General features: G+C 69.4%; 96 protein-coding genes, 3 tRNA genes, 2 pseudogenes and 1 riboswitch. Of the genes and pseudogenes, 51 read left to right on the top strand and 50 right to left on the bottom strand.

All coding sequences use genetic code 11. From position 1 onward, the window contains the following. Window positions 1–228: 228 nt before the first annotated feature. The 5 genes and pseudogenes from ACWDLG_RS40190 to ACWDLG_RS40170 all read right to left on the bottom strand — a co-directional run. A pseudogene (locus tag ACWDLG_RS40190) lies at window positions 229–327 on the bottom strand (helix-turn-helix domain-containing protein); the annotation flags it as partial. Window positions 328–474: 147 nt separating this feature from the next. Continuing rightward, window positions 475–1,113, bottom strand: a complete 639-nt coding sequence (locus ACWDLG_RS40185; RefSeq protein WP_449930125.1) for a hypothetical protein — start codon at window positions 1,111–1,113, stop codon at window positions 475–477. 553 nt (window positions 1,114–1,666) lie between these two features. Then, window positions 1,667–2,080, bottom strand: a complete 414-nt coding sequence (locus tag ACWDLG_RS40180) for a hypothetical protein (protein ID WP_449930123.1) — start codon at window positions 2,078–2,080, stop codon at window positions 1,667–1,669. A 260-nt stretch (window positions 2,081–2,340) separates the two neighbouring features. Further along, window positions 2,341–3,429 (bottom strand): hypothetical protein, encoded by a 1,089-nt coding sequence (locus ACWDLG_RS40175; protein WP_449930121.1) that lies wholly within the window; start codon window positions 3,427–3,429, stop codon window positions 2,341–2,343. A gap of 267 nt (window positions 3,430–3,696) precedes the next feature. Then, window positions 3,697–4,509 carry a hypothetical protein gene (locus ACWDLG_RS40170; protein WP_449930119.1) on the bottom strand — a complete coding sequence of 271 codons (813 nt, stop codon included), beginning with the start codon at window positions 4,507–4,509 and terminating at the stop codon, window positions 3,697–3,699. 226 nt (window positions 4,510–4,735) lie between these two features. On the opposite strand from ACWDLG_RS40170, the gene ACWDLG_RS40165 reads away from it, so the two are divergent. Further along, the gene (locus ACWDLG_RS40165; RefSeq protein ID WP_449930117.1) at window positions 4,736–5,509 is read left to right on the top strand and encodes a L,D-transpeptidase; all 774 of its coding nucleotides are present in this window, start codon (window positions 4,736–4,738) and stop codon (window positions 5,507–5,509) included. Between the two features lie 642 nt (window positions 5,510–6,151). Here ACWDLG_RS40165 and ACWDLG_RS40160 read toward each other — a convergent pair. Beyond that, window positions 6,152–7,120: a phosphotransferase family protein gene (locus ACWDLG_RS40160; protein WP_449930115.1), complete on the bottom strand. Its 969-nt coding sequence runs from the start codon at window positions 7,118–7,120 to the stop codon at window positions 6,152–6,154. Between the two features lie 217 nt (window positions 7,121–7,337). Here ACWDLG_RS40160 and ACWDLG_RS40155 point away from each other — a divergent pair, with 217 nt between their 5' ends. Further along, window positions 7,338–8,132, top strand: coding sequence for an inositol monophosphatase family protein (locus ACWDLG_RS40155; protein ID WP_449930113.1), 795 nt, complete (start codon window positions 7,338–7,340; stop codon window positions 8,130–8,132). A gap of 111 nt (window positions 8,133–8,243) precedes the next feature. Here ACWDLG_RS40155 and ACWDLG_RS40150 read toward each other — a convergent pair whose 3' ends face one another. Further along, complete coding sequence (locus tag ACWDLG_RS40150; RefSeq protein WP_449930111.1) at window positions 8,244–9,008, bottom strand: neutral zinc metallopeptidase; 765 nt, start codon at window positions 9,006–9,008, stop codon at window positions 8,244–8,246. Between the two features lie 484 nt (window positions 9,009–9,492). Here ACWDLG_RS40150 and ACWDLG_RS40145 point away from each other — a divergent pair, with 484 nt between their 5' ends. From ACWDLG_RS40145 to ACWDLG_RS40105, 9 genes are all read left to right on the top strand, one after another. Further along, window positions 9,493–11,985: a sensor histidine kinase gene (locus tag ACWDLG_RS40145; RefSeq protein WP_449930109.1), complete on the top strand. Its 2,493-nt coding sequence runs from the start codon at window positions 9,493–9,495 to the stop codon at window positions 11,983–11,985. Beyond that, the gene (locus ACWDLG_RS40140; RefSeq protein ID WP_354916897.1) at window positions 11,982–12,413 is read left to right on the top strand and encodes a roadblock/LC7 domain-containing protein; all 432 of its coding nucleotides are present in this window, start codon (window positions 11,982–11,984) and stop codon (window positions 12,411–12,413) included. Before ACWDLG_RS40145 ends, ACWDLG_RS40140 begins: the two co-directional genes overlap by 4 nt. Then, a complete protein-coding gene (locus ACWDLG_RS40135) occupies window positions 12,410–12,808 on the top strand; it encodes a DUF742 domain-containing protein (RefSeq protein WP_354916900.1) in 399 nt (132 codons plus the stop codon). The genes ACWDLG_RS40140 and ACWDLG_RS40135 overlap by 4 nt, the downstream gene beginning before the upstream one ends. Next, complete coding sequence (locus ACWDLG_RS40130; protein ID WP_354916903.1) at window positions 12,789–13,388, top strand: GTP-binding protein; 600 nt, start codon at window positions 12,789–12,791, stop codon at window positions 13,386–13,388. The genes ACWDLG_RS40135 and ACWDLG_RS40130 overlap by 20 nt, the downstream gene beginning before the upstream one ends. A gap of 56 nt (window positions 13,389–13,444) precedes the next feature. After that, on the top strand, window positions 13,445–13,741 hold the full coding sequence (locus ACWDLG_RS40125; RefSeq protein WP_449930106.1) for a hypothetical protein: 297 nt from the start codon (window positions 13,445–13,447) through the stop codon (window positions 13,739–13,741). 98 nt (window positions 13,742–13,839) lie between these two features. Next, complete coding sequence (locus ACWDLG_RS40120; RefSeq protein ID WP_449930104.1) at window positions 13,840–14,067, top strand: hypothetical protein; 228 nt, start codon at window positions 13,840–13,842, stop codon at window positions 14,065–14,067. Beyond that, the gene (locus ACWDLG_RS40115; RefSeq protein ID WP_449930102.1) at window positions 14,064–14,213 is read left to right on the top strand and encodes a hypothetical protein; all 150 of its coding nucleotides are present in this window, start codon (window positions 14,064–14,066) and stop codon (window positions 14,211–14,213) included. The genes ACWDLG_RS40120 and ACWDLG_RS40115 overlap by 4 nt, the downstream gene beginning before the upstream one ends. Before the next feature lie 44 nt (window positions 14,214–14,257). Next, window positions 14,258–15,481, top strand: a complete 1,224-nt coding sequence (locus tag ACWDLG_RS40110; RefSeq protein ID WP_449930100.1) for a sensor histidine kinase — start codon at window positions 14,258–14,260, stop codon at window positions 15,479–15,481. Next, window positions 15,469–16,128, top strand: coding sequence for a response regulator (locus ACWDLG_RS40105; RefSeq protein ID WP_449930098.1), 660 nt, complete (start codon window positions 15,469–15,471; stop codon window positions 16,126–16,128). The genes ACWDLG_RS40110 and ACWDLG_RS40105 overlap by 13 nt, the downstream gene beginning before the upstream one ends. 89 nt (window positions 16,129–16,217) lie before the next feature. On the opposite strand, the gene ACWDLG_RS40100 is transcribed toward ACWDLG_RS40105, so the two are convergent. The 3 genes from ACWDLG_RS40100 to ACWDLG_RS40090 form a co-directional block, all read right to left on the bottom strand. After that, on the bottom strand, window positions 16,218–16,706 hold the full coding sequence (locus ACWDLG_RS40100) for a YcxB family protein (RefSeq protein WP_449930096.1): 489 nt from the start codon (window positions 16,704–16,706) through the stop codon (window positions 16,218–16,220). A gap of 772 nt (window positions 16,707–17,478) precedes the next feature. Further along, window positions 17,479–19,098 carry an amidohydrolase gene (locus ACWDLG_RS40095; protein WP_449930094.1) on the bottom strand — a complete coding sequence of 540 codons (1,620 nt, stop codon included), beginning with the start codon at window positions 19,096–19,098 and terminating at the stop codon, window positions 17,479–17,481. A gap of 174 nt (window positions 19,099–19,272) precedes the next feature. Then, window positions 19,273–20,652 carry an APC family permease gene (locus tag ACWDLG_RS40090; protein ID WP_449930092.1) on the bottom strand — a complete coding sequence of 460 codons (1,380 nt, stop codon included), beginning with the start codon at window positions 20,650–20,652 and terminating at the stop codon, window positions 19,273–19,275. 117 nt (window positions 20,653–20,769) lie between these two features. Between ACWDLG_RS40090 and ACWDLG_RS40085 the strand changes: the two genes are divergently transcribed. After that, a complete protein-coding gene (locus tag ACWDLG_RS40085; RefSeq protein WP_449930090.1) occupies window positions 20,770–21,366 on the top strand; it encodes a TetR/AcrR family transcriptional regulator in 597 nt (198 codons plus the stop codon). Here ACWDLG_RS40085 and ACWDLG_RS40080 read toward each other — a convergent pair whose 3' ends face one another. Both ACWDLG_RS40080 and ACWDLG_RS40075 read right to left on the bottom strand, forming a co-directional pair. Beyond that, the gene (locus ACWDLG_RS40080) at window positions 21,367–21,780 is read right to left on the bottom strand and encodes a TIGR03668 family PPOX class F420-dependent oxidoreductase (protein ID WP_449930088.1); all 414 of its coding nucleotides are present in this window, start codon (window positions 21,778–21,780) and stop codon (window positions 21,367–21,369) included. It abuts the gene before it with no gap. An 8-nt stretch (window positions 21,781–21,788) separates the two neighbouring features. After that, complete coding sequence (locus ACWDLG_RS40075) at window positions 21,789–22,838, bottom strand: DUF3800 domain-containing protein (protein WP_449930086.1); 1,050 nt, start codon at window positions 22,836–22,838, stop codon at window positions 21,789–21,791. A gap of 277 nt (window positions 22,839–23,115) precedes the next feature. Here ACWDLG_RS40075 and ACWDLG_RS40070 point away from each other — a divergent pair, with 277 nt between their 5' ends. Together ACWDLG_RS40070 and ACWDLG_RS40065 are read left to right on the top strand one after the other, a co-directional pair. After that, window positions 23,116–24,171, top strand: a complete 1,056-nt coding sequence (locus tag ACWDLG_RS40070) for an SDR family NAD(P)-dependent oxidoreductase (RefSeq protein WP_449930084.1) — start codon at window positions 23,116–23,118, stop codon at window positions 24,169–24,171. Further along, entirely contained in the window at window positions 24,168–24,944 is a 777-nt protein-coding gene (locus ACWDLG_RS40065) for an MBL fold metallo-hydrolase (protein WP_449930082.1), read from the top strand. The genes ACWDLG_RS40070 and ACWDLG_RS40065 overlap by 4 nt, the downstream gene beginning before the upstream one ends. Before the next feature lie 46 nt (window positions 24,945–24,990). Here the strand turns inward: ACWDLG_RS40065 and ACWDLG_RS40060 are convergent, their stop codons facing one another. Together ACWDLG_RS40060 and ACWDLG_RS40055 are read right to left on the bottom strand one after the other, a co-directional pair. Continuing rightward, a complete protein-coding gene (locus ACWDLG_RS40060) occupies window positions 24,991–26,223 on the bottom strand; it encodes a sensor histidine kinase (RefSeq protein ID WP_449930080.1) in 1,233 nt (410 codons plus the stop codon). Next, a complete protein-coding gene (locus tag ACWDLG_RS40055; RefSeq protein ID WP_449930078.1) occupies window positions 26,220–26,879 on the bottom strand; it encodes a response regulator transcription factor in 660 nt (219 codons plus the stop codon). Before ACWDLG_RS40055 ends, ACWDLG_RS40060 begins: the two co-directional genes overlap by 4 nt. A 124-nt stretch (window positions 26,880–27,003) precedes the next feature. Between ACWDLG_RS40055 and ACWDLG_RS40050 the strand changes: the two genes are divergently transcribed. Beyond that, window positions 27,004–27,489, top strand: coding sequence for a hypothetical protein (locus ACWDLG_RS40050; RefSeq protein WP_449930076.1), 486 nt, complete (start codon window positions 27,004–27,006; stop codon window positions 27,487–27,489). A gap of 49 nt (window positions 27,490–27,538) precedes the next feature. Here the strand turns inward: ACWDLG_RS40050 and ACWDLG_RS40045 are convergent, their stop codons facing one another. Further along, window positions 27,539–28,588, bottom strand: coding sequence for a hypothetical protein (locus ACWDLG_RS40045; protein ID WP_449930074.1), 1,050 nt, complete (start codon window positions 28,586–28,588; stop codon window positions 27,539–27,541). 72 nt (window positions 28,589–28,660) lie between these two features. Continuing rightward, complete coding sequence (locus ACWDLG_RS40040) at window positions 28,661–29,098, bottom strand: hypothetical protein (RefSeq protein ID WP_449930072.1); 438 nt, start codon at window positions 29,096–29,098, stop codon at window positions 28,661–28,663. A gap of 222 nt (window positions 29,099–29,320) precedes the next feature. On the opposite strand from ACWDLG_RS40040, the gene ACWDLG_RS40035 reads away from it, so the two are divergent. Continuing rightward, entirely contained in the window at window positions 29,321–29,857 is a 537-nt protein-coding gene (locus tag ACWDLG_RS40035; RefSeq protein WP_449930070.1) for a peptidylprolyl isomerase, read from the top strand. A 113-nt stretch (window positions 29,858–29,970) separates the two neighbouring features. Then, window positions 29,971–30,831: a rhomboid family intramembrane serine protease gene (locus ACWDLG_RS40030; protein ID WP_449930068.1), complete on the top strand. Its 861-nt coding sequence runs from the start codon at window positions 29,971–29,973 to the stop codon at window positions 30,829–30,831. A 36-nt stretch (window positions 30,832–30,867) separates the two neighbouring features. On the opposite strand, the gene ACWDLG_RS40025 is transcribed toward ACWDLG_RS40030, so the two are convergent. Then, the gene (locus tag ACWDLG_RS40025) at window positions 30,868–31,113 is read right to left on the bottom strand and encodes a cell division protein CrgA (protein ID WP_354916965.1); all 246 of its coding nucleotides are present in this window, start codon (window positions 31,111–31,113) and stop codon (window positions 30,868–30,870) included. A gap of 131 nt (window positions 31,114–31,244) precedes the next feature. Between ACWDLG_RS40025 and ACWDLG_RS40020 the strand changes: the two genes are divergently transcribed. From ACWDLG_RS40020 to ACWDLG_RS40010, 3 genes are read left to right on the top strand one after another with little or no spacing between them, the layout of a single operon-like run. Beyond that, complete coding sequence (locus ACWDLG_RS40020; protein WP_354916968.1) at window positions 31,245–31,865, top strand: class E sortase; 621 nt, start codon at window positions 31,245–31,247, stop codon at window positions 31,863–31,865. Window position 31,866: 1 nt separating this feature from the next. Continuing rightward, complete coding sequence (locus ACWDLG_RS40015) at window positions 31,867–32,025, top strand: hypothetical protein (protein WP_354916971.1); 159 nt, start codon at window positions 31,867–31,869, stop codon at window positions 32,023–32,025. After that, a complete protein-coding gene (locus ACWDLG_RS40010; RefSeq protein ID WP_354916974.1) occupies window positions 32,022–32,588 on the top strand; it encodes an anthranilate synthase component II in 567 nt (188 codons plus the stop codon). Before ACWDLG_RS40015 ends, ACWDLG_RS40010 begins: the two co-directional genes overlap by 4 nt. Window positions 32,589–33,036: 448 nt before the next feature. Here the strand turns inward: ACWDLG_RS40010 and pknB are convergent, their stop codons facing one another. The 7 genes from pknB to ACWDLG_RS39975 all read right to left on the bottom strand — a co-directional run bounded on the left by pknB (window position 33,037) and on the right by ACWDLG_RS39975 (window position 41,751). Then, window positions 33,037–34,878, bottom strand: coding sequence for a Stk1 family PASTA domain-containing Ser/Thr kinase (pknB, locus tag ACWDLG_RS40005; RefSeq protein ID WP_449930065.1), 1,842 nt, complete (start codon window positions 34,876–34,878; stop codon window positions 33,037–33,039). Between the two features lie 82 nt (window positions 34,879–34,960). Then, entirely contained in the window at window positions 34,961–36,418 is a 1,458-nt protein-coding gene (locus tag ACWDLG_RS40000) for a serine/threonine-protein kinase (protein ID WP_449930063.1), read from the bottom strand. After that, entirely contained in the window at window positions 36,415–37,872 is a 1,458-nt protein-coding gene (locus ACWDLG_RS39995) for a peptidoglycan D,D-transpeptidase FtsI family protein (protein ID WP_449930061.1), read from the bottom strand. Before ACWDLG_RS39995 ends, ACWDLG_RS40000 begins: the two co-directional genes overlap by 4 nt. Further along, the gene (locus ACWDLG_RS39990) at window positions 37,869–39,218 is read right to left on the bottom strand and encodes an FtsW/RodA/SpoVE family cell cycle protein (RefSeq protein ID WP_354917108.1); all 1,350 of its coding nucleotides are present in this window, start codon (window positions 39,216–39,218) and stop codon (window positions 37,869–37,871) included. The genes ACWDLG_RS39995 and ACWDLG_RS39990 overlap by 4 nt, the downstream gene beginning before the upstream one ends. A 30-nt stretch (window positions 39,219–39,248) precedes the next feature. Beyond that, window positions 39,249–40,526 carry a Stp1/IreP family PP2C-type Ser/Thr phosphatase gene (locus ACWDLG_RS39985; RefSeq protein WP_449930059.1) on the bottom strand — a complete coding sequence of 426 codons (1,278 nt, stop codon included), beginning with the start codon at window positions 40,524–40,526 and terminating at the stop codon, window positions 39,249–39,251. After that, window positions 40,523–40,993 carry an FHA domain-containing protein FhaB/FipA gene (locus tag ACWDLG_RS39980; protein ID WP_354916989.1) on the bottom strand — a complete coding sequence of 157 codons (471 nt, stop codon included), beginning with the start codon at window positions 40,991–40,993 and terminating at the stop codon, window positions 40,523–40,525. The genes ACWDLG_RS39985 and ACWDLG_RS39980 overlap by 4 nt, the downstream gene beginning before the upstream one ends. Window positions 40,994–41,010: 17 nt before the next feature. Then, window positions 41,011–41,751 carry a DUF3662 and FHA domain-containing protein gene (locus tag ACWDLG_RS39975; protein ID WP_354916992.1) on the bottom strand — a complete coding sequence of 247 codons (741 nt, stop codon included), beginning with the start codon at window positions 41,749–41,751 and terminating at the stop codon, window positions 41,011–41,013. Window positions 41,752–41,913: 162 nt separating this feature from the next. Between ACWDLG_RS39975 and ACWDLG_RS39970 the strand changes: the two genes are divergently transcribed. Beyond that, window positions 41,914–41,996: transfer RNA gene (locus ACWDLG_RS39970), tRNA-Leu, on the top strand. Window positions 41,997–42,293: 297 nt separating this feature from the next. Here the strand turns inward: ACWDLG_RS39970 and ACWDLG_RS39965 are convergent. Both ACWDLG_RS39965 and ACWDLG_RS39960 read right to left on the bottom strand, forming a co-directional pair. Beyond that, complete coding sequence (locus tag ACWDLG_RS39965; protein ID WP_449930056.1) at window positions 42,294–43,313, bottom strand: hemolysin family protein; 1,020 nt, start codon at window positions 43,311–43,313, stop codon at window positions 42,294–42,296. Further along, window positions 43,310–44,641, bottom strand: a complete 1,332-nt coding sequence (locus ACWDLG_RS39960; RefSeq protein WP_449930054.1) for a hemolysin family protein — start codon at window positions 44,639–44,641, stop codon at window positions 43,310–43,312. Before ACWDLG_RS39960 ends, ACWDLG_RS39965 begins: the two co-directional genes overlap by 4 nt. A gap of 242 nt (window positions 44,642–44,883) precedes the next feature. On the opposite strand from ACWDLG_RS39960, the gene ACWDLG_RS39955 reads away from it, so the two are divergent. Next, on the top strand, window positions 44,884–46,122 hold the full coding sequence (locus ACWDLG_RS39955; RefSeq protein ID WP_449930052.1) for an LCP family protein: 1,239 nt from the start codon (window positions 44,884–44,886) through the stop codon (window positions 46,120–46,122). Between the two features lie 173 nt (window positions 46,123–46,295). On the opposite strand, the gene ACWDLG_RS39950 is transcribed toward ACWDLG_RS39955, so the two are convergent. Then, on the bottom strand, window positions 46,296–46,955 hold the full coding sequence (locus ACWDLG_RS39950; protein ID WP_449930050.1) for a GOLPH3/VPS74 family protein: 660 nt from the start codon (window positions 46,953–46,955) through the stop codon (window positions 46,296–46,298). 66 nt (window positions 46,956–47,021) lie between these two features. Between ACWDLG_RS39950 and ACWDLG_RS39945 the strand changes: the two genes are divergently transcribed. The 3 genes from ACWDLG_RS39945 to ACWDLG_RS39935 all read left to right on the top strand — a co-directional run bounded on the left by ACWDLG_RS39945 (window position 47,022) and on the right by ACWDLG_RS39935 (window position 49,540). Further along, window positions 47,022–47,612 carry a DM13 domain-containing protein gene (locus ACWDLG_RS39945; protein WP_449930048.1) on the top strand — a complete coding sequence of 197 codons (591 nt, stop codon included), beginning with the start codon at window positions 47,022–47,024 and terminating at the stop codon, window positions 47,610–47,612. A gap of 10 nt (window positions 47,613–47,622) precedes the next feature. Continuing rightward, window positions 47,623–48,228 (top strand): TenA family protein, encoded by a 606-nt coding sequence (locus ACWDLG_RS39940; RefSeq protein WP_449930046.1) that lies wholly within the window; start codon window positions 47,623–47,625, stop codon window positions 48,226–48,228. A 433-nt stretch (window positions 48,229–48,661) separates the two neighbouring features. After that, window positions 48,662–49,540, top strand: coding sequence for an Fpg/Nei family DNA glycosylase (locus ACWDLG_RS39935; protein WP_449930044.1), 879 nt, complete (start codon window positions 48,662–48,664; stop codon window positions 49,538–49,540). A gap of 170 nt (window positions 49,541–49,710) precedes the next feature. Here the strand turns inward: ACWDLG_RS39935 and ACWDLG_RS39930 are convergent, their stop codons facing one another. Beyond that, window positions 49,711–50,031 carry a rhodanese-like domain-containing protein gene (locus ACWDLG_RS39930; protein WP_354917015.1) on the bottom strand — a complete coding sequence of 107 codons (321 nt, stop codon included), beginning with the start codon at window positions 50,029–50,031 and terminating at the stop codon, window positions 49,711–49,713. 384 nt (window positions 50,032–50,415) lie between these two features. Beyond that, window positions 50,416–50,530, top strand: a riboswitch (TPP riboswitch). Between ACWDLG_RS39930 and ACWDLG_RS39925 the strand changes: the two genes are divergently transcribed. Continuing rightward, on the top strand, window positions 50,521–51,876 hold the full coding sequence (locus ACWDLG_RS39925; protein ID WP_449930042.1) for a purine-cytosine permease family protein: 1,356 nt from the start codon (window positions 50,521–50,523) through the stop codon (window positions 51,874–51,876). It overlaps the preceding riboswitch by 10 nt. Here the strand turns inward: ACWDLG_RS39925 and ACWDLG_RS39920 are convergent. Further along, window positions 51,873–52,415 carry a methylated-DNA--[protein]-cysteine S-methyltransferase gene (locus ACWDLG_RS39920; protein ID WP_354917021.1) on the bottom strand — a complete coding sequence of 181 codons (543 nt, stop codon included), beginning with the start codon at window positions 52,413–52,415 and terminating at the stop codon, window positions 51,873–51,875. The genes ACWDLG_RS39925 and ACWDLG_RS39920 overlap by 4 nt on opposite strands. 62 nt (window positions 52,416–52,477) lie before the next feature. On the opposite strand from ACWDLG_RS39920, the gene ACWDLG_RS39915 reads away from it, so the two are divergent. Together ACWDLG_RS39915 and ACWDLG_RS39910 are read left to right on the top strand one after the other, a co-directional pair. Further along, entirely contained in the window at window positions 52,478–54,316 is a 1,839-nt protein-coding gene (locus tag ACWDLG_RS39915; protein WP_449930039.1) for a PAS domain S-box protein, read from the top strand. 141 nt (window positions 54,317–54,457) lie between these two features. Further along, complete coding sequence (locus ACWDLG_RS39910; protein ID WP_354917027.1) at window positions 54,458–54,886, top strand: ATP-binding protein; 429 nt, start codon at window positions 54,458–54,460, stop codon at window positions 54,884–54,886. Here the strand turns inward: ACWDLG_RS39910 and ACWDLG_RS39905 are convergent. The 3 genes from ACWDLG_RS39905 to ACWDLG_RS39895 are packed head-to-tail and all read right to left on the bottom strand — an operon-like array spanning window position 54,856 to window position 55,893. Then, on the bottom strand, window positions 54,856–55,470 hold the full coding sequence (locus tag ACWDLG_RS39905; protein ID WP_354917031.1) for a YidC/Oxa1 family membrane protein insertase: 615 nt from the start codon (window positions 55,468–55,470) through the stop codon (window positions 54,856–54,858). The two genes, ACWDLG_RS39910 and ACWDLG_RS39905, sit on opposite strands and share 31 nt — an antisense overlap. 33 nt (window positions 55,471–55,503) lie before the next feature. Further along, window positions 55,504–55,725, bottom strand: coding sequence for a DUF6412 domain-containing protein (locus ACWDLG_RS39900; RefSeq protein WP_354917034.1), 222 nt, complete (start codon window positions 55,723–55,725; stop codon window positions 55,504–55,506). Then, entirely contained in the window at window positions 55,726–55,893 is a 168-nt protein-coding gene (locus ACWDLG_RS39895; protein ID WP_354917037.1) for a hypothetical protein, read from the bottom strand. 59 nt (window positions 55,894–55,952) lie between these two features. Here ACWDLG_RS39895 and ACWDLG_RS39890 point away from each other — a divergent pair, with 59 nt between their 5' ends. Both ACWDLG_RS39890 and ACWDLG_RS39885 read left to right on the top strand, forming a co-directional pair. Continuing rightward, on the top strand, window positions 55,953–56,642 hold the full coding sequence (locus ACWDLG_RS39890; protein WP_354917040.1) for a response regulator transcription factor: 690 nt from the start codon (window positions 55,953–55,955) through the stop codon (window positions 56,640–56,642). Further along, window positions 56,639–57,703: a sensor histidine kinase gene (locus ACWDLG_RS39885; RefSeq protein WP_354917043.1), complete on the top strand. Its 1,065-nt coding sequence runs from the start codon at window positions 56,639–56,641 to the stop codon at window positions 57,701–57,703. The genes ACWDLG_RS39890 and ACWDLG_RS39885 overlap by 4 nt, the downstream gene beginning before the upstream one ends. Before the next feature lie 43 nt (window positions 57,704–57,746). On the opposite strand, the gene ACWDLG_RS39880 is transcribed toward ACWDLG_RS39885, so the two are convergent. Next, entirely contained in the window at window positions 57,747–58,274 is a 528-nt protein-coding gene (locus ACWDLG_RS39880) for a hypothetical protein (RefSeq protein WP_449930035.1), read from the bottom strand. A gap of 94 nt (window positions 58,275–58,368) precedes the next feature. On the opposite strand from ACWDLG_RS39880, the gene ACWDLG_RS39875 reads away from it, so the two are divergent. Further along, on the top strand, window positions 58,369–60,363 hold the full coding sequence (locus ACWDLG_RS39875) for a histidine kinase (RefSeq protein ID WP_449930033.1): 1,995 nt from the start codon (window positions 58,369–58,371) through the stop codon (window positions 60,361–60,363). Here ACWDLG_RS39875 and ACWDLG_RS39870 read toward each other — a convergent pair. Beyond that, window positions 60,341–60,949 carry a response regulator transcription factor gene (locus tag ACWDLG_RS39870; RefSeq protein ID WP_354917050.1) on the bottom strand — a complete coding sequence of 203 codons (609 nt, stop codon included), beginning with the start codon at window positions 60,947–60,949 and terminating at the stop codon, window positions 60,341–60,343. The two genes, ACWDLG_RS39875 and ACWDLG_RS39870, sit on opposite strands and share 23 nt — an antisense overlap. A 97-nt stretch (window positions 60,950–61,046) precedes the next feature. Here ACWDLG_RS39870 and ACWDLG_RS39865 point away from each other — a divergent pair, with 97 nt between their 5' ends. Together ACWDLG_RS39865 and ACWDLG_RS39860 are read left to right on the top strand one after the other, a co-directional pair. Further along, the gene (locus tag ACWDLG_RS39865; protein ID WP_449930030.1) at window positions 61,047–61,778 is read left to right on the top strand and encodes an ABC transporter ATP-binding protein; all 732 of its coding nucleotides are present in this window, start codon (window positions 61,047–61,049) and stop codon (window positions 61,776–61,778) included. After that, window positions 61,778–63,976 carry an FtsX-like permease family protein gene (locus ACWDLG_RS39860; RefSeq protein WP_449930127.1) on the top strand — a complete coding sequence of 733 codons (2,199 nt, stop codon included), beginning with the start codon at window positions 61,778–61,780 and terminating at the stop codon, window positions 63,974–63,976. Before ACWDLG_RS39865 ends, ACWDLG_RS39860 begins: the two co-directional genes overlap by 1 nt. A gap of 94 nt (window positions 63,977–64,070) precedes the next feature. Here ACWDLG_RS39860 and ACWDLG_RS39855 read toward each other — a convergent pair whose 3' ends face one another. Next, window positions 64,071–65,708: a PHP domain-containing protein gene (locus ACWDLG_RS39855; RefSeq protein WP_449930028.1), complete on the bottom strand. Its 1,638-nt coding sequence runs from the start codon at window positions 65,706–65,708 to the stop codon at window positions 64,071–64,073. 347 nt (window positions 65,709–66,055) lie between these two features. Here ACWDLG_RS39855 and ACWDLG_RS39850 point away from each other — a divergent pair, with 347 nt between their 5' ends. Continuing rightward, complete coding sequence (locus tag ACWDLG_RS39850) at window positions 66,056–66,388, top strand: hypothetical protein (protein ID WP_449930026.1); 333 nt, start codon at window positions 66,056–66,058, stop codon at window positions 66,386–66,388. A 15-nt stretch (window positions 66,389–66,403) separates the two neighbouring features. On the opposite strand, the gene ACWDLG_RS39845 is transcribed toward ACWDLG_RS39850, so the two are convergent. After that, window positions 66,404–67,132, bottom strand: coding sequence for a hypothetical protein (locus ACWDLG_RS39845; RefSeq protein WP_449930024.1), 729 nt, complete (start codon window positions 67,130–67,132; stop codon window positions 66,404–66,406). A gap of 1,025 nt (window positions 67,133–68,157) precedes the next feature. Here ACWDLG_RS39845 and ACWDLG_RS39840 point away from each other — a divergent pair. Beyond that, window positions 68,158–68,703 (top strand): helix-turn-helix domain-containing protein, encoded by a 546-nt coding sequence (locus ACWDLG_RS39840; protein ID WP_449930022.1) that lies wholly within the window; start codon window positions 68,158–68,160, stop codon window positions 68,701–68,703. A gap of 21 nt (window positions 68,704–68,724) precedes the next feature. Here ACWDLG_RS39840 and ACWDLG_RS39835 read toward each other — a convergent pair whose 3' ends face one another. Further along, window positions 68,725–69,402, bottom strand: a complete 678-nt coding sequence (locus ACWDLG_RS39835; protein ID WP_449930020.1) for an alkylmercury lyase family protein — start codon at window positions 69,400–69,402, stop codon at window positions 68,725–68,727. Between the two features lie 189 nt (window positions 69,403–69,591). Here ACWDLG_RS39835 and ACWDLG_RS39830 point away from each other — a divergent pair, with 189 nt between their 5' ends. Beyond that, window positions 69,592–70,080 carry an N-acetyltransferase family protein gene (locus tag ACWDLG_RS39830; protein WP_449930018.1) on the top strand — a complete coding sequence of 163 codons (489 nt, stop codon included), beginning with the start codon at window positions 69,592–69,594 and terminating at the stop codon, window positions 70,078–70,080. A gap of 66 nt (window positions 70,081–70,146) precedes the next feature. Here ACWDLG_RS39830 and ACWDLG_RS39825 read toward each other — a convergent pair whose 3' ends face one another. Further along, entirely contained in the window at window positions 70,147–70,587 is a 441-nt protein-coding gene (locus ACWDLG_RS39825) for a PPOX class F420-dependent oxidoreductase (RefSeq protein ID WP_449930016.1), read from the bottom strand. Beyond that, entirely contained in the window at window positions 70,584–71,474 is an 891-nt protein-coding gene (locus ACWDLG_RS39820) for an NAD(P)-dependent oxidoreductase (RefSeq protein ID WP_449930014.1), read from the bottom strand. The genes ACWDLG_RS39825 and ACWDLG_RS39820 overlap by 4 nt, the downstream gene beginning before the upstream one ends. Window positions 71,475–71,529: 55 nt before the next feature. On the opposite strand from ACWDLG_RS39820, the gene ACWDLG_RS39815 reads away from it, so the two are divergent. Together ACWDLG_RS39815 and ACWDLG_RS39810 are read left to right on the top strand one after the other, a co-directional pair. Beyond that, a complete protein-coding gene (locus ACWDLG_RS39815) occupies window positions 71,530–71,961 on the top strand; it encodes a MerR family transcriptional regulator (RefSeq protein WP_449930012.1) in 432 nt (143 codons plus the stop codon). 239 nt (window positions 71,962–72,200) lie between these two features. After that, entirely contained in the window at window positions 72,201–72,803 is a 603-nt protein-coding gene (locus tag ACWDLG_RS39810) for a hypothetical protein (protein ID WP_449930010.1), read from the top strand. 426 nt (window positions 72,804–73,229) lie between these two features. Here ACWDLG_RS39810 and ACWDLG_RS39805 read toward each other — a convergent pair whose 3' ends face one another. From ACWDLG_RS39805 to ACWDLG_RS39795, 3 genes are all read right to left on the bottom strand, one after another. Next, a complete protein-coding gene (locus tag ACWDLG_RS39805; RefSeq protein ID WP_449930008.1) occupies window positions 73,230–73,778 on the bottom strand; it encodes a GNAT family N-acetyltransferase in 549 nt (182 codons plus the stop codon). A gap of 491 nt (window positions 73,779–74,269) precedes the next feature. Beyond that, window positions 74,270–74,358: transfer RNA gene (locus ACWDLG_RS39800), tRNA-Ser, on the bottom strand. 162 nt (window positions 74,359–74,520) lie between these two features. After that, window positions 74,521–75,084, bottom strand: coding sequence for a YceI family protein (locus ACWDLG_RS39795; RefSeq protein ID WP_449930006.1), 564 nt, complete (start codon window positions 75,082–75,084; stop codon window positions 74,521–74,523). A 102-nt stretch (window positions 75,085–75,186) separates the two neighbouring features. On the opposite strand from ACWDLG_RS39795, the gene ACWDLG_RS39790 reads away from it, so the two are divergent. Next, window positions 75,187–75,681 carry a MarR family winged helix-turn-helix transcriptional regulator gene (locus tag ACWDLG_RS39790; RefSeq protein WP_449930004.1) on the top strand — a complete coding sequence of 165 codons (495 nt, stop codon included), beginning with the start codon at window positions 75,187–75,189 and terminating at the stop codon, window positions 75,679–75,681. On the opposite strand, the gene ACWDLG_RS39785 is transcribed toward ACWDLG_RS39790, so the two are convergent. Beyond that, window positions 75,638–76,144: a SigE family RNA polymerase sigma factor gene (locus ACWDLG_RS39785; protein WP_449930002.1), complete on the bottom strand. Its 507-nt coding sequence runs from the start codon at window positions 76,142–76,144 to the stop codon at window positions 75,638–75,640. The genes ACWDLG_RS39790 and ACWDLG_RS39785 overlap by 44 nt on opposite strands. A gap of 179 nt (window positions 76,145–76,323) precedes the next feature. On the opposite strand from ACWDLG_RS39785, the gene ACWDLG_RS39780 reads away from it, so the two are divergent. Beyond that, a complete protein-coding gene (locus ACWDLG_RS39780; protein ID WP_449930000.1) occupies window positions 76,324–77,265 on the top strand; it encodes a hypothetical protein in 942 nt (313 codons plus the stop codon). 5 nt (window positions 77,266–77,270) lie between these two features. Further along, window positions 77,271–78,050 (top strand): MauE/DoxX family redox-associated membrane protein, encoded by a 780-nt coding sequence (locus tag ACWDLG_RS39775; protein ID WP_449929998.1) that lies wholly within the window; start codon window positions 77,271–77,273, stop codon window positions 78,048–78,050. 78 nt (window positions 78,051–78,128) lie between these two features. On the opposite strand, the gene ACWDLG_RS39770 is transcribed toward ACWDLG_RS39775, so the two are convergent. Then, window positions 78,129–79,310: an ATP-binding protein gene (locus ACWDLG_RS39770; RefSeq protein WP_354917099.1), complete on the bottom strand. Its 1,182-nt coding sequence runs from the start codon at window positions 79,308–79,310 to the stop codon at window positions 78,129–78,131. A gap of 196 nt (window positions 79,311–79,506) precedes the next feature. Between ACWDLG_RS39770 and ACWDLG_RS39765 the strand changes: the two genes are divergently transcribed. Genes ACWDLG_RS39765 through ACWDLG_RS39755 form a run of 3 tightly spaced genes read left to right on the top strand, consistent with a single transcriptional unit; the run spans window position 79,507 to window position 81,675 of the window. Then, window positions 79,507–79,992 carry a SigE family RNA polymerase sigma factor gene (locus ACWDLG_RS39765; RefSeq protein ID WP_449929995.1) on the top strand — a complete coding sequence of 162 codons (486 nt, stop codon included), beginning with the start codon at window positions 79,507–79,509 and terminating at the stop codon, window positions 79,990–79,992. Beyond that, the gene (locus tag ACWDLG_RS39760; protein WP_449929993.1) at window positions 79,992–81,200 is read left to right on the top strand and encodes a TolB family protein; all 1,209 of its coding nucleotides are present in this window, start codon (window positions 79,992–79,994) and stop codon (window positions 81,198–81,200) included. The genes ACWDLG_RS39765 and ACWDLG_RS39760 overlap by 1 nt, the downstream gene beginning before the upstream one ends. Before the next feature lie 10 nt (window positions 81,201–81,210). After that, complete coding sequence (locus ACWDLG_RS39755) at window positions 81,211–81,675, top strand: MaoC family dehydratase (protein WP_354908899.1); 465 nt, start codon at window positions 81,211–81,213, stop codon at window positions 81,673–81,675. Window positions 81,676–81,689: 14 nt separating this feature from the next. On the opposite strand, the gene ACWDLG_RS39750 is transcribed toward ACWDLG_RS39755, so the two are convergent. Next, window positions 81,690–82,313: a response regulator gene (locus tag ACWDLG_RS39750; protein ID WP_449929990.1), complete on the bottom strand. Its 624-nt coding sequence runs from the start codon at window positions 82,311–82,313 to the stop codon at window positions 81,690–81,692. Between the two features lie 223 nt (window positions 82,314–82,536). Continuing rightward, window positions 82,537–83,676, bottom strand: coding sequence for a sensor histidine kinase (locus tag ACWDLG_RS39745; RefSeq protein WP_449929988.1), 1,140 nt, complete (start codon window positions 83,674–83,676; stop codon window positions 82,537–82,539). 154 nt (window positions 83,677–83,830) lie between these two features. On the opposite strand from ACWDLG_RS39745, the gene ACWDLG_RS39740 reads away from it, so the two are divergent. Further along, a tRNA-Arg gene (locus ACWDLG_RS39740) sits at window positions 83,831–83,903 on the top strand. A 106-nt stretch (window positions 83,904–84,009) separates the two neighbouring features. On the opposite strand, the gene ACWDLG_RS39735 is transcribed toward ACWDLG_RS39740, so the two are convergent. Both ACWDLG_RS39735 and ACWDLG_RS39730 read right to left on the bottom strand, forming a co-directional pair. Beyond that, window positions 84,010–84,720 carry a tyrosine-type recombinase/integrase gene (locus tag ACWDLG_RS39735; protein WP_449929986.1) on the bottom strand — a complete coding sequence of 237 codons (711 nt, stop codon included), beginning with the start codon at window positions 84,718–84,720 and terminating at the stop codon, window positions 84,010–84,012. 201 nt (window positions 84,721–84,921) lie between these two features. Further along, a complete protein-coding gene (locus tag ACWDLG_RS39730; RefSeq protein WP_449929984.1) occupies window positions 84,922–87,960 on the bottom strand; it encodes a hypothetical protein in 3,039 nt (1,012 codons plus the stop codon). Window positions 87,961–88,130: 170 nt separating this feature from the next. Between ACWDLG_RS39730 and ACWDLG_RS39725 the strand changes: the two genes are divergently transcribed. Together ACWDLG_RS39725 and ACWDLG_RS39720 are read left to right on the top strand one after the other, a co-directional pair. Next, window positions 88,131–88,853, top strand: coding sequence for a hypothetical protein (locus tag ACWDLG_RS39725; RefSeq protein ID WP_449929982.1), 723 nt, complete (start codon window positions 88,131–88,133; stop codon window positions 88,851–88,853). Between the two features lie 632 nt (window positions 88,854–89,485). After that, the gene (locus ACWDLG_RS39720) at window positions 89,486–90,772 is read left to right on the top strand and encodes a hypothetical protein (protein ID WP_449929980.1); all 1,287 of its coding nucleotides are present in this window, start codon (window positions 89,486–89,488) and stop codon (window positions 90,770–90,772) included. Here ACWDLG_RS39720 and ACWDLG_RS39715 read toward each other — a convergent pair. Further along, window positions 90,742–90,921: pseudogene (locus tag ACWDLG_RS39715) on the bottom strand (hypothetical protein); the annotation flags it as partial. The gene ACWDLG_RS39720 and the pseudogene ACWDLG_RS39715 overlap by 31 nt on opposite strands. A 261-nt stretch (window positions 90,922–91,182) precedes the next feature. Here ACWDLG_RS39715 and ACWDLG_RS39710 point away from each other — a divergent pair. From ACWDLG_RS39710 to ACWDLG_RS39695, 4 genes are all read left to right on the top strand, one after another. Further along, entirely contained in the window at window positions 91,183–91,818 is a 636-nt protein-coding gene (locus tag ACWDLG_RS39710) for a Crp/Fnr family transcriptional regulator (RefSeq protein WP_449929978.1), read from the top strand. A gap of 74 nt (window positions 91,819–91,892) precedes the next feature. Further along, complete coding sequence (locus tag ACWDLG_RS39705) at window positions 91,893–92,681, top strand: hypothetical protein (protein WP_449929976.1); 789 nt, start codon at window positions 91,893–91,895, stop codon at window positions 92,679–92,681. Beyond that, the gene (locus ACWDLG_RS39700) at window positions 92,678–94,849 is read left to right on the top strand and encodes a hypothetical protein (protein ID WP_449929974.1); all 2,172 of its coding nucleotides are present in this window, start codon (window positions 92,678–92,680) and stop codon (window positions 94,847–94,849) included. Before ACWDLG_RS39705 ends, ACWDLG_RS39700 begins: the two co-directional genes overlap by 4 nt. Before the next feature lie 2 nt (window positions 94,850–94,851). Then, entirely contained in the window at window positions 94,852–95,625 is a 774-nt protein-coding gene (locus ACWDLG_RS39695) for a hypothetical protein (protein WP_449929972.1), read from the top strand. A 43-nt stretch (window positions 95,626–95,668) separates the two neighbouring features. Here the strand turns inward: ACWDLG_RS39695 and ACWDLG_RS39690 are convergent, their stop codons facing one another. After that, window positions 95,669–96,157 carry a hypothetical protein gene (locus ACWDLG_RS39690; RefSeq protein ID WP_449929970.1) on the bottom strand — a complete coding sequence of 163 codons (489 nt, stop codon included), beginning with the start codon at window positions 96,155–96,157 and terminating at the stop codon, window positions 95,669–95,671. Window positions 96,158–96,986: the final 829 nt, after the last annotated feature.

The raw sequence follows: 96,986 nt of genomic DNA, 5'->3' as shown, positions 1-96,986 counted from the left end.
GCCCAGAACCCACTCCCGCAGACACTTACCGCTTAACCTGCAGAAACAGGATCACGCGAAGATCGATTCATACACCACGTCCGTGGACGTGACCCTCCCGTTTGCAAGCAGGATGTCAGGAGTTCGAACCTCCTAGGCTCCACTCACAGAAAAGACCAGGTCAATCGCCGGGGCTTTTCATCTCTATTGGGGTCGTTTTCGCGGTCGTGCCCGTTGCGTGCCCGATCAGCGCCAGGCGGTCGTGGTGCCGATGTCGAACCCCGCGGCGATTTCGGCGAAGGTCTCGCCCTTGCGCAGGTAGACCAGCACCAGTAGGGCCTGCCGGCCGCGGTTGAGGCGCCGCTTGGTGGAACTGATCGACAGGCGGTGACGCCGCAGGCACTCCGGCCAGGTGGCTCAAATGGCGGCAGGCCACGGTGACCTCTGATCGGACAGGCGCAGGCATGCGGCTTTATGCGCGATGCCGGGCCATGTTCATGACCCTTGACTGAGAGAGCCCACCGGGCGCTCGGGGCATTCCAGGCAGACGAACAGGTAGAGCGATCCAGCGTCCTGGATCACGAGATCCGTGGGCTCCCGTATTTCCAGAGGGGCGTGCGGAGCGAGCAGCGGACGCTCCTCGATAGGAGCCCAACGCTTCCCACTCTCGATGTCGAACTCCCGACTAGCAATCGTCAGCAGATGCGCCATCTCATGGCCTTCACTGCAGTCGACTTTCTCAGGATCCTGAATCCAGTGCACCCAGCCCCCGACCTTGCTGCCTGGAGCACTCGAGAGGTGTGCGAAATAACTCCACTCGTCAGAGTGGGGGAATTCATCTTCCCATGCCCAGATCCGATTCCTGAGGTCAGCGGGAAGTCCCCAGCCAGCAGGGTATTCCTTTACACGCTCCGGCGACAGCATGCAGGCAGTAGGGAGGTACGAGTCGTCGCTGGCAGGATCCGGCGCGGGGATCTCGATGAGGAGATCGCCGACCGCTTCCGCCTTCCGCCAGCGCACGATCGTGTGCGGCTGGAAGTACGGTTCATGATTGAGCGGGCACCACAGCACTTGGAGGGTGTCGGCGTCATCAGGGAAGGGCAGCTCGGGAACATCTCGAGCAAAGAGCTGCATGACGGGAACCAGCGGAAGCGGGTCGCATCCTTCTGAAGGGTCATGAGTCTGCGGCATGGGGCAGATAGGCCACAGCTCATCCGCAGGCCACAACACCGGCCCTCCAATAGAGCTGTCTGTGGCGGCCGGCATCCCTCGACGCGGATGCAGCCGAACTGTGGTTCTGCGTTGTTCTGCCAGTTCAGGGAAGACAACCGCTACATCGAACGGCTCCGTGGGCGTTGTTAACCTCATGCTCAACACTCCGATCACAACAGAGAACGTCGTAACGGCACACCGTAGAGCAGAGGACTGCCAGAAGGAATCCCTGGTCCAGGTTGAGATCGTCGTGCCATTAGCGTGCCATTAACCGGGGTAACGGGGGGTCAAATCACATTCACTCACACCCAGTCTGCGGCCACGCGCCCACGAGCCAAGATTCATGCAATTCCCAAGCTAACGGCGCGGGCTCGATTCAAGTCAGTCTTCGGACTTCATAGTTTTCAGTATGGCCGCATCATGCTGTGGCGCAGGCCATATCTGAAGGTAGTGGTCATCTACTGAGCAGCGCTCTTCATCCATTCCTCGGACGTGGTACCGAGCGGTACGTACCGGGACCAGAAAGCAGTGTGGAAAGGCTGTGCGCCTTTTCATCGTCCCAATCCATGAGCCATCCCACCAGAAATACCTCGCTCGACGGGGACTCGTAACTGATCTCCGCGATGTCCTCATAGCCGTCAAAGTCGGCGCCCGGACCTCGGTCGGCGACAGTCACCGTGAAGGGAATCACGCCCCACTGTGTGGCGATGTTCAGGCTGGCGACGCCTCTCCCCTTTACTTTAATGAGCCCAATGGAGTGAGTCGGTGAGTCATCTGGCCTGTCGGCGGCCTCGTAGTCCCCCCGATCCAGGAGATAGACCTGACCGCAGTCCTCCACCTCCACATCCATCCGTTTCGTGTGCACGACAGAAGGCTCGTTTCTGCTCATGGGTGGGAAGCACAGAGTCCGTCAGTGACAATTTCGGCCGGCCGGAGTGTAGTGGGATTGATCAAGGGCCGCGAGGCACACTGAGCCATTTTCATCGTGGTTGACGGGCGGTCTCGGTGTAGTGCAGGACGAGGATGGCGTGCACGATCGCGGTCGCGTGGCGGGGGGCAGCGGCGCTGCTTGGTCAATGTCTTCCCGGCCTTGAGGGTGGCGACGGCGCGTTCGCCGAGTGCCAGGGCCTTGGCATGGAGCCCATCGACTCATTCCCTGTACGGCAGGTTCCACAGGTGGAGGGTGGTCTGGTCCTTGGAGACCGTGTACCAGGCGCCCTGCCCCGCCGATCGGGGAGATCCCGAGACGGAGAAGGGGTAGGCGATCCGGCCGCGCAGGGTCATCGTGCGTGGGTCGACAAGCCAGTGGCGGGGGACCTCCGCGTAGTACTCGGTGCCGACCACGGCGGTGTCGTCGTATGGGAACGCCGCCTCGTAGTCCCACCGAGCGCGGTCGTCGTCCTCGTTTGAGGGAGGGGTCACGGCTTCCTCGGCGTCCAGATGCCGCAGTTCCATGCCGTCCTCCGCCCGGTGCAGGTAGAGGGCCCACTGCCCCAGATCCGTGGTCAGGAAGTACTCCCCGGACGGGCTCACGCAGAGGAGGACCTCCTCGAGGAACCGCTGGACAGCGAGCCTCGCGCCATCCCAGTGTCCCCACAGCACGGGCGAGTTCTCCTCACCCTCGCCGACAGTCAGCCCCATGTACGCCGGGTTCGGGTGGGGAAAGTGGGCGGAGCCCGATCCCACGGTCATCGTCTCGGCCCGGGTCAGCACCATGCCATCGGCGGGGTCGACGATCAGCCATTCCTCCTTGGCGTCGCGCCCCGCGCGGTTGCGGATGTGGGCCCAGAGGAGCTGGCCGTCCGAGGAGAAGGCCGCCGATCCGCTGTCCGCGTGGCCGTGGTGGTAGTCGTCGGCGTACTCGGAGAACGAGGCATGGGTCTTGATGCACACGGCGGCGGACCAACAACCGTGCCGGATCTCCCACCGCACGGCGCCGGTCGGATCCACGGCTCGTAGCGCGTGCACGCCGGCGAACACGGCGAGGTCATCCGTGGGAGAGACGGCCACCGAGCCGTACCGGCGAGGCCAGGGCGCGGGGAAACGGACCTCTGTCTCATCCCCGTCCAGGTCGCGGACGGCCAGCTCGGTGTCCCCGCGCTGCACCAGCAGCCTGCGCCCGGGCCAGTGCAGCACCTGCGGGGCGTCCGCCGACGCGGGGTCGAGCGGACCGGTGGCGGTGGCCACGAGACGAGCGGCGAACTGGTTGGAACCCCCATGGACAGCATCGTTTGGCACAGTCGTATGGTTTCACGCGCCTCGGATGGTGCAGATGACCTGAAGTCAGCCGCTTTGCCCAGGGTTTCTGATCGGCTTTGGTTGGCCACCCGTCACACTCGGGCAGGCGATGCGAGCTTCTACAGCTCACGCCCCTTGATGGTCGTGCCGTTGCGTGCCATTGAGGGCGGCGAGCAGCGGTCAATCGTCGGTCGTGCAGTTCGAGGCCGATACACCGGAGGGCCCGGATCGTGGTGATCCGGGCCCTCCGTCGTTCGGTGTCGTGTGTCAGCCGGTGACCGGGATGTAGGTCTTCACCGGCGTCGGGGTGGGCGCGGGCTTGGGCTGGTCCTGCGTCTCCGGGATGGTCTCGTCCCACTCGAGCCAGTCGCTGGTCACCGTCTCGCGATCTCCCTTACCCGGGTGGGTGGGGGCCGGGGTGTTGCTCGGCGTCGGCGTCGAGGTGGGCGTCCGCGAGGGAGTGGGGGTCACCGTGGGGGTCACTGTGGACGTCGCGGTGGGTGTGGAAGTCGGAGTCGTGGTCGGAGTGACCGTCGGGGTGGGCGTCTGGGAGGGGGTCACCGTCGGCGTGGGCGTCTGGGACGGCGTCACCGTCGGGGTAGGCGTTTGGGACGGCGTCACCGTCGGCGTGGGCGTCTGGGACGGTGTGGGCGTTCCGGAGGGGGTTCCCGTCGGCGTAGGGGTCTGGGTGGGCGTGGGCCCACACTTGACCCAGAACACCTTGTGCTTGGGCGCGCCGTGCTTCCCAGCGAATGTCCAGAACAGCTTGTAGTGCCCGTTCGGCAGGGTCATGTCGACGGTACGGCCGTGCCCGTCCTCGTTGAGCACGAGGGTGCCGCTCTTCACAGTGGTCCGGTCACCCGTGGGCGGCCAGGACTTGATCTCCCAGCTCACCTGCTCGGCCGCGTCGAAGTTGAAACCGACCAGGTAGAACACGCAGACGTGCGGCTCGTTGCGCTGGTCGTCCTCCGGCGTCGTCCATTTGTGGATCTTGACGTCGCCGTTGTCGCCGGGCGGCTTTCCCTGGACCGCTCCCGCTGAGGCCGTATTGGAGACGGCGAGCACTGCAAGCGCCGCCACTGCGAGCATGAGCGCCGCTGCGATCCAGCGACGTACTGAAGAGAGACTAGGGGGTGTCACGAGCGCACCTCGGGAGTTATGAGTGAGCTAGAGCCTCATAGGACTCATCTGTGTAAAAATGTCACACCCGCTGGGCCGGCGTGTTCAACCGTTCCAAACCGTTATCTAGCTGGCCAGATGGTTACGCGTTCGTGTCGTATGTGTCATAGCACTTCAGGAGCCGATCGTGCCGCTCGCTGCCCCCCGCCGACTCATTGGCGCCGCGCTCGTCGCCATGAGCGTCGTCGCCTCGTCCCACGCCAGCGTTGCCGCATCGCCCGTCGCCGCAGGCGCCTCGGTCACGGCGGCCGCACTTCCCGCGGCCACCACGTTCACGGAGCTGAGCGGCCTCCCGCAGGACACCGACACGTACGGCAAGCTGAGCGGCCTCGTGGTCCATCCCGCACGCACGGTGGCCGTCTACGCCCAGCCCGGCGGCACGCCCGCTGCCACCCTTCCGGCGAAGCAGCTCGGCAGCCAGACCTGGGTCCCAGTGGTGGAGGCGCGCAAGGGCTGGTACCGCGTGCTCCTGCCCAGTAAGCCCAACCACGTGACCGGCTGGATCAAGGCCACGGGCCTGAAGAAGGCGCGCAGCCGCTACCGCGCCATCGTGAAGCTGGGCACCAGGCAGCTGACCGTGATGAACGCGAACAAGAAGCTCGGCACCTGGACGGTGGCCGTCGGCGGCCCTGAGACGCCCACCCCGGTGGGCAGGACCTTCCTGCTGGCCCTGATGTCGCCGAAGAAGAAAACCTACAGCCCGCTGATCCTGCCGCTCGGCACGCACTCGGCGACGCTCGACACCTTCGGCGGCGGTCCCGGTACGGTCGCCTTCCACGGCTGGCCGGACCGGAAGGTGTTCGGCAAGGCGGTCACGCACGGCTGCGTCCGGGTGCCTGCTTCCGCGCTCAAGGTGCTGGCAGGACTGCCTCTGGGGACTCCGGTTCTGATCGCTCCCTGAGGGTGAGGGCGGCGGACGTCGGATCCTCTCCCATGCACCTGCGCGAGCTCGTGCGTGTGGCGGAAAGAGACGACGGCGGCGTCAGCGACGGTCAGCACTCTCGCGGTCGTGGGCGTCGGCGATCTTCTGGTCGGCGTCACGCGTGGCGTGCTGGTGGATGAGCGTGGCCCGGTCGCTGTCATGTCCCATACGCGCCTTGCGATCGGCGAGAATCGCGCCGGACGGCTGCGTCACGCCGTTCCGCGAGGTCAGATCCTTCCGGTAAGGGGCAGGTCACGGGTGGGAGCCGCGCGAATGTCTTCCCGCCTGGCTTGCCGTTGGGTCGGCTCCAGAACTCAGAGCTTGGTCCAAGCCCGGTGTCGCGTGCGACCGACCACGTTGATGATCGAGGTCACAAAGCCGATCCCGATGCCGGTCCACATGTGCCATGACGGCCATGGCTTGCTGAGATCCGATAACGCCAAGCTCAGTCCCGATGCCACCCATCCAAGGTCGAAGATGGTCAGAGCCAAGCAGGATCTGTACCAGAGAGATCGCCGATATTCGTCCACGGGGCAATGTCCCACGAACGGATCACGGCCAACAAGGGCCCTCCGGCGGGGCGCGTGGCTCCGGGATGATCGCGAGGCAGCCCCGCCTGGGTCACTGTCCGATGCCCCACAACACCTGGGCGAGTTCGGTCAGGTCGGTGATCTCGCGCAGGTCCAGGGGGGTCTCCTCGAACACCTCGAAGTCGTGCAGGAAGGTGTAGACGAGCATCTCCTCGGCGAAGCCGGCCGAGACCGGCCAGTTCGCGTGGCGCAGCGCCGTGGCCAGCAGCTCGCGATCGGCGCGGAAGGTGTCCAGGTGCAGTCGCACCAGGCCGTAACGAAAGTCGGCCGCGTACACGTCGTTGAAGTCGACCAGCCCGGTGAGCGCCGTGCGCTCGGGGTCGACGAACAGGTTCACGCCGTGCAGGTCGCCATGGACGAACTCCGGCGTCACGCCGCCGAGCAGGTCATCGACGTCAGGCAGGAAATCGTCGACCGCGTCGAGCAGCCGGGGGGACAGGTATCCCCAGGCGCGATGGTCGGCGACCGTCTTCTGCCTGCGTTCGCGCAGCACGTCACCGAAGGCCGCCGAACCCGGGCGCAGGATGTCGGCGCCGGTGAGCGGGACCTCCCGTAGCCGCCCCAGCAGCGTGCCGACCTGCGCGGCCAGCTCCAGCTCGGTCGCGCGGTCCGCCTCTGCGACCACCTGCCGCCATGAGTGTCCGGTGACCTCGGACAACACGAGGAACGGCCAGCGCCAGCCGGGGGAGTCCCGCAGCAGCTCGCCACGCCCGAGCAACTGGGGAACGGGCAGCCCGCGCCCGGCGAGCACCTCGTAGGCCTCGGATTCGCAACACAGGCTGGCCGGGCCGCACCAGTATTCGCCGTACAGCTTCACCACGATGCCGTTGTCGCCGACCAGCACCGGGTTCGTGCTTTCGCCCGGGATCCGGAAGGTGCTCGGTTGGGGGAAGCCGAGCGATTTCAGGCCGTGCCTCGCCCAGGGGGCCCAGAACGCGAGGTCGTTGCGCCGGGCGGCGTACGACTCAGCCGACTGGATTTCGCGCAGGTCGGGGAGCATGGCCACCAAATTAGAGGCCCCGGCGGCCGGTGAGGAACCCGATTTTCGTGGTCAGGCCCGCGCTCGTGCTCCTTTCTCGGGGACGATCGGGAACGGCTCGCGGGCGACCCCTGCGCGCGGCGCGATTCACGAGTTCCCGTGCGAATGGCTGGTGAGTCATGGTGCGCTGAACCACATCTGGGCTCGTCCGGAATGGCGCAGGGCTATGGTCGGGGTCATGTGGATCGACAAGGTGACCGAGATACTCCTCGACGCCGCCGAGATCGCGATCACCCCCCGGTTCCGGGCGCTGGCCGATGGCGAGGTGGCCGAGAAGTCGCCCGGCGAGGTGGTCACCGTGGCCGACCGTGAGGCTGAGGAGCTGATCAGCCGTGGGCTGCGCGGAGTGGTGGATGCCCCGGTCGTCGGCGAGGAGGCGACCGCCGGTGATCCTCGGCTGCTCGAGGCGCTGCGGGAGGCGCCGGCGGCCTGGCTGGTCGATCCGCTGGACGGAACCTCGAACTTCGTCGCCGGTCGTCCCGAGTACGCGGTGATGGCGGCGCTGGTGCGCGACGGGGAGACGGTTGCCGCGTGGATCGTACGGCCGGCCGACGGCCGCGTCTTTGTCGCCGAGCGAGGGTCAGGGGCCTGGCGGGACGGGGTTCGGGTGCGCAGGGAACCCGCTCCCGCCGATCCGGCCGCACTACGCGGGGCGGCACTCACCAGGTTCCTCGATCCGCCGGCGAGAGCACGGGTCGAGGCGGCAGCGCCTCGGTTCGCCGCTCTGGGACCGGGCACGGGCTGCGCGGGCGTGGACTATCCCCGGCTGCTGGACGGCGAGCAGGATTTCGTCCTGTTCCACCGGACCCTGCCGTGGGACCACGCCCCCGGTGTCCTGCTGCTGACCGAGGCGGGCGGTTTCGCGCGCCGTCCCGATGGCAGCCCTTATCGGCCGGCCGACCCGCGCCCCGGCTTGCTCAACGCCGCGGACGTGGACTGCTGGAACCTCGTGCGACCCCTCCTGCTGGTCTGATCTGCCGGGATTATCAGTTCGGCGCGGTGCGTGCTCACGCAGAAAGGTGGCCGGGCTGACGTGCGTCACCTCTGCGCGTTGACCACCGGGCCGCATGGCTCGCGAGGGTGGTCAGGCGACCTTGGAGGAGGAGGCCGTCCAGGTGTTGCACACCTGCGGGGACGTCGCACGGAAGCCCTTGTCGAGCCAGGCGGCGATGTTGTGTCCCTTGCCGTGGGTGACGTCTCCGCTCTTCCACATGATCTCCCGCAGGACTTCCCAGTCCTCTTCGTCGCGATCCTTCAGGGAGTCCCAGACGCTGCCGATGAACATCCCGCTCAAGCATTCCGCCTGCAGCTCGACGCGGCGGCTCTGCTCGTTCAGTTCCCTCTTGTTCCGGTACGGATGACGGTCGTAGGCGCGGTCGATCCCGGTGAGGTACTGCACATGGTGCCCGTACTCGTGCGCGACCAGACGGAACAGGTACAGGTCGGATGGGTCTTCGAGCAGGGAATCGTCCAGCAGCACGAGGAAGCGCTGCTCGGCGTAGCAGTAGGTGGCCGAGGCGTTGCCCCAGGCGTCTCCGCAGTACTTGCGTGGTTTGGTGATGAATCCGATCCTGGGCCTGGTGAAGGGCAGGCCCGCCCGCTTGAAGTGCGCGCCCCACGACCGGTTGAGACAGTTCAGCGCCGCGATCAGGTACCGCTTGGCGGCGGCGGCGTCGTTCGGCCGGACATCGCGCTCCGCGCACCGGCTCGCCTGGAGTTCGCCCGTACGGTACAGCTCGTTCGCGGTCAGCGCGCGGTCCTTGATGGGGTAGGCGGACGCCGCGGGTGCGGTGCCGGATAACAGCAGGCAGGCGAGCACGGTCGCGGCGAGGAGGGGAGCAGGACGCATGATCGGCATCCTAGAGGGAGACGGAACCCCGCTCGGTGGCCGCCGAACAGGCCCTCACGCGGGCAATCGTCTCCCGCGCCCGCGCGAGATCCGACCGGCCGCCTGACGCAGAGCCGCCCCGCCGGAACCCCTCCGCCCCGCCCGAACACCACCGCCCCGCCCGAACACCACCGCCCCGCCGGAACCCCACCGCCCCGCCCGAACACGAGCCCCGCCCGAACACGAGCCCCGCCCGAACACCACCGCCCCGCCCGAACAGCGCTGGCCCGCGCGCCGCAGGGCCCGCGGCCCGCGGCGATGTGACCGCTGGTGGGCCCTCAAGCCCGCCCGTGCCCGGAGGTCGGCGATGTTCGCACGGGACGGCGACGCGGCCGGGTGGACCGCGACGTGCGCAGGTGCTCGCGGCCGGGCCGGTGAGGCGGGGGCTTTCGACGCAACTTGCCGTATGGCTACTATCGGGCCACCTCTTTTGGTGATTTTCGTCATGACCGCACCGATCGGTGAGGAGAGTGTCCTGCACGTGGCTGGATGGGGCAGGGTCGGGCGACGACGAACGGGAATCGGCGACGGGACCGGGTTATCGGGGTCGACCGGCAGCGGGCCGCGGCGACTGGCCGGTGCCCGCCGGCTGCCGTTGCGTACCGTGCTGCTCATCGTGGTGTTCGTGCCGAGCGTGACCTTCGCTCCGCTGCTGGCGTCGGGCATGTTCCAGCTGTCCAGCCAGTGGCGGGCGGAAAAGGCCCAGATGGATCTGGCCACCACGACCGTCGGCAGACCCGCGGCCAACCTGTTCCTCAGCCTCGACCAGGAGCGGCGGCTCACCGCGGAGGCGCAGGCCGACCCCCGTGGCGCCGCCCGCGACAAGCTTGCCAAGCAGCGCGCGGTGACCGACCGGGCCGTGAGCGCCTTCCGTCCGCTGACCTCCCTGGACACCGCCAAAGGACCGGACGGGCTCTCCGAGGCCATCGCCCGGACCGTACGCGACCTCGGTCTGCTCGACCAGCAGCGCCGGGCGGTCGACGACGGCTGGTCCAGCCCGCAGAAGGCGTTCGACTACTACAGCGGCGTCCTCGAGTCGGGCCTCGGCGTCCTGACCGTTCTCAGCCACACCGACCACGGCGAGGTGAACAGCAAGGCGGAGACGCTGATCGACCTTTTCTGGGTCGTCGACATGCTCGGCCGCGAGGACGCCGTCCTGGCCCGTGGCTGGGAGAGCGGGCGCCTGACCAGGGAGGAGTACGCCCTGGTCACCGACGCCATCGGCACCAGGAAGCACCTGCTGCGGTCCCGGGTGATCCCCCATCTCCTCGACAACGAGAGCCGGTACGCGACGCTGACGACCAGCAAGGCGTGGGAGACCATGACCGCTCTGGAGGGGCGGCTGGTCGCTTCCGGGGTCGGCGCCGAGAGCGACAAGGTGACGCTCCGCGAGGTCGGTCCCGCGTGGCGCTCGTCGGTGGACACGGTCAGCGCGCAGCTGCTGCAACTCCTCAGCCTCCGGCTCGACAACGTCAGCGCGCTCGGCTACGGCCACGCCGACCAGCTCTTCGTGATCTTCATCAGCATCACCAGTGTGGGCCTGCTCGCCCTGGGCCTGGTGATCGTCACCAGCTGGCGCCTCACCGCCATTCTCCGCCGGCGCATCCTCCATCTGCGCGAGGACGCCCACCACCTCCAGGAGCGGCTGCCCGACGTGGTCGCCCGGCTGGAGCGCGGCGAGGACGTCGACGTGGACGCGGAAGTACGCACGGTCGAGCCCACCCCCGACGAGCTCGGCGAGCTCGGGCAGGCCCTCAACCTGGCCAGTCGCAGCGCGGTGTTCACCGCCGTACGGCAGGCCGAACAACACCGCGGCTTCCAGCGCATGCTCCAGCGCATCGCCCGCCGTACCCAGATTCTCATCGGTCTTCAGCTGAAGAAGCTGGACGAACTGGAGCGCAAGCACGAGGACCCCGAGGTGCTGGAGGGCCTGTTCGACCTGGACCACCTCACCGCCCGGCTGCGCCGCTACGAGGAGAACCTGGTGATCCTCGGCGGCGGCCAGCCGCAGCGCCGCTGGCGCAAGCCGGTACGGCTGCTCGACGTGCTGCGCGCCGCGCAGGGCGAGGTCCAGGACTACCGGCGGATCTCGATCGACGTCGAGGGCGAACCCTGGGTGGCCGAGCGCGCGGTGGGACCGCTGGTCCACGTCCTGGCGGAACTGATGGAGAACGCCACCACCTTCTCCAAGCCGCTGACCCCCGTCGAGGTGCGGGCCGCACCGGTCAGCCGGGGCATCGCCGTGGAGATCGAGGACCGCGGCCTGGGCATGGAACCCGAGCAGTACACCGCCGCCAACGCCCTGATGAAGTCGCCGCCGCAGCTCGATGTGATGACCCACGCCGACGACGTGCGTCTCGGCCTGTACGTGGTCGCCCGGCTCTCCGCGGGGCTGGGTCTCCAGGTGGAGCTGCGGCCGTCGGCCTTCGGCGGCACCCGTGTCATCGTGCTGCTCCCGGAACCGCTGGTGGTGGACCGCCCTCGTGCGGTCCCCGAGTCTGTCGCGCTCCCCGAGGAGGTCGCGCAGGACACCACCGGTCCGCGGTCGTACCCGCGGGAAGGTACGGCCGGTCACCGCCCGCCCCACGAGGACGCGCAGTTGCCGACTCGCTCCAGGGGGCGCGCGATGGCCTCCGTGACGACGCCCGCCGGCGGATCACCGGATCGGGACGACGCGCAGCCGCCGGCCGACCGCAGGCCGCTGCCCCAACGGGTGCGCCAGGCCAACCTGGTCACCGAGCTCAGGCTCCCGGCGGACCGGGATGAACAGCCCGACCAGGAGAGCTGGGCCCTCCGCGACCAGCCCCGCCGATCCAGTGCCACGATCGGGGCGTTCCAGAGGCAGTCCCGCAGGCGCCGGACCGGTGAGGACGCCGCCGAGCCCGGGCCGAACGGAACCCCCGACCCCAGTTCCCCTACGACGGAAGATCGAAGATGACGCAGCGCACCACCGCCACCGACACGGACCTGGACTGGCTCCTGGACGGCCTGGTCGACCAGGTCGCGGGCACCCGGCACGCCATCGTGCTGTCCGACGACGGCCTGGTGATCAGCCGGTCCCGGACCATCGAACGCTCGGACGCCGAACGCCTCGCCGCGATCGCCACCGGCCAGCAGAGCCTGGCTCGCGGTGTCGGACAGCTTTTCAGCGGCGGACCGGTTCACCAGGTCATCATCGAGATGGCCGACCTGTGGCTGTTCGTCACAGCGGCGGGCCGCGGCACCCATCTGGCCGTGGTCGCCTCCCAGGAGGTCGACGCCGAACTGATGACTGTCGCGATGCACACCCTGGTCCAGCAGGTCGGCCAGAAGCTGGGGACCGGCACGCGTACCCCGCGGCCCGACGATGCGGGGAGACACGGATGAAGCACTGGACGGAGGGTTTCGACGACGATCACGCCGACGAGACCCTTGTCCGTCCCTACACGATCACCGGCGGGCGGACCCGCTCCGAGCGTGACGATCTCGCGCTGATCACCCTGGTGACGACGATGTCCGAGGTCTCTCCGGAGACCGGTCGCGGCCTGCGGAGGATGCAGCCGGAGCACCGCACCGTTCTCGCGCTGTGCAAGCGGCCCCTGGCGGTGGCCGAGGTCGCCTCCGCGCTGAACCTCCCGGTGTCGGTGACCAAGATCCTCATCGGTGACCTGATCGAGGCCGGTCAGCTGCGGGCCCGGCCACCGCTGGCCTTCGCCCAGGCGAGCGGGCTTCCCGACATGGCAATCCTCGAGGCGGTGAGGGATGGGCTACGCAAGCTCTGACCACGGGGGCGCTGCCCCCCTGGCGGTGAAGATCCTGATCGCCGGTGGTTTCGGCGTCGGGAAGACGACCCTGGTCGGCGCGGTGAGCGAGGTTCCTCCCCTTCGGACGGAGGAGTACCTGACCCACGCCAGCGTCGGCGTCGACGATCTGGAAGGGGTGGGCGACAAGGCCACCACCACCGTCGCGCTGGACTTCGGGCGCATCACCATCAGCGGCGAGCTCGTGCTCTACCTGTTCGGCACCCCCGGACAGGAACGCTTCTGGTTCATGTGGAACGACCTGGTCAACGGAGCGATGGGCGCGGTCGTCCTGGTCGACACCCGCCGGCTGGACGTCAGCTTCGCGTCGATCGACTTCTTCGAGAGCCGCGGCATCCCCTTCGTCGTCGGTGTCAACTGCTTCCACGGCGTCAGGGACCGGACCCCTGAGGAGATCCGCAAGGCGCTCGATCTGGATCCGCAGGTGCCGCTGGTGCTCTGTGACGCCCGCGACCGTACGGCGGGCCGCGACGTGCTGCTGGCGCTCATCGACCACCTGATGGCCGGTCAGTCCCGTACGGCACCGCACCCCGTGGCCTGACCGGCGCCCGCTCGGGGTTCACGTTGTACGGTGCGGAGGAGGAGGGCGGACGCCATATGGGAGACGAGCAGATCACGACCATCGGCCGATGTCATGGATGCAAGCGCACCTTCGGCTACATCCCCGCGACTGTCATGACCGCCACGATCGACCCCGAGACCGGGCTTCCTCCGGACATGACGGTGTTGGGCACCCACCGTGAGCCGACACCGGGAGCCCTGGCCAGATCCGTCAAGGCCCCCATCTGCCCTGACTGCGTGACCAGGGCGAAGCAGTTCAGGGATTCGATGCGGCCGACGCCGTTCGACACATGGCCACCAGGCGACCCGGATCGTGACGATACGCGGTCCTGACGGCCGCGACCGAGCCGCGCCTACTACAGCGGGCTGTACCGTCCATCCGGCGGCGGGCGGGATTCTCCCGGACGGCGGGCGCTTCTAGCGTGGGACTCATGAGCGATCTGTACCGAATTGACCCCGCGATCCGCCCGCCGCACCGCCCTCGGACGCGGCGCCGTCTGCTCCGTGCCCTGCTCTGGGTGCTGGTGGTGGTCGGTGTGACGGTGAACCTGGTGTCCAACATCGCCATGGCCGGCGATGTGACGCTGGTCGGGCTGGCGGGCGGCGTGGCGGGCATCGCGGGCCTGATCGCCCTCGCCGTCGCCGGACGCCGTTCGTGACCTCTGCCGTCAGCCTGCACCGGGTGACCAAGGCGTACGGCGAGGTGGTGGCGCTCGACGAGGTCTCCCTCGCCTTTCCCCGTGGCAGGTTCGTGGCGGTGACGGGGCCGTCGGGCTCGCGCAAGAGCACGCCGTGGTGTTGGTAGTGTGCCGGGCCATGGAGCTTCCTGCCCGAAAGATCCTTCGTTAGGTGGTACTGACGTATCTGTGGCGGTGCATCCGCTACCACCTGGTGCTGCTGCCCTCCGCCATGGCGACGGTGATCGCCCTGCCGCTCCTGGTGATGGCCGTGCTGGCTCCGGGCGGTCTGGTGGCGGTTCCGCGCATGATGGCGATCCTGCGCAGGTGGGCCGAGTGGAACCGGGGGCGGGCGGCGGCGCTCCTCGGCGTCACGGTGTCCACGAGGGAAGCACGCCTTCCGAAGGGCGTCGGCGCCCAGCTGCGGGAAGTGCTCCGGAGTCCGGAGAGCCGGCGCGACCTGCGGTGGGCCGTGCGGCACGTCGCGACGGGCATACCCACCGGACTGGCCGCCCTGACCGTCGTCGGCCTCGTCGTGAACGCCGTCCTGGAGGCGCCGCTGTGGTGGCTGTTCCCCGCCGACGACCCGCTGCGGCTGATGGTGGCGTTCCCGGTGACGGGATGGTCGCAGGCGCTCGGCCTGGGTCTGGCGCAGATCGTCGTGGGAGCGGCGCTCACCTGGCGGACCGTGCCGAAGCTGGCCCGCATGCACGCCGACGCCTGCCTCGCCGCGCTGGCGCCGTCCTCGGAGGACCGGCTCGCCGCGCGGGTCGACGAGCTGACCGAGAGCAGGTCGGGCGTGCTCGACGCGCACGCCGCCGAGCTGCGCCGGATCGAGCGCGACCTGCACGACGGCACCCAGGCCAGGCTGGTGGCCATCGCGATGCGACTGGGCGTGGCCAGGGAGGCGCTCGGCGACGACAGCGGGACGGTCGGCAGGCTGCTCAAGGAGGCCCATGAAGGTACCGAGGCGGCGATGGCCGAGTTGCGCCAGGTGATCCGCACGATGTACCCGCCCATCCTCGCCGACCGGGGGCTGGCCGGCGCCCTGAACGCTGTGGCGGCCCAGGCGGGCCTGCCCGTCGAGGCGGACCTGGACGACCTCGGGCCGGTCCCCGCCGCGGTCGAGACCGCCGCCTACTTCATCGTGTCCGAGGCGATCACCAACGCCACCAAGCACAGCGGTGCCACCCGGGCGACCGTACGGCTGGCCCGGAGAGACGACACCCTCCACGTCGAGGTCGCCGACGACGGGCGGGGCGGCGTCGACGAGAGGCGTGGCACCGGCATCGCCGGCATCCGTAAGAGAGTCGCCGCCTTCGACGGGGCCGTGGGCGTCGACAGCCCGCCGGGCGGCCCCACCACCATCACCGTGGAGCTGCCGTGCGCGTCGTGATCGCCGAGGACAACGTTCTGCTGTCGGCCGGGTTGGAGCTGCTCCTGGGCAGCAAGGGCATCGAGGTGTCCGCGGTGGTGCCGGACGCGTCCGGCCTGGCCGACGCCGTCGCCACGCACCGGCCCGATCTGGTCATCGTGGACGTACGGCTCCCGCCGTCCTTCCGGGACGAGGGCATCAAGGCCGCCGTCGCGCTCCGCCAGGCCGACCCCGCCCTGCCGGTCCTGGTCCTTTCTCAGTACGTCGAGCGGCTCTACGCCCGCGAGCTGCTCGCCGACGGCTCCGGAGGAGTGGGATACCTGCTCAAGGACAGGGTCAGCCGGGTGAGCCAGTTCATCGAGGATCTCCGGCGGGTGGCGGCGGGCGGCACGGTCATGGACGCCGAGGTCATCTCCCAGCTCATGATCGGCCGCAGGAGCGGCCTCGACATGCTCACCGGCCGCGAGCGGGAGGTGCTGGCGCTGATGGCCCAGGGCCTCAGCAACACCGAGATCGGCCAGCGGCTGACGGTCACCGACAACGCGGTGCACAAGCACATCGGCAACATCTTCGCCAAGCTCGGACTGCCGCCTTCAGACGGCGGCCATCGCAGGGTTCTCGCCGTGCTGACCTTCCTCGACAACGAGCGACCGCCTTCTCTGGCCTGACCGGCGCCCGTGGTACAAACCGCGTGAAACGCAACATCCACGACCGGGGGAGCGGGCCACCGGGGTCCGGCTGTCTCCCGCTGGCGACGTCAGGCCCTCGCTGACCGGCGTGCTTCCTTCCTGACCGCGAAGAGGCCGTCGAGTTCGGCCTGCTGCCCGTCGCTGAACGCGCGTCTCGGGAGGAACCCCGTGAACTGCCTGTTGACGAAGAACAGCCAGAACTCGGGAGTGGTCTCGATCCGGCTGAAAAGCGACCACCGGGTCGCGGTGGTGGACTGGTCGGTTCGCGTCTCGTAACCGTCGCCGGTCACCCGCAGCGTCGTGGGGACGCAGAAGTAGGTGAGCTGCCGCTTCGCCATCCGGCGGATCACCATGCTCAGCACGAGGGGGAAGGCGACGGCGCCCGCGAGCATGCCGGCTCCGAGCCCGACGGCGCCGACGGCGAGGCACGCCAGCCCCGACGCGGCCAGGACCAGCGGCACTGCCAGGGAGACGAGCTTGAGCTGCCGCATCACGCCCTGCTGGAGCGCTCGTGACACGTCGTCGGGTGTGGGTTGGTAGCTGATGGTGAAGTCCATGGTGCAGACCATCATTCGGGGTCGTGCGGGGACTCGCAAGATCGCCGTGTCTGATTGTCTATGGGCATGACACGTCGAGGATGAAGCGCTGGTTCGCCGCACACCCGTCGGCGGACAGGTGACGGACCGGTTCGGCAAGGCGGTCGGCCAGCTCGCCTCCGACAAGCTCGAGGAGCGGCTGGGCGGTATTCACGCGTTGGAACACGTGATGTCCGAATCGGCGGTCGATCACACGGCGGTCATCGGTGTCCTGTGTTCCTTCGTCCGGGCGCGCACGATGCGCGAGAGGAACGCGGAAGGGGAATACGTCGCCGAGGACGACGATCCGGAACTCGCCTGGATCGAGCTGCCCGCTGACGTCGACGCCGCGATGACCGCCCTGGCCCGCAGGCCCAGGAGGGACGAGCCGAACCGACCCGATCTGCGGGCGGCGAAGCTCGTCGGCCTGTCCGCGCGGAGCATGGACTTCTCCGCTCCACCCCGGTTGACCAGGATGTTCCTCACGTCGGCGGATCTGCGGCGGGCGGACCTCCGGGGCGCGGACCTGGGGCCTGCCCGCCGCCCACGCGATGGCCGTCCGCGGCGGACACCTGAAAGACCGCCCGGCCGCGGAGCCGCCCCGGCAGAACCCGGGGACGGCCCCCCCGGCAGAACCCGAGGACGGCCCCTCGGCAGAACCCCGGGACGGCCCCACGGCAGATTCCGGGGACGGCCCCACGGTAGAACCCCGGGACGGCCCCGCCCACGGCGCCGGGTGGGGCCGTCCGCCCGGTCAGCTCCGCTGGTGGACGACCTCCCCGCCCACCACGACGAGGTCCGCCCGGACCCCCGGGATCTCCGCCACCGGGATCGCGAACAGGTCGTCCGAGAGAACCGTGAAGTCGGCCAGCTTGCCCGGGGTGAGCGAGCCCCTGTCGTGGTCGCAGAAGTTGGCGTAGGCCGACCCCAGCGTGTACCCGCGGATGGCCGTCTCCAGGCTGACCGCCTCCTCCGGCATCCACGCGGGTCCACCCGCGAGCCCCTGCCGGGTGACGGCCGTGTAGATGCCGACCATGGGGTCCATCTCGGCCACGTTCCAGTCGCTGGAGAAGGCCAGGACGGCGCCCGCCTCGTGCAGGGAGCGCATCGGCCACGCCTTGGCCCAGCGGGCCGGCCCCACCGCCTCCGCCCAGTCGCGTCCCGGCCCGGCGATGTCGGGGGAGCAGTGCCGGGGCTGCATGCAGGCCACGACACCGAGCTCGGCGAAGCGCGGCACGTCGGCCGGGTCGAGGCATTCCACGTGGACCACCTGGTGGCGGGCGTCGCGCGGGCCGTTCACGCGCCGGGCGTGCTCGACGGCGTCGAGGACCGTGCGGATGCCCCGGTCGCCCGTGGCGTGGACGAACGCCTGGAAGCCCGCCGCGTCGAGCGAGGCCAGCAGGTCCGCGAACTCGCCGGGTGGGTAGAACGTCTCGCCCCGGTGGTCGCCGTGCCCGCAGTACGGCTCCAGCAGCGCGGCGGTGCGCGGCTCCACGACGTCGTCGATGTAGAGCTTGAGCGGTCCGACGCGCAGCCGGTCGTCGTCGTAGGCGGCGGCCGCCCGCGCGAAGTCGGCCAGGTCGGCGGCGGACGTCCCCCGCGGGTGGAACAGCGCCGCGATCAGGCGGGAGCGCAGCCTGCCCTCGGCGCGGGCGCGCTCGAACAGTCGCAGGTCGTCCAGGGAGTTCTGCGGCTCGACGATGGTCGTGATGCCGTGTCCGGTCGCCATGTCGAGGCTGGCGAGCAGCCGGGCGTACTGCCGGTCGGGGCCGGCCCACGGCACCCCGAGCGCGGCCAGCGCCCGATGGCCCTCCCGGGACAGCCCGCGCACGGCGAACTCGGTGACGAAGCCCGTCGGCGTGCCGGTGGCGTCCACCTGGGCCACGCCGAACGGCAGCTCGGTGTGGTCGCGGTCGATGCCGAGGCGGCGCAGGGCGGCGGTGTTGGCCCACAGCGTGTGCACGTCGTAGCCGAACACGATCGTGGGGACGGCGCCGGTGAGGGCGTCCAGGTCGGCGGCGCGGGGTGGGCCGGGGACGGCCGTGTAGTCGAAGCCCTCGCACTCGATCCAGGTGGCCTCGGGGTGCTCGGCCCGCCATGCGTCGATCCTGCGGCCGATCTCGGCCAGGTCGGCGGCCCCCGCGAGCTGCACGCACGCGTCGTCGGAGCCGAGCCGTACGTGGTTGTGCGCGTCCACGAAGCCGGGCAGCACCAGGCGGCCTCCGGCGTCGACGGTCTCCGCCGCCGCGGGCGCGTCGGCGTCCGCGCCGACCCACACGATCCGGCCGTCCCGTACGGCCAGCGCCTGTGCGCGGGGCAAGGCGTCGTCGACGGTGTGGATCCTGGCGTTCCGCACGGTCAGATCGGCGGTCATCGTTGTCCGTCCTCCTCGACGGGTAGTCATGCGAGGTCAGTCCCCGGGGTCCGTGCGCCCTGGCGGGTGGTCCGGCGACGTGGCAGGGGGTCGGTGGCGCCCTGGCGGGTGGTGCGGTGAGGTGGCAGGGGGTCGGTGGCGCCCCGGCGAGTGGTGCCGTGAGGTCGCAGGGGGTCAGTCCTCGGGCACGGTGACGACCCAGTGGGTGGCGTGGCGAGGTCGCAGGTAGAGCAGGTAGTAGGCGGCGAACAGCGCGACGATGCCGCCCGCGACGACCAGGTCGGTGACGCTCTGCTCGAGCAGCGCGTAGCCCAGGGCCGCGATCACGACCAGCGGCGGAAGCGGCCACAGGGGCATGCGCCAGGCCCGCTCCTCCCGGTGCCGTGCCGTACGGGAGCGCAGCGCGGCCGCGGCGAGCAGCAGCGAGACGACCGTCACGATCACCGAGGTGAGGCCGAGCAGCTGCTCGATGTCGAGCAGCGCGGCCATCGCCACGCCGGGCAGCCCGATGGCGAGCGTCGCCACGTACGGCGAGCCCCAGCGCGGGTGGATGCGGGTGAGCGCGGCGCCGACGGGAGCGGGCCAGGCGCGGTCGCGGGCGGAGGCGAACACGACGCGGCCGTTCTGGAGCACCATGACCAGGACGGCGTTGCAGATGGCGATGGCGATGCCCAGGTTGACCGCGGTGGCCACGCCGTCGCCGGCCCAGGTGCGCACGTAGTCGGAGAAGGAGCCGTTGACCAGGTCGTCGAGGGAGCCGACGCCCAGCACGGTGGCGATCACCGGCACGATGATGACGACGGCCGCCAGGCCGAGCGACCAGAACACCGCGCGGGCGATGTCGCGCCGCGGTTCCTTGATCTCCTCGGCCAGGTAGGTCGCGGTGCCGAAGCCGTTGACGACGAACATCGCCACGGTGAGCCCGGCCATCAGCGCGGCGATCCCGAACGGAGAAGCTCCGCCCTGCCCGTCGGGCACGACAGGGGACAGGAGGACTTCCGGGCCCCGCTGGGCGTGCGTGAAGCCGAGGGCGGCGACCACGCAGGCGGCGACCACCTCGATGGCCAGGAAGACGCCGGTGATGAGGGCGTTCGACCGGATGTCGAGCACCGCGAAGGCGGTGGCGGCGAGCATCACGACGGCGCCGGCGCCGGCCCGGTCCACCGCGAGCAGGTCGCTCAGGTAGTCGGCCGTGCCCAGCGCGATGATCGGCGGGATCACGATCAGCAGCGTGATGGACAGGCCGAAGGTGAGCCAGCCGCACAGCCGGCCGAGCATCGCCGTCACCATGGCGTACTCGCCGCCGGAGCTGGGTCTGAGCGTGCCGAGTTCGGCGTAGCAGCAGCCGACGGCGATCGAGACGGTCACCCCGGCCAGCAGGGTGAGCACCGCGCCGCTGCCCTGCCCGGCGAGAACCTCGGGAACGATGATGAACAGCGAGGACGCGGGCGTGATGCACGACAGCGTGAGCATGACGGCGCCGAACAGGCCGAGCATGCGGGCGAGAGAGGGAGGGGCGGGAGCAGCGGCGGGGGCCGTTGGCGGCTGGATCATGGGCGCTCCTGGGCCGATCTTTGAATGCCGTTCAAACTGTTTGAATGGCATTCAAAATGCACTGCCGTAGATTGGTCCGTCAAGGACTCGTCAACGACCGTTATCGCAAGGTGAGCTATGGCGCGGGGGCATCGCCGGCTGGACCGGCCACGGGAGCAGGTGCTGGAGGCGGCGATGGCCGCCATCGCCGAGCACGGCCTGGCCGACCTCACGATGGCCGGGCTGGCCCGGCGGCTGGGCACCAGCGGAGGCCACATCCTCTACTACTTCGGCAGCAAGGATCAGGTGCTGGTGGAGACGCTGCGCTGGAGCGAGGAACGGCTCGCCCCCCGGCGGGCGGAGATCGTCGAGCGCGGCGCTCCGGCCGGTGATCGGCTGGCCGGCTACATCGACCTCTACCTGCCCAGCGGCACCGCCGATCCGCGCTGGCTGCTCTGGGTCGACGTGTGGAGCCGCACGCTCGCCGTTCCCGAGCTGCGGGAGACGCAGGCCGAGCTGGACCGGCGCTGGCACGAGGATCTGGTGCGGGTGGTGGACGACGGCGTGCGCGCGGGCGAGTTCGTCGCCACAGACGCGGAGGCCTTCTCGGTACGGCTGCGCGCGATGCTCGACGGGTTCAGCACCCAGATCGTCATCGGCGTGCCGGGCGTGGACCGCGCCGCCTTCGCCGCGCACGCCCTGGACCACTGCCGCCGGACGCTCGAAGCTCGCTGATCATCCGGCGGCGGACCAGCCGCTCCACCGCTCCACCGCGATCGTGACCACGGGCCCCTCGGGCGGCCGGGACCGGTAGGGCGCGTAGCGTTCGGCCAGCCGGGCGATCCAGCGCGCGCTCTCGGCCGGGTCGCCCACGATCGCCGCCCTGCCGTCCGCGCGCGCCCACCACAGCCGCGACCAGTCCTCCTCGTAGTGGTCCACCAGCAGGCTGACCCGCTCGTTGACGGCGATGTTCCGCAGCCTGCGCAGGTCCGCGGACCGCTTCGGCTTGTGATCGACCGCGAACGCGATCAGGTCGTCGTGGGCGGCGAACACGATCGGCACCAGGTGCGGCACCCCGCCGGTGTCGGCCGTGGCGAGCGTGGCGGTCCGCGCCGTCATGAATCTGTCCCTGGCCGAGAGCGCGTCCATGACCGCATTCAACCAGCGGGCACCGGCAGGAACCGGCTCCGGTCGTCCCCCCAGATCGAGGACGCGTCGACATAAGGGCGGAGCAGCGCGGTGAGCTCGGCGTCGCCGCGCCCCTCGAGCTCGTCCTCGGCTATCCTCCGTGCCGCTCCGGCGAGAAGGTCGGCGACCTGGACCCGCGGGTCCGTGCGCGAGTCGACGAGCCGTACCCCGGCCAGCCGGCCGGTCGGGGAACCACGGCGGACGACCGGATGTGCCCTGAGCTGGGCGATGCGCTCGTCGGTCAGCATGGTCTGCCGGTCGTGGACGAGGAAGAGGGGAGCGTCGTCCGCGGCCCAGCGGTCGACCGCCCCGACGATGGCAGGGACCAGCGGGTCGAGCACCGGCATCAGCGGCGGCTCGCCGAGCAGCCGCGCCCGGAAGGCCGCCACGCGAGGTCGCGCCCCGGCGAGCCGCTCCATGACGGCGCCGGTCGGGCCACCGGCACCGGGCGACCGCAGGACGTCGACCAGGTCGAACGCCTCCTCGACCGATACCACGGGACCACGGCCGTTCTTGGTGCGCAGCACGTCGTTGAAGGACGTCAGGAAGGCGGTCCACCGCGCGTGGCCGAGCGCGTGAGGGCCCTCGCGGTAGAGGGTGGCGGCCACGTCGGCGGGGGTGTCTCCGGCGGCGGGCAGCAGCTCGGCCACGGCGCGGACGACGAGGAAGGCCTTGTCGACGAGATGGACGTGAGCGTTGCCGAGGAGCGGCCCCGCGGGACCGAGCAGCCACGCGAGCGTCCCGCGGTGCTTGCCGCGGAGCAGGATGCCCGCCTTGAACTCCGTCGTCGGGGAGGGCGCCCGCCGGCGCACCTCCCGCATGCACCTGGCCGCCGACTCGATGTCGAACCCCACGCCGGCGTGCGCGAACACCTTGGTGTTCCCGCCGACGAGCTTCTCGCCCTCCGACCCCGACTCGTCGCAGGCGATCTCGCGGAGCCGCTCCGCCAGGCCACCGGGCGGTGGCGGCCGGTCGCCGGCAGGCAACCGGTCCGTCCGCCCGGAATCGGGTCTGATCACGCATCGGACATTACGCAGCCGCCGTGACCGGACGAAAGGTGTTTTCCGGCCGGGCGGAGAGTCATAGCGGCAAAGGTCGAGGAAGCGCCGTGTGTCTCCGTTGACCCTTAGGAGGGGCCTGAATAAATTCCGACCCGTTCTGCGGCCGAGGGGGAGCGGCCGATCGGTGGCGGGGGTGGCCGGCCGATACCCGGGAGGGCCTGAGGAGCGCGCCGGACCGACCGGGTCGCCGGAGGAGGGTGCAACGAGGGTGGGGGGAGTTCGGGTGCGGAGTGCGGTGCGTTGCTTCGGTGAACGGCTGGTGCCCTTCGACGAGCCGGTCGAGGAGAGTCGCGCGGTGGTCGAGCCGTCGCCGGGCGAGCTGCTCGCCGCCGCTCGCGGGGCCGTCGCCGAGGGGAGACCGCTGCTCGTCGCGGCGCGGACCGACGCCTACGCGGGATTCCTGCGCACGCTCTGGCTCGAGCATCCGGAGCTGGCGGTCGCGCTGGTGGTGACGAACGGCCGCGTGCTCGCGCCCGAGCGGCCCGTTCCCGGCTACCACGAGCTGGTCGTCGACGACAGGGGCGGGACGTGGCGGCGGGAGAGCGTGCCGGTGGAGCTGCCGGCCGAAGGGCGGATCCCCCTCGATTCCGGCGATGTGGTGCTGGTCAGCGGCGGTGGTAAGGGGTTCGGCCATGAGTGCGCGAAGGCGCTCGCCGGCGCCACGGGCGCCAGGCTCGCTCTCCTCGGCAGGTCCGAGCCGGACGACGATCCCCTGCTGGCCGCCGCTCTCGCCGACCTCCCGGGGGAGCACGCCTACGAACCCGCCGATCTCGGCGACTCCGCGGCGGTGGCGCGTGCCGTACGGGCGTTGGAAGGGCGGCTCGGGCGGGTGACGGCGATCGTGCACGCGGGCGGCGTGAACCGCCCCGCGCGGTTCACCGAGCTGACGGACGGAGAGATCGCTCTGCACGTCGCGCCGCGGGTCGGCGGGTTGGACGCGTTGCTGGCCGCCGTGGAGCGCCCCCGGCTGGTGGTGACGTTCGGCTCGGTGGCCGGCAGGTACGGCAAGGCGGGCGCCGCGCACGTCGCGCTCGCCACCGGGCTGATGCGGGAGCGGGTGGGCGAGTTGCGGACCGAGGCGCTCAACGGGGAGGGCGGCCGCGACGGCGGGCCGACGCGGTTGCTCACCGTCGAGTGGGGCGACGAGGACGCGACGGGGCACTGCGCCCTGCTCCTGCGCCTGCTGGCCGTCCCGGACCTCGCGGGCACCTTCTCCGTCCGCGCGGCCTCCGGCCACGAGGAGGCCGGGCCGGCACACGAGCCACTCGTATCCGCCAAGATGAGGACATGAACGAGCAGTGGCTGGAGATCGGCGACCGGGTGTTCGTCCGTCGGCACGAGTCCTACGACCTGAACGTCGGCCTGGTCGTCGGTGACGGCCAGTGCCTGGTCCTCGACACGCGGGAGTCCCACCCCAAGGCCGCCGACCTGATCGAGGCCATCAGGAGGATCACTCCCGACCCGTGGACGGTCGTCAACAGCCACGCCCACTTCGATCACTATTTCGGCAACGCGCTGTTCGTGCCCGCCGAGTTCTGGGCGCACGCGCGGGCGGCCGAGGAGATCAAGAGGGACGGCGAGGGCACCAGGGAGCGGGTGGCGGCCGGCCGGGATCCCGAGGCCGCCGACGTGGAGATCGTGGTGCCCGACCACACGTTCACCGACCGGGCGACGCTGGACATCGGCGGCAGGCCGGTGCACCTGCGGTACTTCGGCAGGGGGCACACCGACAACGACATCGTCGTGCATGTGCCGGACGCCGGTGTGCTCTTCGCCGGCGACCTGGTGGAGGAGGGGGCACCGCCCGCCTTCGGCGACGCCTACCCGCTCGACTGGCCGGGCACGCTGGCGGCGTTGCTGGCCGAGCTGCCCGAGCAGGTCATCGTGCCGGGGCACGGCGCGGTGGTCGACCGCGCGTTCGTCTCGGCCCAGCTGAACGACCTTGCGGTCACGGCCGATCTGGCCCGCCGCGCGCACGTCGAGGGCCTGCGCGACCTGGTCTCCCAGATGCCCTACCCGGAGGCGATCGAGCGGGCGTTCCTGCAGCTCGACCGCGACGCCTGAGGCCGGCGGCCGCGGCCGGGGGCGGCTCCGGCCCGTCCCGGCCGCGTCAGTTCCGGTGCGCAGGGAACCTCGCGACGAACCCGCCGTCCCGTACGGCGAGCGTCCCGCCGTGCAGCGTCGCGATGTCCCTGGCGATCGACAGACCGAGCCCGGCCCCTCCGCCGTCTCTTGCCCTGGCCTCGTCCAGCCTGGTGAAGCGGTCGAAGACGGCCTCCCTGTGCTCGGGCGGGATCCCCGGCCCGTCGTCGAGCACCTCCAGGACCGCCTCGCCGTCCTTCTCGTACGCCCTGACCTCGACCGCCGTCGCGGCGTGCCGTACCGCGTTGTCCACCAGGTTGGTGACCAGCCGCGAGAGGTGGCCGCGCGAGCCGCTGACGACCACGTCGGGGCTGATGTCGAGGGTGACGGCCGCCCCCGGGCGGGCGCTCCGCTCGGCGACGACCTGGCCGAGATCCACCTCCTCCCTCCGCAGCGGCTCGCCCGCGTCGAGCCTGGCCAGCAGCAGGAGGTCGCCGGACAGCCGCTGCAGCCGTTCGACGTCGGCCAGCGCCTCGGTCGACAGCTCGGTGGGCTCGGCCAGCTCCATCCGGGCGCGCAGGGTCGCGATCGGGCTGCGCAGCTCGTGCGCGGCGTCGGCGACGAACTGCTTGTGCCGCTCGACCGCCGTCTCCAGCCGGTCGAGCGTGGCGTTCACCGTGACGGCGAGCCCGGCGATCTCGTCGCCCGACTCGGGGACGGGCACCCGCTGGTGCAGGTCGCGCGCGGTGATGTCGGCGACCTTCGCCCTGATCGCCGCGACGGGCGCCAGCGCCCGGCCGACGGAGAACCACGTCATCCCCGCCACCACGGCCAGCAGGAGCGGCACCCCCGGCAGCAGCAGCCCGTTCAGCGTCTGGAGCGCCTGCTCGGCGCCGGCCAGCGAGGCCCGGCCCCAGACCTCGACAGGACCCGTCTCCGTGTCGACCGCCATCCTGGCGACGGCGAACTGGCCCGGGGTCGCCGTCTCCCACGGTCCCACCGTCTCCCACGGGTCCACCGTCCCCGTGGGCGTGCTGACCTGGACGTCCGGGTCGGCGGTCAGGACGAGCTCGGCGGGCTTGGTGACGGCGGCCAGCGGCATCGCCGCGACGACCTTCCTGGCCGCCTCGGACCTGGCGCTGGCCTCCAGGCTGCCCTTCAGCGAGACGACCAGGACGGCCGCGGCGATGCCGAGCGCGACGGCGACGACGGCGGTGGCCGCGACCGTGGCGCGCAGCCGTACGGAGAAGAGGCTCTTCACACCGCCTCCAGACGGTAGCCGGCGCCCCTGACGGTCTCGATCACGCCGGGGCCGATCTTGCGGCGCAGCGCGCTGACGTACACCTCGACGATGTTGGGGTCGCCGTCGTAACTGAAGTCCCATGCCTGGGCGAGCAGCTCGCTCTTGCTGACCACCTCGCCCGCCCGGCGGGCCAGGCCGTGGAGCACCGCGAACTCCTTCGGGGTCAGCGCGATCTCGACGCCGCCCCTGCGGCAGCGCATGCCCGCGGGGTCGACGGTCAGGTCGCCCACGGTGATCGACACGGGCCGCTCCTTGCCGCCCCGCCTGACCAGGGCGCGCAGCCTGGCCACCAGGACGACGTAGGAGAAGGGCTTGGCGAGGTAGTCGTCCGCGCCGGTGTCGAGCGCCTCGGCCTCGTCGTAGACGCCGTCCTTCGCGGTGAGCATCATGATCGGGGTCCAGTTGCCCGCCTCGCGCAGCTTCGCGCAGAGGGCGTACCCGTTCAGCCTGGGCAGCATGACGTCCAGCACGATCGCGTCGTAGTCGTTCTCCGAGGCCATCCACAGCCCGTCGCGGCCGTCGTAGGCGACGTCGACGGCGAAGCCCTCACCCGCCAGGCCGCCCTTGACCAGGTCGGCCAGCCTCTTCTCGTCCTCGACCAGTAGAACTCGCACAGTGCTCAGCGTGCCTGACGCGACCTAAAGCCAACCTGAAGATCATTTCGGTGGCGTTCAGGGTGCCTTCAGGTTGCGTGGGCGAAGCTGCGTTCATTCCGTTCGATCAACGAAGGAGAGGGAAGTGTTCAAGCGACGTATCGCCGCTCTCGTTGCCGTGGGTGCCGTGCTGCTGGCCGGGGGGCTGGCCGGATCGGCCAACGCCGCCTCGGGGGAACCGCCCGCCAAGCCGCCCGCCAAGGGCACCTGCGTGACGAGCGACGGCAGGACCTTCGAGTTCGTCGACGCCATCCCCGCCACCGAGATCGAGCACGCCGAGAAGGGCGAGGTCCGGCTCTCCGCTGACGTCGACGCGACCGGTGCCGTGGCGCGCGCCGCGAAGGTCGCGCCCGACGGGGAGACCGTGACGGTCACGACCCCGCCCGACGGCGCCCCGCACGTCCAGCGGTGGAGCGAGGTCACCGAGGCCGTCCCCGCGACGCCCGCCACGGAGGCCGAGCGGAAGGACGCCCCGATCCAGGCCGCCGAGATCACGGAGAGCGCGGTCGCGATCGCCCCCGCGGACGACGAGAACGCCAAGGCCGTGACCATCGCCTGCCGCGCCGAGTAACGGGGCGCGGCCCCGCCGTACCGGCGATGGGGGTCCGGTACGGCGGGGCTCAGGCGAAGGACGGGTGCGGGCCCAGCGCCCAGTACTCGAAGAGCCCGTGGCCGACCTGCCCGTCGTACTCGAAGCGCGCGACCGCGTCGACCATGCCCCACATGCGGCCGGCGTCCTCGGGCAGCGTGTAGGTCACCCCCTGGACCACGGGCTGGCTTCCCTGGTACATGCCGTGCTTCCAGTCGGGCTCCAGGCCGTACCCCGTGCCGACCATGAGATGGACGGGCAGGATCGGCGTGCACCGCACCTCGATCTTGTCGAAGGTGATCGTGGCCGACACGACGTCGCGGGTGCCTGGGGCGTAGACGGGGTGGTAGCCGGGGCGGCCGAGATACTCCTCCCGGCCGTCCGACCACACCCTGACGGCCTCCTCCAGGACCCTGCGGCCCTCGTGGTCCTCCTGCACGATGCAGAGGATCGCGTGGTCGTCGAACTGCATGGGCGCGTACAGCCAGTAGAAGGTGCCCGGGTTCTTGACCTGGATGCCGGGCGGCTCCGGCTCGCCCACCGGTCTAATGCCCCAGGAGCGGTCCCTGGTGCCCTGCCATCCGTCGACGGGGATCTCGTCGTCGCCGACCACGATGGTGCCGCTCCAGCGGCCGGTCTGTGCCAGCCGTACGGAATCGAAGATCACCCGCTCCTGCCAGCGCAGGAAGTGGCGGGGTTCGAGCGTGGCCGGGATCGTGCCCGTCCACGTGAGGTCGAAGGACAGGCCATGCTCGTTCGGCTCCAGGATCACCCTGAGCCGCTTGAGCCCTTCGATGACCTCGATCCTGAACGGGCCGACGGAGGTGTCCATGCGGTCGCCGCCGAGTTCCCGTGACGCCCGCACCACCCGGTGCAGGTCCGTACGGCGGGCACAGGCGAAGGCGTCGGTGACGCCGAGATTGGGGTACTGCCCGAGCCCGACGATGAGCATGAGCTCGTCGGTGCCGGCATGGCAGTTGAAGTAGTAGCGATCGTAGAAGTTGCGATCGGAGGTCGCCACGTGGCGCATGACCTGAGGGGCCTGGTGGACGGGGAAGTCGTCGAGCGGTGACAGGCTCATGCGCTGGTTGTAGCAAGCGCTTGGTTAGAGGTCAACGCGGCCGCGCGCAGGGGCGCGGCCGCGTCGCACCCGTCAGGTCGTCTTCGGCGCCGCCTCGTCGACCTTCTCGGCCGTGTCCTCCGCGTGGGATGACACCTTGTCGGCCGCCTTGTGTGCCCGCTCGCTGACCCAGCGAGAGGCGTCAGTGGCGGACTCCTTCATGTGGTCGGTCCACTGCTGGGCGTTGCGGCGGTAGAACACGAACCCCATGGCGCCCAGTGCCACCCCGGTCATCAGCACCATGACCGGCCACCGGCGGGACCTTGCCGGTGTCGGGTCGATTCTGCTGGCCGCCTGGCTCAGCATGGCGCTGATCCTCGGGGCGAGCTGATCCTCGACCCGATGAGCGGCATCCTCCAGTTTGGGCGCCGCCCAGTAACGGGCATCCTCGATCCGATGCGCGGTGACCGTCTTGGCCTGGTCCGCCATCGGGGCGAGCCGGTATCCGGCCCGCATGGCCTGAGCCTTCATGCGGCCCAACCACGTCGCGGGAATCTCTACCACGACGTGGCGCTTTCTCAGTGTCAGGGACACGACAACCTCCCCTGTCGTTGGGGCCCCGCAGCGTGACCTTCCCGGTACAAGGCGGCTCAATCATGACGAGCCGTGGGAGGATGCATGAGTGGCCCCAGCGGCCTTGACATGCAAACCATCACAGAATGATCCCTGTGCACAGAGGGGGGCAGCTGTCTCGTGGCTGAGAAGCTGATCGCAAACCTGCAGACCAACCGTGGTCTCATCAAGATCGAACTCTTCCCCAACAAGGCGCCGAAGACGGTTCGCAACTTCGTGGAGCTCGCCGAGGGCGCCAAGGAGTGGACCCACCCCGGCACCGGCGAGAAGAGCACCGGACGCTACTACGACGGCACGATCTTCCACCGCGTCATCGACGGATTCATGATCCAGGGCGGCGACCCGCTCGGCCAGGGCATCGGCGGCCCCGGTTACGAGTTCGACGACGAGATCCACCCGGAGCTCGTCTTCAACAAGCCGTACCTGCTGGCCATGGCCAACGCGGGCGTCCGCTTCGGCAAGGGCACCAACGGCTCGCAGTTCTTCATCACCGTCGTGCCGACGCCGCACCTCAACCGCAAGCACTCGATCTTCGGCGAGGTCGTCGAGGGCCAGGACGTCGTCGACGCGATCGCCAAGACGCCGACCGGCCGTAACGACCGCCCCACCGAGGACGTGGTCCTCCAGTCGGTCACGATCGACCGCGTCGAGGGCTGAGCGACGGGCTGGGCGGCCGCGCTCGTCGGGAACGCGAGGCTGTCGCCCGCGACGGTCCAGCGCCGACCCTCCCGATGAGTAGGCTGGCGGTCAGTGGACGAGAAAGGCCCCTCATGACCAGCCAGCCGCCCAGCCCCCAGGAGACCGTGCCCACGTGCTACCGCCATCCTGGCCGGGAGACGTGGGTCCGCTGCCAGCGCTGCGAACGGCCCATCTGCCCTGACTGCATGCGCGACGCGGCGGTGGGCTTCCAGTGCCCCGAGTGCGTCGCCGAGGGCAACAGGACCGTACGGCAGGCACGCTCGACCTTCGGCGGCGGCGTCGTCACGACGCCCTACGTCACCTACACGATCCTGGGGCTCATCGCCCTGGTCTTCGCCGGCCAGCTCCTCACCGACAACAGGCTCGGTTCCGCCCTCATGATGAACACGGTCTACGTGGTCGGCGAGGGCGAGTACTACCGGATGATCACCAGTGCCTTCGCGCACTCCACCACGATGATCTTCCACGTGCTCTTCAACGCCTGGGCGATCTGGGCCATCGCGCCCTACCTGGAGCGAGCCTTCGGGCACGTCAGGTTCGCCGCCCTCTACCTGCTGTGCGCGCTGGGCGGCTCGGTGATGAGCCTGTGGTTCGACGACCTGCGCACGGCCACGGTGGGCGCCTCGGGCGCGGTCTTCGGGCTGTTCGCGGCGATTTTCATCGTGGGGCGCAGGCTCAAGCTCGACGTGCGCGGCATCGCGACCGTCATCGTGCTCAACCTGGTGATCACGTTCGTGGTGCCGGCCGTCACGGGATTCGGCATCAGCTGGACCGCCCACGTCGGCGGCCTGGTCACCGGCGCGGTGCTGACCACCGCGCTGGTCTACGCCCCCAGGAAGCACCGCGCCCTGTATCAGGCGCTGGCCCTCCTGGGGGGTTTTGCGATCATGGTCGCGCTGACGGTGATCCGCGCGACGTCGTTGCTGTCCTGAGACTTTCCCCAGGCTGTGGAAAACCTGTGGAAAGTACTAACGCCAGCGGGTGGAAAGCACCACACCGAAGATGATGAAAGCGAACCCGACCAGCAGGTTCCAGTTGGCGAGATCCTTGAGCAGAGGCGCTTGAGGGGCCACGTAGTAGACCGCGATCCACAGGATCCCGACGATCCACGACAGGACCATGGTCGGCGCCAGCCATCGCGGGCTGACCTTGACCTCTTGCGACTTCTGCGGCGGCGTGTAGACCGCCTTCTTGCGAGTCTTCGGCTTGGGCACGGGATAACTCCTGCTGGCGGCCGGGGGCCATCCGGATAGTCCCCAGGCTCTCTGGTCTGCCCAGGATAGTCGCCACGCGCGGAACATGGCGATCCCCGGCGTCCGCCACGCCTGTGCATAACCTGAGCAGAGTGAGGGCACTGCTGCGGACCTGCGGGGAGCTGAGCATCACGGCCGGTCTGGTGATGATGTTCTTCTGCGCCTACCTGCTGTGGGGCACCAGCGCCTACACCCAGCGCCAGCAGCAGCTGCTCCAGCGGCAGCTCGCCGAGGAGCAGGGCGACGCGACCGCCCACCTCGGCCGGATCAGGCTCGGCAACGCCCTGGCCCTCCTGCGCATCCCCAGGCTCGGCGACGACTACAAGTACGCCGTGGTGGAGGGCGTCGACGCCGAACACCTGAAGAAGGGCCCCGGTCACTACCCGGGATCGGCGCTGCCGGGAAAGATCGGCAACCTCGTCCTGTCGGGCCACCGCACCACCTACGCGGCGCCGTTCAACCGCATCGACGAGCTCCGGCGCGGCGACGAGATCATCGTGGACGCCCGCGAGGCCCGCTACACCTACCGGGTCATCTCACAGGACGTCGTCGAGCCCGACGAGGTGGACATCCTCGCCCCCGTGCCCGGAAAACCCGACATCACCCCCATCAGGGCGATGATCACGCTCCTGACCTGCCACCCCGAGTACTCCGCCGCCCAGCGGCTCATCGTCTACGGCGTGCTGAAGTCCACCGAGCAGAGGAAGGCCTGACATGTACGGCTGGATCTGGCGGCACCTGCCCGGCGGACCGCCGACGCGGCTCCTGGCGGCCCTCGTGCTGGTCGCCGTGGCGGGAGCCGTACTCTGGTATGTCGTCTTTCCTCTTCTCGAGCCCGCCGTGACGCTGGATGAGGTGACCGTCCGCAAATGATCCTGGTGGTGGACAACCACGACAGCTTCGTCCACACCATCGTGCAGTACCTGCGCTTCCTGGGCGCCGTGTGCGAGGTGCGGCCGCGTGACGTCGTGCGCGTGGAGGACGCCGACGGCTTCGCCGGCGTCCTGGTGAGCCCAGGGCCCGGCACGCCCGAGGCGGCGGGAGTCAGCGTGCCGCTGGTACGCCACGCCGCCGCCACCGGCAAGCCGCTGCTCGGCGTGTGCCTCGGACACCAGGCGATCGGCGTGGCCTACGGCGCGGTCGTCTCCAGGGCGCCCGAGCTCATGCACGGGCGCACGAGCGCCATCATCCACGACGGCAAGGGCGTGTTCGCGTCGCTTCCCTCGCCCGTGACGATGACGCGCTACCACTCGCTCGCCGTACGACCCGAGACGGTGCCCGACGAGCTGGAAGTGAGCGCGCGGACCGCCGACGGGACGATCATGGGCCTCCGGCACCGCACCGCGCCCATCGAAGGGGTGCAGTTCCACCCCGAGTCGGTGCTGTCCGAGCACGGGCACCAGCTGCTGGGCAACTGGTTGTCGACCATCGTGTAACGCGGCGCCGCCTCGGAACGACTTACGGGTGAACGTCCCCGCCGTCGCCCCCGAGCGGCGGGGACGTTTCCCATTCCGGCCCCGGGGTGAACGCCCCCGGCGTCCAGGCTGCCCCCGAGCGGCGGGGACGTTTCCCATTCCAGCCCCCGCGCGAACGCCCCCGGCGTCCAAGCTGCCCCGAGCGGCGGCGACGGTCACATTCCGGCCCCGGGCCGCCCCGAGCGGCGGCGACGTTCCACGCCTATCCCCGGGTGAACGCCCCCGGCGTCCTCCAGGCCGTCCACGGGTGTGTACCGGGGCCCAGCGGCGTTCCCGAGCCTCCAGCGGGGTCCTGGGGCCGTCACGACCGCCTACCGGCGCTCTGCACGCCGGGCGGCGGCGATCACGAGCGTGCGGGAAAGGAAACGGCCCCCTCGCCCCGGGAACCGGGTGAGGGGGCCGTCCTGGGTCACGGGCCGAGGTCTGGCGGCTCGCCGGTGTCGCCCGGATCATCGGTCGCCGGGTCGGACGGGATGTCTGTCGGCTCCTCGGTCGCGGGGAACGACGGCTCCTCGGTCGGCTGCTGCTGCTCCGGCCCCGTCGAGACCACGATCGTGACCGTCGTCTTCTGGTTCTGCGAGCTGCCCGCCTCAGGGCTCTGCGTGATGACCGTGCCAGGCGGCTGCTCGCCCGGCTGCGGCACCACCTTCACCCGGAAGCCCTCGGCCTTCAGCTCGCTCTCGGCCTCCTCCTGCGTCTTGCCGACGACGCCGGGCACCGGAACCTGGGCCTTGGGCACGTACAGCTTGACCGAGCTGCCCTCCTCGACCTCCGTGCCGGACTTGGGCTTGGTGTCGAAGACCTTGTCCTGCTCCCTGGAGGAGACCACCGGCGTGATCACGCCTTCGAGACCGGCGTCCTTCAGCGCGTTCCTGGCGTCCTCCGGCGAGGAGCCGATCAGGCCGTCGGGCACGGCGATCTTCTTCGGGCCCTTGGACACCTTGAGAGCGATCGAGGCGCCCTCGTCCACCTTGGTGCCGGCGTCGGGCTCGGTACTGATGACCACGCCCTTCGGCACCTCGGCGTCGTTCTCCTCGGTGACCGTGAACTTGAGCTTGAGCGCGGTCAGCTCGGCCTCGGCGTCCTTCTGCTTCTGCGTGGCCAGCTGCGGCACGGTGACCTGCTTGGCGGCCGTGCTGCTCCCCGAGGCGAGGAACTTGTAGCCGACGAAGACGAACGCGCCGATGATCAGCAGCGGGACGAGGATCCAGGCCGCGGTCTTCGCCGCCGTGTTGCCGCCGCCACCGCCCGCGCGCCGTCTGCCGCCGCGGCTGGGCTCGCCCTCGCCGTACTCGTAGGGCGGGATGGCGCTGGTGCGCTGCGTGGCGGGGCCGGCGCCCTGCGGGGCGGCCATCGTGCGGGTGCCGGGGCCGTAGTTGGCGACCATCGTCATGGTCTGCGCCTCGACCGGCATGCCGGACATCGCGCGCTGGATGTCGGCCCGCATCTCGCCCGCGCTCTGGTAGCGCTGGGCCGGGTCCTTGGCCATCGCCTTGAGCACGATCGCGTCGGCCCACGGGGGAATCTCGGGGTCGATCTGCGACGGCGGGATGGGCTCCTCGCGCACGTGCTGGTAGGCGATCGCGACGGGGGAGTCGCCGGTGAACGGCGGCTGGCCCGTCAGCAGCTCGTACAGCACACAGCCGGTGGAGTAGATGTCGCTGCGAGCGTCGACCCGCTCGCCCCTGGCCTGCTCGGGCGAGAGGTACTGCGCTGTCCCTATCACCTGCGCGGTCTGCGTCATCGTGGCGGCCGAGTCGGCCATCGCGCGGGCGATGCCGAAGTCCATCACCTTGACGTCGCCGGCGCGGGTGATCATCACGTTGGCCGGCTTGATGTCGCGGTGCACGATGCCGCCGCGGTGGCTGTAGTCGAGCGCCCGCAGGATCCCGTCGACCAGCTCCACCGCACGCTCGGGCAGCAACCGCCGGTCGGCCCGCAGCAGGTCGCGCAACGTGCGCCCGTCGACGTACTCCATCACGATGTACGGCACGGGCGTGCCGTCGGTGGCGTCCTCGCCGGTGTCGTAGACGGCGACGACGGCCGGGTGGTTCAGGGACGCCGCGGACTGGGCCTCACGGCGGAAGCGGGCCTGGAAGGTGTGGTCACGCGCGAGGTCGGCGCGGAGCGTCTTGATCGCGACGATGCGGTCCAGCCGGATGTCTCGTGCGCGATACACCTCGGCCATGCCGCCGCGCCCGACGACGCCGTCGAGCTCGTAGCGACCTCCGAGTAGCCGAGGCTGAGTCATTTCCTGCACTGTCCCTTACCGTTCATCTTGGGTACCGGCCGGCTCGCGGGCCGCCAGTGTCCATCATCGACCCCGCGACGCATCACGTCTCCTCGTTCGGCGGGATGGTTTCGCCCGGATCGGGGGAGCCAGTTGGTGTCACTGTTGGCGTCGGGGTGGGGGTGGGCGTTGGTGTGGGCGTCGGGGTCGGGGTCGGGGTCGGCTTTGGCGTCTTCGTCGTCGTCGGCCGCTGCGTGGGAGTGGCCGACGTGCTTACCGTAGCTGACCGTGAGGGTACCGGCCGAGCGGTCCTCGGCGGAACCGTGGCGGGCCGGCGTGACGGTGTCTTGGTCCTGCTCGGCTTCATGGACGGAGTGCTTTCCACAGTTTGTGTGGGTTCCGTCACGTTGGGGGTTTCGCCGAGGCCGTAATTGGCGATAGCGAACGCCCCGAGCCCGACCGCCGCGGCGCACCCCGCCGTCGCGACCAGCACCGTGGTGCGCCGCCTGCGCCGCCGCACGGGCTCGGAGATCTGCGTGTGCGCGCCCCACCGCCCCGTGTCGTCCCCGTACGGCCCGCCCCCGCCGGGAGGCACCGGCGTCGGCGTGCCGCCGTACGGCTCGGCGGGCTCGATGACCGTCTCGGGCGAGCCGCCGACCGGACCCTGGCCGGTCCGCTGGTTGACGCGGAACCCGGCCGGATCGGTCAGCATGCGCAGCTCGGTGCCGGAGTCGTCGGCGCCCAGCATCGTCTGGCGCAGCGCGAGAGCCCGGTCGGCCAGCTCCCGCGCGCTCGCGGGACGCCTCGACGGCTCCTTCGACAGCAGCTCCATGACCAGGTCGCGCACCGGCGCCGGGATCGAGGCGTCCAGCGGCGGGGGAGCCGCGCTGAGGTGCTGGAGCGCGATCGCCACCTGGCTGTCGGCGTGGAAGGGCGTGCTGCCGGCCAGGCACTCGTAGGCCACCACGCCGAGCGAGTAGAGGTCGGTCGAGGGCGTCAGCGGCAGACCCTGCGCCTGCTCGGGGCTGACGTACTGGGCCGTGCCGAGAACGGTGCCCGTCTGCGTGACGGGTGCGGCCTCCATCGCGCGGGCGATGCCGAAGTCGGTGACCTTGATCGTGCCCTCGCGGGTGACCAGCAGGTTGCCCGGCTTGATGTCGCGGTGGATGATGCCCGCCGCGTGCGCCGCCTGCAGCGCCTTGGCGGTCTGGTGGATCACGTCGAGCGCCACCTCGGGGCCGAGCGCGCCGTTGCGCGCCAGGATGGCCGACAGCGACTCTCCCGGCACCAGTTCCATCACCAGGTAGGCCAGGTCGCTCTGCTCGCCGTAGTCGAAGACCTGGGCGATGCCGGGATCGGACAGGCCCGCGGTGATCCTGGCCTCGTTGCGGAAGCGGGCGAGGAAGGACGGGTCGGCCGCCACGCCGCCCCGCATGAGCTTGACGGCGACCTCGCGGCCGAGCAGTTCGTCCTTGCCGCGCCAGACCTCGCCCATGCCGCCGACGGCGATGCGCGACACCAGGAGGTAGCGCTCGCCGAGCCGGCGACTGGGGGAGGTCACTTGGCGAGCACCGCCTCCATCACGGCCTTCGCGATGGGAGCCGCGGTCTGGCCACCGGAGGCCTCGGTGCCCGCGCTGCCGGACTCGACGATGACCGCCACCGCGACCTGCGGGTCCTGGGCGGGCGCGAAGGAGATGAACCAGGCGTGCGGCGCCTTGCCCGGCGTGGTCTGCGCGGTGCCGGTCTTGCCGCCCACCTCGACGCCCGGGATCTGGGCGCGGTTGGCGGTGCCGTTGTTGACGACGCTGACCATCATCTGCCTGAGCTTGGCCGCGGTCTCGGAGCTGACCGCCTCGGACAGCTCCTCGGGCTCGGCCTCGTCGATGGTGTCGTTCTTGGCGTCGGTGATCTTCTGCACCAGGTACGGCCGCATGACCTTGCCGTCGTTGGCGATGCCGGCGGCCACCATCGCCATCTCCAGCGGCGTCATCTGGTTGCTGCGCTGGCCGATCGAGGCCTGGGCGAGCGCGGCGGCGTCCTCCTTGGGGCCGACGTCGCTCTTGGAGACCTCCATCGGGACGGACAGCGGCTCACCGACGCCGAACTTCGCGGCCTGCTCGGCCATCCGGTCGTAGCCGAGGTCCATGCCGATCTTGCCGAACGGCGTGTTGCACGAGCGCTCCAGCGCGTACACCAGTGGCACCTGGCCGCCACCGCAGGCCGCGCCGCCCGAGTTGGGCAGGTCGGCGGTGGTGTTGGGCAGATCGAGGACCTGTGGGGCGGGCACGATGGTCTGCCCGTCGCGGCTGGAGTCGTCCTCGAGGAACGCCGCCGCCGTCACCACCTTGTAGGTGGAGCCGGGCGGGTAGGTGCGGTTGATCGCCCGGTTGACCAGCGGACCGTTGGTCTTGTCCTTGTCGAGCTTGTTGTAGGCGGCGAAGACCGTCCCCTTGTCGGTGCCCGACAGCACGTTCGGGTCGTAGGTGGGCAGCGACACCATGGCCAGGATCGCGCCGGTCTTCGGGTTGAGCGCGACGACTGCGCCCCGCTTGCCGCTGGCCGCCAGCGCCTCGTGGCCCGCCTTCTGCGCCTTCGGGTTGATCGTCACCTCGACGTTGGCGCCGCGCGTCGGCTCGCCGGTGAACAGGTCGATGCTCCTGCGCAGCAGCAGGTCGGGGTGGCTGGCGTCGAGGTAGCCATTGGTGGCGCGTTCGATCGCCGACTCGCTCTCCGGGGAGAAGTAGCCGGTGACGTGCGCGAAGACCTTCCCGTCCGGGTACTCACGGACGAAGCGGAAGTTGCCCTTCTTCTGCTCGACCGACTGCGCGAGGATCGTGCCGCCCGCGGTGATGCGGCCGCGCTGCACCTCGTAGCGCTCGAAGAAGTTGCGCTTGTTCCTGGCGTCGTCGTTCAGGCTCTCGGCCTTGAGGGCCTGCACGTAGTTGACGTTCAGCATGAGCAGCCCGAACATGACGAGACACGCCACGGCCGCGCGCTTGAGAGGCCCGTTCATCGCTGGAACACCTGCGTCAGTCCTTCGTCCTGGATCGCCTGGGGTGGGGGGCGTCGGGCGGCATCAGACATGCGTACCAGAAGGGCGATAAGGATCCAGTTAGCCAGCAGCGCCGAACCGCCCTGCGACATGAACGGCGTGACGAGACCCGTCAGCGGGATGAGGCCGGTGACGCCACCGACGATGATGAAGATCTGCCAGGCGAGGATGAACGAGAGGCCGCCGGCCAGCAGCTTGGAGAACGGGTCGCGGGCCGCGATCGCGGTGCGCAGGCCGCGCTCCACGATGAGCGCGTAGATGAGCAGCAGCGCCATCAGCCCGGTGAGGCCGAGTTCCTCGCCCACGGCGGTGAAGATGAAGTCGGAGAAGGCGAGCGGGATCTCCTTGGGGTGGCCCTGGCCGAGCCCCGTGCCCAGGATGCCGCCTGCGCCCAAGCCGTACAGCCCCTGCATGAGCTGGTAGCTGCCGCCGAACGGGCGGTCGTAGTACGCGGGGTTGGCGGGGTCCAGCCACACGTCGAACCGGTCGCCCACGTGGCTGAAGAGCTGGCCGGCGATGTAGGCGCCGCCGACGAACAGCAGCACGCCGATCAGCACCCATGAGGTGCGCTGCGTGGCGATGTAGAGCATCACGACGAAGCCGCCGAACAGCAGCAGGGAGGAGCCCAGGTCACGCTGCAGCACCAGGACGCCGATCGCGACGGCCCAGGTGATCAGGATGGGGCCGAGGTCGCGGGCGCGTGGCAGGTCGATGAACAGCAGCCGCCGCCCGGCCAGCGCGAGGACGTCGCGCTTGGCCACCAGATAACCGGCGAAGAAGATCACCAGCGCCAGCTTGGCGAACTCGGCGGGCTGGATGCTGAAGCCGCCGACGCCGATCCAGATGCGGGCGCCGTTGATGGTCTTGCCGAGCCCCGGGGTGAGCGGGGAGATCAGCAGGACCAGGCCCACGAGGCCCGCGGTGTAGGTGAGACGTTGCAGGGCACGGTGGTCGCGCAGCACGATCAACGTCACGGTGAAGAGCACCACGCCGACGCCGGTCATGACGATCTGGTTGGTGGCGGACGCGCCCTCCTGCCCTGCCACCTCCAGCCGGTAGATCATCACCAGGCCGAGGCCGTTGACGAGGGTGACCAGGGGCAGGATGAGGGGGTCCGCCCACGGGGCGAACTTTGCCAGGACGAGGTAGGCGACCAGCATCAGGCCACCGAGGCTGAGGCCGTACGTCAGCATGCCGGCGGGGATGGCGCCGTCGACGGCCAGGCCGACGTTGGCGTAGGCCCCCATGACGATCGCCACGGCTCCGGCCAGCATGAACAGCTGGACGGCACGCCGCTTGGCGGGCATGGGGACGGGGGTCGCGACCACTTCGCTCACCTACTGGGACCTCGTCTTGGTCGGGGTTGATGACGGGGTGACCGAGGGCTTCGGCTCGGTGGCGTTGAGACTGAACGTCAGGCTGTTGATCTTCTCGAGGCCCTCGCCCTCGTCGGCGACCTTGATGCCGTCCTTCACCAGAGCCTGTTCGGTGGAGGACAGGTCGGAGACCTTGCGACCGGTGGGCTTGACCACCTCGAAGAACTGGATGGGGCCCACCTCCTGCTGCACTCCGCGATAAACGACCACCTCGTCGCCCCTTGCTCCGACGAAGTACTGGTCCTGAACCCATTGCCAGCCGAAGAAGCCGCCGACACCGGCGGCCACCCCGGCCACACCGAGCACGGAGACCAGCACGGGCCACACGCGACGGCGCCTGACGGCTCGCCCCGACGCCTCGGCGTCGTCGTAGTCGTCATCGTCGTCGGTGATCACCGGCTGGGGTGCGGTCGCCGCGCTCACTCGCCCCGCCGGCTCCCCGGGGGAACCCGCCCGGAGCCGGTTGGAGCCGGCCGCGCCGACCACCGCCGCCTCCGTGGGCACCTGTACGCCCTCGGTGAGATCGACCACGTCGGCGAGCACGCAGGTGATGTTGTCGGGGCCGCCGCCTCTGTTGGCCAGGTCGATGAGCTGGCGCACGACCTCCTCGGGGTCGTCGATGTTGGTGAGCGTCGCGTGCAGAGTCTCGGCGCTCACCACCCCCGACAACCCGTCGGAGCAGAGCAGGTAGCGGTCGCCGAGCTGGGCCTCACGCAGGGTGAGGTCGGGATCGACCTCGCCGCTGCCGTCGAGGGCCCGCAGCAGGATCGACCGCTGCGGGTGCGTCGCCGCCTCCTCGGGGGTGATCCGCCCGTCGTCGACCAGCTGCTGGACGAGCGTGTGGTCGTGGGTGATCTGGTAGAGCTCCCCGCGTCTGAGCAGGTAGGCGCGCGAGTCGCCGACGTGCACCAGCGCGACCTGGGTGCCGTTCCAGAGCATCGCGGTGAGAGTGGTGCCCATGCCCTTGAGGCTGGGATCCCGCCCGACCATCTCGTGGAGCTTGCGGTTCGCGTCGCGTACCGCCGCCTCGATGGCGTTGAGCAGGTCACCCCCCTGTTGGCTCTCTTCCAGAGAGGCCATTGCGGCGATGGCGACGGAACTCGCCACCTCGCCGTGTGCGTGCCCGCCCATGCCGTCGGCGACGGCGAGCAGGCGGCCGCTAGCGTACGCCGAGTCCTCGTTCCCTTCGCGGAGGAGGCCGACGTCCGAGCGGGCGGCGTAGCGGAGTGCGATGGTCATTTGCGCAATTCAATGACTGTCTTGCCGACCCGGATCGGGACACCGAGCGGCACAGGGGTCGGGCGGGTGACTTTCGAGCGGTCGAGATACGTGCCGTTGGTTGAGCCAAGATCTTCCACGATCCACTGACCGTCCTGGGGGAAGAGTCGGGCATGCCGGCTGGAAGCGTAGTCGTCGGTCACGACCAGCGTGGCGTCGTTGGCCCTGCCGATGGTGATGGGCGTCTCCGTGAGGCTGATGGTGGTGCCCTGCAGGGGGCCGCCCGTGACGACCAGCTGGCGTGGCTCCCCCTTCTTGCTCTTGGGTTTGGCGGCGGGCTTGGGGCTCGCCGCCTTGGGCCGGGGCGCGGCCGGAGCCGTACGTGAACCGAACAGGTCCGTCCGGATCACCCCGACTGCGGCAATGACGAAGAACCACAGCACCGCCAGGAAGGCGAGCCGGATCAGCAGCAGCGTGAGCTCGGACATGGACCGTTTGTCTACCTCTAATCGCGCCGGAACACCAGGGTCGTGCGCCCCAGGGTGACACGAGTGCCGTTCTGGAGCTCGATCCTGCGTACCGGCTGGCCGTTGACGAATGTGCCGTTCGTGGAGCCGAGGTCGACGAGCACGACCTGCGGACCCTCGACGCGTAGTTCCGCGTGGTGCCGGGAGACGCCTGGATCGACAAGACGAAGATCGCAGTCGGTGCCTCTCCCGAGCAAGGTCACCGGGGTGGTGAGCTCGTACGAGCGGTCGCCCTGCGGGTCGTCCTGCGTGGAGACCAGCAGTCGCGGCCGGCCGCCGAACGCCCCCGGCCGCGAGGCCGGAAGATCGCTCTTGGGCTGGCGGATCTCGTCCTGCTCGACCGTCGCTCCCCTGATGACGCCCGAGCGGATGCGGAACAGCCCGACCGCGAGGTCGGGGGCCGTCTCGAACCGGACCCGGACCGGTCCCACGAAGGAGTAGCCCTGTTCCTTGGCGTACTCCCTGGCGAGGTTGGCCAGCTCGTGGCTGATGCTGTCGGCGTAGACCTCGAGTCGCTCGGCGTCGGTCGTCGACAGCTCCACCACGAAGTCGTTGGGCACGAGCGTCCGGCCCTGAGCCACGATGGCGGCCCGCTCGTCCATCTCCCGCTGCACCGCGCTGGCGACCTCGACCGGCTGAAGGTCAGATTTGAACGCCCGCGCAAAGGCCCCCTCAACCAAGCCTTCGAGCCTTCGCTCGAAGCGCTGAAGGACTCCCACCGGGTACCTCCCCTCCTCCGTGCATATCGTCGCGGCCGCTGGGGTGCCGGTGGCTCCTGAGTCGCTCTCTTGCACCCAGCTCTTCTCTCCGCGTCTTGATGCGATCGTATCCGGGTTCGGTACCAGCGTCTGATCCGTGCTACTGTTTCTCCGCACCCACAAGGGCGGGTGGCGGAACGGCAGACGCGCACGGTTCAGGTCCGTGTGTCCGAAAGGACGTGAGGGTTCAAATCCCTCCTCGCCCACTCAGGTCCCCGATGTCATCGGTGGACCAACATTGACGAAACAGAGCCCCGGTTCGCAAGAGCCGGGGCTCGTTTTTTGGGTCACGGCCCGCGCCCGCTTGCGAAACGGTATCCGACCTCGCTTGCGAGCCACTTTCAACTCGCTTACACGACCATTTCGTGTTTTCGAATGTTTCGCTCAGAGCTGATTCGTCGGGGGGATCGGCGCGTCGCGATGCGGCCGGCGGACTTTGCCCTCTTGTGACACAACTGTGGCCTGGCTCCCCCGGCGCCCATGGGGCGCCGGGGGAATCCGGCTCACGCGGCTCTGGTGTCCAGCAGCTCGCCGAGCAGGTCGCTCAGGCTCACCATGCCGATGACCGACTGGTCGGCCGCGACGACCAGCCCCAGGTGCGCGCGCGCGTCCTGAAGGGCCGCCACGGCCTCGGGAACCTGGGTGACGCACGGCAGGCGCGGCAGCGGCCGCGCCAGCTCCCCGGCGGCGGTCTCCGGGCGCAGTACGGCGTCGCGCGCGTGCAGCACGCCCCTGACGTCGGACCGCGTGCCGACCAGCAGCCGCAGGTGGCCGCTCTTGCCCGCGACCCGCCTGACCTCGCCGGAGTCCGCGTCGGCAGGCACCATGACGACCTGGTCGATCGAGACCATGAGCCGCTCGATGCCCTCGGCCTCCAGCCGCAGCGCCCTGGTCAGCAGGTCGTGCTCGTCGCGGTCGAGCAGCCCCATCCGGCCGGACTCGCCGACCAGCATGGCGAGCTGGCGAGGCGTCCTGGTGGTGGCGAGCTCGTCACGGGCGTGCACGCCGAACACGCGCAGGATCAGGTTGGTGAAACCGTTCAGCGCCCACAGCAGCGGGCGCATCAGCCGCGTGAAGGCGCGGAAGGGCGCCGTCAGCAGCAGCGCGGCCCTCTCGGGGTGCGTGAGCGCCCACGACTTGGGCGCCATCTCGCCGACGACCATGTGCAGGAACGTGACCAGGGCCAGCGCGATGGTCAGCGAGATCGGCACCCGCAGCCCCTCCGGCAGGCCGATCCAGGCGAAGACCGGCTCCAGATAGTGCTCGATCGCGGGCTCGGTCACCATGCCCAGGCCGAGCGTGCACAGCGTGATGCCGAGCTGCGCGCCCGCCAGCATGAGCGACAGCTGCTTGCCGGCCTCGACCGCCGACTTGGCGACGAACCTGGTCAGCTTGCCGCCGCCGGAGGCGATCTCCTCCAGGCGGTGCCTGCGCGCGGAGACGAAGGCGAACTCGGCGGCCACGAACAGCGCGTTGAAGACCAGCAGCGCCGCGCTGAGCAGGAGCAGGACGAGCGGGTTCACCGGCCCACCTCCGCGGGGTGCGGGACGGGGGCCAGCCGTACCCACTCGGGGACCCTGCGCTGCAGGGACAGCACCATGAGCTCGGCCTGCGACTCCTGGGCGTCGTCGCTGAACGGGTCGGCGTCGGCGACGAGCTCCACGGTCACCCTGTCGCCGGGCTCGGCCATCCGGCCCAGCCTGGCCAGCACCAGACCGGCCACGGTGTCGTAGTCGTCGCTCTCGGGCAGCGCGATCCCCGTGGCCCGCTCGACCTCGTCCAGCCGTAGCGTGCCGGGGACGTCCCAGACACCGCCGGGACGCTCGACCACGCCGACGGGCTCAGGGTCGTTCTCGTCGAGGAGCTCGCCGACCAGTTCCTCGGCCAGGTCTTCGACGGTCAGGACGCCGGCCAGGCCGCCGTACTCGTCGATGACGCAGGCGAGGTCGTCCTTGGCGGCGCGCATCTGCTGCAGCACGAGCGGCAGCGGCAGCGAGTCGGGCACGAGCAGCGCGGGCCGGGCGATCGCGCTGACGGGGCCGTCCTGCAGCCCCGAGGCCAGCAGCTCGCGCACGCCCGTCACGCCCACCACGTCGCCGTCGGGGCCGAGCACCGGGTAGCGCGAGTGGCCGCACTCCCTCATCGTCTCGATGAGGTCGGAGATGGTCCGGTCGCCGCGCAGCACGACCACGCGCGGCCTGGGGACCATCGCCTCCTCGGCCGTCCGGTCGCCGAACTCCAGCGCCCGCTCCAGCAGCTCCGACAGCCGCGGGGGCAGCTCACCGGCCTGGGTGGACTCGGCGATGATCCTGGACAGCTCCTCCGGGGTCGCGCCGTGCTCCACCTCCTCCACCGGCTCCACGCCGAGGCGGCGCAGCAGGCCGGTCGCCGCCGAGTCGAACAGCTTGATGAGCGGGCCCGCGACCGCCAGGTAGGCCACGGTCGAGCGGGCGAGGAACTTGGCCACCGTCTCCGGCTTGGCGATGCCGAGGTTCTTCGGGACGAGCTCGCCCAGCACCATCTGGATCACGGTCGCCACGAAGACGCCGATGGCCACGGAGAAGGCCGCCGGCAGGTCGCCGAGCAGCGGCCGGACGAGCGTGGCGATGGCGGGTTCGGCGAGGAAACCGACGAGCAGGGCCGTGACGGTGATGCCCAGCTGCGCGCCGGAGAGCATGAACGACAGGCGCGAGGTGACCTGCAGCGCCCGCTCGGCGGCCGCGTCACCGCCGCTCGCCTGCTCGCGGAGCAGGCCCCTGTCGGCGGCGACGAAGGCGAATTCCTGGGCGACGAAGTAACCGGTCGCCGCGGTGAGAAGAAAGAGGGCGAGGATGCCGAGATAGGCGCTCATTTCGAGCTCGCAGAGGGTCCCGTGCGGATGCACGGGCTAGTACTCCATGGGTCCGGAGCGGACACGATCATCCTTTCGTTCGACGTCGTCCACCAACCGTAACGATCCAGGTCGCGTCAGATGTTTCCGGAGGGACTCCGGCTCTTGTCTGAGTACTTTTCCATGGGAAAACCTTGGCGAGCACTCTGCACTGGTGAGAGCCACGAAGTACCGTCGAACCATACCGAGGGGGAGAAAACGACGTGACCGAGGACGACCGCACCAGGGCCATGCGCTCGCCAGGCGACGGCCGCCCCCTGCCCAGGCGGCAGGAAGGTCAACCCCGTTCGGGCGGCGCGCCCGCGCACCGTGTCCCCGGCGCCGAGCCCACCAGGGTGAACGAGCCGCCGTCCCCGCCCCCGCCGCCCTCCTCGTCCCGCGTGTACGGCAAGGCGCGCTCGGGCACCAGCCCCGTCCGCCCCCTGGGCAAGCCGCCGAAGGAACCCAGGGAGCCGCGCGGCCCCCGCGGACCGCTGCTGGGCGGCCGGATCAAGGGCCGGACGATCCTGATGATCCTCGCCGCCCTGATCGCCATCCTGCTGGTGCTCGGCGTGGTCGGGTTCTTCTGGATCAACGGGCGGATCCAGGGCATCGACGGCGTCCTCGACGACTACGACGGCCGTCCCGCCGACACCCCCGGCACCAACTGGCTGCTCGTCGGCTCCGACAGCCGCGAGGGCCTGTCGGCGGCCCAGCGCAGGAAGCTCGCCACCGGACGCGCGGTCGGCCGGCGCACCGACTCGATGATGCTGCTGCACATCCCCGAGGGCGGCGACCGGCCCACCCTGGTCAGCCTGCCCCGCGACTCCGCGGTCAGCATTCCCGGCCACGGGCGCAACAAGCTCAACGCGGCCTTCGCCATCGGCGGCCCCCAGTTGCTGACCCGCACGGTCGAGAACGTCACCGGCATCAGGATCGACAACTACATGGAGGTCGGCTTCGCCGGTTTCGTCGGCATCGTCGACGCGGTGGGCGGCGTCGAGATCTGCGTCAAGAACGCGATCAACGACCCCAAGGCCGGGCTCAAGCTCAAGAAGGGCTGCCAGGAGATGGACGGCGGCACCGCGCTCGGCTACGTCCGCACCAGGAAGGGCGGGGCGCTGCCCGACTTCGAGCGGACCAAGCGGCAGCGGCAGTTCCTCGGCGCGGTGGTGAAGAAGGCGGCCAGCCCCGCGGTGCTGATCAACCCGTTCACCTCGATCCCGCTGGCCATCGGCGCCACGGACGCGGTGCGGGTCGACGGCTCGACCGGAGCGTTCGACCTGCTGTCGCTCGGGCTCGCGATGGGCGGCGACCCGATCACGACGGTGGTGCCGTTCGGCGGCAACGAGAACGTCGCGGGCGGGGCCGCGGTCAAGTGGGACACCACGCGGGCCACCCAGCTGTTCGAGGCGCTGAAGGCGGACCAGCCGGTTCCCAAGGACGCGCTGGACAAGGGCTGACCCCGGGGCCGGTGCGCCCGCCGTCGTGACCACCCCGGCGGGGAGGGGCGGTACCCCTCCCCGAGCCGGGGCCTTTCCGGGCCGGTCGCGGGCCTTCGTAGGTCGGCCGGGGTCTTCCTGAGCCGGTCGCGGGCTTTCTGGGCCGGTTGGGATGGCGGGTGCCTTGCCCTGAGTCAGCCTGTGGAGCCGCCCGCTGCGGCGCCGATGGCGGCGCTGGTGGCGGCGATCATGATGGCCGCGTTGATGTCGGCGATGGTCTTGGCGACCGCCTCGCCGGCCCACTCGCCGTCGGTGATCTGCTTGATCCGTTCCTTGCTCGCCCCGGGGAAGGCCTTGCGGTCGAGCTTGCACGCGTGCATGACCGCGATCAGCACCGCCGTACGGGGCTCCGGGTCCGCGCCGGCCAGCGCGTTCGCCACCCGCTCGCGAACCTCGGCCTCCACCCCGCCGTCGGCCTCCGGCCAGCGCGTCGTGGGGAAGATGCCGAGCACCTTGCCCCGCTCCTGGGACAGCACGCCGGCGTCGGCGAGCTTGGTCAGCAGGCGGGTCTTCAGCTTGCTGGTGCCGATCTTGGAGACCCACCAGGCGGGCTTGCGCTCCTTGCCGTCCTCCGCGATACGGGTCAGCGCGGCGTCGAGGTCCGGGTCGCCGGTGCCGGTGGCGTCCTTGACGGCGACCGTCTTCTTCGACAGCTCGATCCGGTCCTGGACGGCCAGCTCGGCGAGGACGGCACCGCCCAGCGCAGCGCCCAGTTCCGCGGAGCCGATCAGCTGCCTGCCGTCCTCCTCGCTGTGGGCGAGCAACAGGACCTCTTCGGCGATGGTGACACTCATATCCTCAAATTACGCCGTAAGGGGTCCGTAAGCGTCGTCAGGCGTGGGGCGTGGTCAGGTGGACCCATGAAGAAGCTCCTCCGCCATCCGCTGACCTGGATCGCCGTGGCGGTGGTCCTCGGGGTCGCGATGTACCTGTTCCAGCCGTGGCGGCTCTTCACCACTGTCGAGGTGGACGAGCCGTTCCCGGAGGCGGCCGTCACGTCCTCGGCGCCGCCGTCCCCGGATCGGCCGTCCCCGGACCGGTCCTCCCCGGGCAGGCCGAGCCCTGGGGCGGGTGGTGTCCCGGCGGCGACGGCCGCGGCAACCACCATCCTCATGTCCGGAAATTTCGTGACCCATGAGCACAAGACGTCGGGTGTCGCCAAGGTGCTCAGGCTGCCCGACGGCAGCCGCGTGCTGCGCATCGAGCGCCTGGCCACCTCCGACGGCCCCGACCTGCGCGTATGGCTGAGCGACCAGCCGGTCACCGACTCCTGGCACAACTTCGACGACGGCAGGTACGTGGAGCTCGGCCATCTCAAGGGGAACAAGGGCAACGCCAACTACGCCATCCCCGCCGACACCGACCTCGGCAGCCTGACCAGCGTGTCGATCTGGTGCAAGCGGTTCAGCGTGTCGTTCGGCGCCGCCGCTCTCACCACGGAAAACCGGTAACTTGCCGCATATGTCGATTTCTGCGGAACTGCACGCCATCGGCCGGCCCCTGCTCGACGCGCAACTCGCGCACCCCACCGTCGTGGGCATCGGCAGAGGAGACCTCGAGGAGAAGGTCTTCAGGTCGTGGCTCGAGCAGGACTGGCTGTTCCTGCACGACTACGTGCGCGTGTTCGCCCGGCTGGCGTGGCAGGCGCCCGCCGCCCACCTGGGCGACCTGGTCGACCTCGCGCACACCACGTACCACGACGAGCTCTCGCTGCACCGGTCGCTGTCGGCGTCGTTCGACGCGGACCTGGACGGCGCGCGGAAGGGCCCGGCCTGCGCCGCCTACACCGCCTTCCTGCTGGAGTCGGCGGCCGACTACGCCGAGGGCCTGGCCGCGCTGTACCCGTGCATGTGGGGATACTCCACCCTCGGCCGGATCCTCGCCGAGAACAAGCCGGAGGAGCCCCGCTACCGCGCCTGGGTCGACACCTACGCCGACCCCGGGTTCGCCGCGCTGACCGAGCGGATCGCCGGGATGATCGACGAGGCCGCGCCCGACCTCGGCAGGGCGAAGGAACTGTTCACCGAGGGCATGCGGCACGAGCTGGCCTTCTGGGACGTCCCCTGACCCCGGGCCCCGCCGTCCGGGATCGTGGGGGTCAGGAACCCGCCGCTTCCGTCGGGGAGCGGGGTCGTGGGGCATGGATGGCCGCTCCCGGTCGAGGCCGCGGAGTGCGGGGCGGCCGCTTCCGCTCGGGGCGCGGAGTGCGGGGCGGCCGCTTCTGCTCGGGGCGCGGCGCGTGGGTCGGGCACTTCCGCTCGGAGTCGCGGCGCGCGGGTCGGGCACTTCCGCTCGGAGTCGCGGCGCGCGGGGCGGGCGCTTCCGCTCGGGGCGCGGCGCGAGTCGGCCGTCTCCGCTCGGGATGGTGGGCGTTGGATGGTCACTTCCGCTCGGGAGCGAGGGCGGCCGCCGAGGGGATGCGGCACGAGCTGACCTTTTCCCTGACGCGGCCCCGGCTCGTCCGAGGGCGCTCGCCGGGGGTGCGCTCTAGTCTGGAGGCATGCCGGAACTTCCCGAAGTGGAGTCGCTGGCCGGCTTCCTGCGCGAGCAGGCGGTCGGCCGCACGATCCTGGCCGTCGACGTGGTCGCCTTCCAGGCGCTCAAGACCTTCGACCCGCCCGTCACCGCGCTCGGCGGGCTGACGGTGACCGGCGTGGCGAGGCACGGCAAGTTCCTCGACCTCGACTGCGACGGCCTCCACCTGGTCACCCACCTGTCGAGGGCGGGGTGGCTGCGCTGGCGCGCCGACCTGTCGGGCGCCAAACCCGTGCGTCCGGGCAAGGGCCCGCTCGCGGTCCGGGTACGGCTGGCGCCCGACGACGACGGCCTGGCGCCCGGCTTCGAGCTGACCGAGGCAGGCACCCAGAAACGTCTGGCCGTCTACGTCGTCAAGGACCCGATGGAGGTGCCCGGCATCGCCTCGCTCGGGCCCGACCCGCTGGTCCCCGAGTTCACCGTCCAGGCGCTGAAGGAGATCGTGGGCGGCAACCGTACCCAGATCAAGGGCCTGCTGAGGGACCAGAAGATCATCGCGGGCATCGGCAACGCCTACTCCGACGAGGTGCTGCACGCGGCCCGGATGTCACCCTTCAAGATCGCGGCCACGCTGACCGACGCGCAGATCGCCGACCTGCACGAGGCGATCGTCACCACGCTGCGGGATGCGGTGGAGCGCGCCCACGGCCTGGCGGCCAAGGACCTGAAGGCGGAGAAGAAGTCGGGGCTGCGCGTCCACAACAGGACGGGGCAGCCGTGCGAGGTGTGCGGCGACACCATCCGCGAGGTGTCGTTCGCCGACTCCTCGCTGCAGTACTGCCCGACCTGTCAGACCGAGGGCAAGATCCTTGCCGACCGGCGGATGTCGAAGCTGCTCAAGTAGACGGCGTCAGGCGACGAACATCACACAGGCGGCGTCAGGCGACGGACGTCACCTGGCGGCGTCCAGCGGCGGACGTCACCTGGCGGCGTCGAGCAACGGACGTCACCTGGCGGTGTCCAGCGACGGACGTCACCTGGCGGCGTCCAGCGGCGGATGTCGCGTAGGTGGCGTCAGGCGACGAACGGCGGTCGGCCGCTCTCGCTGACCAGGGGCTTGCCCGCCAGCTCCCACGACTGCATGCCGCCGCCGACGTTGACCGCGTCGCGGCCGATGTGGTTGAGCCACGCGGCGGCGTGCGCGGACCGACCGCCGACCCTGCACACCACGTAGACGGGGCCGGAGGGGAGCTCGTCGACGCGGGCCTGCAGCTCGCCGAGTGGAATGTGGGTGGCGTCGGGGGCGTGGCCCGCCGTCCACTCCTCGGGCTCGCGGACGTCGAGCAGGAAGGCTCCGGCGGGCACGTCGGTGACGTCGATTTCGGGAACGGTCATGTCCCCATTCTCGCGGACCCGCCCCACCACAACCTCCCGGAACTGCGAAGAAAGCGCGGGCCGGGGTTTCTCGGGGGCCAGTGCGGGCGTGCGGTCGCGGTTGTAGGGGGGCGTGGGCAGGGTCTTCCGGGGTGGCTGGGGAGGCGCGGGCCGGGGTTTCTTGGGGAGGCCGGTACTGGCGTGCGGTCGCGGTTGTAGGGGGGGCGTGGGCAGGGTCTTCCTGGGTGGCCGGGGGGGCCGGTTCGGTGGTGTGGGCGGGTGGTCGGGGTTTCTCCGGGAGGGCCGGTTCGGTGGTGTGGGCTTGCGGGAGGGACGGCGGGAGGGGTGGGGAGGCGGGGAGGGGGTGGTTGCCAAAAAGGAACGAGATGTAATAATTCGCCTCAAACCAGTAACCGCGGGAGCTCGGGCATGGCCGGGCTGAGAGGGCGACCCCCAGGCGTCGCCGACCGCATGAACCTGTCCGGGTAATGCCGGCGTAGGGAGCGTGCGATGACGCATGTCGTCGATCCGAAGCATGCCGAAGTACCGCTGACCCTCGACCAGGCCCCGCCCAAAACCCTCGGCGTCCTCGACCAGGGCGCCTTCTGGGCCAACCTCGGGGTCAGCCTCCTGGGTTTTTCCTTCGCCCTCTTCCTCATCAACCCTCTCCTCGACGACAACCCGCTGACGATGACCGCCGCGGTCACCGCCACCGTCGTGGGAAGTCTCATCGGCACCGCCATGGTGGGCCTCGCGGCCATCCCCGGCGCCCAGACGGGACAGCCGGCGATGGTGCTGCTCAGAGGCCTGTTCGGGGCGAGGCTGTCCTACGTCCCCACGGTGCTCAACATCATCCAGATGCTCGGGTGGGGTGCCTTCGAGCTGTGGGTCATCGCCATGGGCGCCCAGGCGATCGTCGGCGACGCCGTGCCGTACGCGGTCTGGGTGATCGTGGCGGGCGTGATCACCACCGGGCTGACGATCTACCCGCTCGGTGCGATCAGGCTCATCAGGCGGGTCGTCACGATCGGCGTGATCGTCTCGACCGTCTGGTTCGCGGTCGCGCTCCTGCAGCGGGCTCCAGCGCCGGCCGGCGGCTCGTGGGACGCCTTCGCCCCCGCCGTCGACTTCGTGATCGCGCTGTCGGTCTCGTGGGTACCGCTGGCCGCCGACTTCGCCCGGCACTCGCGCAGCAGCTCGGCCGCCTTCACCGGCGTGGTGGGCGGTTACACGATCGCCCAGGTGGCGTGCCTGGCCATCGGCGTCTACGCGGTCGCGATCGCCGGCCATGACGCCGTGCTGAACGACCCGACGGCGGTCTTCGGCCCGTTCGTCGCCGCGCCGCTGGGCGCGCTGTTCTTCGGCATCCTGGTGCTGCGCGAGACCGACCAGTCGTTCGCGAACGTCTACTCCACGGCCATGTCGCTGCAGAACCTCATGCCGCGCGTCGACCGGCGGGTCTTCTCGGTGGCCCTCGGCGTCGTGACGATCGGCGTGGCGCTCCTCGTCGACGTCAACTCCTACAGCGCCTTCCTCAGCATCATCGGCGCCGTCTTCGTGCCGATGCTGGGCGTGCTCGTCGTCGACTACTTCCTGCTCGGCAGCGGCAGGACCTGGAACACCAGCGAGCGCGCCCCCTCCCGCTGGATCATGACGGTCCCGTGGGCGCTCGGGTTCTGCGCGTGGTGGCTGCTGGCCGCCCCGTCCACGATCCCGTGGTGGGCCGCGATCTGGGACGGCGCCCGCGCGGCGCTCGGCTTCACCCGCCAGCCGTGGATGAGCGCGGCGCTGGGCGCCTTCCTGGTCGCCGGCCTGGTCACGCTGCTGGTCGGCCGGCTCGGCGGCGCGGTACGGCGGCGCCGCTAGCCTTCGACGCGCAGCAGGCGTTCGAGCGCGGTGGGCCCGCCGGGGTAGCTCTCGCGATCGGCGACCCGGTGGCAGGGCACGATCACGCACACCGGGTTGCCGTTGAGCGCGTTGCTCACCGCGCGCAGCGCCTGCGGCCGTCCGATGCGGGCCGCCAGGTCGCCGGTGGTCGTGGCGGTGCCGTACGGCACCGCCATGGTCATCTGCAGCAGGGTGCGCGCGAACGGCGTGGCCAGCTGCAGGTCGACGGAGACGGTGAAGGCACGCAGGCGCCTGGAGAAGTAGGCGTCGAGCTCGCGCCGCACCGGGTCGAGACGGCGCGGGTCGGGCCCGACGAGCCCGCCGACGGCCCGCGAGATCCGCTCGAAGACGGCGTGCTCGTCGTCGAAGCTGCAGGCGACCACGCCCTTGCCGGTCACCGCGAGCACCAGCCTGCCCACGGCACCGTCGTAGGTGCCGATGGCGACCTCCGGCGGTCGCTCGGGCCGGTAGGTGGGTGAGGTGACCCTCAACAGGGCATCGAGGTCGCCAGCCGACATAGCCCGCAGCGTATCGGACGGATCAGGCCACGGAGCGAGGCCGCCACCGGCACTATGGAAAGGTGGGTGACGAGGAGATCACCGCGGCCGTACTCTCCAGCGCCCCCAACGCGGTCGTCGTGCTCGACAGAGACCAGGCCGTGCTGGCCTGGAACCCTGCGGCGGAGCGGTTGTTCGGGTGGAGTTTCGAGGAACTGGTCGGGCGGCGCGCGCCGATCGTTCCCGGCGAGCTGACCGCCGAGCACAACGCGGTGCTGGAGCGGGTTCGCACGGGCGGCCAGGTCTCGTTGCGCACCAGGCGCTTCCGCAAGGACGGCACGCTGCTCGACGTGCGGGTCGACACGAGCGCGCTGCTGCAGGGCAACGCGGTGATCGGCTACGTGCACGTCCACCACCCGACCGGCGACGACGTCGCCGCGCACGACCGGTCGGCGCGCAGGGCCATGCTGGTGCGCCGGCTCACCGACGTGGTCGGCGACATCAACGCCGAGCTGGAGCTGCCGGCCGTGCTGGACCGGATCGCGGCCAGCCTCACCGAGCTCACGGGAGCCGACGCGGGCGGGTTCGTACTGATCGAGAAGGAGCGGCTGCGGCTGGTCAGCGCTTACCAGCTGCCCGAGACGCTCAGGGACGCCACCGCGGACCTGCGCAGCAGCCTGGTGGGCAAGCTGCTGCGCACCGGCAGGACCGTGATGCTGGAGTCGCAGGGGCTCGACGACCTGGTGTGGGCGGAATTACCCGGCCTGCACACGATCGCGCTCGGCCTGGCCGCCGTGGGCGGGCGCCCGTACGGGGCGCTCTACGCGTTGTTCGCCGAGCGAAAACCGGGGCCGCTCGAGCTGGAGCTGCTCGAGTTGCTGGCGGGACATGCGGGCATCGCCGTCGGCAACGCGGAGGCCTACCAGGAGGTGCTGCGGCAGCGGGCGCACGAGCGCGCGGTCTTCGACGCCAGCGCCGACGGCATCGCGGTGCTGGACGGGCAGGGGCGGGTCCTGCGGTGGAACCCCGCGGCCGGCGAGCTCACCGGCGTGGCCGCCGACGAGGCGATCGGCAGGCCGCCGCCGTTCCCGCTGCCCGAGCCGGGCCGGAAGCTGACCTTCCAGCTCGAGTCGGGCCGCTGGCTCGACGTGGTCAGCGCGAAGATCGAGGAGACCGGCGAGATGGTGATCGACTTCCGCGACATCACCGCCGCCAAGGAACTGGAGGAGGCCAAGGACCTGTTCCTGGCCACCACCAGCCACGAGCTGCGCACCCCGATCACGATCGTGCGGGGCTTCGCCAGCACGCTCGACTCCCGGTGGGACAAGCTGACCGACCCCGAACGGCGCTCCGCCGTCCACACCATCGCCGAGCGGGCCAGGTCGCTCGGCCAGCTGATGGACCACCTGCTGCTGGGCGCCCGCGCGGGAGCGGAGGAGCTCAAGGTCCGCATCGAGACCTTCAGCGTCGCCGAGCGCATCCGCGCGGCCACGCTCGGGCTGCCGGTGCTGTCCGACGCGCACAGGGTGGAGGTGGTCGTCCCCGAGGGGCTGCCCGACGTCAGGGGCGACGCCCTGGCCACCGACATCGTGCTCGGCCAGCTCCTGGAGAACGCCTTCAAGTACTCACCCGACGGCGGGCTGATCCGCGTCGCGGCGTGGGCGGAGGACGGGCGGGTGGTCGTGGTCGTCGACGACGAGGGCGTCGGCATCGCCCCCGCCGACCGTGACCGAATCTTTGAGAGGTTCGTGCAGGCCGACAGCGGTGACCGGCGCAGATTCGGCGGCGTGGGGCTCGGCCTGTACATCGTGCGGAGCCTGGCCAGGGCGCAAGGGGGCGAGGTCACGGCCCATCCGCGACCCGTCGGAGGCACCCGGATGAGGCTCGTTCTCACTATCGCGCCCGACACACCGAGGCGGTAACGAGCCGGTCACGGATGCCCTGATCTATCGTCCAATGTGTACAAGCCGTGATCGAGACGCGGTTTCTGGGACCGGGTAACGGGGCATTTCGGTCGTACCGGGGGGGTTTCCCTGGGGGGGACTGGGAGCGGGGAGGTGGGTGTGTCGAGCGTCGTGATGTTGCCGTACGCACTGTCCAGCGTCGCCGTCGCACGCCAGCGCCTCTGCACTGACCTGCAAGAGTGGGGGGTCTACGCCGCCGCGATCGATGACGCGGTCCTGGTGGTGAGCGAGCTGCTGAGCAACGCGCTACGGCACGCGCGACCGCTGACCTCCGGCATGGTCAGGGTGGCGTGGCTGTGGAGTGACGATCATGTCGAGGTGGCGGTGAGTGACGGAGGTGCCGCGACCGAGCCGCGCGCGGGCCGTCCGACGCTGTCGTCGCTCGGCGGGCGCGGGCTCGGAATCGTGGAGTACGTCGCGGAGAGCTGGGGGGTGCGACACGAGGGGGAGACGACCACGGTATGGGCCGTGCTCCCTGCCCCGAACGTCGCCAACGGTCAGGTCGCCGCGTTGAAGGAAGCCGGGTAGAGCAGCCGGCGCTCGGCCGCCGTCCAGGCCGTCGAGACCAGCAGGTAGATCCCGGTGGCCAGGGGCAGGAAGGCCGCGGCGAGCACGGTGCCGAACGGCAGCAGCTTCAGGATCCTGAACTGGCCGGCCTCCATGCGGCGGGAGGTGTACCACGCGATCAGCGCGATCAGCGCGATGATCGCCACGAAGGCCAGCGCGGGCGCGCTGACCAGGCCGTACTGCGCGACCACCGTCGCGAGGTGCTGCCCGAGCAGGTCGGTGCCGACCAGCGGGTGGGTGGCGACCTGGTACATCAGCCACAGGAACGGCAGCTGCGCGAAGGCCGGCCCGATGCCGGCGAACGCCGACGTGCCTTCCTTGGCGTACAGGGCGTTGACCTCCTTGCTGAGCCGCTCGGGGTCGCGGCCGTACCGCTCCTGCAGCTTCTTCAGCTCGGGGGCGAGTCTCTGCCGCACCTTGGCGGCCCTGGCCTGGCGCACGCTGAGCGGCAGCAGCAGCAGCCGTACGGCCAGCGTGAACAGCACGATCACCAGCGCGGTGTTACCGCCGAACCCGGTGATGAACATGACGAAAGAATCGATCACCACAACTCCTCGGAGAAAGAAAAGGTTCTTCGTTCACGAGAAGTGCGGTGACGGAGCTCTCGGCCGCGGTCTGCCCGCCGCGTCAGGGTCGCGCTGGCGAAGGAACGCCGTCCTCCTGGCGTAGGTCAGCGGGAAGCTCGGCGTGCCGCCCCGCTGGGCCAGGAGCACGCCGACGGCCCAGGCCGCCAGCAGGAGGAGGAGCAGGCCGGCGATCAGCATGAGACCGGCCGGGTCCGCCAGCGCGAGGCTGAACACCTAGCGGGCCGTCCTGCCCACCAGGGCGACGGCGACGAAGACCACGAGCGCGATCACGCCGATGATCAGCGCGAGCTTCACCAGGCCCACGAGCATGGGCAGGATGAAGGCGACGAGCACCCACAGCGCCAGCGCGACGCCGACGACGAGCATGACCAATCGACCCATACGCATACCGTACGCCCGGGACCATGCTTTCGCGCGGGAATTAGCCGTACCGTGACGGTGTGAGCACTCGCATCCTCGTGGTCGACGACGACCCGACCGTCGCCGAGGTCGTGGCCCGCTATCTCGAGCGTGACGGCCACCGGGTCGAGTGCGTCGGCGACGGCGCGGAGGCTCTGCGGCGCGCGCTCGCCGAACCGCCCGACCTCATGGTGCTCGACCTGATGCTGCCCAAGGTCGACGGCCTGCACGTGTGCAGGAAGCTGCGGGAGCGCTGGCCGGTTCCGGTGATCATGCTGACCGCGCTCGGCGAGGAGATCGACCGCGTGGTGGGCCTGGAGACCGGCGCCGACGACTACGTGACCAAGCCGTTCAGCCCGCGCGAGCTGGCGCTGCGGGTGCGGTCGGTGCTGCGCAGGGCCCAGGGCGCCGCCGTCACCGGCGGTACGGGGGTGCTGCGCGACGGCGACCTGGTCGTGGACGTGGGCGCGCACGAGGTACGGCTCGGCGGCGAGCCGGTCATGCTGACTTCGCGGGAGTTCGAGCTGCTGGCCTACCTGATGCGCAACCCGCGCCAGGCCTTCAGCAGGGCCGCGCTGCTCGACCAGGTGTGGGGGTGGTCGTTCGGCGACTCGTCGACGGTGACCGTCCATGTGCGGCGGCTGCGGGAGAAGGTCGAGCCCGACCCGACCGCTCCGCGAAGGATCGTCACCGTGTGGGGCGTCGGCTACAGATACGAGCCATTGTCATGACTTTTCTGGAAATAGTGGCTGTGACGGCCGGGCTCGGGATGGTCGTGGCGGGTGCCGGTCTCGCCCTGATGCGGTGCCTGCGCACCCGGTCCATCGGCGTCATGCTGGCCGTCGTCGCGGTGGTCGCGGTCGTGGCCACGCTCGCCGGCGTCACCGCCATCACGCTCAAGATGATCATCGACGGCTCGGCCAGGGACCTGGTGCTGTCCGTGGTGGCCGTCGGCGGCCTCGTCGGACTCGGCGTGGCCTTCGCCCTGGCACGGCAGGTGGTGGGGGCGAGCCGGCGCCTCGCCGCCGCGGTGCGGGAGCCGTCCTTCGTCGTGCCCGCGGGCCTGCCGGCCGAGCTGCGGGACATCGCCCAGGCCCTGGAGGAGTCCTACGCCAGGGAGCGCGCCCTGGAAGGGGCGCGCAGGGAACTGGTGGCGTGGGTCAGCCACGACCTCCGCACGCCGCTGGCGGGCATGCGAGCCATGGCCGAGGCGCTGGAGGACGGCGTCGGCGACCCCCACCGGTACCCGACCCAGATCAGGGTGGAGGTCGAACGGCTCTCCTCGATGGTCGACGACCTGTTCGAGCTGTCGCGCATCCACGCGGGCGCGCTCCGGCTGCACCGGACCAGGATCGGGCTCGGCGACCTGGTGGCGGACACGGTCGCCGGGGTCGAGGCACTCGCCGTGCGCAAGGGCGTGAAGGTGCGGACGGAGTGCGGGATCGTGCCCGTGAGCGCCGACGCGGCGGCGCTGGGAAGGGCGCTGCGCAACCTCGTCGAGAACGCGATCAGGCACACGCCCGCCGGTGGCGAGGTGGTGGTCGGCGCCGCGGTGGAGGAAGGGGCGGCGACGCTCACCGTCGCCGACGCGTGCGGAGGGATCCCCGAGGAGGATCTGGAGCGGGTGTTCGAGGTGGCGTTCATGGGCGAGAAGGCGCGCACCCCGACGCGGGAGGGCGGCGCGGGGCTCGGCCTGGCGATCACCCAGGGCATCGTGGCCGCGCACGACGGCCACGTGACCGTGGCGAACGAGGGGCCGGGCTGCCGCTTCGACATCCGGCTGCCGCTGTAGGCCGTGCGCCGGGCTCGGGAACGCCCCCGTGCGGTTCCCGAGGTCAGCTCGCGGCGGCCAGGTCGCGGAGGGTGTGCAGCTGGCGGCGCATCATCGCCAGGTCACCCCAGGCCAGCAGGGGTCGCAGGACGGCGTGGCGCCCCAGTCCCGCGTTCGGCACGGCCAGCTTGACGACCAGCCGCGACTGCCCCGGCCGGTGTTCCCGCACCGTGTAGCTGACGGCGAGCCTGCCGTACACGGCCGCCGCCCGCGCGTCGGTCATCCGCAGGGTCAGGTGCCGGTCGGGCGCGAAGTCGACCAGCTCGAAGATCGACATGACGCGCTGGCCCCGTTCCAGACGCTCGACCCCGGGAGTGAGCTTCCGGGGGCTGCGCCGTCCCGCGTTGTCCAGGATGTCGTAGCTGTAGGGCGCCACCTTCAACTGGCACAGCCAGCGGAACACCGTCGCCGCGGCGGCCTGGACGCTGACCGCCCGGAACCAGCCCTCGAACGGCTCCTCGACGAACCTGTCGCACGCGTAGGGCTCGGCCATCTCGCCGGCGCTCGCCCCCCACACCCTCGGAACTCTCATATTTTAGAGACTAGCCTCTAAAAAGGCCGCCGGTGTGGGTTTCGGGGTGTTCGTCGAGAATGTTGCCTTTCGCCGGAGTTTCGGAAGGGGTGTCATGGCGCGGGTCACGGCTGTCGCGGTCTTCGCCGCCTTCGCCGCGGTCTACGTGGCGGCGACGCCGTACGGCGTGCTGGCCGCGTTACCCGCCTTCCTGCTGCAGCTGCCGCGCCGCCGTACCTGGTGGCTGGTGGGGGCGCAGGCGGTGGTGTGCTTCGCGGGTGTGCTCGCGCTGGGCCTGTCGGTGGGGCTGCTCGGGTTCCTGGGCGGCTCCCTGCTGCTGACCCGGCTACGGCTGCTGGCCCCGCTGGTCGTCGTGATCGCCGCCTGGGTCGGCACGCTGGACGCGACCATCAGCGCGGCGCTCATCTCGCTGGTGATCTTCGGGCTGGCCCGCCTGACCGAGCGGGTCGGCGAGATGCAGGCCGCCCGGCTCGCGCTGGCCGCCGCGGCGGTGGCCGAGGAGCGGCTGCGGATCGCCGCCGAGCTGAACACCGGGCTCGGCGCCGGGCTGGCCGCGATCGCCGACGGCTGCCGCCGGGCGCTGGCGGCCCCGCAGAACGCGGGCGAACTGCTCGGCGAGGTGGTCACGACCGCCCGCACGGCCCTGGCGGACGCGCGCTCGGCGGCGGCCGGCTACCGCGCCACCTCGCTGACGCCCGAGCTCACCACGGCCAAGGCGATGCTCTCGACCGCCGGCATCCGGTTCGAGGTGCGCGCCGCCCACCCGGAACCGCTGGGCCCCGCGGGGGCGCTGCTGGCCGCGGTCCTGCGCGAGGCGGTGACCGAGGTGATCGAGACCGGGTCGGAGTGCCTGATCGAGACGATGGCCGACGGCCAGACGGTACGCCTGCGCGTCACCGGCGACGGGGCCCGCACCGCCGACGACCGTTTCCTGGGCGAGCTCCCGTCCGGCTTCGCCGACGCGGGCGGCTCGCTCACCACCGGCCTGACGCCCCAGGGCCGGCTGGTCGTGGAGGCCGCGCTCCCGCTGCCCGCCGTCCGGCCGGACACCACCGCCGGACGGCACGCCCACCGGTTCGCGGTCGCGCTGCTGGCCACCGTACTGACCGGATTCAGCGTCAAGGCCCTGCTGCAGCTCCCGGTGGCCCAGCTGCCCGCGGCCGCCGTCCTCCTCGGCGTGATCGGGTACCTCCAGGTGCGCTCCACCCGCGGCCGCCACATGGTGGCGCTGGCCGTCATGGCCGTGCTCGCCTTCGCGCCGATCGCGTTCTTCGGCATGGTCTGGCTGGGCGTCGCGGGGTTCCTCGCCGGGCCGCTGCTGCTGGCCTTCCGCTGGTCGCTCGCCTGGCCCCTGGTCGCCCTCGTCATCGGGGCCGTCGCGGCCATCGGCGTACGGCTCGGCCTGCCGGTGCCGGTGACGGTCAACTACGCGGTCAGCACGCTGGTCACCGGACTGGTCGTGTACGGCCTGCTCCGCCTGGCCCAGGTGGTCAGGGAGCTGGAGGAGGCCAAGGCGGACCTGGCCCGCTCCGCGGTGGTGGAGGAGCGCCTGCGCGCCGCCCGCGACCTGCACGACCTGCTCGGCCACAGCCTGGCCGCCATCCTGCTCACCTGCGAGCTGGCTCGGCGCCTGGCCGACCCCGCCGCGCAGCTGCGGCAGATCCTGGAGATGACGGAACAGGCCGAGGCGGACCTGCGGGCGGTCTCCGGTGAGCACCGCGTCCTCTCCCTCGCCCAGGAGGCGGGCTCGGCCCGGTCGGTGCTCAAGGCGGCAGGCATCGAGGCGCACGTGGAGCTGGGGCACGACGAGCTGACCGCGGAGGCCGACACCGTGCTGAGCGCCGTCCTGCGGGAGGCGGTGACCAACGTCCTGCGGCACAGCGCGGCCCGCCAGGTCGAGATCGTGACCTCGGCGTCAGGCGACGAGGTGCTGCTCAGCGTGCGCAACGACGGGGCGCAGCGCTCCAGGACGCGGCGCGGGTCGTCGGGCATCGGCAACCTGACCACCCGGCTGGCCGTGCTCTCCGGCGCCCTGACCACCTCGGTAGAGGACGGCTGGTTCGAGCTCAGATCCAGCCTGCCTCGCTAGCGACGCGCACCGCGTCGGTCCGGTTGCGGGCGTTCAGCTTGGCGACGATCGTGGTGAGGTAGTTGCGCACCGTGCCCGCGCTCAGGAACAGCCGGGAGGCGATCTCCGTGGCCTGGGCGCCCCCGGCGAGCAGCCTGAGCACCTCCACCTCTCGCTCGGTGAGCGGGTTGTCGGCCAGGTCCCAGGCGGTCACGGCGAGCGAGGGGTCGAGCACCCGCTCCCCTGAGGCCACCTTGCGGATGGCCGCCACCAGTTCCTCGGGCGGCGCGGTCTTCAGCAGGAACCCGTCCACCTGCGCGGCCAGCGCCCGGCGCAGGTGGCCGGGCTTGCCGTACGCGGTCAGCATCAGGGCGCGGCACCCGGGCAGTTCGGCGCGCAGCTTCGCGGCGGCGGCCAGGCCGTCCAGGGTGCCCGGCATGTCGATGTCGAGGACCGCCACGTCGGGCCGGTGGACCCGGGCGGAGTCCAGGGCGGCGTCGCCGGACGCGACGGCGTCGACGATCTCCAGGTCGTCCTCCAGCGCGAGGAGGGTCGCCAGCGCGCTGCGGATGACGTGCTGATCTTCCGCGAGAAGCACTCGAATCACGAGAAATGTCTACCAGTGTCCGGATCATGATGTCGTCATGTCGAGGTCGTGACGGCGTCTCTGGTTGGCGAAGGCGCAGCTCAGCAGAGTGGAAGCCATGACGGACGTGGTGAGACTCGAGAACGTGAGCAAGGTCTACGGCAGGGGCCAGAGCGCGGTCGCCGCCCTGCGCGAGGTGACGGTGTCCATCCCGCGGGGCAGCTTCACCGCCGTGATGGGCCCCTCCGGCTCGGGCAAGAGCACCTTCCTGCACTGCGCGGCCGGGCTGGACGTGCCCAGCTCGGGTTCGGTACGGCTCGGCGGCACCGAGCTGTCGGGCATGGGGGAGAAGGAGCTGACGGAGCTGCGCAGGCAGCGGGTCGGTTTCGTGTTCCAGATGTTCAACCTGGTCTCCTCGCTGAACGTGATGGAGAACGTCACGCTGCCGCTGCGCCTGGCCGGGGTGAAGGAGGACCGCGCCTGGGTGGCCGAGATCCTGAAGCGTGTCGGGCTGGAGGGCCGAGCCAAGCACCGGCCCAGCGAGCTGTCCGGCGGCCAGCAGCAGCGGGTGGCGATCGCCCGCGCGCTGGCGACCCGGCCGGAGGTGGTCTTCGGCGACGAGCCGACCGGCGCGCTGGACACCATGACCGCCCGTGACGTGCTCCGCCTGCTGCGCGAAGTGGTCTCCACGATGGGCCAGACCGTCGTGATGGTCACCCACGACCCGGTGGCGGCCTCGTACGCCGACACCGTGCTCTTCCTCGCCGACGGCCGGATCGTCGACACCATGGCGGCGCCGACCGCCGACAAGGTCGCCGCCCGCATGACGCACCTGGGGGCGTGGGTCTGATGATGTCCTTCGCGCTGAAGTCGCTGCGGCACCGCAAGGCCGCCTTCGCCGGGGCGTTCCTGGCCCTGTTCTGCGCCGCCGCGCTGGTCTGCGCCTGCGGCATGCTGCTGGAGACCGGGCTGCGCGGGAAGGTGGCCACCGAGAGGTGGGCGGGCACCCCGCTGGTCGTCGCCGGTGACCAGTTCGTCCGCGAGACCGTCGACAAGGGCGACGGCGAGACCAAGGAGAAGGCCAAGCCGCTGGCCGACCGGCGGTGGATCCCCGCCGCCCTGGTGGCGCGGCTGGAGCGGGTCCCGGGCGTGGACAAGGTGATCGCCGAGGTGACCTTCCCGTTCCGCGGGGCCGTCGGGCACGGCTGGGAGTCGGCGGCGCTGACCCCGTTCACGATCGCGCGGGGCCAGGCGCCCTCGGGGCCGAAGGAGATCGTCGTCGACGCCCGGTCCGCGCTGGCGCCGGGCGAGCGGCTCGGCGCGTACACCGTCGTCGGCGTGACCGCGCAGGCGCTGCCCAGCCAGGACACCGTCTTCTTCGACACCGCCGAGGCGCGGCGGCTGGCCGGTCACGAGGGCAAGGTCAGCGCCATCGGGGTCTTCCCCGCCGTACGGCTGCCCGCCATGAAGGACGCGCTGGCCTACACCGGCGACGAGCGCGGGCCGGTCGAGTTCCTCAACGCCGAGCAGGCCAGGGTCAAGCTGGTCTCCCTGGGCGGCGCGCTGGGCGGCACCTCGCTACTGGTGGCGATCCTCGTCGTGGTGGGCACCTTCGCCCTGTCGATCCAGCAACGCCAGCGCGAACTGGCCCTGCTGCGGGCGGTCGCGGCCACGCCCAAGCAGGTGCGCACGCTCATCGGCGGCGAGGCACTGATGGTCAGCGCGGTGGCAGGGGCGCTGGGCGCGCTGGCCGGCGTGGGGCTGGGGTTCTGGCTGCGGGCCCAGTTCGTCCGGCTCGGCGCGATGCCTGACAACCTGCACCTGGTCGTCAGCCCGTTCCCGATCGCCGCCGCGCTCCTGGCCACCGTCGCCGCGGCATGGGCGGCGGCGCGGCTGTCGGCCCGCCGTACCGCGCGGATCCGCCCGGTCGAGGCGCTCGGCGAGGCCGCCCAGCCCACCGCGCGCCTGCCGTGGATCCGCATCGCGCTCGGCCTGGTCATGCTGGCCGGCGCGGTGACGCTGACCGCGGTCCTGTCCGGCCTCAGCGTCGAGACCGCCTCCAGCCCGGTGACCATGCTGACCGCGCTGACCTGGGTGTTCGCGCTCAGCGTCCTCGGCCCGCTGGTGGCCCGTGCCGCCGTCGCCGTCCTGGACGTCCCGCTGCGGCTGGGCCGCACGAGCGGCTACCTGGCCGCCAGGAGCCTGCGCGCCAATACCCGGCGGCTGGCCTCCGTGGTCGTGCCGATGGCCCTGATGATCGCGATGACCTGCACCATCCTGTTCGTCCAGACCACCATGGAGAACGCCGCCCAGGCGCAGGCCGAAGCGGGAACCAAAGCCCCGACCGAGATCCTGCGCACGTCGGTCCGCGTCGGGCTGGAGAAGTACAGCGCGCAGGCCGCCCAGCGGCCCACCCTGGACCTGGGCGTGGTCGCGGGCGGCCTGGACCCGGCCAAGCTGGCCGTGAGCGCCACCGCCGCCGAGCGGCTGCGGGTGCGGCCCGGCGACGAGGTGACGGTGACGCTGGGCGACGGCACACCCGTCACGCTGACCGTGAGCGCCGTCTACAGCCGCGGCCTGGCCTTCGGCGACCTGCACCTGCCGTACCCCCTGCTCAAGCAGCACGTCGAGCAGCAGATCGGCGCCAAGCCGGCCAACGCCGAGGTGAACTACGTGGCGATGGGCCTGATCATCGCGTTCACCATGATCGCGATGGTGAACACCCTGGCCATGTCCACCTCCGAACGCTCCCGCGAACTGGCCCTGCTGCGCCTGGTCGGCACGACCCGACGGCAGGTGCTGCGGATGCTCAAGATCGAGACGCTGGCCGCGGTACTGATCGCGGCGGTCGCCGGAACCGTGATCGCGCTGATCACCCTGTCGGCCTTCAGCCTGGGCATGACCGGCTCGGCGGTGCCGTCCATCGCGCCGGTGACCTACGCCTGCGTGATCGCGGCGGCGGCCGTCCTGGCCCTGGCGGCCACGGTCGTCCCCGCCAGGCTCGTGCTCCGCCGGCGCCCGTCGGACGCGGTGGCCTCCCGCGAGTAGCGGCGACGTCCCGGCTCACTTCCCGGCCTGGTGCTCGGGCCGGCGTCACCCGGGGCGTCGGCGTCGGCGAACCAGGCGGGCACCGGTCGAGCGGTCAGAGCACGTCCACGAAGACCGGGTTGGCGTAGAACCACAGGTCGTTCCAGGGGTTCTCGTTGGGACCCGTGTCGGCGGCCGGCTCAAGGCCCCCGGCCGCGCTGCGCTTGCCGTCGGTGCCGCGCAGCCGGAAGTAGAACGGCTCACGGACGTCGCGGAACCTGTAGTGGAACTCGGCGACCCGGCCTCTGCCGCGCGGCGTGAACGACTCGACGATCCGCACGTCCGGGGCGGTGAAGGTGTCAGGGTCCGCGGCGGAACCCGTGACGGCTCCCCGGATCAGGTCCAGTCTGGCCAGACGGGGCACGTCGTCGTTGGCGTTGGGGCGACCCGCCAGGTCGACGGAGATGGTGACGGTGACGTCGTCGCCGCGGCGCACCGACAACCGGCCGCCGAGGGTGACCGGGGCGTTGCCTGGGGCGTGCGCGTCGACGTGCAGGCCGTCGATCAGCCCGCCCATCGAGACCCAGACACGACCGGCCTTGAGCGCCTCCATGACCGCGCCGTGGCTGCGCGAGGCCGCGCCGACGACGGTCCTGCTGAACTGGCCTGGCCAGAAGTCGGCGTGCCTGATCGGGACGCCTCCGTCGATCGGGTCCGGATACTTCCCGTGCTGGTCGTACCAGTCGCCGGGCCGCTCGGGCTCGACGGTCGTGTCGTTGTTGTAGAAGTGGCCGTCGGAGTTGGCGGTGATCCACCAGCCCTTGCCCTCGGCGAGCATCGAGTCCCACATGCCGCCCAGGATGCCGGTCATCGAGTCGAAGCCGCCGTAGGTGGGATAGTGCTCGGGCCGCCAGCCGGTCCACGAGTTCGCGTCCGCCGTGTTGTTGAAGTCACCGCGGGCCCTCGGCTCGTTCTGGGCGCCGGGGGCGCCCTCCATGCCGACCGCGACGTTCGGGGCCGCGTCGCGGAAGGCCCGCAGGTCGCGCGGCGAGAACCGGCCACGCCGCATCACGTGGTTGATCAGGAACAGGGCGGAGTCGGCCGAGCCGGTCCGCAGGGCGGTCTCGAGCCAGCCGAGCGCCTCCAGGGCCTTGGCCTCGTTGGCCGGGGTGCTCGCGCCGGTGCCGTTGATCCTGGAGTCGAAGAGCCGCTCGAACGCGCGCAGCAGCTGGATCTCGTCGCGGGCTCCGTCGAAGAACACCGTGGCGTGCTCCCCTCCGGGGACGTTCCACTCCAGCCCCTGCCACAGCAGCAGCTCCGGATGCCTGGCGCGGGAGGCGACGATGTCGGCGTAGGTGGACTCGACCGCGAACTTCTCGTGCGCGGCGTGCCCGTGGTCGGTGATGACCAGCCAGTCCACGCGGCCGTGCTTGATGGCGCCCGCGGCCTGCTGCTCGATGGTGTACATGCCGTCGTAGCTGTACTGCGTGTGCACGTGGTGGTCGCCGGCGAGCCACTGGTAGTAGCGCGAGCCCCCGGTGGAGGCGGCGGCGGGGCGCGCGGCGGCGAGCCCGCCCAGGGCGGTCACCCCCAGGGTGGCGGCGCCGAGCAGGCCGCTGTTCAGCAGGAAGCGGCGTCGGCTGAGGTCGCCGGGCGACAGCTCCTTCTCCGGCACCGACAGGTCCGCGAACGCGGCCGTGCCTTCGGGAACGTCGTGGGCATGCTCATGGGAGTGAGCGGCATTGCGGCACATGGGGGACACCTTCCTGGGGTGCTTCATTCGGACATGCTGAAAGCGCCGTTCTCGATGTGGCCCATGAGCCGGCGGAGGAGGTGGGGGTCCTCAGAGCAGGTGATCGACACGTCGTACCAGCCGTGCGCATCCTGGCAGCGGATCGTGACGGTTTCGGGCCGGTCCGGGTGAACGGTGGGTGGGTCGCCGGCGATGCGCAGGTGAACGATGGTTCTCGATAGGGGCTGTGAGCGCCTGTGAGCGCGCCGCCAGGCCGGTGTCAGCGGCGGCGGCCATGGTTCGTGGTGCGGGCCAGTCCACCCGAAGACCTCGGGGCCGGGCGGGAAAGAACGATCTGGATCATCCCGATGGCCTTCGTCGGCACCGGACCGCAGGCCGTTCTCCTCATCACCACGGCGGACTTCTTCCTGCTGCTGTGCGCGGGGATCTTCAACCCGATCTTCGCCGCCTACCGCATGGACGTCACTCCGGAGCGCCTCATGATCCGTGTCGGGACCGCCTGGTCGGTAGGTGCCAGGACGGTTCAACCGCTTGCCATCGCCGTGGGCGGCGTTGTCGCGACCCTGTGGACCAGCCGCTCGTCGCTCCTGGTCGCCGGGGTGCTCTGCGCCGGCAGCGCCGTACTCCTGCCGTGGCGGGGCAAGCTTCCCCCCTCTGCGGGAAGCGGCGACGCTCCCTGACACGGTGGTTCTACGTCATGGCGTGGGCCGTCGGGCCGCCGTTCGGACGAACCAGACGACGGTGAACCCGATGGCCATGGCGGCCGCGGCCCACACGACGAGCGGGGTCGCGATCAGGTCGCTCTCCCGGGGCGGGAGCACGACCATCTGGACGGCCGCGCCGACCGGCACGGTCAGCTTCGCGAGAAGACCGGCGAGGCCGGGGCGCCGGATGCTCGCGCCCACCGCGCCCAGCGGCGTTCCGAAGAGCACGCTCGCCACCCACCACCGGACCGTCTCCGGCCAGTACCACGACAGCGGTTCGTCACGGAGGACGGAGTCGAGGCAGTAGTAGGCCGCCGTGGCCGCGATCAGGGCCAGCACCCCGGCGACCGCCCCACGAGCCACCGCACGACCGCCCGCCGTCCCTGCCCCCCGGGTCGTCGCGGGGCCGCCTGCCGTATCCGTTCCATGGGTCGTCGCGGGGTCGCCCGCCGTACGTGCCGTGGCTGCTCCACGGGTCGCCGCGCGGATGCCTGCCGTACGTGCCGTGGCCGACCAGCCTGCGGCGACCGCCAGCCCGGCCCAGGCCCAGCCGGAGTCGAGGAGCAGACTGGCGACCTCCGCGGCAGCCGCCCACCCCGTGCCCGCGATCCGGCTCCCGACCGCCGCGTAAGGGGAGGAGACGGCGTTGAGGAAGGAGATCGCCGCACCGAATCCCGACCCGAGCACGAGCGCGCCCGCCACGATGCCCCCGATCTTCACGAATCGAGGATATGCGCCTCGGCAGCTGACCCTGTGCTCGGTCACGGAGTTGGGGCCGTCCGTGGCGAACGGCCCCCTCCGCCGATCAGCGCCGCCGGTCTATCCATTTACTGAGGCTGGATACGCACGCAGCGAACGCGCTGATCCCTATCAGCACGCTGGCAGGAACGCTCCATTCGGCGGCGTACGCCAACACGCCCGCAACGCCACCTCCCCCGATGGAAGCGAGGAGGATGACCGCGCTTCGCAGGGAGACGAGAGAGTTGTCTTCAGGAGGGTCGGAGTCCTCCGGCTTGGTGGGACGCTGCGCCACTTCTTCGTCCTTTCGCGTTGGACGTCAGCCGTAACGCGGAAGTGGACGAACCCGATGGTCCCGAGTAGGAACATCGGATGGGGACCTGGGGCAAAACCCGCCAGGAGGGGTGTCATACCTCTCCCGACATGGGTATTCTTCCCGACAGGTTCCGCCCCCGGCTGTAGCTGACGTGCGGACCAGATCCATTCGGGCCCGGTTGTAGAAGACGTGACCTTCGCGGGGTTGCGCGTCTTCATAGCCGGGCCCTTTGGTCTCCCTGGACGCAACATGCCCCCCACCCTGTCTCCAGAGCGAGGGGCGACGCCCGAGGCTGTAGGCGAGTCTAGGGCATAACGGGGCTCGAGTGCGCAACACGGCATGCATGTGATGGAAGCCATTGCGCGTAGGCAATAGCCGAACTGTTTGGACAGATCGTGAAGAAGCGGTCACTCTGCGAAGGTGGGGTGGCGCTTGACCTGCTCGTGTGTGGAGCAGGCGGTTTGTCAATGGCCGCATCGGGCCGGCTCGGGCCGGAAGCCGGCGTGAACGTGTGATCGGGTTCGGTCTGACCGTCTGATCCGATCGCCCTGATGGCTGCGTACGGCTTGCGTTGACGCAATGTCCAAAAAGGTGCATCATGCGCCCCCCTGCTGAGTGAGGTCGCGGGTCGCTGCGTAGGATGACGCTGCCGTGGAACGAGTGGAGGGCGGAGAGTCGTGGAGATGTCCCAATGAGTGAGACGCCGCCCGAGGAGAGCAACGAATTCTGGGATTGGTTCTCCAGGACGGCGGCAGGATTGGGTTATCGTTCAGATGCGTCTCTGGCACGTGCGCTGGATGCTAGTCCGAGCACCGTGTTGAGATGGCGAAAGGGCGCACGTCCCACCATCGCCCAATTGCTGAAGATAAGCAGTCTTTTTGGGGTCCGGCTTGAATCGCTGCTGGTATTGAGTGGTCACGTACCTGCGGAGCTTGTCCAAGATCCCAGCGTTCCGGAGCCGCCGGACCACGTGACTCCTACCGAGCGCATCATTCTCGAGGCCGAGCTCGATCAGCAGCTGGCTTCGATCATGAATACCTACTGGGCTCAGCGTATCGATGAAGAACGCCGGCGTGTGCAGAGACTTATCGATCTTTTAAAGGCTGATTTCGTGCCGCTGTCGGATGAACGATTCAGTGAGAGTCTCGCCAACATTCTCGAGACTCGGCTTTCTGCCCACGTGTCTCGGGTCATCGTCGAGTGGGCTCAGTACCGGCAGGCGGGAATCAGAGAATAGTGCGGAACCGGCACTCCTGCGCTAGGCCGGAAGCCTCCAGAAGTCGCCGTCGAAGCCGTGCTCGGAGAGGAGACGCTGGGACGCGGCGACCGGGCGCGGGCGGTAGTCCGGGTCGAGGCGGTCGCCGTACCAGGGCTGGGCGAGCGCCCAGAGGGCGCGGACCGGGACCGCCTGGCCGATCGGTCGCCGGGTACGGCCCGCCCAGTCCGCCAGGTGGTCGGGCGAGCAGAAGGTACGGATGTGGGTGCAGGTGTCCACGACATCGTCCCACCACTGGCGGGCCGGTCGCGGGATGTGCGCCACCCAGTCCTCGCCAGGCGGCCGGCCCGGGCCCACCTCGTAGCGCAGGGCCGTACCGCAGCCGGGACACCGGGTGTCGATGACGACGTCGAGCTTGAGCGCGGCGCTGATACCGAAGGAGTCCCAGGTGCAGCCGCCCCACCAGAGACGGTCGTCGTACGGCTCGGCCGGGGCGACCACGAACCCCATCGGGGCGGCCGAGAACGGATGGGCCATCCGGACGGCGTCGCCGTACGGCCCCAGCACGATCATGTGGCCGTCGTGCAGCCGTCGCAGGCTCGCCCGGACCTGGTCGTCGCCGATGCCTGCGTGCGCGGCGAGCTCGGCCGGAGAGGGGGCGCGCCCGGTGTCGGCCAGGGTGGTGTAGATCAGCCGCCGGACTGTCCAGTCATCGGTCATCTCGCGCTCCTTGAGCTTGTCGTGCTGTCGGGCCCGCCCGGGGACGGCGCCGGAAATCCGGGCGCCGCCCCGGCCCACCCTGGGGACGGCGCCGGAAATCGGGCGCACCCGGCCCGCCATGGCACCGGCCTGAGGGCGGTGCCGGAAATCCGGTCGCCGCCCGGAGCCGGCGTCGGCACACTGGGCCCGGTGACCAACGTACGCGTGCAGGTGGCCGGCCATGGACAGCACATCGACGAGGCGGCCACCATCTGGGCCGAAACGACGGCCGCCCGCGACGGCGACGACGAGGTCGCGCCGCTGAGCCTCGCCCGGCCCGTCATCCAGGCGGTGGTCGACAGCTCGCCCAGGTCGCTGCTGTTCGTCGCGCTCGGTGCCGACGAGCGGATCGTGGGGTTCGCCGCGGTCGAGCCCGTGCCGGCGGACGAGTCGACCGCCGAGGTCCGCTACCTCGGCGTGCACCCCGGTAGCTGGGGCCAGGGCGTCGGCCGGCACCTGATGTCGGCGCTTCCCGACCGCCTTCCCGCCGCCGGCTTCGCCCAGGCCGAGCTGGCCGTGTACGTGGACAATCGTCGGGCCGTCAAGCTCTACGAGGGGCTCGGCTGGCTCCCGTACGGCGAGGCCACCCCGCACCCGCGCAGCGGCCGGCTCGAACAGCGGTACCGGCTCGCCCTCTGACCGCTGCCCCCTGGGTGGCCCCATCGCCAGGGGACCGGCCGACAACGGGGGAGTGCCGGAGCGCGGTCAGCGGATCTCGGCGCCGTACACGTGGTCGACCGTCATCGTCATGAGCACCCGGCGGTCGGACACCATCACCGACCGGTACTCGTCCCAGTCCGGGTGTTCCCCGGCGGCGCGGCGGTAGTAGCCGACCAGCGCCTCGACCTCGGGACCGTGGGGGTCGGTGCCCGGCCCGGTGAGTGTCGCGACGCCCTCGGCGGTGGCCCATGCCCGGCCGTCCGGGCTGGTGACCTCGAGCGTGGCCCGCGGGTCCCGGCGCAGGTTGGCCGTCTTGGCGCGTCCCTCGGTCATCGACACGTAGATGACATCGGCCTGCCGGTCGTAGAAGGGCATGACGGGCGAAAGCTGGGGCCGGCCGTCCGACTTGATCGTCGCGAGGACGCCGAGCCTGCTGTCCGCGAGCAGCGTGCGTGGGTCGAACGGGCCCCGGTGGTGCTGGGTCATGAGGGCTTGCGGAACTGCTCGATCATCGCCGCGTAGCCGTCGCCGCCGTGCCCCTCGGCCACGGCCCGGTCCGCCAAGGCCTTGACGAACCTCGGCAGTTCGCCACTCACACCCACGAACTCGCTCTCGTGGACGAGGTGCTCCATCGCGGCCAGGTGCGTGTCGATGGTGGAATCAAGGGCGGGGTACCGCCCGTCGTCGATCTGCTGCGCGTACCCGGCCAGCCAGCCGTTCACGGTGTCGATCCCCTTGCTCGCGAGCGGGGCGAACGTCGTGGCGTCCACACCCGCCGCGCCGAGCAGGGCGGCGCCCTGCAGGAACCCGTTCAGGATGTTCCACATCAGGCTCAGGACGGCCACGTCGTACAGCGACGACAGGCCGTGGTCGGCGCCCAGATACGTCGTCCCCGCGCCGAGGCTGCTCAGGGCCGGCTCGTGCAGGTCGAAGGCCGGCCGCGACCCGCTGTAGAGGATGACGGCGTCCGCCGTGCCGATGGCCGCGGGGACGGTCATGATCGCGCCGTCGAGGTAGTCGCCGCCCCGCCGTACCGCCCACTCGGCGGTCTCCCGGGCCGCCTGCGACGTGCCCGAGGTCAGGTTCACCAGGACCCGGCCGGCGAAGACCTCACCCAGCGGATCGAGCAGCCCGTGCACGGCGGCGTAGTCGGAGACGCAGACCACCACGAGCGGGCTGGCGGCGACCGCGTCGCCGACCGAGTCGGCGAGCCTCGCGCCCTGGGCGACAAGCTGCTCGGCCTTCTCCGCCGTACGGTTCCACACCGTCGTGGGATACCCGTCGCGCAGGAACGCCCCGGCCAGTGCCTGGCCCATCAGACCCAGGCCGATGACCGTCACGGGCGTGCGGCCAGTGTCGAGATTCTGCATCATGTGCTCCCTCGAGTGGGTTGGCGGTGATGGCAGAATCCTCAACGTTCATACCGATATGAAGGTCAAGGGGGCGTGTGGGGTGTTGATCGGGGAGTTGAGCCGGCGGACCGGAGTCCACGCGCATCAGTTGCGTTACTACGAGGCCCAGGGTTTGCTCAAGCCTGGACGCGGCACCAGCGGCTACCGCGAGTACGCCGACGACGCCATCCTGACCGTGACCCAGATCAGGAGGCTGCTCGGAGCCGGACTGTCGACGCAGGAGATCGGGTACATGCTGCCCTGCGCCACCGGCGCGGGCCCCGACCTCGAGCCCTGCCCCGAACTCCTGGACACCCTGCGGGCACGCCTGCACGGACTGGACGAGCACATCGACACGCTCGCCCGCTCCCGCCAGGCCCTCCACGACTACATCGACGCCACCGAACGCCGCGTGTCACCGCACCACCGGCGATGCGACACCACGCTGCCGGACCAGACACCAGCCTGACCGCGCCCCGGCGGACACATCGGCGTCATCCCACGATCGAGTCGTTCGACGCAGCGCCAGGCAAGCATCTGATCCTGATCCCTGGTACGGCAGGCCGGCGGAGAACGGTGCCCCCGCGGACCGCATAGGGCGTGAAATGGAGTGATCCACCGGCCCTTCATGGGGTCGCCGTGCTCAACGACGGAGACCGGCCCAAGAGGACTGACGAATCGCATTCTGATGCTCTTACGCTGCTCGTCATGGACAACGGTGGAAGGTCACTTCAAGTAGCGGACGTCACTGGGGCGCTGGACACGGTGCTCACCACTGTGCGAGCTGCAGGCGCTGACATCACTTACCGCCTGGGGGGCACGAGCGCAGCTCTCCTCCAGGGTGTTCACCTTCCTGTCGGCGACATCGACCTCCTGGCGGCGCGGCGAGAGGATGTGGACACGTTCGCTGCCGCGCTTGCCTCGTTCCCCTGCCTTCATGCTGCCTCGTGGCTTCCAGCGTCCTCGCAGTACTTCGCCAGCTTCGAGGCGCACGGGGTCAAGGTGGAGATGAGTACCGTCGAGAGGCAGGTTGACTCTGACGCGATGGAATGCGTTGGACGCGGCCCGTGGCAGCACTACGTATGGATCGCATGTGGCTCGCATCAGGTTCCTGCGGTTCGTTTGGAGCTACGGCTGGCAACGGAACTCTTACGGGACAGGGCCGACCGTTACGAACCCCTCCTCGACCATATGAGCGCGCAGGGGTGCGATTTCGACCTGTTGCATCGGGCCATGCGGGACCAGAGCCTGTCGGCGGAACGCTGGCGCCTGGTCTGGGACCGCCTCGGCCGTTCTGCTCCTGCCCGCTGATCGTCTTCGGCAAAACACTCCTGGGCCAGCGCAAAGCGCATCGCGATCTCCAGGAGGCAGAGAGGGGAGCACTGGGAAGGCCATGAGCTCGTCTTCGCGACTCGGCATGGCAGCCCCATCGAGCCCACGACACCCATGTCGCCACCCTGCGGATGAAAGACGCGAGCGGCCGGATGGATTCGGCCCTCCTGGCGATAACCAGAAAGGCCCTCCCCGTCGAAACGGGGAGGGCCTTTCACCACGGAGGAGTCCCGGCCCGCCCGCGTCGACACGCGCGTGCTCGATGCTCGAACTCGTGGAGACGGCTTCTCGCACACTCTACGAACGCCCGGCTCATCACCGCCGAGGCAGCGAACCCCGCCGCGCCACCTGACCAGCTACACCTGGCCACAGCCCGACATGTTCACGAAGTCCCGAACGCGAAGATCAGAGGTGAGCCTTCGAGGCCGGCTTCCAGTCCTGGACGAGAAGCCCGAGCAGCACCTGGTCCAGGAACTCGCCCATCACCCAGGCCGAAGAACGTAGCACGCCCTCGCGGACGAAACCGTTGCGCTCGGCGGAGCGCAGCATCGCGGCGTTGTCCGACAGCGTCTCGATCTGCAGTCGCTGCAGGCCACGCACGACGAAACCGTAGTGGCACAGCACCGCGACCACGTCGGTGCCGTAGCCCTGGCCGCGGGCCGACGGCAGCAGCCCCAGCCCGATGTGCGCGGACCGGTTGTGGTTGTCGATGCCCCACAGCGTCGCGGTGCCGACCAGCGTGCCGCCGTCCAGTTCCACGACCGAGAACGGCACATGCCCTTGCTCCGTGTCGTCCACCACGAGCCGCGGATCCTTCGTGCCGGGTGTGATCGGCCGCCACGGCCGACCTTCGGCCCGCGAGCCGTTCACCACGTCGTCGTAGAGCTCGGTCCGCAGGATCGGAATGTCGTCCTCGTACCGGGCCCTGAGCCCGACCTTGTTACCTTTTAGCACGCAAGCTTCCTATATGACCGGGCTGTCCGGCGGCAAACCAGGCCCATCCCGACTGGTGCTCTCGACCGAACCGCTGACCCGTGAGGAGGCGCGTCGCATCCTCACCACGGGGAAGCCCAAGCGAAACGCTGCTCGCTGGCCCTTTGGGGCATCCGGCAGGGGCGGCGCTCGGTCTCCGAGGGCAGTACGTCGACTTCGAGACGGGTGAGATCCGGGCGTGGTTCCAGGCGCAGCGTCAGGTGTGGAAGCACCGATGCGACGATCCACATGCCTGTGGACAGAATTGGTGCGCTGGTCCTGTAAGAAGCGGTGCCCTGTCCACAGCCACCGCTCGACCTGCGAGCCGGAGTGCGATAAGCCACCACCACCGCGGTACACACACGTGGCCACGAAGGACGCGAGTGGCTGTATGGACTCGGCCCTCTGGGGATAACTGCAACCCGGACACCAGGAAGGCCCTCCCCGTCGAAACGGGGAGGGCATTTTTACCGCGGAGGATCGGGGATTTGAACCCCGGATGGTGTTGCCACCAAACCGCATTAGCAGTGCGGCGCCATAGACCTGACTAGGCGAATCCTCCCGACAGCCACCTGGCTCAGGACAGAGTACCGGCCTTCTGGCGGTGCGGCAAAGTGATTGCCCCGAGGGTCGTCACCAAGGTTATCCACCGCCTGTGGGTAACGTGCTCGATCCTGTGGATGACAGGCTCATCCAGGTCGCAATGGCCTGTGGACAAGGGGGGTCAGGCGGCGGGGTTCGCCTCGCCCTCCACCTCGATCTTGATCTTCTTGCCCACCAGCACGCCGCCGGTCTCCAGTGCGGCGTTCCAGGTCAGGCCGAACGCCTCGCGGTCGATCTCGGTGGCGATGGAGAAGCCCCACACCTGCTGGCCCCACGGGTTGGTGCCGACGCCGCCGTACTCGACGGTGAGCTCGACCTCGCGGGTGACGCCGCGGATGGTGAGGTCGCCCAGCACGGTGAACTCGTCGCCCTTGTGGTTGACGACGCGGGTGCTCTTGAAGGTGAGCTGCGGGTGCGTCTCGGCGTCCAGGAAGTCGCCGCTGCGCAGGTGGTTGTCGCGGTCGGCGGCGTTGGTGCTGATGCTGGAGGCGTCGATGGTGAGCTCGGCCGACGACTCGAGCGGGTTGTCGGCGATCGTGATGGAGCCGTTGAACTTCTCGAACGTACCGCGGACCTTGCTGACCATCATGTGCTTGGCGACGAACCCGATGGTGGTGTGGTTCACGTCGATGGCGTAGGTGCCGGCGGCGGGGATGGAGAGGCCTTCCCAGGTACGCGTGCTCATGGCTGTCGTTCTCCCTCGTAGAGATCCTTGCGCTGCGGACGTTTGCTTCAACAGATGTCTACATGAGGAATATTCCGCGCGTCAACTATCGTCGTCTACGATATGAACGTGATCCCCTTTGACGATCCCCGGCTGACCGCGTTCGGCCTGCTGGCGGAGGTGCACGCGGGCCTGGTGGCGAGGATGACCCCTGCCCTCACCGCGGCCGGGCTGTCGGACGTCGACTTCGGAACGCTGATCAGGCTGGCCCGCTCGCCGCAGCAGAGCCTGCGGATGGGCGATCTCGCCGCGCAGACCGGGCTGTCCACCAGCGGCGTGACACGCGTGGTCGACCGGCTGGAGCGTGACGGCCTCGTGGTGCGCCAGGCGTGTGCCACCGACCGCCGCGCCTCCTACGCGGCCCTGACCGAGAAAGGCGAGCAGAAGCTTCAGGAGATCCTGCCCCAGCACCTCGCCGACATCGAGGAGTCGTTCACCGGGGTGCTCGACGAGGAGCGGCTCGACCAGTTCCTGGCCACCCTGCGCATCATCAGGGACGTCGTGCATCCCTGCGCTACCGCGGGGGCGGTTGAGCCGGGACAGATAGTTCGCCCCTGAGCTTGGCCACGGCCCGCGAGACGGTGCTCTTGACCGTGCCGACGCTGATGCCGAGCGTTCTGGCGATCTCCGGTTCGGTCATGTCCTCGTAGTAGCGCAGCACGACCGCGGCGCGCATGCGGTCGGGCAGCGCTCTCACCGCCTCCTCGAGCGACTCCTCCCATTCGCAGGGGGCCTCGAACGCCACGGGGATGTCGGGAAGGTCCTCGGCGGGAAACTCGTCCAGTTTGCGCCTGCGCCACTGCGAAATGTTGATATTGACCATCGCCCGGCGGACATATCCATCCAACGCGGCGTGATCTTTGATGCGATCCCAGGCCAGATAGGTCTTGGTGAGTGCGGTCTGCAGCAGGTCCTCGGCGTCACAGGGATGGCCGGTCAGCTGGCGGGCGGCGCGCAGGAGAGCCGGCCCGCGAGACCTGACGTACTCGCGGAACTCCTCTTCCAGCTCGGCAATCTGCATCGTGGTCAGAATCGCAGCCTGAGCCCCTATTGCGGCTGAACCAGAATCCAGGATTCGCCTAGCCAACAGCAAAGGGCAGTCAAGGTCTGCTACACACCGGTTGTCCATGCGTTCCACCGAGGATGCGTATTTTGCTCTCATCTGCAGGGAAGGGCCGGGAGTTATGTGACGCTAGGGGAGTGAACAGCACGGAACGCCGCCGGGTCCTCGCGGCGGCGGCGCTCGGCCGCGACACACGGCATCCGGGGCCCGACCCGGAAGGCGGTGAGCCCCTCCGCGCGGTCAGCGGGCAGATCATCGACGTCAGCCCGCATCTGATCATCGTCGACACCGAGCAGGGCGTGGAGGAGCGGCTGGTCATCGCGCCGTGGGCGACGGCGTGGCACGGCGTCGACGTGGCGCCGGCCGATCTCCCGCTCGGTGCCACCGTCACCATCCGGGCGCTGCGTGACGGGAAGGTCGCCGAACGGATCTGGGCCGACATCACCCGCATGACCGGCGCGATTTTGTCCGTCGAAGGCCGCCGGGACCTCCACGTGGAGCTCGACTGCGGCCCCCACCGGGGGCGCCGCGCTGTGGTGATCCCCTACCGGGCCACCGGGCGTATCCGTGTCCGCTATCCCCAGCTCGAGCCGGGCTACCTCTTCGACGCCATCGGCGTCCGTGACGAGGGGGTGGGCCAAGCGCTGCTGCCCGCGACGTCGCAGCCCGGCCATCCCGCGCGTGCCGTACCGACCCCTCCCCCCGCGTACGGCGGAGCGCAGCAACGCATCAACGGAACCGCCACCTGGTCCGACGCCTTCGACTGCGACGAACGCGGAACGGCCTATCCCATGGTGGAGCGTTCTGACGCGGCGTGTCCCGACGCGGAGGTGTCGTGCGTCGGCCTGCCGTACCTGGCAATTGGTTCGTTACTGCATATCCGTAATGTCTGCACGGAAAGGGCGGCGAACGTGCCGATCGTGGCGTGCGGCTGCATGGCCGGACGGTTCTGCGACCGGTGCGTCGAGTGTGGCACCTCACCGAGAGGGCGCCTCGTCGAGCTGTCGCCGTCGTCGTTCGTGGAACTGGGCGGGGAACTGACCAAGGGATGCTTCAACGCCCGGGTCGGATGGGGATGACACGCATGCTCGAATCGCAACTGCCGATCCTGATCGTGCTGCTGGTGCTCGGCACGGTCGCCAAGCTGGCCACCGTGCACACCGACGCCGAACCCGGCGCGCTGACCAGGCTCGGGCCCGCCGTGCTGGTGCCGGGGCCGCTGCGCAAGCCGGCGCTGGTCTGCTGCGCCGCCGGCGAGCTGGTGCTGGCCACCGGACTGCTCGTCACGACCTATCCGCTGTTCCGGTGGGGGACCGTCGCCTTCTTCGCGCTGTCGACCTACGTGCTGCTCGAACTGCGCAGGCGCCGGCCCGACGCGGGCTGTGGCTGCTTCGGCGAGGTCAGCTCGGCACCGGTCGGGGTGCGCTCGATCAGCCGCACGGTCGTGCTGACCGGGATGGCCCTCATGTCCGTCTGGGCGCCGGTGCCGGGCATGTCGGGCATCTCGTGGTGGACGCTGGCCGGCGTGGCCGTGCTGGCCGTCCTGTCGCCCGAGCTCGACGAGGCCGTCGCCCGGATCCGCCACCGGGCGCCGTGCGAGCAGCGCCCCGTCCCCGAGAGCGCGGGCCTGGCCAAGCTGAAGGCGAGCGCGACCTGGCGATCGCATGCCGATGGGCTCCTCTCCGCCGAGCCGTACGACAGCTGGCGCGAGCTGTGCTGGCGGTTCTTCGTCTTCCGCGACCACGGCGGGGACGACGTGGTGTTCGCCGTGTACCTCACGGGACGGCACCCCGTTGTGCGCATGGCGGTGGTCGGCAGGGACGACACGGACTCCATGCCGGAATATACGGCCGTATCGGCCTGACGCTAGAGAGCGCTATACAAAGCGATATGTGCCTCTCTAGCCGTGCCTAGCTTCCCCTCTAGACACGGCTAGAGAGAGTCAGATGGGCTGAGCGCGCAGGAACCTCCCGAAGTGTGGCACCGTGAACGCGATCAGGCCGCGCTCGGCGGAGAAGATGAGCCCCTTCTTGATGAGGCTGTCGCGGGCGGGCGACAGGCTCGACGGCTTGCGGCCGAGCGCGTCGGCCACGTCGGAGGTCGCCACCGGTTCGTCGCCGATGGCGGCCATGGCGTGCATGTAGTCGCGCTCGGCGGGGGTGGCCCGCTCGTAACGGCTGCCGAAGAAACCGACCGCCAGCTCCTCCTCCGCCTCGGGCGCGGACACCTTGACGTCGTCGAGCGTGATGGGCGTGCGCGGCGCGTAGTCCCACGCGACCTTGCCGTACGCCTGCACGAAGTAGGGGTAGCCGTCGGCCGCCTCGTAGAGCGCGTCGAGCGCGTCCTGGGTGAACTCCACGCCCTCCTCCCTGGCCGGGACGAGGAGCGCCATATCGGCCGCGTCGCGGTCGAGCTTGTCGAGGCGCGCGTAGCGGAACAGCCGCTCGGAGTAGCTCTTGCTGGCCGACAGCACGCTCGGCAGGTGGGGCAGGCCGGCGCCGACGACGATCAGCGGCCCACCCGTCTGGGACAGCTCATGGCAGGCCGCGCAGAGCGCGGAGATGTCGCCGGCCTGCACGTCCTGCATCTCGTCGATGAACAGCGCCACGCCCACCCCGAGGTCGGTGGCCACGCCCGCCGCGTCGACGAACAGCTCGGTCAGGTCGATCTCCAGGTCACCGGAGTCGGCCCGGCCCCTGCTGGCCGGCACGTCGATGCCCGGCGACCAGTGCGAGGTGCCCTTGGCCGCGGAGGGGTCGCGCATCGCGAAGGCCTTGAGCACGCCGAGGAACTCCTCGATGCGCTCGGGCGCGCGGTGCCTCGGCGCCAGCTCGCGCACCGCCATGTGGAGCGCGGCGGCGACCGGCCGGCGGATCGACTGGTCGGGCCTGGCCTCGATCTTGCCGGTGCCCCACAGCCGCTGCATGGCCATGGACTTGAACGTGTTGAGCAGCACCGTCTTGCCGACGCCGCGCAGACCGGTGACGACCATGCTGCGCTCGGGACGGCCACGGGCCACCCGCTCCAGCACGACCTCGAACTGCTGCAGCTCGCGATCACGCCCGGCGAGCTCGGGCGGGCGCTGTCCGGCGCCGGGGGCGTAGGGATTGCGCACAGGGTCCACGCTCTCGGACTTTATAGCCGGGTATAGCGGCCGACTTAGAGTTGGGAAGAAACACCTACGGCGTGTCTGGACGAGCATGGCACCCCCTCCCACCTGGCCGAACCTCTGTTCGAGTGCTTGCCCAGAACTGTAGCGCGCGGTCGAACACGTGCGCGAGTGATTCGAGTAAAGATCTTTGCAACAGCTCGAGCGCCCCGTGCGTCCCCGGTACGTGGAGTTCGACGAATTCGTCCGCGCCAGGGGGCAGGCCCTGCTGCGGTACGGCTACGTGCTCACCGGCAATGCCGAGGACGCGGCCGACCTGGTGCAGGAGGCCCTGCTCAAGCTCGGCGACACCTGGACCCGCGTGCGCAACAAGGACAACCCCGAGGGGTACGTGCGCACGATCATGGCGCGCCAGCACATCAGCTGGTGGCGCAGGCGCCGCAGAGAGCACCTCACGGACGACCTTCCTGAAGGCTCCTACCACGACAGCCACTCCTTCGGTGAGCTGTGGAACGAGGTGCGCGCGCTGCCCCGCAGGCAGCGCGTCGTGATCGTGCTGCGCTACTACGAGGACCTGTCCGACCAGGAGATCGCCGACATCCTCGGCATCTCACGGGGCACCGTGCGCAGCCAGGCCGCACGCGCGCTGGAGAAACTCCGCGTCCGCCCTGGCGTGCTCGAAAAGGGGAAAGCGTGATGAGGACTGAGGAGGACCTGGTCCGTGCGTTGCGGCAGGCGGCCGAGCGGGCGCCGCAGCACGACCTGTCGGCCGCGATCTCGGTACGGCGGCACCGCCGTACCAGGCAGAGGTGGATGGGCGCGGCGCTGGCCGTCGCGGCCGTGATCGGCGTGGCGGGGGCCGGGACCCTGATCGCCAGAGGCGTCTTCACCAGCGGGGGCGAAGGCGGCGTGGCGTCACCTGTCTCGGGAAGCCCCGGCGAGGCCGTGGCGAGCGTCGAAGCACCTCCGCGGGACGTCAGGACCGCGGCGCCGACGCCGGGCGGCGGGATCGAGGACGTCTGGCCGAAGGCGTTCTTCACGATGCCCGCGAAGAACGCCGAAGGCTGGCGATACCGCCCCATCACCGGCATCAGCCCCACCGAGGTGCTGCTCAACGCGGAGTCGTCGTTCGAGAAGGCCGGCCGGATCGAGATCTACGACAGCGAGAGCGGAACGTTCCGCACGGTCGCGGACGTGCCGGCCACGCCGGGGCTGAAGCGGTACTTCCCGCAGAGCGCGGCCGTCGACGGGCAGAGCGTCGTCTGGTGGGCGGTGGCAGGGCAGGTGCGCGAGATCTGGACGGCCCCGCTGGCAGGCGGCGAGGCGCGCATGGTCGCCACCTTCACCGGCGAGCACCTGGACATCGAGGCGATCGCGGTCAAGGGCGAGCACATCTACTGGTCCGAGCAGAACGGCACGGTCTGGCGCCTGCTCCGGACCGGCGGCGACCCCGAGAAGATCGCGGACGGCCTGCACCTGATCAGCTGGCCCTGGGCGAGCGACGTGGGCGAGCGCGACCTCGGGAAGAACCAGACCAAGGTGGTCAACCTGGAGACGGGAGAGACCCGCCAGGTCACAGCCGCGCCGAACGCCAAGGAACTGCGCTGCGGCCCCGTCTGGTGCCTCGGCACCGGCCTCGGCCAGCGGCTGGACGGGTCCGACGTCAGGACGTTCGACGGGTTCGTCGGCGGCCTGTCGCCGTACCCGATCCTGGACAGGTACGTGTTCCTCTACCACTCGGTCGTCGACCTGGAGGCCGGCACCATCCTCGACCTGCCGGACAACCCCGACAACTGGAGCGGCGTCGGCACCTCCTCGGCACCCAGCACGATCAAATACTGGGGAGCCGCCAAGGGAGACAAGCCGGACGCGTTCCGAATGGTCAACCTCGCGGCCGCGCACTAGGGTTCGACCCATGCGGAGCTTTGCGAACGTGCAGGAGTTGAAGGCGGCTGCCGGCGAGACGATCGGCCCGACCGAGTGGCGCACCGTCACTCAGGAGCAGGTCAACCTGTTCGCCGACGCCACCGACGACCATCAGTGGATCCACGTCGACCCCGAGCGGGCCAAGGAGACCCCCTTCGGCGGGACCATCGCCCACGGATTCCTGACGCTGTCGCTGCTCCCCTCCTTCCTGACCGAGCTGATGACCGTCGGCCAGATCGAGATGGCCGTCAACTTCGGCCTCAACAAGGTCCGCTTCCCCAAGCCCGTGCCCGTCGGATCGCGGGTGCGGGCCAGCGGCGAACTGCTCGACATCAAGAACAGCCCGGCCGGCCAGCTCGCCACCATCAAGGTGTCGGTCGAGTTGGAAGGCGAGCGCCGCCCCGTCTGCGTCGCGGAAGCGCTCCTGCTCTACGTCCCCGCCGCCGCCCAGTAACCGCCGGGCCGCCGTCAGCTCCCCTCGGAGTAGTAGATGGCGGCCTGGACACGGCTCCTCAGCCCCAGCTTGCCGAGGACCCTGCTGACGTGCGTCTTGGTCGTCGCCTCCGCCATGTCGAGCTCCTTGGCGATCTCCGCGTTGGACAGGCCCCTCGCCACGCAGGCGAGCACCTGACGCTCCCGTGGCGTGAGCAGGTCGCCGGGCGGCTCCCGCCGTACCGGCTGCTCGGCGAAGGCGGCGATCAACCGGCGGGTCACCGCCGGAGAGATCAGCCCGTCACCCCTCGCCACCAGGCGCACCGCGTCGACCAGCGCCTCCGCGTCGGTGTTCTTCAGCAGGAACCCCGCCGCCCCGGCGCGCAGCGCGCCGAAGACGTACTCGTCGACGTCGAACGTCGTCAGGATCAGCACGTCGGTCACGCCCGCCAGCTCCCTGGTGGCCGTGATGCCGTCCTTCTTCGGCATCCTGACGTCCATCAGCACGACGTCCGGCCGCTTCTCGCGCGCCATGGCGACGGCCTCCTCGCCGTCGCCCGCCTCGCCCACCACCTCGACGTCGCCGGCGCCGCCGAGAATCAGCACGATCCCCGCCCTGACCGCCGCGTGGTCGTCGGCGACCAGCACCCTGATCGTCACGGCTCCTCCTCCGTCGGCAGCGCCGCCCGCATCCTGATCGCCAAGGCTCACGGCTCCTCCAGGGTCGGCAGCGTCACCGGCACCTTGATCGTCACGATTCCTCCACGGTCGGCGGCGTCGCGCGCACCTTGATCGTCACGGCACCTCCTGGGTCGGCGGCGTCGCGCGCACCTTGATCGTCACGGCTCCCCCTGGATCGGCAGCGCCGCCCGCATCCTGATCGTCACGGCTCCCCCTGGGTCGGCAGCGTCGCGCGCACCCGCCAGTGTTTCTCGTCGTACGGCCCGGCCTCGAACCGGCCGCCCACCAGCCCCGCCCGCTCCCGCATCCCGACCAGCCCGGCGCCCGACCCCGGCAGCGCCGACCCGCCGCCGGCCAGCGGATTGTCGACCACCACGCTGACGTGATCGGGCGCGAAGGTGATCGTGACCGTCGCCCGGTCGTCGCCGTGTTTCATCGCGTTCGTCAGCGCCTCCTGCACGATCCGGTACCCGGCGAGATCCACCGACACCGGCAGCTCCCTCGGGGTGCCCTCCACCGTCATGCCGGCGTCGACTCCCGCCTGCCGCGCCCGCTCCACCAGGTCGGCGACGTCCTGGAGCCGCGGCCTGGTCGACGCGTCGGTGTCTTCGCCGTCCTGGCGCAGCAACCCGATCATGGTGCGCATCTCGGCCAGGCCCTGCACGCTGTTTTCCCTGATCGACGCCATGATCTGCTGGACGGCTCCCGCGTCGAGATCCTTGCGCGACAGCACGGCCGTGGACTGGATCGCGATCGCGCTGAAGTGATTGGCGATGATGTCGTGCAGCTCCCTGGCCATCCTGGTGCGCTCGGCGACGATCACGGCGTTGCGGTCGAGCTCGGCCAGATGCGCCACCTGCTCGGCCCTGGCCCGCTCCGCCGCCGCCTGGTCGCGGTGCTGCCGCAGCACCATCGCCGTCGTGACCGGCACCACGAGCACCAGCCCCGCCTGCACACCGAAAACCGAGATCTTCAACAGGTCCCGCTCGACGAAACCGAAGACGCAACCGATGATCACCGCGCCGGCCCCCGTGACGCCGAGCAGCCACCTGCTCAACCTCGGCGGGCCGTACAGGGCGGCGGCGTAGAGGTTGTCGGTGAAGATGACGATGGTCGGCAGCGAAGGGCCGGCGAAGGCGATGTCGAGACCCACCCCCGACACGCCGAGCGCGAGAGCCGCCAGCGGAGCGCTCCGCCGTACGGCGACACCCGCGCAGGTGAGCGCCAACGGGACGACCGGCAGCCACACGGGCACGCCGGCCCGGGGGTAGAAGGAACCGGCCGCCAGCAGGACGAGACCCACGGCGAAGGTCGCGACAGCGCCCAGGAGGTCTCGTCTCATCCCCCCATCTCACCATCAGTCGCAGGGGTGTCGATGGCACCTGGGGCTGGGCTGTGGATACGCCGAAGGTTGTACACAGGGTCATCGGAGCGGACTAGGCGGCGAATTGGTTCGAGGCATGGCTCCGGGTCCGCTATGCTTGCTTACGCAGCGAGCGGCCGTAGCTCAATGGATAGAGCATCTGACTACGGATCAGAAGGTTAGGGGTTCGAGTCCTCTCGGCCGCGCTCACTCGAAAGGCCCGCTACCAGGGACAACCTGGTAGCGGGCCTTCGTGTTTGTCAGGACAATCTCGGGATCTTGCTAACACCGCTGCTAACAGTGTGGCTCCCACTACTCGCCGATCGCCTGAGCGAAGATGTCTGCCGCGGAGGCTTCCGCCGCGCGGATCACGTGAGCGTAGACGCGCAGCGTGATGGACGGGTCGGCATGGCCGAGACGGGCCGCGACGACGTGGACGGGCACGCCCGCGAGGAGGAGCGTGGTCGCGTGAATGTGCCGGAGATCGTGCAGCCGGGCATGCGGTAGCGGGGCGTTCGGGTGTATTTCGTTGTAGCGCTTGACCAGCGTTGGGAAGAGCGAGCTGACGGTGTCCGGGTGGATCGGTTCGCCCCAGCCTGTCGTGAACACGTAGTCGCCGCCTCCCCGCCATTCCGGGCCGACCTTGAGCTTGTCGGCGGCCTGCATCTTGTGTTGGCTGCGGAGGACGTGGATCGTGCCGTCGTCGATGCTGACGATGCGCTTCCTGCCGCTCTTGGTGGTCCCCTCGACGCGCTCACCTCCGATGAACGATGCCGAACCCCTGATGACGAGCTGCTTGTTGTCGAGGTCCACGTCGGACCAGCGGAGGTGGAGAAGTTCGCCACGTCGGGCACCCGTGTAGGCCGCGACGTGGAAGAAGGCCCAGAGCCGGTGATCCCGGGCGCCCTGGAGGAACGCCTTGAGCTGGTCCGCGGTCCAGACGGTTCCCGGCTCACTGACCTCGCGGCGCGGGCGCTTGGCTTTCTCGACCGGGCTGGAGGAGAGCAACTCGTCGACGTCCACCGCGTCGCGGAAGGCTTTGCGGAGGACGGCATGGACGTAGTCGACCGTCCGGGAGGAAAGAGGCCGGCCGTTCTTGCCCGCCGCCGGCCATGAGATCCCGGTACAGCTTCGTGATCGTGGACGGGCGTACGGCTTGCAGTCGCAGGCTGCCGATGCGGGGCTATCAGCCGCCCGTTCGTCGATCAGTAGTAAACCGCATGGCTACGGGCGCGGCTGAAACGGATCCTCGTGCTCGATGTCGTCGCTGGCCCAACCGTAACGGGCGATCAGCAACCGCCTCGCCGCCTCGATGTCTATGGGGCGCTGCCGCAGCATGAGCTTCCACATGGTGGTGGCGCTGGCGGGAAGGGTCACATTCAGCGTCTGTTCGAGGGAGGTCAACGAGAAGTACCTCAGGGGGACCGGGTCATCCTCGGGTTCCGGCGCCAGGAAGAGTTCGCGCACGGCTTCGAGGTCGTTTGGCGAGTGCTGAGGCCTGTAATAGAGCCGGGCGTTCTTCGCGACGCCATGGATCGCCAGAAGGATGTGCCAATCGAGCCAGCCACGTTCGCGCAAGACCGTGACTGTGGCTGCGAAGGCCGGTGCCTGCCTGAGAGCCGCCAGGGTTGGGCGCATGAGCCTGGGGAGGTTCTCGTACTTGAACCGCACCTCGTCCTGACTGTGCGACAGGGTGTACCCGGGACCCGGCATGTCAGGAAACTCCAGCCCGGGGCCGGCAGCCGGGCAAGCCGTGTCGTCGCTTGCCAACGGTCGTTGCTCGTCGAGCGTCAGATGGAGACGGTGGTTCTGGGTGGCACTTTGGAACGCGACATCGTACGGCATGGCGAAGGTCGTGATCGACGTCAGGCCCTGCTCGAAGGCTCGGGCGAGCAGGCCCGCCCACCGGTCGTCGGGCAGCGCTGAGACAGTGACGATGACGGTGGCCGCGGCCGCTAGGGTCTGCTGGGTGACGGTCTCGTAGACCTCTGGTTTGTGGTGATCGACGGTTGCGAGTGTGCAACGGAAGCAGGTCTCGGTCGGCGTCGACTCGACCTGCTCGATGGCGAGGTCGGTGTTGGGCATGCCAGCGGTGATAAGCACCTTGACCCTGGTCGGGAAGAGAGCTGGGTCTGCGGACGCCAAGTGTGCAAGCGCGATCTGGAGGGTTGCGGCGAAGCGCTCGCCCACCACAACGTCCGGCTCTTGGCCGCCGAACTCGACCGTCCAGGTCACTCCCAGGCACTGGAACCGCACCCGCCGATGTGGACCGGCGTCGGCGAATGGCGGGCGCCCCAACTGCTCAACAACCTGCGCGACGTGCTGCTCGACATCCGTGTCGTCCCACCACGGCGGCCCGTTCTGGGACAGGCCGTCGACAAAGAAGTCGAGGAGCCCGGAGATACCTGCGTCAGCGGTGGCGTCATCCACCAGATCCTTGTAGGGGGCATCGAGCTTGTCGGCCAGGGCCCTGGTGTTGGCGAGCTCGAAGAGGGCAGCGCCCAGCCACGTGTGGCGTTCGAAGTCGAAGGCTTGCTCCGCCAGCAGACCATGAGCCATAAGCGCGGCGCGGTTCAGTTGCGTGGAGCTGACCCAGTTGCCCTGGTGGTAGTCGGCCGCGGCGGCCTTGAACAGGCCCTGGGTGTACAGTTCGGGGTTTTCTCGCTGGGTCAATGCCGCCGCAACCAGGCCGTAGTATTTGGCGGCCGAGTAGAGGCGCAGCTGCTGGTACGCCTCAGCGGTCGCCAAGGTTGCTTCGATGAGTCGGGCCCCAGCCTCGCCATGAAACAGACTGAGTCGGGCTCGGTGCAGGTGTCGGAGCCCGTCCTGCAGGCGGCCGATGTTGAAGAGGGCGTCGGCGCGATCGAGTGCCTTGTCCGCGGCGGCGTCGTTGCCCATGGATTCCGCCAGCCGACGGTCGAAAAAGTCCGCAAGGGCATCGAACCGCGGTTCGTCAATCAGCAACGGCGTGTGGAGCGTGAGGAACCTGCTGGCGTGTTCGACGGGATAGAGCGGGGCCTCCGGCAAGGTCTCGGCGAGACGGGCGAACGCATCCATAGCGCCGGATCGGTCGATGCTCGGAACGTCGATCGGTGTCAATTTGTTCGCCCCGACTGCCTGCAACCGCTCACTGATAGTGAAGTCGGTGGTGGCGTCGGCGATCTGGTAATCGGTGCCGGTGGTTGCGGCCTGGTCGAGGTCGGGCTGTATCTTCAGCGCGGCCAGCGACTCAAGAAGTGAGCAGGTCTCACCGGGGTACGGGCCGTGGGTGAGTAGTCCCTCGATACGGGCCGTGAGCGCCCTGTTCCAGATCATGATCTGGTCGGCAGTGTGGCTGGTCTCGCCCCGTGCCAAGGCAGCGCAAGTGAGCAAGAGCAGAACCGTTGCGTCCCCGATGAGGTTCGGATCGGCTGAGATCGTGGCGGCATCGATCTCAACGGCGGTCAGGTGATCGACCGGGTGCATAGATCCCAAGCCGAGGTGGTGGGCGAGGATGGCCTGGTGCCGCGCTGCGTGCCGTAGCGGCCCAGGAACGCCGTCGTCCAGGAGAGGTGCGAGCTTCTCCAGCCAGAACGGGATATCCTCGCGGCCTTCACGGGCGAGGTACGCGTACCGCAGACAGCCCATGAGATCGACATAGTGCCCCCAGCTGATGACCGGTTCGGTGACCGTGCGCCACCGGGCCAGGTCGGCCTCGTACCAATCCGGCCGGTCCGGGGGCGGCGGCAGGGCGCGGCCCGGCAGGTGCAGGTACTCCTCTGCGATCCAGAACGTCGCGTGGTGTGCCAGAAGCTCCGTGATCCCGGTCCCGTCGAAGATCTCCAGGTGGACGCCGTGTTTGTTACGGACCTGACGCTGCAGGTCGTGTCGGCGGCTGACCGGGATGTTCACTTCGCAATACGCGAGGACGAACCGCACCGTGGAGCCGTCCGCCAGGATCTTGTCCACGTCCCCGCGGATCTTGGAGCCGATGTTGTCTTGCTGAAGCGTGCATGTGAAGCCAACCCCGTCATTGTCGCGCATGCCGAGGTCGTGGCCGAGCCGCTGCGTCTGCCCGGCCATCTCGGTGTGGTACGTCTCGAAGTCCCGGCCCTGATCGCCACCCGCGGCGACGGGGCCCGTGGCGGGAAGGACGTTGCGCGTGACGGTGGCCCGGGCCAGCATCCGCGAGAGGGTCTCGAACTCGTGTTGTCCGTTCCGAGCAGCGAGTTGGTTCAGAGCGAAGCGGATCTCTGCCTTGGTCTGCTCGACCACGCCGGGCACTGCTACCTCCTCCCCCGCCGCTCCAGGACGGGCCGCGTCGGCTATGGCCCAACATCTGTTGATCCACCGGGACATCCTGTCACGCTGCACCGACAGGGCGACGGACGTCGGCTAGGTATCAACTCCATGCTGACCTTGGCGTGGCGACGCCTCCGTCGTACTTTCACGAGGTGACACAGCAACCGCGAGGCAATTCCAACAAGCGACGAGAGATCTCGGCTCCTGTCCAGGCCGCGCTTTGGGCGCTGAGCAACGGGCATTGCTACGCCCCGGGGTGCCCCTTCCCTGTCATCTACGAGGTACGGCCAGGTGTCTTCAAGAAGAACGCCCAAATCGCCCATATCTACGGGGTCAAGCCACGGGCCAACCGCTACCGCGAGTGCAAGAACGATGCAGAACGGCGGGAGCGGGACGCGTTCAAGAATCTCATCCTGGTATGCCTCGCCCACCACGCGGAGATCGACGATAGCGAGTACGGCGAGGAGCTCTATCCACCCGACCTGCTGCTGAAGTGGAAGCGCGAGCATGAGGGCGAGCACGGGCCAGCCCTCGCCAGACTCCTCCCTATGACCGAGGAGCGACTCGGCAAGCTCCTCAGCGAGTTCTTCACAGCCCCGATTGCGCGGCTCGAGAAGATCGCTGACCAGCTTGAGCGAACAGGAACTCTTACCGCCGACTCCCTCGAGGACCTTCGCCAGGTCATCACCATGCTGCAAGAGACCCCAGGAGGGACTGATGCACGAACGGCCAGAACCTTGGCGTTCGCCGCTGAGGTGTTCTCTTCGCATGATCTCCGGAAGTCAGCGACATCACTGGGCTACGCCGCCGAGAGACTGCCTGGCGTCCTCCGTGATCTGGACAGGAAGATCAACCAGCTTCGCAGTATGACCTAAAACGCGAGCCGATCCCTGGCTGATCGGGTTCTATGTAGCGGTAGGGAAGACTTCAGGAGAGGGGTGAACTGTTAGTCGGCCTGCCGCTGGGTTTCCGGTTTCTGCGCTTGGCGGCCCAGCGGTTGCATCCGCCTGCCGCGGAGCGACTGATGGCGGGCTTTGGGGGCGCGAGACATGTGCGGGATGAGCTTTGGGATAGCGCGAGCCGTGCATGGGTGCGGGATGATCTTGGCGACGTTTTCCCAGGTGCACCGGTTCAGGACTATCAGGTCCCTCACTGATCCCCACGATCACCAGGGCAGCTCGACCCGGACCGTCTCGGCGGTACCTGCCAGCTCGACGTCGTCGAAGTCATCGGTATCGAAAACGGCTTTCTGCCAGGACTGTAGGGGCATTCCGCGGACATATTCCAGGTAGTCCCAGGACTGCCTAGACATACCTGATCAGGCGCTCGAGCACGTCACCAGCCAAGCGCGGCCGCCGGTTAGTGGACCGCCTAACGCCCTCTCGGCGGACCGGGGCGCGCGAGACTAGCAGCGGGAATGCTGACGCGCCAGGGCAGATCTCGACCAGCGAACGCATGAAGCTGTAGCCTGGCAGGCTGCCCTGCGCCCATGCCCAAGGTGACCCCGATGATGATGACCATCAGATCGTTGAGCGAACTCCAGACCCCTGATGAACGCACGCTGCGCTTCACCCCGTACGGGCTGGGCCTCGACCGAGCGCTGACCCCCGAAGCCGCCGCGGAGTACCAGCAGGCAATCATGGCCGCTTGCGCACTTGCACCGGATGTCGCCGAGGACACACGCCTTGCCTTCGACCGGGTGCGCGACCTATACGCTCACGGGCTCTTCTCCTACGAGCTCTTCACCACAGCGCACGACCAAGCCCTGTTCATTCTCGAGCAAGCGCTCCGCGCTCGCTTTGTCGCCTTCTACGACGGCGCCGCGGTGACCTTGCTCGGCCCCGGCAATACCCGCCACGTGGTGACCGTCGACCATGACGAGCAGGTCCTCGAGTTGGCACGCCGCCAGCGAGGCTCGAAGCTGTGCATCACGTCGGGCCACGCGCCCATCCCGTTCAACGGGCAGCTGCAGGGCCTGCACACGTGGGCGCGAAGCGTGAGGCTGTTGCGCGGGCAGCGCAACCGCACCATCGAGCGTGCGCTGTGCACGCTCAGGAACACTGCCGCCCACCCGAACGGATATTCCCTCCTGACTCCGGTCGACGCGGCGCTCACGATCTCCGACGTCGCCGAGTTCATCAACCAGTTGTGGGGACGCCCGACAACGGGCGGACGCCTGTATCCGGCGCCACTGGAGCGGATCGTTGCCGTCCTCAGTCGGAACGAACAGCAGTTCGCTCTCACACCCGCCGAGGCGTTCCTGCACCAAGAGGAATACGACGCCCGGGGCTGGCGGCATGCTGTCATTCGATGCGTGGAAGGAGACCCCGATCTGTGTCTGTTCGACAGCCGCTACGAATCCACCCGGTTTCCCACCCAGGTGCTGCACGGGCCGGCGGACAAGGCGCATACGCTGGCGTGGCTGCGCAAGCACGCGCCTGCAGGCGACACCTGCGAGATTCTCGACCGCACCTTCTTCGTACGGGTGACCGGAACGACAATGTACCGGCCGGTCGGCGAGGAGACGGCGCGCCGCCTACCGGAGAGCCAACGCCACGGACACTGGTATGCGATCACGGCTGACACCCCCGGCGATGCGCTCAACCACGTCCGACACGTCGTTTCCACATCCGAGCGGACGAGATCGGACACCCCCTGCAGCCAGTGCCCGGCTACCACACTCGGCCACGGCACCCATGCAAACATCGTCGGAGCGACGACGTCGACACGCTCCTCCACGGTGGTCGTGCGGACCCCGTGGGCTCAGCCATGGCCCTCACCTGCCAGCTTGTAAGCAACGTTGGCCCGCTGCGGGAAGGCCCCGTTGATGTGATCCTGCTGGCCGTCCACGCACTTGGCGTAGACGCGGAGGAGGACGTCCACACTGTGACCTGCCCTCTTGGCGACTTCGGGGGCAGTGACGCCCGCGTTCAGCCAGAGCGACCTGCGCACCCTTGATCATCAATCGCCGGCTGCGGATAATCCGTTCCGATACCCATAAATAGGGGCGGATATTAATTCACAACGTATTGATGGTTCCGTCCGCAGATAGCATTTTTGTGCTGACAGCGTGTTGCCTCGTGCCTGCGGAGGGTCTCCATGCGGAGTGTTCCGTCTTCCTTGGGAACTTTCCCTTGGCCATCAGGAACCTTCCTTGCACGACTGTCGGAATCGTCTAGGCGTGTCCTGCTTGCACTGGGAGTCATGCACACGCACCCCGCCAATCACGTGATGGTGCGCCAAGGCGAGCCCGGAAGAGTTGTCTCGGTCGTTATGCATGGCCTGGTCAAGGTATCCGCGCGCACAGAGAACGGTGCCGAGTCTCTGCTCGCTGTACGAGTCAGGGGAGATGTGATCGGCGACATGGCGGTGCTGGATGGGGCGGCACGCTCAGCGACGGTGGTCACCTGTGGGGTGACCGTGGTCCGGCTGATCAAGGGCGAAGTCTTTCTCGACTTTCTGCGGCAACATCCTTCCGCTGCACTGACTCTCAGCACCCTGATGAGTGACCGACTGCGCTGGGCGAACCAGCGTCGGCTGGAGTTCGCCGGATACGAAAGTGACGTATGCCTGGCTCGCCTGCTGCTGGCCGTTGTGGCTCGACACGGCCGTCTCGGGCCAGAGGGCATGGACCTGGGGGTCCCGCTGACTCAAGTCGAACTTGGCGGGCTGATCGGTGCCAAGGAAAGCACAGTCCAGAAGATTCTTCGTAGCCTGTCGGCGCGAGGGATATTGCGCACGGGTCACCGGCGCGTGATCATTACAGACCTTTCCGGCTTGGCGGCCTTTGCCAACCTGGACCCGCTCCCGCCAGAAAATCATTCCTGGAACCCGGATTAATCCGGGTTTCCGACAGCCGATCGTTCGCACAATCAACGCTGGCGCGCAACTTCGAACCGAGCCAGGAGGACCGAATGCTCGACGAACGGGAATACCGCCTGATGATCACCTCGGATATCGAGGACTACGGAAGCCGCCGCGACAGCGATCAGGTCGAGCTGCAAGGAATGCTCATCCGCGTGCTCTATCGGGCCGCTGGAGCAGCTGGCCTGGCGCTTTTCGACTGGAAGCGGCAACCGCAGGGAGACGGTGAGTTCGCCGTTCTGCCGCCGGGCACCGACGCCGCGGCCATCTTGGGCCCTTTCGTCACATCGCTCGCGCAAGGCGTCGAAGCTGTCAACCGTGGAGAGCTCCGCATGCGCTTGCGGCTGGCAGTGCATGGCGGCCCCATTCACGTGGACGGCGCTGCTGGGTCGCCCGGTGGCCACGCCGTACAGTCCGGGAGATTGGTAGGTGCAGACCCGCTACGCGCCGCTATGAGCGCGTGTCAGCAGGCCGATCTCGGAGTGATCGTTTCGGATCGAATCTTCGAGGACTTCGTAGGACAGGGCTATGGAGGTCCTTCCCCTGAGGACTTCCGCCACGTCCATGTGAAGGCCAAATCCAACGAGTACCGTGCTTATGTCCATCTTCCTGGGCATAACGTGCACCAATTTGCTGAGTTGGATGAGTACGACGTCGAACCAGGACCGGACAAAGGCAAAGAGAAGCCGGACGGGGGCGTCCAGCCCGGCGGTATCACCGTCGGCCGCGACTACTTCGGCGGCAGCACCAACACGGCCAGCGGCAACGGCGTCGTGTATTCCACGGGTAGGGACGCCTTCTTCGGCGACGATCCGCGAAGAGGAAGGCCATCCCGATGAGCGAGTCCACCCCTGAGCCTGTCGTCCCTGAAGGGCAGGCTGCCGGAGAGGGAGGGGCGACCCTGGCGGTGCAGACACCGTCGGAGACATCAGACCAGGGAGATCGCGAGCCGCAGGACGAGCACGACGGCCCGGATGAGCATGACGATGACGCATCGCTGGCCACGCGTATCCGGCGAGAGGAAGACAACCTGAGGCTACGGCTGGCCAGCCTGCGAAAGCTCAAGGCCGGCAAAGACACAGCAGCGGGGCGGGATTGGTTCGGCGGTCCCATCAACCACGCCAGTGACAATGCCACGGTTTATGGAGCCGGCCGAGACCTCTACAACTACCAGGTCACCCCCTCTGACGGGCCTCCTGTGCAGGCCGTGCCACTGCCTGGGGAACATATGGGACGGCTCAGAGGGTGCCTGGTCGCCACAGAGTCACAGACCCGGTTATCCACGCTGCTGGTCACCGAACCACTCCTGCTACTGCGCGGGCCCCGACACACTGGGAGGACCACGACCGCCATCGCCGCCCTTCTGGAGGTGGCCAAGTCGTGCAACCGGCTGATGCTCAAGGATGAGCCAATCCACGTGAGCGTGACTGACCTGGAGAAGGGGGCCGGGTATCTCCTGCTCGCTGACGAGAGCACATGGACGTCGCAGCTAGAGGAAATCGCAGATCATCTATCGGACGTGGCGACGCGAGGCGAGTGCCGCATCGTCATCCTCGCAGGACCGGACTGCGACCTTCCGCACCGGGTGGTGGACCACGTGCAGCCGGCCGCCGACCTGGTCTTCCGGAAGACCTTCACGTACCTGCTCCGTGACCCGGACGCATGGGACAAGCATCGGCTTGACGAACATGACCTCGGCAGTCGGCTGTCCGGTTGTCGGCCGACCGAAGCCCTGCGCCTCGCGAACCGGCTCGTGGAAGGCCTACGACAGAATCTGACCGTCAGCGACGTGCTCGACGCCCAGCCACTGTTCACCCAGAAGCGGTTTCGGGAGCATCTTGACCAGGATTCGTCCAGGTACGGTCGGTGTTTCTTGGTGAGCAGTGCCGTACTCCATGGCTTGCCTGAACCGGTCGTATCGGGTGCCGCTCTCGAACTTGCCGAACAGATACCCGACGGAACCCGGGAAGACGAGGAACCGGATATCCCTCCGGTCTGGGAGCGGCTGGAGACCTGGCTCAGCTATTCGGGAGTCAGCGCCGTGAAGGGCAGCCGGCGGGGTGAGGGACGACGCGTTCAGCTGCGTGATGAGCTCGCCCCGCAGCTTCTCCCGATGATCTGGGAGGAGTTGCCAGCGGTCCGTGAGCACCTCTACGCATGGTTGCGTCACCTCGGCGAGAGCTCGGACGAGCACGTACGGATCAAAGTCGCGCACGCGGTTGGTCTCCTCGCGACATACGACTTCGACCTGATCGAAAAGGAGTTCCTCGACGGGTGGAGTCGGGATTCCAAAGTTGGCCCCAAACAGCTCGCCGCGTGGGCGTTGGAGGCCACCGCCAGTGACCCCGAGATAAGAGGCCGGGTGGACACGCTGCTTCGTATATGGGCGGAAGCAGGATCCTACGAACAGCGGACGACAGCGGCAATAGCCTACGGCTCACGCCTAGGCCTCCGAAACGTCGTCGACGTGCTTAGCTCATTCCGCCAAATCACGCTGACCACCCAAAGCTACTGGCTGTGTGACGCTGTGGCTCGATCCATCGCGGATATCTATGTGGCGGACACGGCGCGGTCCATCACCACCGAACTGGCTAAGTGGGCCTGCGACGTCCAGTTCGGCAGAAGGCTCGCCGCCGCACTCACGCTGGTACGACTCGGTCAGCTGCGCTACGAAGGCGCCCGGCTAGCCCTGCTCGACCATTCCCCTGAGGAAGATCTGATTGCCCTGTGGACTCGCTCTCTGGAACTGAGCTTGTCCCCCGACGAAAAGGCAGGGCAGGGGTCGAGCCTGGCCGGCCAGCTGTGGCAGCTCTTCACCGGTTGGGTGAGGGAATGGGACAGGCGCCCGTCCATGCGGCCAGTGCTGGAAGGCGTCTTCAGGATCGGGCATTTAGGTGACCTTCGGCTGCGCCGGACCTACCAGCTCTATCTGATGGTGTGGCGGCGGAATGGAACCGTGTCGGTCTCGCTCTTCCATCATCTGAGCCGCACCTTGAAGGACGGTTGACAATGTCGTTCCTAATCAAGCAGTTCAACCTCGCCCCCGAGCCATCTCTGCCAGTGGAGAGCGACGTTCTAGTCTTCTCCTCTCCTGCCCAGGGGGAGGCATTCGACTTCGCCGTGACCGTCCGGCTATCCCAGCTGCCGACCGGTAGACGCAACCAGTCGACACCCGACCGGGCTGAGATCGGTCGTGTTAGTGCCCTCGTGCGACAGACGGTCCGCACAGCAACGCGGGACCACTCCATATTCGAGCTGGCCGCAGCGGAAGAGGCGGCCAACGAGGCCCTCGATCACCGCCTGACTGAGGCTCCCCATATTGACCCGGCGATCATCTGCCGTTGGGGTGGGAAGGCCGAGCTAGGGTTGCCAGAGGAAGTAAAGGAAATCAGGCGTGCTCATCTAGTTCACATGCATGAGATCGAAGCACAAGCCGAAGCTACAAAACTGCGTGTCAAGAAACTACGTGAATCCAGCGCAGTCTGGGAGGAACTCCTATCAGAAGCAACCAAAAGCTCGTTCGCGCGCTTCGCCATACGGCTGACCGAAAATGGCGACGCTGCAGCCGACATCTTCGAGAAGATGCTGGACACTCGGCGAGAGGACGCCGAAGAGCTTCTCAAACTCGTCGCAAAGATCGTGGACGCTCAGCGGGCGGCGAGTGTCTACGATCTCGTTCTCGCCAGCGACAGCGCGTTGCGCGGAGCCTTCGAAAGGCTCGGCGTCCCGCTGCCACCAGCTGACCCCGACTCCCTGTTCGCCTCCCTAGATGAGATCTCCTGACCCGCAGCCGACGTAGGCGACCAGCTGAACCCACCCCGAGACGTCAGCTGGTCAGCGCCCTCAGCGCTAGCCAAGCGACGATAGCGATAGGCATCAGGACCATCCACCGCAGGCTGTTCCTGATCCGTTCGTGCTTGCGCAAGGCCACCTCAGAGAGGGTGGTGATCAGTGACCATGCCTCGCGCTGCTGTTCTGCGGCGCTGGCCGATGATGACACATCGATTTTTCGGACCAGGCCGAATCTGTTGGGCCCGGACGGCCCGGTGAGGCGGGGATGCAGCGCGCTGATGAGGTGGTGTCCCGAGACGAGGAATCCGGCCGCGAAGAACATGACCACGATAACTGCGGCGACTACCAGCAACGGATTGCTCGCCCATGCCCTACCCAGGCCACCAACCTGGGTGGCGGCGACCGCGGTGAAGCCGAGGTGGATGGTGGCCGCAGTGGCGAGTTTGGCGTCGGCCTGCTGAACGTATCCGTGGAAGAGCGTGAGCGTCTGTAGAGCGACATTGAGCGACTCGACCGCGCTCAAGTCACCATTCACCTTGCGTCGTACCATTGGGATCTCCGAGGCGTAGTGCTATCTGGACACCTTCAGCTTCGGTTCTCCGAGGGCGAGTACACCCGCATTTCTACGCCTTCTCGTCGTATATCGCCGCTACTCACTCAGCCCAGGATCGCGCCTCTGGCCTTCGCGACAGCAATCTATGATCCCGATGAAACCTGAAGAATCGCTCTCGATTTCTAGTCGTTGGGCTTTCGCTGCCGAGGCTTGCGTTCAGTCGATCGCGTGAGGTTTTCCAACCTGAAGCAGCAGGTCAGAGTGCCTGATGACAGCGACATGTTGATCGACAAGCAGAGAAGCCCCTGCTGGAGGGGTTGTCGATCAAGATCACCTGTCCACCAGAGGCAACCGGCATGAGGCATGCGAGGCGTTCGCGCAGCTCACAGCATAGACGCCAGTCGCAGGGCCATCGCTCTCCTAATGCGGGTGCTGAAGAAGGGCCTGCCGCGAGGCTTCCGCTCCTCGGGCCTGGCGGCCCTGCGGTGCGGGTCCTCTTGCCATCGGATGACGTGGCGAAGGTCGAGCTCTTGCTAACGCGGTTGCTAACAACGGTCTCGCACGATCGCGGACGACCGTGGACGTGCGGAGGGGCGTGGGTGGCTGTGGCCAGGGCACGGAGGCAGTGGCGGATAACGCTGGACAATCATGAAGAATCTCGTAATGAAGTGTTCGAGGCACTACCGCTGACTTTGGAGAGCGCGGGGTCACGTCCACGGACGTGGTGTATGAATCGATCTTCGCGTGATCCTGTTTCTGCAGGTTAAGCGGTAAGTGTCTGCGGGAGTGGGTTCTGGGC

This window comes from Nonomuraea sp. NPDC003727, assembly GCF_053586935.1.
The sequence above is the reverse complement of the archived record's forward strand: the minus strand, read 5'-3'. Positions and strand labels throughout refer to the sequence as shown.

What these genes read in the sequence shown, in the direction of transcription:
- ACWDLG_RS40185 (WP_449930125.1), bottom strand. Translation starts at nt 1,113, where the DNA reads ATGCAGCTCTTTGCTCGAGATGTTCCCGAGCTGCCCTTCCCTGATGAC.
- ACWDLG_RS40180 (WP_449930123.1), bottom strand. Translation starts at nt 2,080, where the DNA reads ATGAGCAGAAACGAGCCTTCTGTCGTGCACACGAAACGGATGGATGTG.
- ACWDLG_RS40160 (WP_449930115.1), bottom strand. Translation starts at nt 7,120, where the DNA reads ATGCTCCCCGACCTGCGCGAAATCCAGTCGGCTGAGTCGTACGCCGCC.
- ACWDLG_RS40155 (WP_449930113.1), top strand. Translation starts at nt 7,338, where the DNA reads ATGTGGATCGACAAGGTGACCGAGATACTCCTCGACGCCGCCGAGATC.
- ACWDLG_RS40150 (WP_449930111.1), bottom strand. Translation starts at nt 9,008, where the DNA reads ATGCGTCCTGCTCCCCTCCTCGCCGCGACCGTGCTCGCCTGCCTGCTG.
- ACWDLG_RS40145 (WP_449930109.1), top strand. Translation starts at nt 9,493, where the DNA reads ATGACCGCACCGATCGGTGAGGAGAGTGTCCTGCACGTGGCTGGATGG.
- ACWDLG_RS40140 (WP_354916897.1), top strand. Translation starts at nt 11,982, where the DNA reads ATGACGCAGCGCACCACCGCCACCGACACGGACCTGGACTGGCTCCTG.
- ACWDLG_RS40135 (WP_354916900.1), top strand. Translation starts at nt 12,410, where the DNA reads ATGAAGCACTGGACGGAGGGTTTCGACGACGATCACGCCGACGAGACC.
- ACWDLG_RS40130 (WP_354916903.1), top strand. Translation starts at nt 12,789, where the DNA reads ATGGGCTACGCAAGCTCTGACCACGGGGGCGCTGCCCCCCTGGCGGTG.
- ACWDLG_RS40125 (WP_449930106.1), top strand. Translation starts at nt 13,445, where the DNA reads ATGGGAGACGAGCAGATCACGACCATCGGCCGATGTCATGGATGCAAG.
- ACWDLG_RS40120 (WP_449930104.1), top strand. Translation starts at nt 13,840, where the DNA reads ATGAGCGATCTGTACCGAATTGACCCCGCGATCCGCCCGCCGCACCGC.
- ACWDLG_RS40100 (WP_449930096.1), bottom strand. Translation starts at nt 16,706, where the DNA reads ATGGACTTCACCATCAGCTACCAACCCACACCCGACGACGTGTCACGA.
- ACWDLG_RS40095 (WP_449930094.1), bottom strand. Translation starts at nt 19,098, where the DNA reads ATGACCGCCGATCTGACCGTGCGGAACGCCAGGATCCACACCGTCGAC.
- ACWDLG_RS40090 (WP_449930092.1), bottom strand. Translation starts at nt 20,652, where the DNA reads ATGATCCAGCCGCCAACGGCCCCCGCCGCTGCTCCCGCCCCTCCCTCT.
- ACWDLG_RS40085 (WP_449930090.1), top strand. Translation starts at nt 20,770, where the DNA reads ATGGCGCGGGGGCATCGCCGGCTGGACCGGCCACGGGAGCAGGTGCTG.
- ACWDLG_RS40080 (WP_449930088.1), bottom strand. Translation starts at nt 21,780, where the DNA reads ATGGACGCGCTCTCGGCCAGGGACAGATTCATGACGGCGCGGACCGCC.
- ACWDLG_RS40065 (WP_449930082.1), top strand. Translation starts at nt 24,168, where the DNA reads ATGAACGAGCAGTGGCTGGAGATCGGCGACCGGGTGTTCGTCCGTCGG.
- ACWDLG_RS40045 (WP_449930074.1), bottom strand. Translation starts at nt 28,588, where the DNA reads ATGAGCCTGTCACCGCTCGACGACTTCCCCGTCCACCAGGCCCCTCAG.
- ACWDLG_RS40040 (WP_449930072.1), bottom strand. Translation starts at nt 29,098, where the DNA reads ATGAAGGCTCAGGCCATGCGGGCCGGATACCGGCTCGCCCCGATGGCG.
- ACWDLG_RS40030 (WP_449930068.1), top strand. Translation starts at nt 29,971, where the DNA reads ATGACCAGCCAGCCGCCCAGCCCCCAGGAGACCGTGCCCACGTGCTAC.
- ACWDLG_RS40015 (WP_354916971.1), top strand. Translation starts at nt 31,867, where the DNA reads ATGTACGGCTGGATCTGGCGGCACCTGCCCGGCGGACCGCCGACGCGG.
- ACWDLG_RS40010 (WP_354916974.1), top strand. Translation starts at nt 32,022, where the DNA reads ATGATCCTGGTGGTGGACAACCACGACAGCTTCGTCCACACCATCGTG.
- pknB (WP_449930065.1), bottom strand. Translation starts at nt 34,878, where the DNA reads ATGACTCAGCCTCGGCTACTCGGAGGTCGCTACGAGCTCGACGGCGTC.
- ACWDLG_RS39995 (WP_449930061.1), bottom strand. Translation starts at nt 37,872, where the DNA reads ATGAACGGGCCTCTCAAGCGCGCGGCCGTGGCGTGTCTCGTCATGTTC.
- ACWDLG_RS39990 (WP_354917108.1), bottom strand. Translation starts at nt 39,218, where the DNA reads ATGCCCGCCAAGCGGCGTGCCGTCCAGCTGTTCATGCTGGCCGGAGCC.
- ACWDLG_RS39985 (WP_449930059.1), bottom strand. Translation starts at nt 40,526, where the DNA reads ATGACCATCGCACTCCGCTACGCCGCCCGCTCGGACGTCGGCCTCCTC.
- ACWDLG_RS39980 (WP_354916989.1), bottom strand. Translation starts at nt 40,993, where the DNA reads ATGTCCGAGCTCACGCTGCTGCTGATCCGGCTCGCCTTCCTGGCGGTG.
- ACWDLG_RS39960 (WP_449930054.1), bottom strand. Translation starts at nt 44,641, where the DNA reads ATGAGCGCCTATCTCGGCATCCTCGCCCTCTTTCTTCTCACCGCGGCG.
- ACWDLG_RS39950 (WP_449930050.1), bottom strand. Translation starts at nt 46,955, where the DNA reads ATGAGTGTCACCATCGCCGAAGAGGTCCTGTTGCTCGCCCACAGCGAG.
- ACWDLG_RS39945 (WP_449930048.1), top strand. Translation starts at nt 47,022, where the DNA reads ATGAAGAAGCTCCTCCGCCATCCGCTGACCTGGATCGCCGTGGCGGTG.
- ACWDLG_RS39940 (WP_449930046.1), top strand. Translation starts at nt 47,623, where the DNA reads ATGTCGATTTCTGCGGAACTGCACGCCATCGGCCGGCCCCTGCTCGAC.
- ACWDLG_RS39935 (WP_449930044.1), top strand. Translation starts at nt 48,662, where the DNA reads ATGCCGGAACTTCCCGAAGTGGAGTCGCTGGCCGGCTTCCTGCGCGAG.
- ACWDLG_RS39930 (WP_354917015.1), bottom strand. Translation starts at nt 50,031, where the DNA reads ATGACCGTTCCCGAAATCGACGTCACCGACGTGCCCGCCGGAGCCTTC.
- ACWDLG_RS39925 (WP_449930042.1), top strand. Translation starts at nt 50,521, where the DNA reads ATGACGCATGTCGTCGATCCGAAGCATGCCGAAGTACCGCTGACCCTC.
- ACWDLG_RS39920 (WP_354917021.1), bottom strand. Translation starts at nt 52,415, where the DNA reads ATGTCGGCTGGCGACCTCGATGCCCTGTTGAGGGTCACCTCACCCACC.
- ACWDLG_RS39895 (WP_354917037.1), bottom strand. Translation starts at nt 55,893, where the DNA reads ATGGGTCGATTGGTCATGCTCGTCGTCGGCGTCGCGCTGGCGCTGTGG.
- ACWDLG_RS39885 (WP_354917043.1), top strand. Translation starts at nt 56,639, where the DNA reads ATGACTTTTCTGGAAATAGTGGCTGTGACGGCCGGGCTCGGGATGGTC.
- ACWDLG_RS39880 (WP_449930035.1), bottom strand. Translation starts at nt 58,274, where the DNA reads ATGAGAGTTCCGAGGGTGTGGGGGGCGAGCGCCGGCGAGATGGCCGAG.
- ACWDLG_RS39875 (WP_449930033.1), top strand. Translation starts at nt 58,369, where the DNA reads ATGGCGCGGGTCACGGCTGTCGCGGTCTTCGCCGCCTTCGCCGCGGTC.
- ACWDLG_RS39865 (WP_449930030.1), top strand. Translation starts at nt 61,047, where the DNA reads ATGACGGACGTGGTGAGACTCGAGAACGTGAGCAAGGTCTACGGCAGG.
- ACWDLG_RS39860 (WP_449930127.1), top strand. Translation starts at nt 61,778, where the DNA reads ATGATGTCCTTCGCGCTGAAGTCGCTGCGGCACCGCAAGGCCGCCTTC.
- ACWDLG_RS39855 (WP_449930028.1), bottom strand. Translation starts at nt 65,708, where the DNA reads ATGTGCCGCAATGCCGCTCACTCCCATGAGCATGCCCACGACGTTCCC.
- ACWDLG_RS39850 (WP_449930026.1), top strand. Translation starts at nt 66,056, where the DNA reads ATGGCCTTCGTCGGCACCGGACCGCAGGCCGTTCTCCTCATCACCACG.
- ACWDLG_RS39840 (WP_449930022.1), top strand. Translation starts at nt 68,158, where the DNA reads ATGAGTGAGACGCCGCCCGAGGAGAGCAACGAATTCTGGGATTGGTTC.
- ACWDLG_RS39835 (WP_449930020.1), bottom strand. Translation starts at nt 69,402, where the DNA reads ATGACCGATGACTGGACAGTCCGGCGGCTGATCTACACCACCCTGGCC.
- ACWDLG_RS39825 (WP_449930016.1), bottom strand. Translation starts at nt 70,587, where the DNA reads ATGACCCAGCACCACCGGGGCCCGTTCGACCCACGCACGCTGCTCGCG.
- ACWDLG_RS39820 (WP_449930014.1), bottom strand. Translation starts at nt 71,474, where the DNA reads ATGATGCAGAATCTCGACACTGGCCGCACGCCCGTGACGGTCATCGGC.
- ACWDLG_RS39815 (WP_449930012.1), top strand. Translation starts at nt 71,530, where the DNA reads ATGAAGGTCAAGGGGGCGTGTGGGGTGTTGATCGGGGAGTTGAGCCGG.
- ACWDLG_RS39810 (WP_449930010.1), top strand. Translation starts at nt 72,201, where the DNA reads ATGGACAACGGTGGAAGGTCACTTCAAGTAGCGGACGTCACTGGGGCG.
- ACWDLG_RS39795 (WP_449930006.1), bottom strand. Translation starts at nt 75,084, where the DNA reads ATGAGCACGCGTACCTGGGAAGGCCTCTCCATCCCCGCCGCCGGCACC.
- ACWDLG_RS39790 (WP_449930004.1), top strand. Translation starts at nt 75,187, where the DNA reads ATGAACGTGATCCCCTTTGACGATCCCCGGCTGACCGCGTTCGGCCTG.
- ACWDLG_RS39785 (WP_449930002.1), bottom strand. Translation starts at nt 76,144, where the DNA reads ATGCAGATTGCCGAGCTGGAAGAGGAGTTCCGCGAGTACGTCAGGTCT.
- ACWDLG_RS39775 (WP_449929998.1), top strand. Translation starts at nt 77,271, where the DNA reads ATGCTCGAATCGCAACTGCCGATCCTGATCGTGCTGCTGGTGCTCGGC.
- ACWDLG_RS39760 (WP_449929993.1), top strand. Translation starts at nt 79,992, where the DNA reads ATGAGGACTGAGGAGGACCTGGTCCGTGCGTTGCGGCAGGCGGCCGAG.
- ACWDLG_RS39755 (WP_354908899.1), top strand. Translation starts at nt 81,211, where the DNA reads ATGCGGAGCTTTGCGAACGTGCAGGAGTTGAAGGCGGCTGCCGGCGAG.
- ACWDLG_RS39745 (WP_449929988.1), bottom strand. Translation starts at nt 83,676, where the DNA reads ATGAGACGAGACCTCCTGGGCGCTGTCGCGACCTTCGCCGTGGGTCTC.
- ACWDLG_RS39720 (WP_449929980.1), top strand. Translation starts at nt 89,486, where the DNA reads ATGATGATGACCATCAGATCGTTGAGCGAACTCCAGACCCCTGATGAA.
- ACWDLG_RS39710 (WP_449929978.1), top strand. Translation starts at nt 91,183, where the DNA reads ATGCACACGCACCCCGCCAATCACGTGATGGTGCGCCAAGGCGAGCCC.
- ACWDLG_RS39705 (WP_449929976.1), top strand. Translation starts at nt 91,893, where the DNA reads ATGCTCGACGAACGGGAATACCGCCTGATGATCACCTCGGATATCGAG.
- ACWDLG_RS39700 (WP_449929974.1), top strand. Translation starts at nt 92,678, where the DNA reads ATGAGCGAGTCCACCCCTGAGCCTGTCGTCCCTGAAGGGCAGGCTGCC.
- ACWDLG_RS39695 (WP_449929972.1), top strand. Translation starts at nt 94,852, where the DNA reads ATGTCGTTCCTAATCAAGCAGTTCAACCTCGCCCCCGAGCCATCTCTG.